This window comes from Nocardia anaemiae NBRC 100462, assembly GCF_001612725.1.
GTDB lineage: Bacteria > Actinomycetota > Actinomycetes > Mycobacteriales > Mycobacteriaceae > Nocardia > Nocardia anaemiae.
Genome location: NZ_BDAZ01000029.1, coordinates 1 through 115343, shown reverse-complemented (window position 1 = coordinate 115343; position 115343 = coordinate 1). Strand labels below are relative to the sequence as shown.

Genomic DNA, 115343 nt, shown 5'->3' with positions numbered 1-115343 from the left:
TCACTTCTGCCGAACCTCGGTGGCCGGTTCGCATTCAACTGTCCCCGACGGGCACGGGAGTAGACAGAGCCGGGATGCCCTGGATCCGGGGACATTGGTCCCGGCAGATGCTGTCAACCGGCGAATCGGGTATCCGTCCGCGGTGTGATCAGTCCGAGTCCACGGGTGACCATCGACCTTCGAGAACAGGCGCAAGGCCTGTATCGACCGGCCCATCGCCCGACGAGAGTCGAGGGTATGACCGATACCAGCCTCACCCGCGTACGTTCCGTGCCGGACCATTCCACGGTGGTGGCGGCCATGCGTTCGGCCTGCCGTGCGCCGTCGTTGCACAACACCCAGCCGTGGCGCTGGGTATTCGACGGCACCCGGCTGCACCTGTACCGCGACAACGACCGCCTCCTGACCTCGGCGGACCCACTGGGTAGGCAACTGGTTATCAGCTGCGGCGCGATGCTGCACCATGTGCGGACCGTATTCGCGGCCAAGGGCTGGCACACCGATACCACCCGGCTGCCCGATACCGGCCGCCCCGACTATCTGGCGGTTATCGAATTCCGGCCCTGGCCCGAGCCGCCGACCGGCGTGCTGGCCCGCGCCCGCGCCATCGAGCGGCGACGTACCGACCGACTGCCGCTGCTCGCACCGACCGGCATGGCGCAGCTGCTGCACGCCGGACGGATGCTGGTGACACCGCACGACCTCGACCTCGATCTCCTCCACGAAAGCGCGCGCTCCAAGTTCGCGGTCGCTTCCGACCATGCCACTGCGCTGCGCCGCCACGACATCGAATACCAAAGCGAATTGCATTGGTGGGCTGGGCATTCCGGCGATCCGGAAGGCGTTCCGCGCGAGGCTCTGGTCTCCGATGCCGAATTCGCCCGCGTCGATGTCGGCCGCGCCTTCCCGGCGGCGCCGCATTCGTCGCGTCGCGGTGATCTCGAGGACCAGGCGCGACTGTTGGTGCTCAGTTCGCCGCGCGAATCGGTCAGCGCATGGCTGCACACCGGCGAAGCGCTTTCCGCTCTGCTGCTGGAATGCACGACGGCGGGCCTGGCCAGTTGCTCGATGACCCACATCACCGAAATGCCTTCGGCCCGAATGGTTATCGCGGGTATGCTACCCCATCCCGGCACCCCGCAGGTGGTCATCCGGGTAGGCACCGCACCCGACGACGAACCCGAAACCCCACCTACGCCGCGCCGCCCACTCGCCGACATCCTGACAATCCGGCAATGAGCCCGAACGGCCGGGGCGGTAGCTCCCGGCCGTTCAGTGTGCCGCTATCTCGGCGGTTTCGAAGGGATCCGGTCGTCCTCGACCGACCGACGCGGTGTCATGGGCAGCTGCTCGGAGCTCGTCGGCGCCCAACCGATCCTGATCAAGGCCTGCGGATACCGGTTATCGTCGAGGACCCCGGCCCGGACCCGATGACGCAGCGCCGGGATCTCGAGCGGTTCGGTCAACACACAGGTGGCCAGGCCGACATTGGTGGCCGTGAGCAGCACCGCGCTCAATGCCTCACCCGCGCACAGTCGCGAGCCTCGATCGTCGCCCGCGGTGGCGAGCACCAGCAGTTCGGCGAAATCGGGTTCGTCCGCCTCCTCGACCAACCGCGGGTCGGCGAACACTCCCGCATGGTGCTCGGCCGCGACCCGCAGCGTATCGATCAAGCAGTCCCGTGACCGGCCGGTCACCTGCCGCACAGCCGCCCCCAGCGTCGCGGCGCGTTCGTGGAGCAGCACTGAATACCCTGGCGGCACCGGCCTCGAGCTGAAATGCCGACGATCGGTCTTTCTGCGGGTGATCGCGGCACTCAGCGCGATATCTTGCGGATTGGGCCGATGCCGCACCAGTTCGATCGATGCCAGGTGGTTCGATTCGGCCGGGTTCGGCAGCCGATGCACCACCGCCGACCAGCCGAGTGCGGCGAAGGCGACCCGCAGATGATGCAGTGCCGCACCACAACTCAACACCATGTCACGTTGATCCGGATCGGTGGCGGGCAGCGCCCGCGCGGGATCCAGATACAGCTGCACGGCGTGCTCGCCGATCCGCCATCGCCACGGTTGGGTGTTGTGTACCGACGGCGCCCGCACCGCGAGCGCAAGCGCCACCCGCACGGTGTGATCATCGGGCCATCCGTGATCCATGGTGTCCTTTCCTCCATCCCGATTCACGCTGCCACCGCGGCGCTATCGCTGGTTAGAGCAGGACGCCCCCTCCTCGCGGGACTTCGGACGGATATCATCAGCCGCCTGGGGGCCGAACTCGACGGAGCAAGGGACTTTTGTCACCAAACCGGGGTCGATCTCCGGCACGCCGCGTCCGCTCGCTCAGTAGGGTCGAAATCAATCGAGCGAGGTGATTCGGGATGACCAGCGTGTTCTTGGTCGATGACCATCAGATCGTGCGTCGTGGCGTGAAGGATCTGATCGAGTCCGAGCCCGATCTCGAGGTCGTCGGCGAAGCGGGCACGGTTTCGCAGGCCTTGGCGCGCATACCCGCGCTCCGGCCGCAGGTCGTGGTGCTCGATGTGCGTCTGCCCGACGGCAATGGCATCGAACTGTGCCGTGAACTGCTGGATCAGCATCCCGAGCTGCGCTGTCTGATACTCACCTCGTTCACCGACGAGCAGGCCATGCTCGATGCCATCCTGGCCGGTGCCAGCGGATATGTGGTCAAGGACATCGACACCATGGAGCTGATCGAGGCCATTCGCGAGGTCGGCGCGGGTAAGTCGCTGCTGGACAATCGCGCGGCCGCGGCGCTGATGGCGAAGCTGCGTGCGGAGGCCGCGGCCAAGACCGGGCCGCTGGCCGGTCTCACCGAACAGGAACGGACCCTGCTGAAGCTGCTCGGCGAGGGACTGACCAATCGGCAGATCGGGGATCGGATGTTCCTGGCGGAGAAGACCGTGAAGAACTATGTCTCCCGGCTGCTGACCAAACTCGGCGTCGAACGCCGCACTCAGGCCGCGGTGCTGGCCTCGAAACTCGAGCCGCCGACGCGGAAACCGGAGTAACCCACCTGCAGTTTCGGAGCAGAATACTCAGTATGGAAGACAAGTCGACCGTGTCCGGCCAGCTGCCGGTTACGGAAACTTTGTCCCAGCTGCGGCTGCGTGAACTGCTCGGCGAGGTCCAAGATCGCATCGCCCAGATCGTCGTCGTCCGCGACCGGATGGACCGGCTGATCGAGGCGATGCTCGTGGTCACCGCGGGATTGGACCTCGACAACACGCTGCGCTCGATCGTGCACACCGCCATCGAACTGGTCGACTCCGAGTACGGCGCGCTCGGCGTGCGCGAATCCGATAAGACCAGCAACGAGCTCGCCGAATTCGTGTACGAGGGCATCGACGACCGGACCCGGGTCATGATCGGTGATCTGCCGCGCGGTCACGGTGTCCTCGGCCTGCTCTTCGAACAACCGAAACCCATTCGGCTGCCGGATCTTTCGAAGCATCCCTCATCGGTCGGCTTTCCCGCCCACCACCCGCCGATGCACACCTTCCTCGGCGTACCGGTGAAGGTGCGCGACGAGATCTTCGGCAACCTGTACCTGACCGAGAAGACCGGTGGTCAGGAATTCACCGAGGACGACGAGGTCGTGGTGCAGGCGCTGGCCGCCGCCGCGGGCATCGCCATCGCCAACGCCCGCCTCTACGAACAATCCCGGATCCGCCAGCAATGGCTGGAAGCCAACCGCGATGTGGCCACCGAACTGCTCGCGGGCGGCGAACCGGGTACCGCACTCGAACTGGTCGCCGACCGGGCTTTGACGCTCACCCACTCCGCGTGCACCTTCCTCGCACTCCGGGAGGACCCCGATATCCCCGCCGAGGATGTCACCGAACTCGTGGTGGTCGCCGCCGCGGGCGTCGGTTCCGAGGAGCTGATCGGCGAGCGCATCCCGATGGACGAATCGAATTCCGGTGAAGCCTTCCGGTCCGGCCAGGTCGTCGCGGTGAATGAACTGCGCTTCCGGCCGCACTTCTATGAGCCATCGAAATTCGGGCCCGCGCTGGTCCTACCGTTATGCGCCGAGGACACCGTCATCGGTGTGCTCGTCGCCGTGCAACCGCCGGGTGCGCAGCCATTGGACCAGGCCGGGCAGTCGATGATGGCCGCCTTCTCCGACCAGGCCGCCCTGGCCCTACAGCAGGCGACCACCCAGCGGCGGATGCGCGAACTCGATGTGCTTTCCGAGCGCGACCGGATCGCGCGTGACCTGCACGACCACGTGATCCAGCGCCTGTTCGCGGTCGGTCTCTCGCTGCAGAGCACCGCCCAGCGGGCCCAGTTACCCGAGGTCAAATCTCGGCTCACCGAGACCATTCAGGACGTCCAGTCGATCGTGCAGGAGATCCGGCATTCGATCTTCGATCTGCACAGCAGCACCACCGCGGATGCCCCGACGCTGCGCAAGCGGTTGCACGGCATCATCGCCGACATGATCGGAGACAGCGGGCTGCGCACCTCGATTCGGCTGGCCGGACCGGTCTCGGTGCTGGCGCCGCCGCTGTCGGAGGATGTCGAGGCGGTGCTGCGCGAAGCGGTGAGCAATGCGGTGCGGCATGCGTCGGCGACGACGGTATCGGTCCAGCTCCGGGTGCGCGACGACGTCACCATCGAGATCGTCGACGATGGTGTCGGCGTCCCCGACAACTTCGAGCGGATGAGCGGATTGGCGAATCTGGCGACCCGCGCCGAGCAGGCGGGCGGCAGCTTCAGTGTCACGCGGGGCGAGGAGGGGGGCACGGTATTGCGCTGGTCGGCGCCGCTGCCCTGAGCGGTCTTTGGACCCTGTGGTTCGTGACCAATGCCAGGCGTGCGCGCGGGCCTCGGATTCCTACCCTACGGGCAGCTGATCGATCGGAAACCCGAAGGGACCGCCCATGACCACCCAGCACCACAATGACCCACACCGGCTGGCGTCGGCGGAAATAGTGGTCGGAACCGATGGCTCCGAAGCGGCCGATCTCGCCGTCCGGTGGGCCGCCGAAACCGCGGCCCAGCGGGGTAGGCGCCTGCGCATCGTGCACGGTCTCGATCTCACGGCGGGGTCGGACTACGGGCTCTATGACGTGATCATGCCGCCGGTGATCGATGCGATCCGACGCGAAGGCGCGGACACGCTGCGCACGGCTCGCCGACTCGCCCAGCAGGTCGATCCGGGCCTGACCGTGGAAACCGAACTCTCCGAAGCCGATCCGGCCCATCTGTTGATCGAGCTGTCCGAGGCGGCGCATCTGGTCGCGATCGGCACGGCCGGTTCCGGCGGCGCCCTGGGCCATCACGGATCGACGCTGCTCGCGGTCGCAAGCCACGGCCGCGGTCCGATCGTGGTTGTGCGCGATACCGGCACCGAACAGCAGACCCGACGCATCGGCCCGGTCGTACTCGGCGCCGACGGCGGACCGGTCAGCGCGGCCGCCGTCGGGGCCGCGTTCGCCGAGGCCAGCGAGCGCAGAACCCGACTCGTCGCCGTCCACGCCTGGAGCGACCTGTATTACGACCGCTTCGCCGGACTCCCCTACGCCGTCTCCGATCACGATGCCGAAACCGTCGGGCAGGCGATCCTGGCCGAACAGCTCACAGGCTGGCAGGAGAAATACCCGGATGTGCAGGTCATCCGCAAGGTGTACCTGTCAGGGCCGCGCCAAGCGCTGCGCGAATGGTCGCGGTCGGCGCAGTTGCTGGTGGTCGGCAGCCGGGGACGCGGTGGATTCCGCGGACTGCTGCTCGGCTCTACCAGCAACGCACTGGTGCAGACCGCGCACTGCCCGGTCATGGTCGTCCACCCGCAGTAGCGTAGAAGGGGGCACGAAATCCCATGTCTACCAACCTCAATCCCCCCGTACTCGTCGGCGTCGACGGCTCCGAGTCCGCCACCGAGGCACTGCGCTGGGCCGCGGTCGATGCCGTCCGCCACCGCGCGCCCATGCACATCGTGTACGGCATCGGCGCTCCGATGGACTTCGGTCCAGGAATCGCCTTCGATCAGATCGATTACGACGCCTATCGAGCGACCGGTGCCGCCGCCGTCGACACCGCCCGCGCCGACGCGACCGCGGCCGCCGCCCCCGTCGGCGACCTCGATATCACCACCTTCGTGGTCGACGCACCGCCGATCCCGGTGCTGCTCGACCGCTCCAAGGATGCGCGCATGCTCGTGGTCGGCACCCGTGGTCTCGGCGCCTTCCGCCGCGCCCTGCTCGGCTCGGTGAGCACCGCCGTCGCGAGGCACGCGCACTGCCCGGTCGCCGTCATTCCCGAACCCGAGAACGACAAAGCCGATCGGCTGCGCGGACCGGTGCTCGTCGGTGTCGACGGCTCTCCCAGCGCCACCCGCGCCATCGAGGTCGCCTTCGACCAGGCCGCCCATCGCGAGGTCGGCGTGCGCGCGGTGCTCGCCTGGTCCGAATTCAACCGCTACATCTCCCGCGACGATATGCAGAAAGAGGCCGAGGAGCTGCTGTCGGAAAGCCTGGCGGGTTGTGCGGAACAGTATCCGGACCTGACGGTCGAGCGCGTGGTCGTCGAGGATCGACCCGCAAGATGTCTACTCGCCGAGGCCGAATACGCCCAACTGATCGTCCTCGGCAGCCGCGGCCGCGGCGGATTCGCGGGCATGACGCTCGGCTCGGTCAGCCAGGCCGTCCTGCATGCCACCGACTGCCCACTCATCATCGCCCGTCCCTGATACCCGGCCCGCCCGGGCGGTGCTCCGGCGCTGACCGTGGGCGCGGGCATGGCAACGTTCACAGGTTGCGTTAATCGGGGCGCACGGTGGTGTTCACATCCTGTTTACGATGTCGGAATGCTGATTGAGGGCGCGCAGGAGAGATCGGTTGCACCTCCGGACGAAGCGGGGACTGCGCGTCCGTGGCGATCTCGGTTGATCTGGGGCAGTGTCATCGGCGCGGTCGCGGTGTTGGTCGCGGGGCAGTTGATGGCGGTGCATATCAATGCGCTCGGGCCGCTGACCAGTCTTGCCTGGGATTATGTCGGGCGACCCAAATCGGCGACCACGCCGTGGGCCGGATTTCTGCTGGCGCTGATCGGCGTCTCCTGGAATGTGCGGGTGCGTGCGCTGGCGGCCGCGGTCGGCATCGATGTGGTCTTCGTGATCATTCGGGCGATCGAGGGGCGGCTGTTCACGGTCGGCAACGGTCCGACCATCGTGCTCACCGCGCTGGCGGTGATCGCGGCGGTGCGCTGGACCGGTGCGCGGCGCGAAACCGCGCTGCGCACAATCGCTCTCGGTGCGCTGCTGATTCTGGCGACAAAGGTCGGCGAGATCTGGCTGGACATCACCGCATGGGCCTGCCCGACCGTGCTCGACCCCTATGCGGAACTGGCCGATCACGCGCTCGGCAATCCGTCCTGGCTCATCGGACAGGCGCTCGACGCGGCCGGACCGGTGCCACTGGGTGTGGTGCGCTGGGTGTATTTCGAACTGCCGGTCGCGGCCATCGTGGTCGCGGCATGGCAGCTGCGCGGCGTGACCGCGGGTGTGTGGCCGCGCCACTATCTGGTGCGTACATTCTTGACGCTCGGCGTGGTCGGTCCGTTGTTCTATGTGGTCTTCCCGGTGGTCGGGCCGGTGCTCGCGTTCGGTCCCGAGGGGCAGGGGTTCGAACTCGCCGATGTCTGGCCGAATGTCGTTGCGGCACTGCCGTCCTCGGTCGATTCGATGCCGTTCGACGCCATCACACCGCGCAACTGCATGCCGTCACTGCATACGGCGTGGGCGCTGTCGCTGTTCATCCATTCTCGGCGCGGACCGCTCTGGTTGCGCTGGGGTGGTGCGTTCTGGCTGGTCTGCACCCTGGTCGCGACGCTGGGACTCGGCGCCCACTACGGTGTCGACCTCGTCGCGGGCGCGACACTGTGCCTGACCGTCGAATCCGTGCTGCGCGAGCCGGACCGGGGTTGGGACCGCGCCCGCGCACAGGTGGTGGCCTTCGGCATCGCGACCTTCGCGGGGGTGCTGCTCTGCGTACGTTTCCTCGCGCTGCCGATGGCGAATTACCCGTTCCCGTTCGGTGTCGCGGTTCTCGGTGTATTCGCCGCGCTGGCGTTCACCTTCTACCGCACCTGGTTCGCGGAACAGGTGACGGACGTCTCGGAAAAGTTAGTGAGCCGCTAACTCCGGCAGCGCGAGGGTCTTCCGTGCCAGACTGGCGGCGTGAGTGAGCAGGACGGCACCGACAAGACCCGCCCACCGACCCGCGACCGCGGCGACGCGATCGGCGCCGGACTCATCTGGCTGGCCAAATGGTCGCTGTGCATTGTGGCGATCGCGGCGGGCGCGTGGGTGCTCGGTACCGTCGTCGCCGCCCTCTGGGTGGTGCTGCTGCCGCTCGCGCTGGCGTTGATCGTCGCGACGATACTGTGGCCGCCGACCCGCTGGCTCACCGCGCACGGCCTTCGGCCGGGTCTCGCGGCGGCGCTCACCCTGCTCGGATTCATCGGGGTCCTCGCCGGTGTCATCGCACTGATCGTCCCGTCGGTCGTGGACCAGGCCCCGGAGCTGGCCGACAAATCCACCGAGGGCGTCAACAAGGTGCGCGATTGGCTGCACGGTCCGCCGCTGCGGATCCGCGAGGAGCAGTTGCAGGCCGCGGTGGAGGCGATCACCCAGCGGCTGAAGTCCAGTTCGGAACAGATCGCCTCCGGCGTTTTCACCGGCGTGACCACCGCGACCTCCACGCTGGTGACGCTGTTCCTGGTGCTGGTCCTGGCATTCTTCTTCATCAAGGACGGTCCACGGCTGCTGCCGTGGCTGCATGCCGTCCTCGGCAGTCGCGGGGGCAGGCACCTCGAGGAGGTGCTGAATCGGATCTGGTCCACTCTGGGCGGATTCATCCGCGTCCAGGCGCTGGTCAGTCTGATCGATGCGGTGTTCATCGGAGCCGGACTGGTGATCCTGCACGTCCCACTCGCATTCGTGCTCGCGGTGATCACCTTCATGGGCGGTTTCGTGCCGATGGTCGGCGCATTCGTGGCCGGGGCGCTGGCGGTGCTCGTCGCATTGGTCGGCAATGGTGTCACCACGGCGCTGATCGTGCTCGGCATCATCATCGCCGTCCAGCAATTGGAAGGCAATGTGCTGCAACCGGTTCTGCAGGGCCGCAGCATGCAATTGCATGCCGTGGTGGTACTCGTCGCGATCACCGCGGGCGGCTCGCTCTACGGCATTGTCGGCGCCTTCCTCGCGGTTCCGGTAGCGGCCGTGATCGCGGTGATAGCCCGCTACCTGGGCGAACAGATCGACGTCGTCACCGCACCCCCCGAGGAATCCGAAGAGGCCGAGCCCGCACCGGAGTAAGGGTGCCGAGCGCATTGCCGAATTGCCGCGCCGAAGGCAAAACACATCAAATCAGTTTGATGTATTCTCGCTTACGTGACCTCCCATCGAGTGCCGGTTCCGCTGCTGATGCGCATGGCGGCGCATCCGCTGCGCTGGGCACTGATGACCGAGTTGGCCGCGAGTGATCGCCGCGTGCGGGAGTTGGTCGCCGCCGTCGACGAGCCACAGAATCTGGTGTCCTACCACCTGCGCCTGCTGCGCTCGGCCGGGCTGGTGACGGTGCGGCGCAGCAACTTCGACGGTCGCGACAGCTACTACCACCTCGACCTGTCCCGCTGCGCAAGCGCATTCGGCGAGGCGGCGACCGCACTGCATCCGGCGCTGGCGCCGACGCGCCGACCATGGCCGAAGGGCAGCTCGGTGTTGTTCCTGTGCACCGGAAACAGTGCGCGTTCCCCGATCGCCGAGGCCCTGCTGCGCCGCCGCGTCGAGGGCATCGACGTCGCGAGCGCAGGCAGTCATCCCGCACCGCGACTACATCCGAACGCGGTGCGAGTCCTGCACGAGGACTACGACATCGACCTCGAACCCCGGTTACCGCAATCGCTCGACGCCGTCGCGGCGCGGCATTTCGATTACGTGATCACGTTGTGCGACAAGATCCGCGAGGTCCCGCGCGACCACGGATCGGCCGTCGAAACGCATTGGAGCCTGCCCGATCCGTCCGCCGCAGCTCCCACCGATAGTGCGGCTTATCCGGAATTCCGAAGTGTCGCAACCGAACTCGATACCCGAATCGGCTTCCTGCCGCTGTAGAAACAAGGAGATCCGTCATGACGACGACCGCACCGACCGAACTCGCCCGCATCCGCTATCTCATCGACGATGTACGGGCGGCTGTCGACTTCTACACCACCCACCTCGGCTTCACCGTCGACTTCGACGCCGCCCCCGCCTTCGCCGCCGTCGTACGCGGCCCGCTCCAGCTGCTACTTGCCGGACCCAAGAGCTCAGCGGCGCGTCCGATGCCCGACGGCGCGGTCCCGACTCCCGGCGGCTGGAACCGCCTCCAGCTCGTCGTCGACGATATCGCCGCCGAGGTCGAGCGGCTCCGAGCAGCCGGGGTCACCTTCCGCAACGACATCATCAGCGGCCCCGGCGGACAACAGGTCCTGCTGCAAGATCCGGCGGGCAACCTCGTCGAACTGTTCCAACCCGCACCCCGCTGATGCGCTTGACCCACCCAGCGCCCGCCTCGGTACCGAGGAGCTGTCGCAGAGCGAGTGACTATCGCGCACAGGCTATTTGCTATGCGTGATAGTCACTGGCTTTGCGTCAGCGAGGCGGCTCGGCGAGTGTTCGGTGGAGCTATGCGGAGTACTTGTAGAAGCCCTCTCCGGTGGCGATGCCGAGCTTGCCCTTATCGATGTAGTTGGTCTTGAGCCAGGCCGCTAGTTCCTGGCCGTCCTCGCTGTTGACCAGGATGTTGTAGGGGGTGGTCAGGCCGATGACGTCGAGCATCTGGAATGGCCCGACCGGTGCGCCCGTGCCGATCCGCCAGGTCTTGTCGACCGCCTCCGGTTCGGCGAATCCGCCCGCGCCGAGGGCCATGGCCGCATTCAGCAGTGGCACGAGTAGCGAATTGAGGACGTAGCCCGCCTTTTCCTTGTGCAGTTCGATCGGCTCCATGCCGATCGCGGCGGCGAACTCGACGACCGCCCGAAAGACCTGCGGATCGGTTTCGGAGGTGCCCATCACCTCGGCGGTGTTGTACCGCCACACCAGATTCGCGAAGTGCAGCGCGAGGAATTTATCGGGGCGGCCGGTGTAGTCCTTCATATCGCTGGGCAGCAGGGTGGACGAATTGGTGGCGAAGATCGTCTTTTCCGGCGCGAGTTCGCCCAGTTGCCGGTAGGTCTGCTCCTTGATGGTGAGCACCTCAGGCACCGCCTCGATCACGAGGTCGGCATCCCGCACGGCCGCGGCGAGGTCCGTGGTCACGACGATGCCCGCCTCGGTCTTCTCTGCCTTGCTGTCACCGCCCGGCACTTCGATGCGATAAGTCGCCGCGAGCTTGGCGAAACGCTCGCGGGCACCGGCGATCGCCTCGTCGCTGATGTCGTAGGCGGTGACATCGAATCCGTGGAATGCGGTCTGGAACGCGATCTGCGATCCCAGCACCCCGGTGCCGAGGACGGTCACCTTGCGAATCGTCATTGCTGTCTCCTTACTCCGCGGGGCACGGAGTGCCCGGGATGTCATCGGTGTGGTCGAGGAAGATCATCGTCGGTCGCGCACCACCGCGGCGAGGAAGAAGGCCAGGTGGTCGTGGGCACGGCGGCGTCCTTCGGCGCGGGCCGCCGACGGGCCGTGCAGGTAGACCAATCGCACGAAACCCAGCGGCGCCAGCAGTTCCCACATCAAGGCTTCACCGGTGGACTCCCCGGTGCGCAGGCGCGCGGTTACCACTTCGGTCAGTTGTCCGCGATCCGCCCAGATCGGAAAGTACGGAGCCAGCGCGGCCGCCCCCTTGCCGAGCATGTCGGTGACCAGGCGTGGATCGTTCGGAATCGCTTGGCGCAGTAAGAGTTTGGTGAACTTGCGGGATTCGTCGGTATCGAAGATGTCCAGTATTCGATCGACGGTTTCGGTCAGGAAGCCGCGCGGATCATCCGGGGGCGTATCGGGGTCCGGAAGCAACTCGGCGATCACCGTGTCCACCGCGCCGACACCGGCCTGGGCGGTCAGCTCCCGGTAGATCGCGTCTTTATTGGCGAAGTGAGCGTAGAGACCGCCATCGGACAGACCTGCGGCGCGCGCGATCATCCGCACCGAGGTGGCGGCGTAGCCATGCTCGACGAATAGATCCAGCGCGGCGGCGAGCAGCAGCGCACGGGTATCACCCGCCTCGTCCTTGCGCGGGCGGCCGACGCGCCGTGGCGGAGTCACCGTCATGGGCTCAGATTAGACGACCACTGGTTAATAATCGATCGATTGATTATTATCGAGTCGAGCGCTCGAGAAGCAGTCATCCATCGTGAGGATCATGCTCATGTCGAAACATCTACTGTCCCAAGAGATTTCCGAACGACCGGCAGGCTATGCCGGACCGAATCTGAGCCCGACCGGCCTGCGGTTGATACCGCATCCGATCGGCGAGGGCGTCGTCGCGCTGATGGCCAATGTGCCGCCGAAGGACAATAACGGCGTCATCTTCGGCGACCGGGCCGCATTGGTCGTCGACGCTGGCATCACGCCGACGATCGGAACCCAGATCCGAACTCTGGCAACCGATCTCGCCGACTCTCCATTGCGTTACCTGGTGAACACCACCTACCATGGCGATCACACCTTCGGGAATACCGCCTTCGACGATCTGACCGTCATCACCTCGCGCGCCAATCGCGACAATATGCACGACCTCGGCTACGAGAAGGACATCCGCTCGCGCAATATGTACGGCGACGAGGAGCTGTTCGGCGAGGTCACCCGCTGGCGGCTGCCGGATCTGACGTTCGAGACGGCCATGGAGATCGATCTCGGCGGCCGCACCGTCGAATTGCACCACTTCGGTCCCGGCAACGGTCCGGGCGACACCATCGTCTACGTGCCTTCACAGCGCACTGCCTGGACCGGAAACTTCCTGACCGGCGCGGGCTCCGCACACATGCTGTTGCAGGGCGGCCCCGAGCCCTACATCGGCTCGCTGCGCGCCATGCAGCAGGCCCTGCCCGACCTCGAGACGATCGTCCCTGGTCACGGTCCGATGGGCCGCGGTCCACGCGCGATCACCGTGCTCATCGACTATCTCGAACGCCTACGCGACGAAGTATCGGCCGCATTCGAGGCGGGCCGCACGCTGGATGAAACCTACGAGCTGTGCACCGATCCCTGGGCCACCGACCTCGACCCCGAATTCGCCACTGCGCTCAGCGAATACGAGATCCCGTTCGAGCTTGCCGAGCAGGGCTTCCTCGAATTGTGCCGAAACCTGCACCGTCTCAACATCATGACCACCTATCGCGTCTGCGAACAGCTCACGGTTCGGTCCTAGCCAACTCACAGCCACGGGCTAGGGTGCGCAAATATACAGGACCAGCGGCCGGACCAGCAGCGGCATGATCAGCAGCCCCAGGGCCACGGCTTCTGGTTCTTCGGCTAGTGGATTCCGCTGCCCTGATCCCGACTCGATGCGAAAGGCCCTGTGTCCGTTGGACATGGGGCCTTCGTCGGTTTGTCCGCCCACAGCGTAATGCCCGGCCGGATCGGCGGCCGCGGTCTTAGGCTCGTGCTATGACCGAGCTGCACTCGATCCAAGGTGGACCCGACGACCGACCTCGGCACACCGAGGAACCGCTGTGGCGGGAGGTGCTCGGGGAACGACTGCGCACATTGCGGCAGGAGCAACACGAGACACTCGTCGAAACCGCCGGTCGTGCGGGCATTTCGCCGCAGTACCTGTCCGAGGTGGAGCGCGGCCGCAAGGAACCGTCGAGCGAGATGATCGCCGCGCTGGCCGGTGCGCTCGGCACCACCCTGTTCGGTCTCACCGAGCAGGTCGCCGACGAATTGCGCGCTCATCGTCGACTCACCTTCGCCCGGCAGTCGGTTCCCCGCGCGAGCTCCACCCCCACTCTGATGGCACTCGCGGCCTAGTCCACAACCACCATTCGACTGCGCTCGACGCAAGCCCCACGCACGCATGGCTAGACGCTGATCAGGCGGCGCGGGCACCCAGCACGTTGTCGACCAGTCCGTAGTCGACGGCCGCCTGTGCGGTGAAGACGCGGTCGCGGTCGGTGTCGTGCCGCAGTCGCTCGGCTGGTTGGCCGGTGTGTCGCGACAGGATCGACTCGATTTCGGCGCGCATCCGCACCAACTCGTCGGCCTGCAGGATCAGGTCGGGAATCGCGCCCTGACCGCGGGCGGCGGGCTGATGCAGAACTACCCGGGCGTGCGGCAGCAGGGAGCGGCGACCGGGTTCGCCACCGGCCAGCAGGACCGCGCCGACCGCGATGGCCTGGCCGACGCAAGTGGTCGCCACCGGCGCTTTGATGAATTGCATGGTGTCGTACACCGCGAGCATGGCGGACAGATCGCCGCCCTCGCAGTTGATGTACAGGTTGATCTCCTGTTCCGGACTCTCCGACTCCAGGTGCAATAGCTGGGCGATCAGCGCGTTGGCCACACCGGAATCGATCGGGGTGCCGAGGTAGACGATCCGCTCGGCGAGCAGGTGCGAGTAGATATCGGTGATCCGCTCGCCGCCGCGCGGATGCTGGGCGATGACATTGGGAATGGTGTAGGTCATGCCGAAATTCCGATCCGCTGGCGCTGGGGCACGATCTGCCCGAACGAGCCGACAATGTGGTCGATGAAGCCGTACTCCTTGGCCTGCGCCGCGCTGAACCAGCGGTCGTGCAGCGAATCCTCGTAGATGCGGTCGTAGGGCTGGCCGGTATCGCCCGCGATGATGCCGAGCACCGTCTCCACGGTGTAGCGCAAGTCATCGGCTTGAACCTCGACGTCGACGGCGCTGCCGCCGATTCCGGCCGAGCCCTGATGCATCAACACCCGGGCGTGCGGCAAGGCGAACCGCCGCCCCGGTGTACCCGCGGACAAGAGGAATTGCCCTGCGCTGCAAGCCAATCCGAGCGCCAAGGTGGAGACCTCGCACGGCACCAGTCGCATCACATCGCGAATGGCGAGCATTGCCGGAACCGAACCACCTGGAGAGTGGATCCACAATGAGATCCCCGCATCGGGATCCTCGGCCGCCAAGGTGAGCAGCTGCGTCATCAGCAGCGTCCCGTTGTCGTCGTCGAGGGGTCCGTCCAGCACCAGGATCCGCCTGCTGAGCAGCTGCTCCCTGGCGCGCCAACTGAACAACGGTGTCTTGTCATCGTGAGCCATGACTCCACCGTGCCGCGCGGCTACCGGAAAAATCTCGCCACGCTGCCCTCAGCAGATCTGCTCACAGCAGCGTCAGTCGTGCGAATGCGCGTGGATGCGCGCCTGCACCTCGGGACGCCGCAGCGGCGGCACGGTCTTCGGTGGCACCTTCCGGTCGGGCAATTGTTCGAGCAGCCGCATGGTCGCGGCCGCGATATCGGCGACGGCGGCGTCAACCGCAGGGCGCGTAGCTGCGGAAATGCTGGACAGCCCGCCGACCTTGCGGACGTACTGCAATGCCGCGGCATGCACTTCTTCCGGGGTGGCCGCGGGCTCGAGCCCACGCAGAGCGGTGATATTTCGGCACATATCCCGAGGCTAGCCCGGTTCGGCCCGGGTTTTAAGGGGTGCTGCGGACGTCGCCGATTCCGCGCGCACATCGCGTCGATAGGCGAGGTTGATCCGAGCCGCACCCCAGGACAGCCCCCAGATGAGAATCAACGAGCAGACGAGTACGACCAGCGATGCCACATTGATCAGCCAGGAGGGGCGGTCGAATGAGCGTTCACGTTGGAGCACAGTGATTTCGGGGACGAAGGGTCGGGTGAACTGGTCCAGCGCCGGAACTTCGGCGGCATCGATGCCGGGGTCGTGGGGCATGTAGATCGGTAGTGCAGTCAGCATTCGGCCGTCGTGCACCCGCAAGATGGTCTTCCAAGTGCCGTATGCCGGAACCGGTTTCGTGCTGACATAGTGTCCCTCACCGACCCTGCGCAGCTGATCGATCACCAATCCGCGCCCGGGGCTCGAGGAACCGATGCCACCCTGCCAGGCCAGAATCTGCACCCACTCGGGATCAGCGCCCACCAAATCCTTGGGTGCCAGCGTGATATCGGCGTTCACCATCCGGCCGTCGGTCACGGCTGCCGCATCACGCAATTGCACTGTCGCCGAGGCATTTTCGGGAACATTCACGCGCAGGCCATTCGCGGTGGCAGCCGCGGTGATCAGCACCGCCGCGATCACGATGCCACGGCGAATCGCGACACGCGGCAGCTCTTCGCCCCGCAGGACCATGCCGAGCAGCACGCCGACCGCACCGCCCGCAATACCCACCGGCACCGCCATTACCAATAGCTCCGGCCACCTACCGGTCGGCCAGGAGTCCACGAACATCCTTGTTACCCATAGCGATTCGAGCCAGAGCCCGAGAGTGGCCGCGACCAGTCCGGTCAGCGCACCCCACCGAACCGGTCTGGAGGTGGGCAGCAGTGCCATCAGTTCCACGATCAGCGCGATACCGAGATACAGCGGAAATACGTTGTGCGGCGCGCCGAGCAGCGGACCGACCACGACCGCTACCACGGTGCGGACGAAGATCGCGAATGCAACCGCCGCCAACGCGCCACCGCGCCCCAGCGTGTAGCGCGCCGAAACCAGCGCGATGGTACTCGCGGCCGCGATCAGCATCGGCTGGAAGACCAGACGGAATTGTTCGACGCCGAAATCGAATTCGACCTGATACACCGACAGGCCGATCAGCAGACCGCCGAAGGCGAAGGTGCGGATCAGCCACAGCAGTGGTCCGTCGGTGCGGTCCGGATCGGGACGGTCGAGGCGGCCTTCGAATTCCAGCAGCAGCACGGCGACCAGCGATAAACCAGCACCGCCGATCAGCATCAGGTGCGTCGGACCCCACAGGGTGACGTCCTGGCCGAACAGCCGATGCCAGATGTCGTCGAGCGGAAAGCCGATGAGGGCGTACAGTCCGGCGCCCGCCATCAGCACGCCGCCGACCGGCGCGTACCAGTCGCGGGTGATCCGGATCGCGGCCGGACCCGGTTTCTCCTCTCGCGGCAGGATGATGGCCAGCATTCCGGCCATGAACAGGAAGAACAGGCCGATCATGATGAAGTAGTGCGCCGGATTCGCCAGCGGGCCCTCGTCGCGGCCCTTGCCGATATGCAGGCTCACATCCCAGATGAAGCCGAATAGCGCGGTGAGAATGGTGGCGATGAACAGCGCGAGCGGCAGCGCGACCCAGCCGGGCCGGTTACTGAGCCGTCCGAGTCCATCGGCGGCGCTTTGCAGCCAGGTGATGCGGCGGGCGCGGTGCAGATACCCGACCACGGCCAGCACGGCGGCGATCGCGATCGCCGTGCCGGTCAGTATCGCGACCTGGTCCAATGCGGCTCCGCCCCCTTCGGACCCGTCCGCGAACAGCACCGTTACCTGCCTCATCACATGACACTTTCTGGTGTTGTCGAGCGTCGCGTGGCTGGCCGTGCGCGGTCCGCTTCATTGGGGGCCTCGTCCTCGTTGACGGTGCCGGGCAGCCTCGCATGTCGCTATGACCTTCACCTCCCGAAGGTCGGCATGTCTGTCGCATACCCGCTGACGCGGCAGCCAATCCAGCGCCGGTGAGAGCCGTGGCGAGTGGCTAAACTCCCAGCCAACAACCACTTTCGGTGCCCGTTTGCATCCGGCGATGCCGGGTAGTTGCCGAATATGGGTAGGCGTGATGGTTTGGCACCGTGGTGGATCGAGGCGTCGACGGCGGCGGTAACCGGTGCGGTGCGCACCGGCGTTTCGACGGCTGTCGGATTGGGCGTACAACTCGTCGAAGCACCGTTGCATGCGGCCGAACACGCGGCAGGAGCCGTGGTCGATGCCGCGACATCGGTCATCGACACGGCCGCTGCCGGAGTCGACGAAATGGCTCCCACGCCGGAGAGCCCGCTCGGTGACGACCTACTCGATCTGGTCGATCCGCATGAGCGGCGCGCCAACCGTCGGGTGGCCATGCGTGATGACAAGGCGACCATCGAGGTGCGCGGCCTGAGTTCCGAGCGCGGCGCGGCCCTCGCGCGGACATTGGACGAGCGGCTGGGCAAGTTGCGTGGGGTGCGGTGGTCACGGGTCAACGCGGTGACCGGCCGGGTGGTCGCCACGCTGCGCGACGGCGCGACCGGACTACCGGAACTGCTCGAGGCCATCGAGGGGATCGAGGCCGATAACAATGTCGCCGAGGTGGACTGGAGTCGCAGCGTCGAATACCCGGAGGACAGGGAACCGTTGCTGGCGGCGGGAATTCAGGTGGCCAGCGAGGTATTCGCCATTGCGGTGTCCACTTTCGGCGCGCGGCTGCCGTTCGGTGGTCCGGCGCGCGCGGTGCGGGCCGCGGCCACCTTCGTCGACACCCAACCGCGACTGCGCACGATGCTCGAATCGCGCATCGGGCGCTCCCGCACAGATATGGCTCTCACCGTCGTCACCGCGATCGGAACCGCATTAGGCGAAGACGCCGCGGATGGACTGTCGAATCTGCTGGCCGATACGGCCCAACGCACCTTTCTCTTCGGTGAGGCCATCTCCCAGCGGTTGGCGTGGCGCAACTGGGAGTCCGAACTGGTACGCCGCGAACACCCCGACGTAACCGAACCCCTACCGCCCTACACCCGCCCCACCGACCTGCCGGGCGGCCCGATCGAACGCGTCGCCGACGAAACCGCGGCCGGATCGCTGCTCGGCACCGCCGCATTCGTCGGACTCGGCCGCCTTGGCGATGCCGCCGACGCCCTCGGCCTCGGCGCACCGAAGGCCGCCCGGGCCTCCCGCGAGGCCTACGCCGCCAGCGTCGATATGGTCCTCGCGCGGACGGGCGTGCTGACCTTGCATCGAGGCGCGTGGCGGCGATTGGACCGCCTGACCACGCTGGTGATCGACGGCGAGGCACTGCTCACGTCACGTCGGCTGGTACTCGATGTCGAGTCGGCTGATGACGAATGGTCGACGGGGAAGGTCTGGAGTGCGGCCCAGCGATTGCTGTGGTCGTCGGAGGGTGACGCGGGGACCGCGACCGAGGACGGGGAGGCCGCGACTGCGGCCGACAAGCAGACTGCGACCGACGGCAACAAGAACGCCGCCACCAACGGCCACAAGCAGGACGAAACCGGAACAGACGAGAAGGCCGCGACGGTCGGCGACAAGAAGGCCACCACCGACGGCAACGATGTGGCCGCGAGTAAGGGCGCCAGGTACGCCGCGACCGAGGTCGAGAAGCAGACCGCGAGCCGAGATAAGAGCCGAGCCACCGCGTGGACGGGCGGGGAAGCCGCTGACAAGAACGCCGCCACAGGGAACTACGAGGCAGCCGCAACTGATGGCGACCAAGAGACCGCGGCGGAGGACGAGGCGCTGCGGCTGGTGCATCCAAGGAGTGGGGCTCGTGATCGTGGGGCCACCATCCGGCCGGTCTGGCGCGAACTTCGCGACGGTGACCGGACGGTCGGGCGCGTATTGCTCGGGCGGGAACTCGATCCGAGCGCGCACGATGTGTTGACCGCGGCGCGGCGAGCCGGGTTGCGGGTGGTGCTCGTCGCGCATGAGGATGCGAACGAATTGCGTTCGCTCGCTGATGAATTCGTTGCCGCGACGGCATCGATGAGCAAGCTGGTCGAGCGTCTGCAGCAGGACGGGCAGGTTGTCGCGGTGTTGAGCCCGTGCGCCCATAAAGCATTGGCCCGGGCCGATGTAGCGCTCGGATTGTTCCGCGGCGACCGTTGCCAACCGCCGTGGGCCGCCGATGCCATCTGCCGGGATCTGGACCAGGTGCAGCGGGTGCTCGCGACGGTCGCGCCCGCGCGGCAGGTCAGTGAACGCGGGCGCACCCTGGCGCTGTCGGCGTGCGCGCTGGGCGGGCTGCTGCTCGCCGTCACCCCGACCAGGAAGGCTCGATCAACGCCGATGGTCGCCGCGCAGCTGACCGCGCTGACGACCGGAGCGCGCCGAGGGATTCGAGCGGCCACATCCGCACCGCCCACCACCATCGCACCCCTATTGCCTTGGCACGCACTGGAATCCAACGAAGTACTGGGACGTCTACCGCAACCCCCGGCACTCGACGAGCGCGCGATCCCGGCCCGAGCCGAAAGCAGCTTGATCACGAAGACTCTCGCGCCGGTGACCTCCTTCGCGCGCCATCTGCGCCACGAACTGGATGACCCGCTTACGCCGATCCTCAGCGTCGGTGCCGTCGCCACCGCCATACTCGGCGAGCCGTCCGATGCCATACTGCTCGCCTCGGTGCTGACGGTGAATGCGGTGATATCGGCCGCTCAGCGTCAGCGCGCCGAGAGCGAATTGCAGGACCTGCTCGAAGGCGAACAACTCACCGGCCGCCTGATCGACCGCGCCGCGATCGACGAATCCGAACAGACCGAAGTATCCGTGCCCGCGGACGCTCTCGCCATCGGCGACATCGTGGTCGTGCGGGCGGGCGATGTGGTGCCCGCCGATGCGCGACTGTTGCGCGTGGACGAACTGGAAATGGACGAATCCGGTCTGACCGGCGAATCGGTGACGGTCGAAAAGAGTCTCGCGGCCACACCCGGCGCTGCACTGGGCGAACGCGCCTGCATGATCTTCGCGGGCAGCACGGTGGTGAACGGGACGGGCCTGGCCGTCGTGGTCGCCGTGGGCTCCGACACCCAGGCCGGTCGCGCGGCCGCGGGCGCGGTGCCGCCGGACAAGGGCGGCGTACAGGCCCAACTGCGGCAGCTCACCAAAAACGCCCTCCCGCTCACCCTTTCGGGTGGCGCACTGGTCACCGCGCTCGGCGGCCTGCGTGGGCGGATGCTGCGCGATGCGATCTCCGACGGTGTCTCGGTCGCGGTGGCCGCGGTGCCGGAGGGGTTGCCGCTGGTCGCCACGGTGGCGCAGCTGGCGGCCGCGCGGCGGCTGTCGCGCTACGGCGTGCTGGTCCGCGCCAGCCGCACCGTCGAGGCGCTCGGCCGCGTCGACACCCTGTGCTTCGATAAGACCGGCACGCTCACTGAGGGGCGGCTGCGGCTCACCATGCTGGCCGACCTGGATACCCAGTGGGCGGCCGATGACGAGTCCGACGATGCGCGCCGACTGCTGCGCGCCGCCGCCCGCGCCTGCCCGGATCCGGACGATGGACCGGTGCTGCACGCCACCGACCGCGCCGTCCTGGATGCGGCCGAAAGTCTCGGTGACGAGGCGCGCCGGTGGGATCCGATCGAGGAGATCCCGTTCGAATCCAATCGCGGCTATGCCGCGGTGCTCGGCCAGACGACGCGCAGACTGCGCCTGATCGTCAAGGGCGCACCGGAGGTCGTCCTCCCCCGCTGCACCAAATCGCCTACCGGAGAACAATTCTCCGATGATGTGCACAAGTGCGCGCGGGAGGTTGTCGACAGCCTCGCCGAACAGGGCCTGCGCGTACTCGTCGTTGCCCGTCGCGATTTCTCCGACGAGCCAGGTGATGTCGAAGGCGCCGTCGACAAACTCACGCTGCTCGGCTTCCTCGGCATCGCCGACACCCCGCGGCCACAGACGCTGCCGCTGGTAACCGCCTTGCAGCACAACGGTATCGGGGTGCGCATGATCACCGGCGACCATCCGGTCACGGCGGCGGCGGTGGCCCGCCAACTCGGCATTGCGGTCGATACCGTCACCACCGGTGCCGATCTGGATCGGCTCGACGATTCCGAACAGGCCGAGCTCATCGAACGCAGCACTGTCTTCGCCAGGGTCGATCCGGAGCAGAAGGTGCGCATCGTGGCCGCGCTGCGCCGCAACGGACATGTGGTCGGCATGACCGGCGACGGCAGCAATGATGCGGCGGCCATCCGCAGCGCCGACATCGGAATCGGTTTGGCCGCACGGGGATCCGCGGCCGCCCGCAATGCGGCGGATCTGGTGCTCACAGATCCGAATCCGCTCGCACTGCTGCACGCGGTGGTGGAGGGACGCGGCATGTGGCAGCGCATTACCGATGCGGTGGGCGTGCTGGTCGGCGGCAATGCCGGGGAGATCGCGTTCACCGTCTACGGCACCGTGGTCGGTGGACGGGCACCGCTGGGCACCAGGCAATTCCTGCTGGTGAACATGCTCACCGATATGTTTCCCGCACTGGCCCTGGCCCTTTCACCGGATCGCGACAGCCCGGACCCGCACGATACGGAGCACGGCACCGAGCAGCGGGCACGACAATTGGCCGAAATTCCGCCCGCCAGCCTGGGGCCCGACCTCACCCGCACGATCGCGGTGCGCGGCATAGCCACTGCGGCGGGTGCCTGCACCGCGTGGACGATCGGCCGCTACACCGGAACCCAGCGCCGCGCGGCCACCATCGGACTGGTCGCACTCATCGGCACCCAACTCGGGCAGACACTCCTCTCCGGCCGCCGCAGTCCCCTGGTCTGGGTCACCACCGCGGCCAGCGGTGTGGTTCTCGGTGCGGTGGTCATGGTTCCGGGGCTGTCGGCCTATTTCGGTTGCACACCATTGGGTCCCGTCGGCTGGACCATCGCCACCACCTCCTCCGCCGCCGCAACCGCGGGCTCAACCATCCTCCCGCGCCTCCTACCCGGCGCTCGAGAAGCCTGAACGCACTACAACCAGCCAGTGCCAACCAGTCCGGCGACCACTGCCGCGCCGAAGACCAGCCAGGCCGCGTAGTCACCCACATGTCCGCTGTGCAGTCGGTGTAATGCGGTCTCTGCCGCGGTAATCAGTCGGTTCGGCGACCTTCCGCGTGCGTGCAATGTGCCGAAGTGCAGCGTGGCAAGGGCGATGAGCACGGCCAGGACGGTCGACAGCAGACCGAACGCCAAGCCTGCTCCGGTCCATTCGATATGCGGAGCCGCACCGGGGTGGCCGGTCGTATTGCCGAGCAGCGCCGCCGCCCGGTAAGCCTCGGGATCGACGAAAGTCGCGGCGGCGGGACCGATGGCTCGCGTGAATCCGGTTGGCAGACCGAGTAATAGCGCGACGAGCAATAGAGCCAGCACCGCCGCCATCATCGTGATCGGCGTCCGGTTGCGAGGCGCGGCGACATCGGGGATCTCGTGTTCCCCGGTGGTCTCCTCGGGATCGAGCTTGTGCTCGGGCACCTCGCCCACACCGAAACACACCCGTAGCCCCGCACGCAATGCCGCGCCACCGGTCAATGCCGATACGACGATCACCAGCGCCACAAGCAGAATCGACGCGTCGGATTCCTCGAGCAAGGCCTTGCCCAGTCCCGCACCGAAGGGCGGCAACCCCGCCAATATCAATGCCGACACCACGAACAGCACACCGATGGTCCGCTGCCCACGCGCCCGGCCATGCAAGCTGAATTCATCCACACTGCGATACCGCGACAGCAGCACACCGGTCAGCAGGAACAGCGCGCCCTTCACCGCGGCATGACCACCGAGATATAGCGCCGACGCGGCCACGCCGAGCGGCGACAAAGCGGCGAGACCGAGAATGAACAAACCGATATGCGCGATCGTCGAATATGCGAGCAGCCGTTTGATATGCCGCTGTAGCACACACATCACCGCACCGAGCACGGCGGTGAAGATGCCCAACACCAACAACATTCGGCGCACACCCGGAGCGGGAAGCACAGTATCGAATACCGTCCAATACACCCGTGCCAACCCATACACACCCAGCGGCGCCATCACACCGGAGAACAGCACACAGACCGGCGAAGGTGCGACGGCGTGCGCATCGGCCAACCAGAAATGGAACGGTACCGCCGCCGCCTTGACCAGCCAACCGGTGGCGATGAGCACGAATGCCGCCAGAACAAGAGCATCACCCGCCCGCGTTTCGACCGCAATCCCCAACTGCGCCAGGCCCAGTTGCCCGGTTCGCGCATACAGCAGTCCGATGCCGAACAGGCAGAGATACGCGCCGAGCGAATTGATCACCCCGAAATTCAGTCCGGCCTGCACGGATTCGGGTTCCTCGATCTTCAGTCCGGTCAACGCGTAGGCCGCGACGCCCATCAGTTCGAAGAAGACGAACATGTCGAAAATGTCACCGGTCAGCGCGAATCCGGTCATTCCGGTGGCGAAGAGCAGGACCAGCGCCGGATAGTGCGCGTGCAGATTGTCGAAGTACCGCCAGCCGAACAGCAGCGCGGTCGTAGTGAGCAATGCGATCAGCAATGCCATCGCGGCACCGAGCCGATCGGCGACCAGCACGATCCCGACGGTCAGCCCCGGTCGCGGTTCCCACCCACCGGCCCAGGACACCACCGTGCCCGCACCGGTTTCATACAGCAGCCATCCGGCCAGAATCGTCCCGGCAAGCGCGGTGCCGGTGCCGATAACATCGATCAGCAACCTGGGCAATATCCGACCGAAGGCGAGCAGCACACAGGAACCGGCGACCGGCAGCGCGATCAGGAGTGCCGGGAGTGCCTGATCGACGGGGACCATCAGCCACGCAGCGCGTGCAGTTCGTCGGGCACGACGGTGCCGTGCCGCTTGGCGATCTGCACCACCAGGGCCAGCAGCAACGCGGTCACCGTCGCCGAGACCACGATGTCGGTCAATGCCATGGCCTGTACCACCGGGTCCACCGCGGGCGAGCCCGGCGGATTGGCGGATCCGAAAATCGGTGCGGTCGCGCCCTTTTGGTAGCCGATGGCCAATAGCAGGACATAGGTTCCGGATTGTCCGATGGATACGCACACCACGGTGTGCACCAGATGTCTGCTGCGTACCACGCCGAAAATGCCGATCAGCAATAGCCATCCGGCGATCACATAGGGAAATTCGGTCATCGCGACGCCCGCCTCTCCGTAGTCAGATACTCGTCGAGGAACTGCGCGAGCAGTACGACGACACCACTGCCGACCGCGAGACCGACCGCCACGCTGAACAGCGGCACGGTACCGGCCGACAGCAGGCGGCCGAATTGCCCGAGCGGCAGAATATTCGCCAGATACCCGGCACCACTGAGGATTCCGGCCAGACCGAGCGCCACCACCGTGCCCATGCCCGCTGCCTCGCCGAACTCGTACCAGACCAGCGGACGCACCCGCCGCAGCGCGCGATAATTGCCAGCCACGTACAGCAGATGCAGGCCGGTGGCCAGCACCACACCACCCTGGAAGCCGCCGCCCGGCGTGAGATGTCCGTGCACCACAACATCCGCGCCGATCATCAGCGTCACCGGCAACAGGGCATAGCCCAGGAATCGAGTGGCCTGCACAATGCGACCCACGTCCTCCGATTGCCGTTGCGGCCGTTGCCCTTCCGGGCGCAATAACGTCGCGGCCCCGAGCACCGCGGCCACCAGAATGGCCTCCTCGCCGAAGGTATCGAGGCCACGTTGATCGAAATTGACCGAGGAAACCGCATTCGGACTGTGCTGCTCCAGCGACACACGGACCGCGGCGTCCCGATACGGATGGTCGGTGCCGCCGAATCCGGGCATCCGGAACAGCGCGAGCCCGAGCAATACGACAAGTCCGACCCCGCCGACGAGGAAGATCACCAGTCGCGCACCGTGCCTCATGACCGTCGCCTCCGATCCACGGCACGCACGGCGAGCAATACCATCAGCGGCACCACCGCGGTACCCACCGCGACCTGTGACAACGCCACATCCGGTGCCCCGAGCACGAGGAATGCGGGTGCCAGCAGCGCACCGAATACCGCAAGCGATACCGCCTGCCGCTGTGGCTGTGCGGTGAATACGACGACCGTGCCCGCCACCGCGACGAGCCCGAGGGTGATCACGATCAGGGCGCTCATTGCGGAGCCTCGATTCTGCCGTCGGTGCGGGCATTGAGCCTGCCGATGGCGGCACTCAGCGCCGGGCCGGTGAGCGCCAGCAGTAGGAGGGTCACCGCGACGATCGCCGTGGTGAGTCCCGGCCCCTGCGCGATCAGCACCGCGAACGCGATGATCGGACCGGCCACCGAGCTGATAATCGATGAATAATGCAGTCGCGCATAGACCGAACGCGGCCGGAGCGCGGCCACCGACGCCGCCACCGCGGCCAGGGTGCCGATCGTGAGCAGTGTGTCGACGAAGAAGCTAGTCATCGCGCACCCCCAGCAGGCGCGTGAAAACCAGCGTGCCCGCGAAGGACAGCAGGACCAGCACCAGCGGCACGATCAGATAGTCCGGTCTGCCGAGTCCCAGACTCAGCAGTATCAGGACAAGGATCAACAGCGAGCCGACCAGTTGCAGCCCGACGAGCCGATGCGCCGCCGGGCCCCGGCTGGACAGCAGCAGCGCGGGCCCGATCCCACCGACCAGCAGCACACCCGATGCGAGCAGCCAAGGCGCGGTGGACATTTCGATCAGCCCCCGAACATCCGCCGCAGCCGAGTCATGGGTGTCGCGAGTACATGCATCAGCAAGCCGTCGTTATCGGCATCGATGACGACCGAGCCCGGCGTCGCCGAGAGCACTCCGGTGATCAATGCCGCCCGGCCCGCTCGCCGCCGCGCATCGGTTTCCGCGTCGAGCTCGTCCTCCTCGAACCGCCCGACCGGCCTGCCGCGCGCGGCGGCCGACAGGACAGCCCAGCTGTCGCTCATAATCGCGCCGGGCAGTGCTGCCAAGAGTTGCGCGATCCTATCCGGCGGCCGCCAATTACCCTGCACCGCAAGACGTCCCACCCGCCCCGCCCAGGCAGCGGGTAGGGCGAGCACGGCCGCCGCGGCCAGCTCTTGGAGACCGAACGAGGTCAGCGTCGCCAGCCACAGCAATACCAGCACCGCCCACCAGCCGCGGATTTCCACCGCGGCCACGATGCGGGCGCTCATCCGTCGTCTTCTCGACGCCAGTCCCGCACCGCGTCACGCGCCCGGTCGAATATCGCCAGCGGCGGACCGGCCAGCAGATTCGCCAGCGCGGATTCCCCGGTCTTCGGATGCGGCCGAGTCGGCGCGACCGCTTCGGCGGCGCGTACCGAACCCGCCATCCGCTGCAACTGATGCATCGAAAACTGTTGGCGCAACAGCGCGAATTCCTCGTTCTCCTCGCGGCTGGCATGGTCGATCACCGCATCGGCGAATTCCGCCAGCTCGGCATCGAAATCCGGGTGGTCGACACCGAGTTCGTAGAGGTCGGCGAGCGCGGACTTGGCGTGGTTCTCCTCGTCCCGACGCTCATCGACCATCTGTTCGGCTCCGAAACGGGCACGGGCGGCGACGGGATGCACGGCCTCGGCTTCGGCGCTCTCGTGCACCGCGAGCAGCCGAACCAGCTCGTTGAACAGCTCCGACTTATCGCCATGTCCGGATTTCAATTGGGCGAGCAGGCCTTTGATCCGCCGGTGCTGAGCCATCAGCAGATCCACGACGTCCTCGGTCGCTGGCAGGGTCATGACGACGAATTCCGATGCGGCACGAATTCCTGCGCCTTGGACTTCACGCCCTGCCACATCAGATGCCAGCCATCCGGATCGCCGCGCATCACCGCCTCGGCGGTGTCCTTCATCTGCTCATAGGTCGCATGCGGCGGAATCGGCGGCACCTCGGGATCGCAGCGCACGTCGAGCAGTACCGGACGATCCGCGCTGAGCGCCTGCCGCCACGCGTCGGCGAGATTGTCCGGATCGTCGATCGCGATCGACGGCAGACCCATACAGCGCGCGAGGTCCGCGTAGGAGGTCTCCGGCAGTATCTGCGACTCTTCGAATTTCGGCGCACCGCCCATGGCGCGCAACTCCCAGGTGACCTGGTTGAGATCGTTATTGTGGAAGACGCAGATGACCAGCCGCGGATCACTCCACTGCCGGTAATAGCGGGCGATGGTGAGCAGTTCGGCCATCCCGTTCATCTGCATGGCACCGTCACCGACCAATGCGATGGCCGGACGCTCCGGATGCGCGAACTTCGCCCCGATCGCATAGGGCACACCGGGTCCCATGGTCGCCAGGGTGCCCGACAGCGAGCCGCGGGTACCGATGCGGAAGCGCAGGCAGCGGGCATACCAGTTGGTGGACGAGCCGGAGTCCGCGGTGACGATCGCATTCTCCGGAAGCTGCTGCGACAGTTCCCAAACCACGCGCATCGGGTTGACCGGCTTGGCCTGCAACATCGCCTGCCGCTCGACCGTCTCCCACCAGCGGGCCACATTCTGCTCGATCTTCTCCCGCCAGGAGCGATCCTCCTTGCGGCGCAGCAGCGGAATGAGCTCGGCCAGTGTGGCTTTCGCATCACCGACCAGATTCACCTCGGTCGGATATCGCATGCCGATCATGGTGCCGTCGATATCGATCTGCACCGCGCGCGCCTGACCGAACTCCGGCATGAACTGGGTGTAGGGGAAATTCGACCCGATGGTGACCAGAGTGTCGCAGTCGCGCATCATCTCATAGCTCGGCCTGCTGCCGAGCAATCCGATCGGCCCGGTGACGAAGGGCAGATCATCGGGCAGCACATCCTTGCCGAGCAGCGCCTTCGCCACGCCGGCACCGGTGAGCTCGGCGAGTTCGACCACCTCGCGCGCGGCCGAGCGTGCGCCCTGACCGACGAGCACCGCGACCTTGGATCCGGCGTCGATGATCTCGGCGGCGCGTTCGATCTCGGGGTACGGCGCGATCACCGTCGCGGTCAACGCATGCGGTGGACTGGACGGCACCTGCTTGAACTCGTGTTCCGGCGGCTCGTACGGCTCTTCCTGCAGATCGGCCGGAATGATCACCGCCGTCGGCGCATGCCGGGTCATCGCCGTGCGGAACGCCCGGTCCAGCGCGTTCGGCAACTGGCTCGAGACATTGACCTCGACCAGATAGTCGCTGGCGACGTCCTTGAACAGGCTCTGCAGATCGACTTCCTGCTGATAGCTGCCGCCCATGGCGCTGCGCGCGGTCTGACCGACGATCGCGACGACCGGGACATGGTCGAGTTTGGCATCGTAGAGACCGTTGAGCAGATGGATCGCCCCTGGCCCCGAGGTGGCCGTGCAGACGCCGACCTTACCGCTGAATTTGGCGAAACCGGTGGCTTGGAAGGCCGCCATTTCCTCGTGCCTGGCCTGCACGAATTGTGGTTTGTTATCCGCGCGGCCGAAAGCGGCGACCAGACCGTTGATGCCGTCGCCGGGGTATCCGAAGACTTGGTTGACGCCCCACTCCCGTAGTCGTTGCAGGACGTAATCACCAACCTGTTGTTTCATGAGGACTCCTGTTCGGTATCCGGGTTGGTCAGACCGGTCATACCCAGCGAATGGGCAGGCAATCAGCGGGTGTGCCGCGCACCGAAGTGGGTAGCCGCTCTGTGCCGAGACAGGAGGGGTGCCGAATGATTGATCTCCCGCTGACGCGACTCGCGGCCGAACTCACCGAGCAGGTTGCCGGGGAAGTGCGCTTCGATCCCGGATCCCGGGCCACATACTCCACTGATGCCTCGAACTACCGTGCGGTGCCGCTCGGCGTGGTAGTGCCGCGCACACCCGAGGATGCCGCCGCCGCCATCGCGGTGTGCCGCGAGCACGACATGCCGGTGCTCTCGCGCGGCGGCGGCACCAGTCTGGCCGGTCAATGCTGCAATGCGGCCGTGGTGCTGGATTGGAGCAAATACTGCGATCGGCTGATCTCGGTCGATACGGCGGCCCGCACCGCGATCGTGGAACCGGGCATCGCACTCGACCCGCTCAATGCGCAGTTGGCGCGGTTCGACCTGATGGTCGGCCCGAAACCCGCGACGCATGTCAGCTGCACGATCGGCGGGATGATCGGCAACAACTCCTGCGGATCGACGGCGCAGGCGTACGGGAAGATGGTCGATTCGGTGCGGCGGCTGGAAATCCTGACCTACGACGGTTTGCGCGGTTGGGTCGGCGCGGATTCCCAGGATGAGTTTCCCGAACTGCTGGACGGCCTGCGGCGGATCCGCGATGAGTACGCGCCGGATATCCGCACGCACTATCCCGATATTCCGCGCCGGGTGTCGGGCTACAACCTCGATTCGCTCCTGCCGGAGCATGGCTTCGATCTCGCGAAACTGCTCGTCGGCAGTGAGTCCACGCTGGTGACGGTGCTGCGCGCCGAAATCGAACTCGTGCAGCGCCCGAAGGCGGTGGCGCTGACCGTACTCGGTTACCCCGATATCTACGATGCCGCCGATGCGGTGCCGATCGTCTTGCGGCACAACCCGACCGCCCTGGAAGGCGTGGACCACCGACTGGTCCAACTGGAACATATCGAACATCTGGCCGCGGGTGCTATCGCACAGCTGCCGGACGGAAACGGTTGGCTGATGGCCCAATTCGAAGGCGCCGACCAGGACGAAGCCGACCGTCGCGCGCAGGCGATGGTCGAGGAAGTGACCATGGAAACCGGTGCGACCTCGACAATGATCGATGACCCCGCGCGCGAGGCGGAGATCTGGACGGCCAGGGAAGCGGGCCTCGGTGCCACCGCCTTTCCGCCCGACAGTCCGGAAACCCATGAGGGTTGGGAGGATGCCGCGGTCCCGCCCGACCGGCTCGGCGACTATCTGCGCGACTTCGAAAGTCTGCTCACCGATTTCGATTACCAGTCGTCCTCGCTGTACGGCCACTTCGGCCACGGCTGCGTGCACACCCGTATACCGTTCGATCTCCGTAGCGCGGAAGGCATTTCCAGGTACCGCAGCTTCGCCGAGCAGAGCGCACAGCTGGTAGCGCGGTACGGCGGATCGCTGTCCGGTGAACACGGCGACGGACAGTCGCGCGGCGAACTGCTGCCGATCATGTTCGGCGACCGGGTCGTCGAGGCATTCGGCGCGGTCAAGCATCTGTTCGATCCACGCAATCGGATGAATCCCGGCAAGGTGGTACACCCGCGACCACTGGATCAGGATCTGCGCCAAGGTGCGGACTATCGACCGTGGAATCCGGTGACGCACTTCACTTTCCCGGAGGACGACCACCGGTTCAGCGTGGCCGCCGCGCGCTGTGTCGGCGTCGGCAAGTGCCGCGGTCACGAGGGCGGGGTGATGTGCCCGAGCTACCGGGCGACCAGGGAGGAGGAACACTCCACCCGCGGTCGCGCGCGACTGCTGTTCGAAATGCTCCAGGGTGAGGTGATCACCGATGGCTGGCGCTCCACCGAGGTGCGCGATGCGCTCGATCTGTGCCTGGCCTGCAAGGGCTGCCGCAGCGACTGCCCGGTCGATGTCGATATGGCCACCTACAAGGCCGAATTCCTGTCCCACCACTACGAACACCGCGTCCGGCCGATGGCGCACTACTCGATGGGCTGGATCCCGCTGTGGGCCCGGCTCGCCACCGCCGTATCCGCACCGGCCAATGCGCTGGCGCAGAGCCGGGGCCCGGGTGGGCTGCTCAAACGTCTGGGCGGCGTCGACCCGCGCCGGGAACTGCCGCGCTTCGCCCGCGAGCGCTTCACCGAGAAGTTCGCCCGCCGCACACCGGACGAGCGCGGCCATCGCGGCCGAGTGCTGCTGTGGCCCGACACCTTCACCAATAACTTTGCTCCCGAAATAGCCGAAGCCGCGGTGACCGTATTGGAGGCGGCCGGATTCGAGATCGAAATACCCAGCCGCACAGTCTGTTGCGGACTGACCTGGATCTCCACCGGCCAATTACCCACCGCGAAACGAGTGCTGCGCCGCACCCTGCGTCAGCTCGAACCCCAGCTGCGCTCGAGCACCCCCATCGTCGTGCTCGAACCCAGCTGCGCCGCCGTCTTCCGCGCCGATCTGCCCGAACTGCTGCCCGGCGACGAAGACGCCCACCGCCTGGCGAATCAGGTCCGCACCCTCGGCGAAATCCTCACCGAACAAGCCGACGACTGGGAACCGCCGCGCCTCGACGCGCACGCCATGGTCCAGCCGCACTGCCACCAGCACGCGGTCCTGCACTACGAGGCCGACCAAAGGCTGTTGACCGCAACGGGACTCGACGTCGAAGTACTCGATGCCGGATGCTGCGGCCTGGCCGGAAACTTCGGCTTCGAACGCGGCCACTACGACGTCTCGGTGGCCTGCGCCGAGGACAAACTGATGCCGACCATTCGCAAACGCGACCCCGAGACACTCGTGCTGGCAGACGGATTCAGCTGCCGAACCCAAATCGAACACCTGGATCCACAAGCCCGACCTCGGCACGCGGCACAGGTCCTCGCCGAGGCGCTGCGCCGCGGGTGAATCAGTCGGTGTCGAACAGCCGATCGGCGGGCGGGAGTTGGCTGATGGTGTTGGAAATCTGGGCGACCAGGGCCCAGGGACGTTCGGTATCGGTGGTGGCCTTGCCACTGGTGAGGATCGCGCCGGAGAGTCCGCGGGTGGGGTCGGCCCAGCCGTATTGGGTTGTCAGGCCGCTGCGGCCGAAATGCGACTGGGTATTTCGCCCGAACTTCGAGCGGCGAGCGCCGAGTTCGAAGCCCGCGCGGCTCACCCGTCCGGCCAGACCGGGCATGCGGGGCGCGGGCCGGATCGCCGCGCGCAGGGTGTCCGGCTCGATGATCCGCACGCCGTCGAGTTCACCACCGCGAGTGAGGATTTCGTAGAAACGAGACAGTTCGTAGGCCGTGGTGACGATATTGCCCGACGGCAGTTCGGCGGTCAGGAAATCCCGATTCGCGGAACGGGCGGTCGCACCGTCCATCCGACCACCCAGCGCCTTGCGTGCCAAAAGCATCGACATTCGGGACGGCGGCGGGCCGGTCTTCACACTGGGCACGACCTTGTCGACATCCTCGGGACGGACTCCGAAGTTGGTCCAGCGGAAGCCCAATGGCTCGAGCACCTGTTCGGCGAGATGTTCGCGCATCCGCTTCCCGGTGGCCCGCTGCACCAGCAGTCGCTGGATCAAGCCACTGGTCAATGCGTGATAGACCCGGAATCGACCCGGCCGCCAACTCGGCACCAGATCGGCCAAGCCCCGCACGGCCAACTCCTCGTCCAGCACCAACTCGACGCCCTTGTACGGCGGCGTAATGAACGGCACACCCGCCGAATGCGACAGCACATCGCCGATGGTGATCGCATCCTTGCCGTGCGCCGCGAACTCGGGAATGTATTCGCACACCGGATCATTCAGCGCGAACGCACCCTGCTCGATCAGCATGAACATCAGCGTCGCCGACACGCCCTTGGCCGTGGAGAACCCGCAGAACAGCGTGTCCGGCGTCGCGAGCACTCGCTCCGCATCCGGGCCGTCCTTCGGCGCATTCCCCCAGCCGTGCCCGATCGCCCGATTCAGCACGATCTTCCCGTTGCGCCGCAGACAGGTCTGAATCGCGGGCGTCGTCCCCATCCGGTACCACGCCCGCACCGAGGCCCACAGTGCGGTGACATCCGCGTTAGTCAACCCGGCATCGGCCGGATCGTCCTCGTGCCCGACCGTCGTCACCGCGTCCAGATCATCGGCGACGGTCACCAACGTGCCAGGAACCACCTTCACCCGGCCAGCATATCGACGCTGATCCCGCCCCCGATCGAGCCCACGCTTCGGTCCTGGTTTCGCGCGGCGAGCCGGGGTACTCGACGAGCAGGAGGTGTGACATGCCAAAGGAATGGAGCAATAAACAGGAACGGCAGTACGAGCACATCAAGGACTCGGCAGAAGACCGGGGCGCGAGCCAGAAGCGGGCCAAGGAAATCGCCGCTCGGACGGTCAATAAGAATCGCGCCCAAGCCGGGCAGACCAAGACCGCCAGCCGTACCTCGATAAAGGACAAGTCGCCACAGCAGCGCGGCGGACAGCGCTCGGGGCGCAGCGGTCCGAAGGGCCCGACCCGTGACCAGCTGTACAACGAAGCCAGACAGCGCAATATCAAGGGCCGCTCGAAGATGAACAAGGGTCAGCTCGAGCGAGCATTGGGGAAGGGCTGAGGATATGGCCGTGCCGGGCGCCGCGGAATTCGTGCCGCCGCACGCGAGCCTGGCCGAGTTACGGCAGGCCTCGTGCGGCTGCCATGGCTGCGATCTCTACCGGCACGCCACCCAGACGGTTTTCGGGGAAGGTCCGGAAGACGCCGACGTGGTCATGATCGGTGAGCAGCCCGGCGACCAGGAGGACGTGCGGGGACACCCGTTCGTCGGCCCCGCCGGGCGGTTGCTCGACCGTGCGATCGCCGAGGTCGGAATCGATCGCGACCGGATCTATGTGACCAATGCGGTCAAGCACTTCAAATTCGAGGAGCGCGGTAAGCGCCGCATCCACAAGCAACCCGGACGCACCGAAATCGTCGCCTGTTCGGCCTGGCTCGAGGCCGAGTTGCGGGTCATCGAACCACAACTGGTGGTTTGTCTGGGCGCTATCGCCGCGAAGGCCGTGCTCGGTCCCTCCTTCAAGGTCTCCGAGCGGCGCGGTGAGGTCATAACGATGCCGGATTACGCGGTGATCGCGACCGTGCATCCATCGTCGGTGCTGCGTGCTCCCGATCGCGACGAGGCCTATACCGCATTCGTCGCGGACTTGAAAAGGTTGCGAACGGTCTGCGGTGGTATACGACCGATGTGACGGCCGAAAATATCACCCGGCCGCATGTACTGCGCGAATACGCGTTCCTCGGGGACGGCGAGCGCGGTGTGCTGGTCGGTCCACACGGTGACTTCGCATGGATGTGCGCACCGCGCTGGCACAGCGACGCGGTTTTCGCCGGGCTGGTCGGCGGCGACGGCGTGTATTCGGTGACGCCGTCCGGGCGTCTGGTGTGGGGCGGGTACTACCAGACGGGCACGTTGATCTGGAATTCGCACTGGCTGGTCGGCTCGTCGGTGGTCGAATGCCGGGAGGCGCTGGCCTTTCCCGGTGATCCGCATCGGGTCGTTGTGCTGCGCCGGATCGTCGCGGTGCACGGCGATGCCGAGGTCGAGGTGGTGCTGCGGCCCGCCGGGCAGTTCGGTGCAGCGAAGGCACGAGACCTACACCGCACAGATGACGGGGTATGGCTCGCGCGAGTCGGTGACCTCGCACTGCGTTGGACGGGTGGCGCGTCCGCGTCGGTCCGCGACGACCGCGGGTGGACCGATCGGATAACGCTGCGGCAAGGCGAGATTCACGATCTCGTCCTCGAATTGTCCGATATCGCATTGCCCGACGAACCACCCGATCCGCATGCGGCATGGGCGCAGACCGAATCGGCTTGGCAACGTCAGGTGCCGAAACTGGGCCCCTGCGCCGCGCCCCGCGACACCGTTCAGGCCTACGCGGTCATGCGCGGTATGACCAGTTCCACCAACGGCATGGTCGCCGCGGCCACCACGAGCCTGCCCGAACGCGCGGACCGCGGCGAGAACTACGACTACCGCTACGTGTGGATCCGCGACCAATGTTTCGCCGGTCAGGCCGTGGCCGCCGACGGCCCACATCCGTTGTTGGACAATGCGTTACAGTTCGTGGCCGAACGACTGCTCACCGATGGGCCCCAGGTATTGCCCGCGTGCACGGTCACCGGCGGACCCATCCCGGAGCCGAGAAATCTGGACCTACCCGGCTATCCGGGCGGTCGTACCGTTGTCGGCAACCGGGTGCGCGAGCAGTCGCAACTCGATGTATTCGGCGAGGCACTGCTGCTGTTCGCCGCGGGCGCGCGGCACGACCGGCTCACCGAGGACAGCCGCAAGGCGATCGCGGTGGCGGTCGCCGCGGTCGCCGAACGCTGGCGTCGACCGGATGCGGGCATCTGGGAAATCGAGAACCGGCACTGGACCCATTCCCGGCTGGCCTGCGTCAGCGGCCTACGCGCGGTTGCCGCCATTGCCGACACCGGTGCCGATCCGGTGTTCTGTACCGCGCTGGCCGATACCATCATGGCCGAAACCGCCCGCACCAGCGTGCATCCCAGCGGTGCGTGGCAGCAGGCCCCCGATGCGGCGGGTGTCGACGCGGCCCTGCTGCTCCCCGCAATCCGTGGCGGTGTACCCGCCGACGATCCGCGCAGCCTGGCCACCTATCGGGCCGTCGAGCGCGAATTGTGCACGGATTACTACGTTTATCGCTATGCCCACGACGAGCAGCCGCTGGAGACGAACGAGGGCGCATTCCTGTTCTGCGGATTCATCATGGCAATCGCCGCAGCCCAACTGGGACACCCGGTTTCGGCGGCACGCTACTTCGAGCGCAATCGCGCGGCCTGCGGTACGCCCGGATTGTTCGCCGAGGAATTCGATGTCCGGCAGCGGCAGCTGCGCGGCAATATGCCGCAGGCCTTTGTGCACGCGATGCTGTTCGAATCCTCGGTCCTGCTCCCCCGATTCGGCGCCGACCACGAGTAAGGAGTTGTGATGAGTTTCGAACCCCGAGTAGTCGTGATCACCGGGGCGAGTGCGGGCATCGGTCGCGCGACCGCGCGCGAATTCGCTTCGAGCGGTTGCAAAGTCGCACTGCTCGCCCGCGGCGATGCCGGGCTCGCGGCCGCGGCCGATGATGTGCGCGCCGCGGGTGGTGAGCCGCTGACGATTCCGGTCGATGTCGCGGACTACGCGGCGGTCGAGGCCGCGGCGACCCGGACCGAGGAGGTGCTCGGGCCGATCGATGTCTGGGTCAACTCGGCCTTCACCTCGGTATTCGCCCCGTTCGAGCAGATCGCGGCCGCGGAGTTTCGGCGGGTCACCGAAGTCACCTATCTCGGCACCGTGCACGGCACCATGGCCGCGCTCTCGCGCATGCGGGCGCGCGATCGCGGCGCTGTCGTGCAGGTCGGCTCGGCGCTCGGTGCCCGCTCGATTCCACTGCAGTCGGCGTATTGCGCGGCTAAACACGCGATCAACGGGTTCACCGAATCGGTGCGGGTAGAGCTGATGCACGAGGGCAGCAATGTGCACATCACGCTGGTGCAGGCGCCCGCGGTGAATACGCCACAATTCTCCTGGGTGCTGTCGCGCCTGCCGAAGCGGCCACAGCCGGTGCCGCCGATCTACCAACCCGAGATCATCGCGCGCTCGATCGCCTTCGCCGCGAAACATCCTGAGCGCAAAGAGTATTGGGTCGGCGCGAGCACCACCGGAACCCTGCTCGCACAACGGCTCGCACCCAGCCTGCTCGACCGATATCTGGCCCGCACCGGCTACGACTCGCAACAGACCGACGCCGATGCCGACGCACGGGCCGACAATCTCTGGGAGCCGGTCGACCGGTCCGGTGGACCCGACTTCGGCGCACACGGCGAGTTCGATGACCGTGCGCACCGGCGCAGTACGCAGGCATGGTTGAGCCGCGGGCTCGAGACATTGGCCAGCGGTTTACGTAGGCATTAGCCGCTCCGGGGCGATTAGCTGACCGTAGCGCGGGTATGGCGCACATATGGTCCCGACGATCGACCAACTGCTGCACGCGCTGACCCGCGCGGTGAATACGCTGGTGGATGCCGATATCCGCTTCGCGGTCGCGGGTGGTTGCGCGGTGTACGCGCGCGGTGGGCCCGCCTCGGAGCACGATGTCGACATCTTCATCAAACCGGCCGACCTGCCAGCGGCCCGCAGCGCGTTGGCCCGCGGCGGATTGCGGGTCGCCGAGCCGCCCGAAGACTGGCTGACCAAGGTCTATGACAGCGGTGTGCTCATCGACCTGATTTTCCGGCCGAACAACCGGGCCGTCACCGACGAATTACTCGATCGCGCGGAAATGATGCGCATCGGCCCGACGATGGCGCCGGTGATCAGCGCGAGCGACCTGATGATCGACAAATTACTGGTATTCGACGCGCACCGACTCGACCTGAGTCCGCTGCTGACGATCGCGCGCGATCTGCGCGAACAGGTGGATTGGGATCGGGTGCGCAAGGAAACCGATGTTTCGCCGTATGCCAGGGCCTTCCTCGGACTGTTGGACGATCTCGGAGTAATCGAGCCGAAACGGGTGGTGTGAATGGAACGACCGCAATATCTGGTCGCGCATCTGCGCCGGGCGCTGGCCGAGGATCCGCGCACCGCCGAACTCGGTGTGCAGGTGACGATCCGCGGCGATGTCGTCGTCCTCGACGGCGAGGTGAGCAGTATCGAACGCAAGCTGCAGATGGAAAAGGTGGTGCGCGAACAGCTTCCGCGCGCCCGCATCCACAACGACGTGCACGTCACACCGCCATGCGCGCCGGGGGCCGCCGAGGCGCTGGCGGACTGAGACCGGAAAGGAGGGCGGCCCATGCGGATCGCGGCAATCGGTGACGTCCATCTCGGCGCGGAGTCGGGCGGCGAACTGCGCCCGGCACTGGCGGAACTGCCCGACCGCGCCGATGTGCTGCTGCTGGCCGGTGACCTCACCCGGCACGGCACCATCGAGGAAGGCCGCGTCGTGGCCGCGGAATTCGCCGATCTCGGTGTCCCGGTCGTGGCGGTACTCGGAAATCACGACCATCACAGCGACGCACAGCACGAGATCACGGCCGAACTCACCGATCACGGCATCACCGTATTGGAGGGCACCGCGACGAAATTCGCGGTGGATGGCCATTCCCTCGGCATCGCGGGAACGAAGGGCTTCGGCGGCGGCTTCGCGGGTAAATGCGCGAGCGTCTTCGGCGAGCGGGTGATGCGCGAATTCGCCGCGCACTCCGTCGATCTAGCGGAGATGCTGCGCGAGGCGCTTGCGGGCCTGCACACCGATATCACCATCGCGCTGACCCATTACTCCCCCATCAGCGACACCCTGCACGGCGAACCGCGCGAGATCTACCCGTTCCTCGGGTCCTATCTGCTCGGCGAAACCATCGATGACCAGCGCGTCGACCTCGCGATCCACGGGCACGCGCATGCGGGTATCGAGCGCGGCACCACGCCGGGCGGCATCCGGGTGCGCAATGTGGCTCAACCTGTGGTGCGCACCGCCTACGTCGTCTACGAGCTGAAGCCGGAAACAAAAGAATAATAAGGAGTACCGATGCCCTCGATCGGATCCATCGCCGCTCTGGCCGCGGTGATCATGGCGGCGGGCCTGCTGGTCGGCTGCGCCGACAACGGCCCACTGGACCCGGTGCCAGCGACGCCGACCTCCCATCCCGACATCACCATCACCTTCTCGTCCCCGGGCAGTTCCGCGCAGATGCCCAATCCGGACGAGATCACCCCGACCGCGGCAAAGCAGCTGTGCGACATGCTGAAACCGGAGGTCGACCGTTGGCGCACCGAGGGCGCGCAGCTCGGCAAGCTCGGCTTCAACGGCACGGTGCACGATTGGGCGGCCCGCAACGGCGGCCTCAACGACACCGTCCTGAAGGACCGGGCGATCGTCGATCGCATCACCACCACCGAATGTCCGGATATCCGGCAGAAGGTGCTCGACGCACTGGATATCAGCACCCTTGCCGACGGCTTGGCGGGCTTCGGCCGCTGAGCGATTACGAGGAGACAGTGGCGCGGATTCCGGCCAGGATGACCCGCACCCCGCGCTCGTATTCCGCATCGGTATCGGTGTCGAACAGATCGGCCACCATCCGGGCGGTCCGCGGATAGCGCTCGGCATCGACGGTCTGCGCCATCCGCTCGGGAGCGTAGGGATTGCCGTCGGCGTATTCCGCGCCGGATTGCGCCTGTTCCTCGATAACGAAGCCGACCGTGTAGTGCAGCAGGATCGGGAACACGCGCTCGGCATCGACCCGCGCGAAACCCGCGTCCTCTAGCGTGCGCAAGGTCAATTCGACGGTGCGCCACATGGCTTCATCGCTGACAAAGGTACCGGCCAGCACCTTCGCCCCGTCCCGATAGCGCAGCATCGACCGGCGCAACCGCCCGGCCACCGCCACCACCCAGTCCTGCCAGTCCTCGCCCTGCCTGGGCGCCTCGATCCCGTCGACAGCGGAGACGAATACCCGCCGGGCCATCGCATCGAGCAGTTCGCGCTTGTTCTTGATATGCCAATAGAGCGCGGGCGCCTGCACGTCCAGGGCCGCGGCCACCTTCCGCATGGTCAGTCCGTCGAGGCCGACCTCGTCGAGCAAACCCAATGCCGCCTCGGCGATCACCGTCGCATCGATCTTCACTGTCACCTCCTGCTGTCCGACGCTTGACAGCTTAACAATGTTCTGGTCTCCTTAACAACGTTAAATCGCTTAACGTTGTTAAGGAGACCGATATGGAAACGACCGATGTGGTGATCGCCGGGGCCGGACCGACCGGGCTGATGCTGGCCTACGAACTGCGCCTGGCCGGTGTGGAGGTCGCACTCGTCGACGGACTTGCCGCGCGCACCGGCGAATCGCGGGCCGGTGGCATCCACGCTCGCACCATGGAAATCCTCGATCAGCGCGGGCTGCTCGACGGATTGCTCCCGCTCGGCCGGGTCATGCAAGCCGGGCACTTCGGCGGCCTGCCGCTGGATTTCAGCGACTTCGACACCCGCTACCCATTCACCCTCGCCGTCCTGCAGTCGGTGATCGAACGCGAACTCGACCAGCACGCAACCGAACTCGGTGCGACAGTGCGGTGGAGCTCGCCCGTGGTCGGCTTCGGTCAAGACGCGTCGGGCGTCGAGGTGGAAATCGGCGGGTCGAATCCGCGCCGGATTCGCGCCGCCTACCTGGTCGGCTGCGACGGTGGCCGCAGCGCGGTACGCAAACTGGCGGGCATCGATTACGTCGGCACCGACGCGACCGTGACGGGCATGCTCGCCGATGTCGAATTGGCCGATCCGCCCGCACAGCCCTTCTTCGGACACCGCGCCGGTGCGGGCGATTTCTCCGCGGTCCAATTCGAGCCCGGGTGGTACCGACTGCTCGTGCAGCGCCACGACCTCGTCCTGGACCGCGGCGCCGAACTGAGCTTCGAGGACTTCCGCGCCAACTTCACCGAGGTCGCGGGCACCGACTTCGGCATGCACAGCCCGCGCTGGATCTCGCACTACGGCGATGCCGCCCGCCAGGCCGACCGCTACCGCGTCGGCCGGGTCTTCCTGGCCGGGGACGCCGCGCACATCCACTACCCCGCGGGCGGACAGGGCCAGAACCTGGGACTGCAGGATGCGGTGAATCTCGGCTGGAAGCTCGCCGCAACCTTGCGCGGCAACGCATCCGACGAACTGCTCGACACCTATGAGTCCGAGCGCCACCCCATCGCGGCCCGCGTCCTGCACAACACCCGCGCCCAGACCGCCCTCGGACGCCCCGGCCCGCACATCGACGCACTGCGCGACATCATGAGCGATCTGATCGATATGGACCAGGTGCGCCACCGCCTCGGCCTGATGATCAACGCCCTCGACATCCGCTACGACATCAAGGGCCAGCACCCGCTCATCGGCCGCCGGGTCCCCGATGCCGACCTCACCACCGCGGACGGCGACACCCGGGTGCACGAGCTGCTGCGCGCGGGCCGCCCGGTCCTGTTGGTGCTCAATGGAAACGACGTTCCGACGGTCCCGGAATGGCACGACCGGATCGAGATCATCAGCGCTGTCGGCCGCGCCGAGCAGTGGGCCATCCCCGGTTTCGGGGCGATCCAAGCCCCCGCCGCCGTCCTGCTGCGCCCCGACGGCTACGTCGCGTGGGCTACCGGCGAACCAACCGCCGCGGGTTTGTCCGAAGCACTCAGCACCTGGGTCGGCGCTACCGAACGGCACCCGAGCCAGCGCCCCGATCGGCAGCGCGTCAGCAATCAATAGTTGCCGCTCAGACGCGGCATCACGATATCGCGGTGAACACGCGATTCGCTGCCGCGCACCGACCCCAGCTCGGGGTATCGGTAGCCTCTTTGTAATTCCTTTACAAAGACATGACCGAAATTAGGCACGCCGATCGAATAAACCGGACAATAGCGAACATCGGAGCGGTGACCGTTTTGTCCGATTCGATGCGACACAACGAGAGCGCTGATTGATCTTGTCGACCCCCGTGTGACACTGTCGCCCAATGGACATCGTCCGAAATCTCGCCCGAGAAAGATCAAAAACGTTGCCTTCCAAAAGGGTTGTTAATGTGTATGCTATCGATCAATTAAGACCCCACTACGAGGTGGGATGACCGGCGAAGGCGGTGTCGCAGTGGATGTCAACGCACTCCGAATGCGCCGTGCGACTGTCTTTGCTCTCGGCGTCGGCGTGCTCATCCTGGCAGCTACCGGTCCGCTCGACCGGCTGCTGCTCGGTCTGTTCATCTGCATCGGACTCGGACTCGGTTGGCTGAATGCCCAACTCACCCGACTGACGGTCAACCGAGTCGCCGACGCCGAGAAACCGAGGAAACAGGGGTTGTACCTCTCCTCGGCGACTCGACTGATCGCAATAACCGGCGGTTCGCTCGCAGTGGGTTTCCTGGCAAGGCCGCACGGCATCGGAATCTTCTTCGGTCTGGCCGCCTTTCAAGTGATTCTGGTGTTGGTCACCGTCTTGCCTGAAGTGAAGGAGCTTCGCCAGCAATCATGACGAATCAACTCGCCTTCATCGCCCGGTCGGCGCTTCCGGTGCTCGCCCAGGAAGCGCCCGCCGAAGAGCCGAAAATCAAGGTCGGCGAACACGCGGTCGCGCACCTGTGGGGTATGGACTTCAATGTCGACACGATCATCTCGACCGCCATCGCGGCGGCGATCGTGCTCGGCCTCGCGTTCTACCTGCGGGCGAAGCTGACCTCGGGCGTACCCAACGGCGTGCAGCTGTTCTTCGAGACCGTCACGGTCCAGATGCGCAACCAGGTGGAAAGCGCAATCGGCATGAAGGTCGCGCCGTTCGCGCTGCCATTGGCCGTCACGCTGTTCATCTACATCCTGTTGTCGAACTGGCTGTCGGTGCTGCCGGTGCAGTACGGACACGGTGAATTGATCGCACCGCCCGCGTCTGACGTCAATTTCGTCTACGCGCTGGCCCTGTTCGTTTTCATCATGTATCAGGGTGCGGGTGTGTACCGGCGTGGCCCGGGTGGGCATGCCAAGCAGTTGCTGAAGGGCCACACCGGATGGGGCCCGATGGTTTTCATCAATGTCATCGAGGAAGTCGCCAAACCGCTCTCGCTGTCGCTGCGATTGTTCGGCAACATGTTCGCGGGCGGCGTGATGGTCTCGGTGATCGCACTGTTCCCGTTCTGGATCAGCTGGGGGCCGAATGCCATCTGGAAACTCTTCGACCTTTTCGTCGGAGCCATCCAGGCATTCATCTTCTCGCTGCTGACCGTCCTCTACTTCAGTCAGTCGATGTCGCTGGAGCACGAACACTAGCTCCGGCGACTGCTTTCGGGTCGCTCTAAACAACGACAGATCGGCGCCGCCGATCGAGCACAGTAAAGAACAGGAAGTGAAAAATGGCAGACGCAACAACGGCGGCCATCGTCCAGGGCGCGCTCATCGGCGGCGGCATCATTATGGGCGGTGGCGCCATCGGCGCGGGTATCGGTGACGGACTCGCCGGCGCCGCGTTGATCAACGGCGTTGCCCGTCAGCCGGAAGCCGAAGGTCGCCTCCGCGGTAACTTCTTCCTTACCGTCGGTCTGGTCGAGGCGGCGTACTTCATCAATCTAGCGTTCATGGCGCTTTTCGTATTCGCTACTCCAGGTAAGTAATTCAGTATGACGCCGCGAACGGATGTTATTGCCGAGGGGAACTTCCTGATCCCCAACGGCACATTCTTCGCCGAGCTGTTGATCTTCCTGATCGTGCTCGGGGTCATGTGGCTGTTCGTCGTTCCGCCGATACGCAAGGTATTGGCGGAACGCGAGGCGAGAGTCGCCGAGACCGCGGTCGACAACAAGGAAGCCAAAGCCTTGTTCGCCGACGCCGAAGCGAAATATCAGGCGGCCGTCGCGCAGGCGCGCAGTGAAGCGGTCGAGATCAGGAACCAGGCGAGGCACGAGGGCCGAATCATCCTCGAGCAGTTGCGAAGTGAGGCGCAGGACGAGGCCGACAGGATCGTCGCGGAATCCGCGACGGAACTTCGGGCCAAAGCGGACCAAGTGGCCGCGGAGCTGCGTGAGGCTGTCGAACCGCTCGCCGAGACATTGGCCGATCGCGTGCTCGGCATCAAGGATCGGCACGCCGGCTCCAGCGCCGGCCATCAGTCAGAACGAGCGTAGCCAATGAACCTCAACAGCGGCATCCTTGCCGAAGGGGCCATCCACGCGGCCGAGTCCGAGGACTCGGGCATCTTCCACATCACCTTCGACTGGCCGATCTTCTTCAGCCAGCTCTTCGGTTTCGCGGTCATCATCTTCGTCATCGTCAAATGGGTGGCGCCGCCGGTGAAACGGCTGATGGCCAAGGCACAGAACAATATTCAGAAACAGCTCGAGGAGAACCAGCAGGCGGCCGACCGGCTCGTCGAGGCCAAACGGGCCTACGACAATGCGGTCACCGACGCCCAGGCCGAACTCGAGCACATCCGCGAGGACGCGCGCGCCGACGCCGAACGCATCATCGCCAAGATGCGCGAATTCGCCGACGCCGAGGTCGCCCGGGTCCGCAGCCAGGGCCGCGACCAGATCGCCCAGATGCGCACCCAGCTCATCCGCGATCTGAAGGACGAGCTGATCACCACGGTCATGGACAGCACCGAGGAAAAGGTGCGCTACGAGATCGGCGCCACCCACGTGGCCGCCGACAGCATCGACAAATTCCTCGAGGACCTCGAGGCCATGGCCAACGCGGAGCCGCCGGTCCGACGCCGCGCCCAGCCCTGGGCGTTGTAGAACCCGGTGGTCACCGGACCGCATGCCCTGGCATGCTGGCCGAGTGGGCACCGCGCAGATCACGATAGATTTCGCGCCCGAATTGCGGCTGTTCGTCGCGGCCGCACAGCGGGACGGTCGCTCTGCCCTGCGGATCGACAGCGTGTCGACGCTCGGACATATCGTGGAATCGCTCGGCGTGCCGCTCACCGAGGTCGGCGAACTGCTGGTCGATGGTCGGTCGATGCACCCGGCGCATCTGCCCGCCGACGGCGAGGCGGTCTCGGTGCGCGCCGTGGCGCGTCCGCAGCGATTCGACGAGCCGCTGCGCTTCCTGCTGGATATCCACCTCGGCACCCTGGCGCGGCGGCTGCGGCTGCTCGGCGTCGACACCGCCTACGAGAATCCGGATATCGGCGATGCCGCGCTCGCCACCCGCTCGGCGACCGAACATCGCATCCTGCTCTCCCGCGACCGCGGACTGCTGCGTCGGCGTGAAATCTTCGCTGGCGCATACATTTACAGTCACCGCCCGGTCGAACAGCTGGACGACGTGCTATCGCGTTTCGCACCACCTCTCGCGCCATGGACCCGCTGCACGGCCTGCAACGGCCCCCTGCGCGTGACCGATAAGCACACCCTGCGTGGAAACCTGCCGAACGACACCGAACGCACCTACGACGCGTTCGCACAGTGCATCGACTGCGGCCGAACCTATTGGAAGGGTGCGCATCACGCGCGTCTCGACGCGATCGTCACGCACGCCCTCCACTTCGGCACTTGACCGCATTATCGGAATCAGGCTCCGAACGCGCCCTCTAATCGACTGCGGGAGCCGGGGTGAACGAGGCGGGCCACGCTGACCAGCGCGCTCGCGGACCAGGTGCGGCGGCGGATCTGGAGGCAGGGTTCGGTGCGGCGGATGCGAAGTAGTCGGCAGTCCTCCTGGCTGCCCTGCACCGCCTCGACGACATGTTCGCCACGTACCAGCGGGGCCACCGCGCTGAGGTAGCGGTTCGGGGTGATCTCGGCGAAATTCTGGTCGAGGTAGCCGGGTGCGGCGGCGGGGTTGACGTAGCGGTCCTCCACCTGGATCGGCACCTCGTCGTCGAAATGCACCAGCAGCGAATGGAATACCGAATCGGTCGGCCAATGGTCGAGCAGTGGATCGGCGGTGTCGAGCGGTTCGCTGCGCAGGAAGATGACCTCGGTGCGGTGCCGGTGACCGCGCTGTTGGATCTCATCGGCGATATTGCGCACCTCGAACAGCGGCGAGGCCACCTTGGCGGGCGCGACGAAGGTGCCGACCCCCATCATCCGAACCACCACCCCGGCCGCGGCCAATTCACGCAGTGCGCGGTTGACCGTCATGCGGGAGATGCCGAGAGCGTCGACCAGCTGATGCTCCGAGGGCAGCTGATCCCCCGCGCCCCAGCGTCCGGCATCGATCTGGGTGCGGATCAGGGTCTTGATCCGCTCATATGCCGGTGCCGTATCGGGTCCGGACGTCGCGAACAAGGCCGCCAGATCTGCATCGCCCACCAGGCGGGCCATCGCCACCACCTCTCACGTCGCCTGGCCGCAACCTTAGCCGTTCCGGTTGACAGGCACTTGTATATACAGGACTATGCATCTGGGCAGGCTGCCCCAGCTGCCCTTCTCCTGATGGAAGGCGGATCCATGCCGCACAACGACGAATTCGACGCCGGACTGCGGATCGAGCGCCGCACCATCGAAGTAATTCCGGATGCCGAACGCCACGGCACCGCGCGCAACCAATTCACCCTGTGGTTCGGGGCGAATATGCAGATCACCGCCATCGTCGACGGTGCGCTGGCGGTGGTGTTCGGCGCCGATGCGCTGTGGGCGATCGTCGGATTGCTGCTCGGCAATATTCTCGGCGGCATAGTCATGGCACTGCATTCGGCACAGGGCCCGCGGCTCGGATTGCCGCAAATGATCTCCAGCCGAGCGCAATTCGGCGTCCTCGGTGCGGTGATGCCACTGCTGCTCGTGATCGTGATGTATCTCGGCTTCGCCGCGACCGGTACGGTCTTGGCCGGTCAGGCGGTGAACAAGATTCTGCACGTGGACAATTCGACCGTCGGCATTCTCGTCTTCGGTGGGCTCACGGCCCTGGTCGCGGTGACCGGCTACCGACTGATCCACGTCATCGGGCGAATCGCCACCGTGGTCGGCATCATCGGCTTCACCTACCTGACGATCCGTCTGTTCGCCGAATACGACGTCAGCGCCTACGTCGGTGCCAAATCCTTCGACATCGTGACCTTCGTCCTCGCGGTCTCCCTCGGCGCGGGATGGCAGCTGACCTTCGGACCGTACGTCGCGGACTATTCGCGCTATTTGCCCCGCACCACCAGTGCACGGACCACCTTCTGGTCCACCTTCGCGGGCAGCGTGCTCGGCTCCCAGTGGGCGATGACGCTCGGCGCACTGGTGGCCGCCGTCGCCGGAAAGGCCTTCCTGGGCAACCAAGTCGGCTTCATCGGCGACCTCGCGGGCCCGTCCGCGATCGCGCTGTTGATCTACCTGGTGATCGTGGTCGGCAAGCTGACGGTGAACTGTCTGAACGCCTATGGCGGATTCATGTCCATCCTGACTTCGGTGACCGCGTTCAACGGCCGCTCGCACACCACCCAGGCCGCACGGACGGCCTATATCGTCGGCTTCACCGTGGTTTCGATGCTGATCGCCATCGGGGCCAGCGCCGACTTCCTCAACAACTTCAAGAATTTCGTGCTCGTCCTGCTCATGGTTTTCACCCCATGGAGTGCGATCAATCTGATCGACTACTACCTGGTCTCGCGCGAGCGCATCGATATCCCCGCGCTCTACGATCCGGAGGGCCGCTACGGACGCTGGAACGGCACCGCACTGGCCTGCTACACCCTCGGCATCCTGGCTCAGATCCCCTTCCTCGCACAGAAGCTCTACACCGGCCCGATCACCGATATGCTCGGCGGCGCGGATATCTCATGGATCGTCGGCATCGTGTTCACGGCGGCGATCTACTACCCACTCGCACGTCGCACGAGCAATCCGCCGGACGGGATGATCTACCCCGCCGCCACGGTTGCGTCGACCCGGGTTTCGGCCGAGTAACGCGCCGCTCTGCCGCGAATCCCGTGATGTGCTGGTCGATTTCGGCCGCCCACGAGCTTGCTCAATCATAACTAGTTACCGGCAAGTCGGGTGTAGACCTTGGTAGACCGATTCGCACGCACACGCCGGGAGGGGTTTTGCGCATCGATGTGGGCCGGGATCTGCGCGAGCGCGCCGACCAGAATGACGATCTTTCCGAATGGCGGCCAGTTCATTTCGATCTGGCCATCGATAGGGACCGGTCGGCATTATCCGAACTGCTGGCCGCAACGGACGTGCGGGTACTCGACACACTTTCCGACCAATTGCGGCAACTCGTGCTGGCACGCGAACCTGCCTGCTCCACTGCCGAATTGGACGAGCGAGTGCGGCTGCGACTGGGTGAGACAGATCCCGCCGAATACGGCAGGTGGGTGTGGTATCCATGGTCGGCCGATCTGGTACATGTATTGCCCGAGGCGGAATTTCGCGAGGTCCGCACCGACCGCAACCGCTATCGGATCACCCGGGAAGAACAGCAGCGGCTGGCGCGGATGCGGATCGGCGTGGTCGGGCTGTCGGTCGGCAATGCGGCAGCGCTCACCCTCGCACTCGAAGGGATCGGCGGTTCGTTCAAGATCGCGGACTGCGGGCGGCTCGACCTGTCGAATCTGAATCGCATCCGCGCCCGCGTGGCCGACCTCGGCATCGAGAAGTCCGTCATGGCGGCGCGGCAGATGTTCGAGATCGATCCGTATCTCCGAATAGAACGGTGCCCGAGGGGAATTCGTCCGGAGGCGATCGATGATTTCCTGCTCGGCGGCGGCGGTCTCGATCTGGTGGTCGAGGGGTGCGATGATCTGCACACCAAGGCCCTGGTCCGGGAGCGAGCGCGGGTCCACGGCATTCCGGTGCTCATGCCGATCGGCGATCGCGGACTGCTCGATATCGAACGGTTCGATATCGAACCGGATCGGCCGATCTTCCATGGTCTGCTCGGTTCGGTACGGGCCGCAGATCTGCGCGACCTGACCACATCGGCGAAGCTCCCGCACGTCCTGGGAATCCTCGACGCGGCACGGATCAGCACCCGCGCGGCGGCGTCGCTGCCCGAGCTCGGGCGGACGATCGGCAGCTGGCCACAACTGGCCTCCGGCGCCGCGCTGGGCGGCGCGATCGTCGCCGATGCGGCACGGCGACTGCTGCTCGGCGAACCGGTCGCATCCGGGCGCTACTACGTCGATCCAGCCGAGTTGATCGACGCGGGCCACGGCAGCCATCATGAACCTGCCCCGCCCGCCCCACTATTCGCGGTCGCCGAAGAGGCACGGAGGGATCCGCCGCTGCCACCGCAGCCGTCCGAGCGCGGGGTAGTATCCGACGATGCCGTGCGGTGGATAGCGGCCATGGGCGCACTCGCCCCATCCGCACATAACGCGCAGCCGTGGGCGCTGACCTGGCGGCGCGCTACCGCGGTCTTGGAGTGCCGTCACGATCCGAAACGTGATCTGCCCAGCCTCGACTTCGCCCACGGCGCAACGTGGGTCGCTTTCGGTGCGCTGCTCGAGAATATCGAGCTGGCGGCCGGGCAGCTCGGACTGCGCACGCGAATCCGAACCTGGCCCGACGCCGACCTCGTCGCCACGGTCGAACTGTCCGGCGCACCGGAACTGGAGGGATCACCGCTCGTCGCGCAGATCCCGACCCGGGTCACCAACCGGCGTCGCGAGTTGCGGCGACCGCTCGACGCGGAGCTGGCACGATCGCTGGTCGCGGCCTGCGCCGAATTCGGCGGACGGTTGCAATTGTCCTGTGAAAGAACGGAATTGGCGGAGATCGGCGCGCTGATCGGCGCGGCGGATCGCATCGGTCTGCTGAACCGAGCAATGCATCGCGACACGATGAGCAGCTACCGGTGGACACCCGAGGAGGTACGAGCCGAACCCTATGGGATCGATATCGCGACCGCCGAACTCACCGAGGCCGAACGTGCCGCGCTGCGCCTGCTCGGGCAGTGGCGGGTCGCGGAATCTCTGGCCGAGATCGGCGGTGGCCGCGCGCTGGAAGACCTTTCGCGGCGCGCGGTGACCGGCGCCGCCGCGGTGGGGCTGCTGACGGTGCCGGGGGTGTCACGCGAAAGCTACCTGCTCGGCGGACGCGCCATGCAGCGGATGTGGCTCACCGCTGCGGCCGAAGGCATTGCGCTGCAACCGATGACCGCACTGCCCTACCTCTTCGCCCGCCTCGAGCGCGGCGGTGGCCACGGACTCGGCAAGCGCGAGCAGGCCGAACTCCGGGAGCTGCGCGTGCGCTATCGCCGGGTGTTCGATACCGATGCGGACCATGCCGAGGTGCTGCTGTTCCGACTCGCGCACGCGGGACCTCCGACGGCGCGGTCGCTGCGCCGTCCGTTGGTTCAGGTCCTCGAATTCGCCTGAGCCGCGCGCTGACTACGAGGCGTGGTGCGTCGGGTGGTAGTGCTCCCAGGCGTCGGCCAGCGCCTTGCGTACCTCCGGGGGAAGGTAATCCCGGATTTCCGCACACAGATGGACGCTGTTACCGCAGTCGTCGCACCAGATCCGCACCGTGCGTGCGTCCTTGGCGACGGCTTCGGCGATCCAGTCGGCGCGCATATTGCCGTGGTCGACGGTGGCTACCCATCTGTCCCCGTAACCATCGACATCCTTATGGATGGCATTGACCATGGTCACCGCGAACATCGGGTTGGGCTGAGCCTTCTTCTTCGTCATAGCGGAACCCTCCAGCCCTCGAGCGAAATGTTCATGCCACTCAGCAACCCGGTGGTGACCGGTTGCCTCGCGACGCAGGAAGCAACCGTAACTCCGGCCGACCCGCCCGGCAAGCGTCCACTTCGGGTGGAAACCGAAGGGAATCCGCAGGTAAAGAGATCGCAAAGCCGCTAGCCGCATTACCGGTATGGCGCGACGGCTGCCCGTGCCAACGCACTGAACGGCTGCCTGATGGTGGCACAGCAACCGCTCCACAAACGAGTATCCGGCGGCCCGGTCTCCGTCACCAGCGCCTCTGCGGAAACCGGTGTGCGCTACCGGGTTCCGGCGTTTATCAAGGGGAAGGGGTTGGGCACGAAGGGGAGTCGGGATTGCGACGCCGCAGGAGTGGGAAACGGATCGAACGCTCGGCTGAGTGCTCGCTGAGTGCCGACCAGCCGTCCTTGCGCAGATGTATCCACGCCGCGATCAGGACGATGAGGAATTCGATGACGTAGCCGTTGATCAAGACCTTGGTGATCGGCCACCACGGCGGCAGCAGGAACACTCCGATCGACACCCAGGTCTTGCTCCAGTGATACGTCCAGGAGGCGGTCACGGTGAACAGCACCGCCGCCGCCACCCACCAGCGCCAGTTGTCCAGCCCCTTGTGCACGAGGAAGACGAACAGCGGCACGAACCACACCCAGTGATGCCCCCAGGAGAACGGCGATATCGCGCACGCGGTGAGACCGGCCAGGGTGATCGACAGCAGCCGCTCACCCCGCTGATACAGCGCCGTCGTGACCATCAGGCTGGCGATGGTGACCGACCCCGCGATGAGCAACCACAACCACACCGGGGCGGGGCCGCCGAGCAGATGTGCGATGACGCCGCGGATGGACTGGTTCGAGGGGTGATTGTCCTCCGCGATCCGGTTGGATTGGAAAAACGTCGAGGTCCAGTACTGCCGGGAATCGGTGGGCAGGATGAGCCAGGCGAAAGCCACGGTGGCCAGAAAGGTCACGAATGCGGTAATCGCCGAGCGCCATTGCCGCAGTGCCACGAAATAAGCGACGAAGTACATCGGGGTGAGTTTGATACCCGCCGCGATTCCGGCGCCGACGCCGCGCAGTTTGCTTCGGTCCGCGCGCAGGGCGTCCAGCAGCACCAGCAGCATCAGCACCAGGTTGATCTGCCCGAAGTAGAGCGTCTGGCGGACCGGCTCGATGAATACACAGGTGGCCGCGATCAGCACGCTGACCACCACCAGCCGAGTCGTGATCCGATAGCCGAGCAGCCGCCAGCTGAGCAGTACACAGGCGATGAGTATGGCGAGGTTGAACACCAGCCAGGTGTTCGTCACGAACCCCCACGGCACCATGTAGATCGGCACGAACGCGATGGTGGAGAACGGCGTGTAGGTGTACAGCAGCCCGCGCATGGTCGGCTCGGTGTACAGCGGAATGTCGTGCACGATGCGAAACGCACCGTCGCGATAGATGTGCACGTCCAGGCCACCGACCAGGAACCCGCCCTTGTCCAGGAAGGGATCGATGGTGGTGAAGAGCAGGATCACCGACAGCAGGGCACTACCGGCGAGCAGGTATATCGCTGGTCCCGTACGCGGAAACTCCAGCTTCCGGGTGTCTCGCACCGATCCGCTATGACCGAGGCGACACCGTCGCGCGATTCGAGGTACAGGATCCTGTGGGGTGATAAGACCTCATCACGACGACCGATCCATCCCTTCGTCCCGCACCTGCTGCACTACGGCGATAACCAGTTTTTAACGTACCTAATGACCCGCGCCTGCATCATGCCCCGAAGTGCCGGGGCAAGCAAGCGGCGGGATCATCGTTGCCTGCTGGCCCTGGCCCGCCTGCGCTCCGCCTGTAGTTCGGCGAGTTCTTGCTCGAGCATCTCCGCGATGCGGAACTGCCCGGTGTCGTGGATATCGGGCGTGCGAACCACCTGCAGATGCGAATCCGGCTCGGAGGATGTGTTGGTCTTGGCGCGCGCGTTGGCGTTCTCGGTCGACCTGCTGTCCTTGCGGCCCTCGAGCGAACTGGGCTTGCGCGCCGTCGCCGCGGCCGAACCGTTGCCCCGGCGAAGTGCCGACACGACCGACGGCTTGGTCTCCGCGGCGGGCTTGTCCGGGCTCGCCGGGGCGGCCTTGCGCGCGGGCGCCTTGGCCGGGGGCGGCGGGCTGTCGACCTTCGCGACGGGCTTGGTCTCGGCGATCGGCTCCGGCTCCGGCGGTGCGAAGGGGTTGTTCTTCGCGACGACCGGCTTCGCGGCCACCGGCGCGGTCGGCTCCTTGACGACAGCGGGACGGTTCTCCGTCTTCGGGGGCGCGGGCCGCTGCTGGGCCTCCGCATTCTCCGGCGACTGGCCGTTGGTCGGCGCGCGACGCTTCTCGGGTGCGTCCGAGCCCTCTTGCGCGGCAGGGCTTTCCCCGTCGGTCGACTCCTCGACCTCGACCGCTTCGGCCTCCACGATCGCGTCGGCATCCAGCTCCGCGTCCTGTTGCGCACCGTCGGTGGCCGACGGCGCCTCGTATTCCGCGGACTCCTTCTCCGCCCCCGGCGCCACCAGGGCCGCCTGGGTATTCGCGCGATAGGACGCGATCGATGGCATCGTCTGCTTGAGTTGTTCGGCCGGATCGGGCAATTCGCGGACCTGCTCGGTGGCCCGGTAGATGGCCAGGCCGTAGCGTGCGCTGGCCGCGTCGTGGATGAGCAGGGCGACACCGATCATCACCGGCGCGACCGCGTGCACACCGGTCTCGTACCATTCCCCGTCCCGCAGGTACGGGTATGTGTTGAGCGTGACAGTCAATGACAGCAGGGCGATTTCGGCGGCGGCGACCTGTCGGCGGTTGTCGATCACGCCCCATTCGGCGACCTTGTTGGTGCCGACCATGATGATGATCAAGCAGACGCTGATCATCGCCTCGATGAGGTAGCTGAACCAGTACAGCGGATCGCCCGGCCCGCCCGGCGCGATGTTGTGCTGCACATTGACCGCGGACCACAGCATGCCCGCCGCCACCACGCCCGCCAGCGCGCGCAGTGACCATCCCCGATGCCGGTACAGCGACGCCAATTTGGCATGCGGGCTGGACTCCCGCCGCTGCGCCGCAATTGCCTTGCGGGCTACCAATAGATCTCTGATGTCGGCCTTCTCGATCGCTTCCGTGGTCTGCCTGGCGCGGTCGGCCGCGGCGGCCGCGGCCTGCACCTGTTTCCATCGCTGTGCGCGATCCTCGCCGCGAATCTTCTCCGCGAGCTCACGCTCGGCGACCAGTTCGTCCTCGGAGAGCGCCTCGGTCAGCGCGGGATCGAACTGGTAGGCCAGTCGGCCCCGAGCCCGCTCGACCCTTCTCGCGAGCTGTCCGACCTCGTCCTCGACAGGATGATGCTCGATGGTCAATTCGACTCCCCGCGGGAGAGATTCGACGGCAGACAAGTGATCACGCGTGGGAACGGCACCAGACATTCATAGTCGATGCACCGTTGCCAGCGAAACTGTCAATTTGCCGTCAGTGGGTTGTCTTGCGGCGTGCCGCGCGCGACACACGCATCCGAAGTTTCGATTTAACGACGATTCGGCACTTGCGAACGCCGCTCGCGGCGCCATGAACATACGCTTCACCGGCCCGGATTCGCTGCGGCGCAACTGCTTGCCGCCAGCTAACAGCCAACCAGTCGGTTCGTTCAAGGGGTGCCGACACATTCGGGCGTGTCGCCGCCAACTGATCGATAGGTCAGGTGATTTCGGGTCCGCATGCGCCGCGACGTAGTCATCGTGCGTTCATGCCGCGTCCGACAGCGCTTCGCGCCAGTGCCAGGTGTCGGTGTACTGGTGCAGTGCGAGCAGCTTTTCGTCGGCGATATGCCAGATGTGGGCGAATTCGGCGGCCACATGCTTGCCGGTGGCGCGCGCGGTGCCGCGGTAGTGGCCGGTGACGATGACGGTGTTCGGATAGGCGTCGAACCATTCCTCGGCGAAGGGCGCGATCTCGTATTCGCGGAACACCGGCTGCCAGATACCCGCGAGCGCCGTTTCGGGGCTCTGCGCCTGCGTGACGGTCACGCTGGGCATTCCTGGAGCCACCCAGCCCTGGAAGCGCGGATGCAGCGCATCGAGGATGCCCGCGGGGTCTCCGGATTGCGTTGCTTTGTAGAACTTTTCGACTACGTCTCGGTTGCTCATATCGCCCATATTAGAGGGATCGTTCTACATCGACCAGGGGGATCGGCCGGTGATCCGCGGCACAAACTCCTCAGTTGGCGCGGATGCGGGATCGCAGTGCGAGAACGCCTGCGGCCGAGCCGATCATGGCGAGGCCGACGACCCACAGTCCGGCTCGCTGGGTGCCGGTCAGGTCCTTCAGCGCACCGGTGACGTACGGCGCGACGAACCCGCTGACATTGCCGATGGAGTTGATCAGGGCGATTCCGCCCGCCGCGGCCGCGCCGGAGAGAAAGGTGCTCGGCAGCGCCCAGAAGGTGGGCAGCGCCGCGAGCACACCGACGGCACAGACGGTGACCGCGACCATGGCGGCGAACGGGTTGCCCAGATACAGCGCCACCGGAATGGCGAGCCCGCCGACCAGCGCGGGTAGTGCGACATGCCAGGCTCGCTCACCGGTTCGATCGCCGTGTCTGCTCCACAGCACCATCACCACGGCGCCGATCACATAGGGCACCGCATTGATGAGCCCGCGCTGCACCACCGAATAGTGGGTGCCGTACTGCTGTTGGAAGCCGTTGATGATGGTGGGCAGGAAGAATCCGAGTGCGTACAGGCCGTAGACGATGCCGCCGTAGATGAAGGCGAGGCCGAGTACGCGGGGATGGGTGAGCGCCTTGCGCACTGTCCAGTGTTCGACCCGCGCCGCCTGCTCTTTGTCGAGTTCGGCGGTGAGCCAATGTCTTTCGGCCTCGGTCAGCCAGTTGGCCTGTGCCGGACGGTCGGTGAGGAAGAACCAGGTGACCACCGCCAGCACGATCGCGGGCAAGCCCTCGACCAGGAACATGAACCGCCAACCGCTCAGGCCGAATACACCATCGCCGTACTGGATGATCAGACTCGACACCGTCGAGCCCAAGGCGGTCGAAATCGGCACCGCCGTCATGAACAATGCGACGATCTTGGCGCGCTGGGTCTGCGGAAACCAGTAGGTGAGATACAGCAGGATGCCGGGAAAGAATCCGGCCTCGACCACGCCGAGGGTGAATCGCAGGATATAGAGCCAGGTTTCGTTGGGCACGAACGCCATGGCGGTGGCGACCACACCCCAACTCACCATGATTCTGGCGATCCAGCGGCGCGCACCGAACCGGTGCAGCGCCAGATTGCTCGGCACCTCCAGCACGAGATAGCCGATGAAGAAGATGCCGGAGGCGAACCCGAAGGCCGTCTCGGTCAGTCCCAGCTCCGTTTTCATACCGCTCGGCCCGGCGAAACCGATATTGACCCGGTCCAGGTAGTTGATGAAATACAGCAGCCCGAGATAGGGCACCAGTCGAATCGTGACCTTGCGCAACGTCGCGCGGGACACCTCGGGCGTTCCATCCATTCGCGAACTCTCGACCCGCATCCCTTGCGGCGTCAAGTTCCCATGACCGGGACGCCGTGACCCGCGCATGCACAGGATTCGAAAGCGGTCTGTGAGAGGGTCGAACTCGTGGGTGTCGGCAGATTTCGGTTAGCGGCCGCTATCGGAGCGGTCGCCATGAGCGTGTCGACCGGTGTCGCACAAGCCGATAGTTCTGACCGGGTCGTTCCTGACGGTCAGGTGTCGGAGTCGGTGGTGACCGGGGATGGGTCCAGGATTACCGCGGTTCAGGCTCGCGACGATCGGCATCTCACGTTGACGGTGTATTCGGCGGCGATGGGCCGGGAGTTCTCGGTGCAGGTGCAGCGGCCCGCGGATACCGCGGTGCCGCGGCCGACGTTGTATCTGCTGGCCGGGGTCGACGGTGGAGTCGATGGGGCGACCTGGGGCACGAAGACCGATGTCATGGGGTTTTTCGGGGATAAGAATGTCAATGTGGTGCAGCCGCTCGGCGGGGCGTACAGCTACTACGCCGATTGGCGGGCGGCGGACCCGGCGTTGGGGGTCAACAAGTGGCAGACCTATCTGACTCGGGAATTGCCGCCGCTGATCGATGCCGCGTTGGGCACCACCGGACGCAATGCCATCGCGGGGATCTCCACCTCCGGTACATCAGTGCTGTCACTGGCGATTTCGAATCCGGGGTTGTACCGGTCCGTCGGGGCGTTCAGCGGATGCGCGCAGATCAGCGATCCGGTTGGTCAGGCATTCGTCGCGATGTCGGTGCGCAAGGGCGGTGGCGATCCGGTGAATATGTATGGGCCGCCGGACGATCCGATGTGGTCGGCGAACGATCCGTATGTCAATGCCGAAGCCCTGCGCGGGCTGAATCTGTACCTGTCGGCGGGGAGCGGATTGCCCGGGCCGTTCGACACTCCCACCGACCCACACACGCAGAGCTGGGCAGAGGGCGGGCTCCCCCTGCAGGTGACGACGGGCGGTGCGATCGAGGGGGCGACCGCCTGGTGCACCCGCAATATGCGAGCCAGGCTGAATCAGCTCGGCATCGCGGCCACCTACGACCTCGAACCCACCGGCACCCACTCCTGGGGTTACTGGGAACGCGCGCTGAAGGATTCCTGGCCGGTTCTCGCCAATGGCCTGGGCATCTGATGGCCGATTTGTAGCAGCGAAGTGAGGTCGGCGCGGTTCAATTGTCCGATGGCACCGGACCCAGCCGAGCACCATCCAACATCTAGGAGGATTCGTGTCCGAAACCGTGCGTGGCGTGGTTGCCCGTAGTAAGGGCGCACCGGTCGAGCTCGTCGATATCGTGATCCCGGATCCCGGGCCGCACGATGTGGTGGTGCGCATCCAGTCCTGTGGGGTGTGCCATACCGATCTGCACTATCGCGAGGGCGGTATCAACGACGAGTTCCCGTTCCTGCTCGGGCACGAGGCCGCGGGCGTCGTGGAGACCGTCGGGGACGCGGTAACCCATGTGGTCGCGGGCGATTTCGTCATTCTGAACTGGCGCGCGGTGTGCGGCGAATGTCGCGCGTGTAAGCGCGGCCGCCCGTGGTACTGCTTCGCCAGCCACAATGCCAGCAAGAAGATGACGCTCGCCGACGGCACCGAACTCAGCCCCGCCCTCGGCATCGGCGCATTCGCGGATAAGACACTGGTACACGAGGGCCAGTGCACCAAGGTCGACCCGGCTGCCGACCCGGCCGTGGCCGGGCTGCTCGGCTGCGGCGTCATGGCGGGTATCGGCGCGGCAATGAATACCGGCAATGTGTCGCGCGGCGATACGGTGGCGGTCATCGGCTGCGGCGGTGTCGGCGACGCCGCCATCGCGGGTGCGCGGCTCGCCGGTGCGCGGACCATTATCGCGATCGACCGCGATCCCCAGAAGCTCAGCTGGGCAACGGAATTCGGTGCGACGCACACGATCGATGCGAGCAAAACCGATGTCGTCGAACAGATCCAGGAATACACCGACGGTTTCGGCGCGGATGTGGTCATCGATGCGGTCGGCCGCCCGGAAACCTGGAGGCAGGCCTTCTACGGCCGCGACCTTGCGGGCACCGTGGTACTGGTCGGCGTCCCGACCCCGGATATGACCATCGATATGCCGCTGATCGACCTGTTCTCCCGTGGCGGTGCGCTGAAATCCTCCTGGTACGGCGACAGCCTGCCGGAACGCGATTTCCCGATGCTGATCGATCTGTATCTGCAGGGCCGACTTCCCTTGGAGCGCTTCGTCACCGAGCGCATCGCTTTGGACCAGGTCGAGAAGGCCTTCTCCGCAATGCATGCGGGTGCGGTGCTGCGGTCGGTGGTGGTCTGGTGAGCCTGCGCATCGATCGCGTCGTCACCTCCGGCACCTTCGCACTCGACGGCGGCACCTGGGACGTCGACAACAATGTGTGGTTGATCGGCGACGATACCGAGGTGGTCATCGTCGATGCGGCCCATGATGCCGACGCGATCATCGAAGCCGTCGGCGCTCGCAATGTCCGCGCGGTCGTCTGCACCCACGGTCACAACGACCACGTCACCGTCGCACCGGAACTGGCCGAACGCCTCGACACCCCGATCCTGCTGCATCCGGGCGACGACCCGCTCTGGCGTATGACCCACCCCGACGTCGACTACCGATCACTGGCCGATACGCAGCGAATCACCGTGGCGGGCACCGATATCGAAGTCCTGCACACTCCCGGCCACTCCCCCGGCTCCGTCTCGCTCTACCTCCCCGAAGCCACCGCCCTCTTTACCGGCGACACCCTGTTCAACGGCGGCCCCGGCGCCACCGGCCGCTCATTCTCCGACTTCGACACCATCATCGATTCCATCCGAGACCGCCTCCTGACCCTCCCCGACGAAACCACCGTCCACACCGGCCACGGCGACAACACCACCATCGGCACCGAAAAACCCGCCCTGTCCGACTGGATCGCCCGCGGCCACTGAGCCCCGATCAAGATCAGGTGGCGCTGGTGGCGGGGGCTTCTCGACATTTGCCGCCCTGGATTCCACCTGATCTTGATTATTCGACGTATGCCTTGATGCGCTCGAGGGTTTGGCGCATGCCGTCGCGGTTGGTTTTGCTGCGGGCGCGGCCTGCGATGAGCCAGTAGAGGCGCAGGGCTCGGGTGTTTTCGTTGAGTTGGAAGGATTCGGTTACGTCGGTGCCGCCCTCGACGGCCTCGAAACGGTAGCGCCAGGTATTGACCGACATCCCGCGTGGTCCGAGCACGGTGAAGGCGAACTCACGTCCTGGCTCGCACGCGACGATCCGGCAGACCGTCCAATACTTCAGGCCCCAGCCATTGCGGTTGACGTGCCCGCGGAACTTGACGCCGACGGCGGGAGCCGTTGCGCCACCGAGCCATTCGGTGTCGAAGGTCTCCGGCGAGAACTTCCCGGTATTCGTGATATCGCTGACCAGCTCCCAGATCTTCTCGGCGGGCGCTGCCATTCGAACCGTCACGCTATCGTGCATGCCTGCACGCTAGCAGGCGCCTTCTGAGACAGGTCCGCTCAGTGCGGATCGGTCTCGGTCCAGAAGGTGACCAAGTCGGCGCAGACGCGGGCCGGACGGTCCTCGTTCGGTAGGTGGCCGACGCCGTCGTAAACCGCGGTACGCGCGCCCAATTCCTCGGCATAGCGTTCGTGGACGCTCGGCGGCCACAGATCACCGGAGTTGCCGTAGGCGATGAGAATCGGAAGGCCAGCGGCGCGCAGCGCGGCGGTGCAGTCTGTCGGACCCTCCATCACCCGCATGATGCCGACCAAATTCGCCTTCTTGGTTCGGAAGATGCGGTTGCGCAGGAATTCGAGTTTCGCGGGCGGAACCAGCGGGCCGATAGCCTGACTCAGCTGCTCCCACAGCGCTTTCTGGCCACCGCGTTCGATGAGTTGGGCGACCAATTGCGGTGGCGCGAAATTGATATCGGAGGTCGAGGACGGACCGGAGGCGAGCAGGGTGAGGCTGCGGAAGCGGTCCGGATGCGCGGCAAGGGCGGCACGGGCGACGTAGCCGCCGAACGAGTGGCCCACCAGGTGAATCGGTGTGTCGTTGGAGATCTGGTCGGTGACCAGGATCAGATCCTCGGCGAAATCGGCCATGGTGTATCCGGATACGTCGTCCGGACCGTCGGACTGCCACTGTCCGCGCTGATCGTAAGCGACACAACGGAATCCGGCCGCGGACAGCCTCGGCAGCATGGCCTCGAAGTCCTCTTTGGAGCCGGTGAAGCCGGGGACCAATAGCACCGTGCCGCGAATTTCGACATCGTGCGGAGGCACGGATTCCAAGGCGGCCAGTGTGCCCGCCCCGCCGTGCAGGGTGAAGGATGTGGACTGCGCGGTGGCGTGGCTCATCGGTTTCCTCCATCGTGCTCGGCACTAGTGCGGCAACACCCTCCATTCTAACCGAGCGCGCATTCGGGATTGTTATTTATTCGAGATATTTCAGAACAAAGTCATCGGCTCGGTCGGAATGGGCTCGGGCAGCGGCTCGCGTTCGGGCAGTCGGGCGCGTACCTCGTCGTGGAAGCGGCGGGCGAGGTGCAGCGAGGACGCGTTGTCCGGGGTGTGGATGAAAACCGTTGGCGAGCGCCCCTCGTGCAGCCACGCGATGACGATGTCGAGCCACCGCTGCCAGCCAGCAATCGTGCGCTCGGCCGAATCGCGGCCGTGATAGCGGACGATCGGGAATTCGGTGAGCGCTCGGGTGCGGCGCGGCACCCGCGGTTTCTTCGCCCGCGCCTCGGCCTCCGCGGCGCTCTCGGCGGGTCCTTCGAAAAGCAAAGCGGTGTCGAAGGGCACCCATTCGGCACCTACCCGCGCAAGTACGTGCTCCAATTGCCGTGCGGCACTTTGATTTTCGAAGAATGCCGGATGACGGACCTCGACAGCGGACCGGTACGAGTCGGGCAGCGTGCGCAGGAATCCGGCCAGCGTTGCGAGATCGGTCGGCCCGAATGAGCCCGGCAACTGCACCCAGAGCGCATGGATGCGCGGGCCGAGCGGTTCCATCGCATTCAGGAAGGTGCGCAGTTCTACCTCCGCACCGTGCAGTCTGCGCTCGTGCGTGATCGGCTTGGGCAGTTTGATGACGAAACGGAAGTCGGGATCGGTCTGCTTCGCCCACGACTCCACCGTGTTGCGCGTCGGCGTCGCATAGAAGGTCGTATTGCCTTCCACCGCAGTGCACCATGAGGCGTAATGCCGCAGTCGCTCCGCCGGAACCGGTTGATATTCCTGCCATGCCGCGTGCGTCCACATCGCACATCCCACGTGAAGCCGCATGACAACGACGCTAACGCACCAACCGGCCACCCGTCCGGGCGGTCGAGCGGGCTCACGTACGCTGACGGCTCCACCTCCAGCACCTCGGGAAAGAGATCATGACGCGGTTCGAGAACGTCAGTGTGGCCAAGAAGGCCAATGTGTACTTCGACGGCAAGTGCATCAGCCACAACATCGAGCTGGCCGATGGCACCGCGAAGTCGGTCGGCGTCATCCTGCCGTCCACCCTGACGTTCAATACGGTCGAGCCGGAGATCATGGAGCTGGTCCAGGGCGAGTGCAAGGTCACCCTGGCCGGTGAAACCGAAGCCGTGACGTACGTGGGCGGCGAATCGTTCGAGGTGCCGGGCAATAGCTCATTCGAGATCGAGGTGCTTTCGACGGTGCACTACGTCTGCCACTTCGGCTGAGCCGGTCAGACGGGCACCGCACCCAGACCAGCTGCCAGCGCGGTCAATACATCCGCGCATCCGGCATCGACGGTGAGCGCGGCGAGGTCATCACCGCGGGTCCGGCCACGGTTCACGATGGCGACCGGCTTGCCCTGTTTCGCCGCGTATCGCACGAACCGCAGCCCGGACATCACCGTCAGCGACGATCCCGCCACCAATAGCGCGTCGGCCGCCTCGACCACTTCGAACGCGGCCGCGACGCGCTGCTTGGGGACGTTCTCCCCGAAGTACACGATGTCCGGTTTGAGCATGCCGCCGCAGTGCGCGCAGTCCACCATCCGGAAATTCGCGGTATCGGCGACCACCGCATCCGCATCGGGCGCGACCTCGACCCCGGTGGCCGTCGCCGATGCCGCGAACCCCGGATTGGCCGCCTCCAACCGCTCGGCCAAGGTCATTCGCGAAATCAGCGCCTCGCAGCCGAGACACCGCACTCGCGCATAGGTTCCGTGCAGATCGATGACCCGCCGGTGCCCCGCCTTGGTATGCAGCAGATCGACATTCTGCGTGATCAAACCGGTGACGACGCCGGACCGCTCCAACCGGGCCAGCGCCCGATGCGCCGCATTCGGCCGTGACCCGTCCATGGCCCGCCACCCGATATGGTTGCGCGCCCAGTACCGCTGCCGAAACGCCGCGTCGCCCACGAACTGCTGATACGTCATCGGTGTCCGCACCGGCGAACCCGGCCCCCGGTAATCCGGAATCCCGCTGTCGGTCGACACCCCGGCCCCCGTCAGCACCGCCACCCGCCGCCCCGTCAGGAGCCCGGACAAGCGCTCGACAGCGGCGGAATCAGCGGACATGGAATTCAGCGTAAGCGCCGCCGCCCGGTCGGTGCCCCCGGGCGGCGGCGAAGGCATTGCGTCGGTCCCGATCAGGCCTGCAGGGCGACCTCGATTTCCAGGGTGAGGGTGATCTTGTCGCCGATCACCGCGCCGCCGTCGGGCAGCGGCATATCGATGGTGATGCCGAAGTCGCGACGGTTGATGACGGTCTTGGCCTCGAAACCGGCGACCGGGCCCTGGCCCATGCCGGGGTTGACGCCGAGGAATTCGACATCGAGGGAGACCGGGCGGGTGGTGCCGCGGATGGTGAAGTCACCGTCGACGACGAAATCCTCGCCGTTGACACGGAATCCGGTCGACTTGAAGGTGGCCACCGGGAAGTCGGCGGCGTGGAAGAAGTCGGCGGTGCGCAGGTGCGCGTCGCGCTGCTCGTTGTCGGTGGTCACCGAGTCGACGAGGATCTCGGCCTCGGCCGAGGCGGTGCCGTCTTCATTGATGACCAGCTTGCCGGAGAAGTCGGCGAAGCGACCGCGGACCTTGCTGACCATCAGGTGACGCACGGTGAATCCGAGGGTGGAGTGGGCGGGATCGATGACCCAGGTGCCTGCGGTCAGGTTCTTGGCGGTGGTGGTCGACATTGTCGTTCTCCTCATATAGTTGAGATTTCAATTACGTGGATACAGGTATTCAGTTCTGGCATTACCGGACGGTGCGCCGTTGCACCGGGGATCAGGTCGCGGCGACGAATTCCGCTGCCGCACGGCCTATTCCGACGAGTAGCCGGTGGGAGCGCCCAGTCACTGCGCGACCTCGACGGCCTCGTCCCTGGCCGCGACCAATGACGCATGAGTCGGCGCGTCCGGCACATGAGCCGGACGCAGTGCGTCGAACTCCTTGCGCAGCACCGGAACTACCTCCGCACCGAGCAGATCGAGTTGTTCCAGGACCGTTTTCAACGGTAGACCGGCGTGGTCCATCAGGAACAGCTGTCGCTGATAGTCGCCGAAGCTTTCCCGGAACGTCATGGTCTTTTCGATCACCTGCTGCGGACTACCGACGGTCAGCGGCGTCTGCTCGGTGAAATCCTCGAGCGACGGGCCGTGGCCGTAGACGGGCGCGTTGTCGAAGTATGGCCGGAATTCGCGCACCGCGTCCTGGGAGTTCTTGCGCATGAACACCTGTCCGCCGAGGCCGACTATGGCCTGGTCGGCAGAGCCGTGGCCGTAGTGCTCGAACCGGCTCCGGTATAGCTCGATCAGCCGCTGGAAGTGCTCCTTCGGCCAGAAAATATTGTTCGCGAAGAAGCCGTCGCCGTAATAGGCGGCCTGCTCGGCGATTTCCGGGCTGCGGATCGACCCGTGCCAGACGAACGGTGGCACACCGTCCAGCGGTCGCGGGGTCGCGGTGAACGCCTGCAACGGAGTACGGAACCGCCCCTCCCAGTCGACCACATCCTCGCGCCAGAGCCGGTGCAGCAGATGGTAGTTCTCGATGGCCAGCGCGATGCCGTCGCGAATATCCTTGCCGAACCAAGGGTAGACGGGGCCGGTATTGCCGCGGCCGAGCATCAGATCGACGCGACCGTCGGCCAGATGCTGCAGCATGGCGAAGTCCTCGGCGATCTTCACCGGGTCGTTGGTGGTGATGAGGGTCGTCGCGGTGGACAGCTGCAACCGCTCGGTCCGCGCCGCGATATAGCCGAGCATCGTGGTCGGCGAGGACGGCACGAACGGCGGGTTGTGATGTTCGCCGGTGGCGAATACGTCCAGGCCGACCTCTTCGGCCTTGCGCGCGATCGCGACCATCGCCTTGATGCGCTCGTGTTCGGTCGGGGCCCGACCTGTCGTCGGGTCGACCGTCACATCGCCAACGGTGAAAATTCCGAACTGCACGCCGCCTCCTCTCGGAAAGTCTGACACCTATTTGGTGGATATGGCAACCAACAGGGTGGTGTCGTCATCTATTCCCCGGCCTCCCGGGTCACTTGCGAAGGCGTGACTCCAGGCCGTCCATCACACAGAGCAGACCGAAATCGAAGGCCATCGCGCGGGCGGTCTGATAATCGGCGGGTTGCATCTTCCGGTAGTCGTCGAGCATCTCCGGATAATCGGAGGCGAGTTCATCCATGACATCGAGCACAGTCTCCTTGTCGAAACCCTTGTCGCCGAATGCCTTCGCCGCGGTGATCTCCGGGATGACCTGCCCGAGTACATAACTGGTCACGGTGCCACTCGCGAGGTAGATGTCGACGCCGGTGAATCCGGCGCTGATGAAGGTGCGGCGCAGGCGATCACTGAGTTCGAAGGCCTTCGGGCCGACGCTCGGCAGCGAGCCGATCAAGGTGGTCACCCAGGGATGGTCGATCATGGTGAGCCGGAAGTTGTAGGCGTAGGTGGTGACGACCTCACGCCATGAAGCCTGCTCCGGATCCGGGATCCGCACCAGCCCCCAGATCTCGTCGAGGACGAGTTCGAGCAGTTCATCCTTATTCGCGACATGCCAGTAGAGGCTCGTCGCGCCCGCATCGAGCTTCGCGCCGAGCCTGCGCATGCTCAGCGCACCGAGGCCTTCGGCGTCCAATACCTCGATTGCGGCGGCGACGATCTGGTCGCGGCGCAGTCCGGCCGCCTTCGGCTGGCGCGGCTCACGGGTCCACACCGAGGAGAACTGCTGCTTTGTCACAGCTCCGCCTCGCTAGCGCTCGGCTCCGCTGCGACAAGATCTGCTGCGTCTTCGGTTCCTTCGCTGCGCTCAGTCACAACGCCAGCATAATTCTCTCGCACATTGTGCGATTCTATCGTACAGTGTTCGAGTGGAATCGAACGTTGTACGAGATCCTCGCCGCTGGTGGATTCTGGGGGTCCTCTGTCTGTCTCTGCTGGTGCTGATGATCGACGGCACTGTGCTCAATATCGCTATTCCGTCGCTGATCCGGGAACTCGACGCGACCCCGTCGGATGTCCAGTGGATCCTCGACGCCTATGTCCTCGTCTTCGCTGGACTGTTGCTCACCGCGGGCAGCCTGTCCGACCGGTTCGGACGGCGGCGCATGCTGGTGCTCGGGCTGGCACTGTTCGGCGCGGCGTCGCTTGCCGCCGTATTGGCGACCGAGCCATGGCAAGTGGTCGGGGCCCGCGCACTGATGGGCGTCGGCGGTTCGCTGCTCATGCCATCGACCCTGTCCATCCTGATGATCACCTTCGCCGAAGACGAGCGGCGCAAGGCGATGGCGGCTTGGTCCACCGTCTCGATGGTCGGCATCGTGCTCGGGCCGACGCTGGGCGGGTTTCTGCTGCAGCACTATTGGTGGGGTTCGGTGTTCCTGCTCAATATTCCGGTCGCGGTGCTGGCGATTGTCGCCGCGCTGGTTCTGATGCCGGAAACCACCGGTGAGCAGCGGCCGGTCGACCTGATCGGGGTACTGCTCTCCATCGTCGCGCTCACCTCGACGGTCTACGTCATCATCGAGCGGGAGTGGAATATTCCGATGATCGGCCTCGCCGTGGTCACCGGTCTGGCATTCGTGGTCTGGGAGAGCCGGTCGGCGCATCCGATGCTGCCGCTGGCGGTATTCCGCAATCGCGATTTCACCGGCACCTGCTGCACGCTGCTGCTGATGGTGTTCGGCATGGGTGCGATCATGCTGATGCTCACCCAGTACCTGCAGTTCGTGCTCGGCTACGGGCCGATGAAGGCGGGTCTTGCTCTGCTGCCGTACGCGGTGGCCGCGGCGGTATGCAATGGTCTCGGCGCGACGCTGGGCAAGAAGTTGAGTAATAAGACGCTCATCGTCGCCGGTCTGCTCGTCATGGGCGTGGCGTTCGCGATCCTGGCCGTCGGTACCGGATATTTCGCGGTGCTGGCAAGCATGCTGGTCATGGGGATCGGCGGTGGTCTGGCGGGCCCGGCCGCGTATGCCGCGATCATGAGCGCGATTCCGCTGGAGCACGCGGGCGTCGGCTCGGCCATGAACGACACGCTGCAGCAGGTCGGCATGGCGATCAGCATCGCGATCCTCGGCAGCGTACTGGCCGGTGTGTTCACCGCCCATATGCCCGACGACGCACCCGATGCCGCACGTGAATCCATCGGCGCCGCTTTCCAACTCGGCTATATCGAACCGGCCAAGGACGCGTTCACCGATGCGATGTCGACCGGCGCCTGGATCAGTGCGGGCTTCAGCATCGCCGCCGCCCTACTCGGATTGGCGCTGCTGCGGACACGTCCCGCGCCGCAGATCGACACGCCGGAGGAAGTAACCGTGCCATAGCTGGCGTCGATTTTTCGTCCCGAATCCGGTCCGCTCGCACGCAGGCTCGGCTAGGCTCCCCTCGACCTTCTTGCCGCGCAAATGAGTACATTTGCACGGGAGCATCTCGAGCAGGAGCGTCGAGCCTGCGTGTGCGTTTGCCAACATCGAAAATCCTGGTGACGGAATGGAATACCGAATGAAGCTTTGCGATAGCACTGCGGCGGCGATCCTTGTCATCGGTGCCGTGACCCTGGGCGCCGGAGTCTCGCATGCCGAGCCGGTCGCCGCGCCCGCGCGGCAGGACATCACCTACTCGGTCAAGCTGGTCGAGAAGACCGTCGTCGCCAGCGTGCGCGGCGGCACATTCACACTCGCCAAGGCGGCGGAAAGCGAGCTCGCGGCGGGCGGTGACGGGCGGCTGGTCGACAAGGACGGCACCTTGGTCGACAAGGAGGGCAAGGCCGCCGATATCGCCGACGTGGTCGATGTCGTCGATCTGGCCGATACCGACGGCCACGTCGTTTTGACACTGCCATTGCGATTCCGGGTCGCCGATACCGACATTCCGGTCAAGCCCGCGGTCGAAAAGGACGGCACCGTCCTGGAACTGGCGCCGCAGAAGCCCGCCGGACTCGACGTCTCCCAGCCACTGGCCGTCAAGCCGGTGGCATCGATGACCGAAAACTACCGCGCCCGTGACGAATTCGCCACCCAGTTCGGTCTGGCCACGGCGGTCGGCGGCTTCGTCGGAACCGCCATCGGCGCGGTCGTCGGATGTGTCGCAACCATTGCCGCCGGATGCATCCTCGGCTTGACCACCGGTGCGGCCCTCGGCGGGATCATCGGCACGATCGCCGTTGGCGGACCGGTGCTGATCGCGTCCGGCGTGGATTACGTCAATACGATGTTGGCTCCGGACGGGACCACACGGTTCGCGGATAAGACGACCCAAGCCGCGCCGACCACCACGGCCGCACCGAAATAGGGCCCTCAACCGCAGAAGGCGGCGTCTACCAGGCCGTCCATGGCGGCCCGGTAGCCGAGGCCGTACATGGGCGGCACTTGGTTGAGGCCGACGGTGATCGAGCGGCGAGGGGTGTAGCCGCCGAAGACGAAGAATCCGTCCATGGCGCCGCCGTGGCTCCAGATATCCATGCCGCAGGCATTGGTGCGGTGGAACAGACCGAGACCGACATCGTCGGCCAGGGCTGGGTCGCCGCCGTGGATGGTGCGCTGCATTTCGGCGAGCTCGGTCGGGCCGAGCAGTTCTCCGGTGAGCAGGGCGGTGAAGAAGCGGTTCAGGTCGGCGTCGGTGGAGACGAGTGCGCCATCGGCCAGGCCCCAGCCCGGGTCGATATCGGTGATGTCGACCTGGGTGCCGTTGAAGATCTGATATGCGCGCGGATGCGGACCGCGAATCACGTTCTCGTGCGGGAAGGCGGGCCAATAGGTGTCGCGCAGTTGCAGCGGCTCGAGGATCCGTGCGGTCACCTCGGCGCCGACCGGTCGTCCCGTGACCTGCTCGATCAGCTTTCCGGCAAGCAGGTAGTTGGTATTGGAGTAACTGAAAGCCGAACCGGGTGCGAACAGCGCGGGCATATCCAAACCGAGTCGGATCAGCTGATCCGAGGTTTGGTACCGCTGCAACGCCTCGACCGAGCCCCATTCCAATCGAACGAGATAGTCCGGAATTCCGCTGGTGTGCTGCAACAGATTTCGGACGGTGATCAGATTCCCGTCGCCGCCGGGGCCGCGCACCACACCGGGCAGATAATCCTCGATCGGAGCATCGAGCTGGATACGCCCCTCCCCCACCAACTGCAGCACAACGGTCGCCACGAATGTCTTGGTATTGCTGGCGATCCGGACCTGTGCATCATCCGGAAACGCCGCGCGCGACGCGAGATCGCCGACGCCGCTGTTGAATTGGGTCGCGTCGCCGTCGGCGGTAACGACCAGCTGCGCACCCGGCACGAAAGTCGAGCGGACCAGGTCATCCAGGCGGGATTGCAGCACGTTGAGGCGCACCGGCGCCGGTTGGGCCGAGGACGCCGCGAGGTTCGGCAGCACCGAAATCATCATCAGCGCCGCGACCAGAGTCGTCGTTAGCTTGAACCGCCGCATTCGTCCTCCATCCCCACGGCCCGCTCGGCCGTTCCTTCGGTGCGGAGAGTTGTACCGGCATGGGTCCCGTTCGGTTCGAAGAAAAATCCGGCGCGGGCGCGTCGTCGGTCGCAGTGTCGGGTCGGACCGGCACCGAACACGAGCCACACGGGAGCAGCCATGTATACGAGACTAGATCGTGAATCCGTGCAGATCACAGTGTCCGATTCTTGCCCGCTCGGAGCGGCGTCGGTAAGACTGGAAAGGTTGAACCGGCCCTTTCCAATGACCGGCCAGCAGTCACCAGCGAGTGCGACTAGTTGTCAGCGGGTATGACCCGAGCGTGCGCTGTGTCGAATAACCCGAGACGAAAGCTGAGGCGGCGAGAATGATCCGGGACCCAGGTCGCCGCCATGGATGACGACACCGTCGAGATTCCCAAAATCACCGAAACTCGCCAGCCAAGACACCGACGAGCCGGACCGAACCCACATCGCGGCCGCAGAGCGGCAAAAATGGCGATGCGAGTGCTCACGTCGATTGCCGCGCTCGCCGTCCTGTCCGGCACCGGATTCGCCTGGTCGGCCAAGACCGAATTCGATAACGGCTTCACCCACACCGACGCGATCGGCAAGGACGCGCCCCGCTCACTCGGCGGCGATCTGAATATCCTGCTGATCGGCCTGGATACCCGCAAAGACCTGGACGGCAAGGATTTGCCCAAGGAGATCCTGGACCAGTTGCATGCGGGCGATGGCGACAACGGCGGCTACAACGCGAATTCACTCATCCTGCTGCACATTCCCGCGGATATGCACAAAATCGTCGCCTTCTCCATTCCACGCGACGACTATGTCGCGGTTTCCGGCATTCCGGGCTACGACCACGCCAAGATCAAGGAGGCCTACGGGCTGAAGAAGGCCGCCACCGAGACCAAACTGGAAAATTCGGGCATGAAGGACAAGGTGGCCTTGGAACGCGCGGGCCGCGAGGCGGGGCGAGCATCCATTGTCCAGACGGTGCGCAATCTGGTCGGCGTCCCGATCGACCGCTTCGCCGAAATCTCGCTCGTGGGCTTCTACGACCTGGCCGATAAGCTCGGCGGCGTCGATGTCTGCCTCAACCACGCGGTCAACGACAGCTACTACTCCGGCGCCGTCTTCCCCGCGGGCCCGCAGCACCTCGACGCCGCCAATGCGCTCTCGTTCGTGCGCCAACGCCACGGATTGGAGAACGGCGACCTCGACCGCACACACCGCCAGCAGGCCTTCCTGACCTCGGTCGCCAAATCGCTGAAGGACACCGGCACGCTGACCAACTTCAGCAAGCTCTCCGGTCTGATGGACGTGGCGCACCGCGATATCGTGCTGTCCGACGGCTGGAACCTGCTCGACTTCGCCCGCGACCTCGGCTCGGCGGGCTCGATCTCGGTCGAATTCCGGACACTGCCGGTGCTGCGCTACGACGTTATCGACGGTCAGGACGTCAATATCGTCGATCCGGCGGCCATCAAGAAGGAAGTGCGCGCGGCCTTCGGCATCGAAACCACCCCGACCACCTCGACACGTACCCCGACCAGCATCGTCGATGTCCGCAATGCGAGCGGATACACAGGCCGGGCCAACCAACTCTCCACCGCTTTCACCAGGCGTGGCTATACGGCGGGCACAGTGGACACCGTTACCACCCGTGCCACCTCCACCATCGCCTACGGCACCGGCGCCGAGACCGATGCCGCGCAGCTGGGCGACATCCTCGGCCTCACCGCGACCGCATCGCCGAATGTCGAGCCCGGCCACATCACCGTGGTCATCGGGACCGATTTCACCATGCCTGCCGAACTCCGGCCGACCACCAGCGCGACCCCGACCACTACCTCCGCCGAGCCCGCGCCCGATGCGGGCAAGCCCGTCGCGACCACGATCGGCAGCAGTGTGCCCTGCGTCAACTGAGCTCGGAAGTTCGCGCAGGTCACACCCGCGGCGGCGAAATGGGCCCGAAATGACCGGTAAACTACGGCACGGGCCAGTACGTCGTAGGTGCGCCGCAGGGAACGCACGGCGAAACACAGGAGAGTCATGTCGAGTCGCCGCTTCCGGTGGAGAACAGCTGCGGGTTTTGCTTTGGTGATGACGTTGCTCGTCGCCGGATGTTCGTCCAAGTCGGAAGCTCCCACTACCCAGGCCGGACCACCGCCGCCCGCGATCGTCATCACGCCCGGCGGTGGCAATAATGTCGATCCGCTCGCGCCGGTCGTGGTGACCGCGAACGACGGCATGCTGACCTCGGTGAAACTGACCAATGAGGCGGGCCGTTCGATCGAGGGCATCTACACCCCGGACAAGACGGCGTGGAAGCCCGTCGATCCACTCGGCTACGGGCACACCTACACGATCAGCGCCGAAAGCCTCACCATCACCGGCCGAGTCGGACCGATCACCTCGACCTTCAGCACGCTCGCGCCGAACAACCAGACCAAGGTCTACATGACAACCACCGGCGGCCAACCGCTGACGGACGGCGGCACCTTCGGTGTCGGCACCGTCGTGGTCGCGCATTTCGATGAGGATGTCCCGGATAAGGCCGTTGCCGAGAAGCGGCTCTCGGTGACGACCAACCCGCCGGTCGACGGTTCCTGGTACTGGCTCGACAAGCGCAACGCGCACTGGCGGCCGCAGCACTACTACGCGCCGGGCACCAAAGTGACCGCCACGGCGAACATCTACGGCGCGGACCTCGGCGGTGGTCTCTACGGCCAGGAGGACACCAAGACCACCTTCACCATCGGCCCGTCGCATGTCTCCATTGCCGACGACAACACCAAACAGGTACAGGTTTTCGAGAACGGCAATCTGATCCGCACCATGCCCACCTCCATGGGTAGAGGTGGCAGCGAGGTCATCGCGGGTAAGACGCTGAGCTTCTGGACCCAGCCGGGCATCTACACCGTGATGGACAAGGGCAATCCGGTGATCATGGACTCCTCCACCTACGGCCTGCCGGTCAACTCCCGGCTCGGCTACAAGGAGGCCATCGGCTGGGCCACCCGCATCAGCACCGACGGCATCTACCTGCACCAGCTCGATTCCACGGTCTGGGCGCAGGGCAGCCAGAACCTCTCGCACGGCTGCTTGAACCTGAGCGCCGCGAATGCCCAGTGGTTCTACAACTTTTCGATTCCGGGCGATGTGGTCGAGGTCCGCAATACCGGCGGCGCACCGCTCGAGGTCTGGCAGAACGGCGACTGGGGCGTGCCGTGGGACGAGTGGCTCGAGGGCAGCGCGCTGCGCTGAGTCATTGTGGGCCGGACCGGAATTTCCGGACGAAAGTTCTCGGTGTGGCAGAATCGTCGGCATTATGACCGTCTTGACCAGCGCTTCTCCGGACCGATTACCCCGAGGGCCGCATCGCTTGACCCGGGACGAAGTCGTGACGTCACAGCGTGAGCGGCTATATCTCGCCGCTTTGGAAGCGGTCGCCGAGCTCGGCTACGGCCCGACCACGATCACCGATATCGTCGGGCGGGCCCGGGTGGCCCGGCGCACGTTCTACGGATTGTTCGAGAGCAAAGAGGAATGCTTCACCGCCGCTTTCGATTTCGCGGTCGAGACGATCACCCGCGAGCTCGACCGGGTGGTCACCGAATCCGGCGCCGACACCTTCGACGAGTTGGTGCGCACCACGCTGGAGACCTACCTCGAGTTCCTCGCGGCCGAGCCCGCCGCCGCACGGGCGCTGCATATCGAAACCCTCGCCGCCGGACCGGGACTCATTGCGCGGCGGGCCCGCACGCATCGGATGTTCGGCTACCGAATGATCGCGGCGGCCCGAATCGGTGTGCGCGCGGGCGAACTTCGCACCGAACCCGATCCGGGACTCCTCGACGTGCTGCTCGGCGGTATCGACGATCGCGTCCGCGCCACCCTCATCGATTCCGGCCCGCACAACCTACCGGCGCTGGCTCCCACCCTCACCCACGCCGCCCTACTCCTACTCGGTTCCGGCCCCGGCCCGACCACCATCTCGCCGAAGGAAGTCGAAAGGCGGCCCGAGCCCACTCCGTGAGCGACCATTCGACTACCGTCACCACGGCGCGGACGGGAGCTACCAGCCAGGGGTGCCGTCGACCGGAATGTTCAGCCAGCTGGGCTGGTTCGGGTCCAGCTCGATGTGTTGGGGGCGCAGGCCGCTCTCATTCAGCAAGGGGCGCAAGGGAAGACTGCTCGGGAAGTTTCCGGCGTAGATGTCGACGCGCAGCCGGTGCCCCGGTTGCAGTACGCCGTCGGTGGCGAACATGCCGATATCGATGACCGTCGGCAGGCCGGGCACGATCGGTTCGCGGGTGTCCAGGGTCAGGTAGGGGTAGGGGTCGGTGTAGTCGCCGTTGGCCGAGCGGGTGGCCTTGCTCTCGTCGACCGCGCGCAGGGATGCGGTGCGCTGGCCGTGTGTCCATTGGGTCGAACGTCCGTCCGGCGCAACATCGTTCAATGTCACGGTCCAGTAGCCGTCGGTCGCGTCCAGGACCGTATTGAGGTGTATCGCGATCGGGCCGGAGATCTGCGTCGGCACGGCGACCGGCGCGCTGGTGAAGGTCAGACCGTTCGTCTCGGCGATCCGCGAATCCTTGGTGCAGATATCCGGTAGCGGCAGGATGCCCGCCGTACCCTGCGCACCGTCGCGCGAGCAGAGCGTGGTCAGGCCGGGCGCGATGGTAACCCGCGCGGGTCCACCGGGCTGCGCGGTGAGGCTGCCGTCGTAGGCGCTGCCCGGCGCGGTGCCGGAGGCCGCCGCGTTCAAATACATACGGCGGTAATCCATATCGGGCCGCGGGAAGGCCGAGGTGTGGGTCCAGCCGCCGCCCTGCTGCCACAGGGTGACCTGGTCGTAGTCATCGATGCCGTTATCGATGCCCTTGAGCCACTTGTCGAACCACGCGCGCTGCAATACGTCCAGGGCCGCCGGTCCGTCGGCGTCACCCATGCCCGCGCCGGTGGTGATGTGATAGTTGTTGTCCATCACCAGTTTCTTCTGGCTGTCCGGCACATTGATCGCGTTATAGACCCGCGGCGAGGAGTAGGCGAAAATGTCCTGCCAGCCGCCGTAGACGAAGGTCGGCACGTCGATGCGGTCGGGATGTCCGATCCAGGCCGTACGCAACGGACTTCCATCGTCGAGCACCGAATACATTTCGGGCGGAATCTGATCCATGCTCTGGGTGCCCAGCGCCATGATGATCATATTGAAGAAGGTGAACGGGTCGCGGACGCGGTCCGCCAGCCAGGTCCAGTCGAATTTGCCTGCCAGCATGGACACTACATCGGGAATCAGCTTCGAGCCGTCGACGGCGAGCAGCCATTCCGGGATGAACCCGATGCCGAGTGCGCCACCGGGCGCGGCCACGTCGCGAATCAGATCGCTGCCCGGCACGATCGGGAAGATCGCCTGCAGCGCAGCGGGTCTGCGCTCCGCGGTCTGCAACTGATTGATGGCCGAGTAGGAGATGCCGCTCATGCCGATCTTGCCATTGGACCAGGGCTGCGCCGCGGCCCAGTCCACCACCTCGACGCCGTCCTGCTGCTCGCGGTCCCCGAACACCTGCCAGATACCCTCGGAGAAGCCGGTGCCGCGCACGTCCACCACGACCTGGGTGTAGCCGCTCTGCACCAGTTTGCGATCCACGGCGAAGGTGCGCGCGGTGCCACCCGCCAATGCCTGTGCCAGATCGCTGATTCCACTCAGGCCGTAGGCGGAGAGATCGAAGCCGTGCAATGCCTGCATCAGCGGCTCCGCCAGGCCCGGAATGGCGAGCACGGAGTCGGCGATATTCGCCACCAGCTTGGTATAGGGCGTGAGGTTCACGATGGTCGGCGTCGGCTCGACGATCGGGCGGCCCGAAGCATCGGCCGGGTGGTACACGTTCGCCTTCAACACCGTGCCGTCACTCATGGTGATCGGGATGTCCCAGTCGATATAGACGTTCGGAAACTGTTGCGGCCCTGCGTGCGTCGCGGTGAATTGCGCATCCAGGCCCAGCGTGGCCTGGGTCGGCGCGGCCGCGACAACGGCTCCGGCAAACACGGTGAAGGTGGCTATCGCGGCAGCCACTGCCTTAATCGGACGTCGACGTCGGATCATGTTCGCCAAACCCTCCCGGCAATGAGGAACTACCCCGTTCCCATCATCGAGTGGGTACAGTAACGTGCATCACCGTTGGTGCGCAACCACGACTCGCGACAACGCTCTGTGCAGCACACCTCCGGCTATGAACCACATTTAAGTTGCCAGGCATTCTCCCTGATTCGATTGTGCCGCAAGCGAACCGCCGCACCCTTGCCCCCAACTCCTTCTTCAGGGCTTCTTCGTTTCAGCGCCACTCGCCTCGCCGCCGACTCTCCCACGGCGCTCGGCACTCGTCCACGTTCCCGCGCTGATTCGCGGTGCCTGTGGCTTTCCTACACAGGATGGAACACGTGACAAGCGGATCATCTCGGCCCTGTCCTGCTGCGGCCGTATACATCTCAGTGTTGATTTCGTGCCGATGGCGAGAGCGCGGGTGTGCGATGTGCTGAGACCGCCGGTTTGTGAGACGTTGTGTCACGGCCTTCCGGTATCCCAGTCCTGCGGGCGGATGCGACGGCGATCTAGTCGGACGCTGAAGGTGCCGCCCGGCCAGGTCAGGGTGTTGGTGCCGTCCTCGTCGATGAAATAGCTGGTGCAACCGCCGGTCGACCACACCCGGGTGCCGAGCAGTTTCCGTGCGCGCGTGACCCATTCGCGCTCGGCGTGCTCGGACGGGCTGTAGCGGCGAATCCCGTTGGCCCGCATATGCTCGATCGTCCTGGCGATCAGTTTCGTGGTGGGTTCGATGGCGAGGAACTGCGAGGTGTGGGGCAGCGCGGTATTCGGTCCGGTGACCGCGAACAGATTCGGCAGTCCCGCGAATGCGATGCCGCGATAGGCGCGAAACCCATCGCGCTGGAACTTCTTTCGCGTCGAGGTTGTCGCGGTGCGAAAGTCCGGGAAGTGCGCGATGGAATCCTGGACGTGGAATCCGGTGGCCCAGACGATCGCATCGACCTCGTGCAGCGCACCATCGGCGGTGCGGATGCCGGTCGCGGTGATCTCGGTGATCTTCTCGGTGCTCAGCCGCACATTCGGGCGGGTGAACGAGCGGTAGTACTCGTCGGAGACCATCGGCCGCTTGCACCCGAAGGCGTAGTCGGGCGTGAGTTTGCGCCGCAATTCGGGATCGGGAATCTGCTTGGCCAGTACTTTGCGAACGACCCACTCGTAGATCGAAACCATTCGCGGATGGAATTCCGCGAAGTGCATGGCCTCCAGGAACAGGAAGACGAATCCGCGCGCCGCCAGCCGAATCGGCGGCACGGCACGCAGGATCTTGCGGACCGTCGGTGGAATCGGCCGGTCCAGACGCGGAATCACCCAGGCCGGAGTGCGCTGGAACGAGATCAGCTCGCCCGCCGACTTCGCCAGCGCGGGCACGATCTGCACCGCGCTCGCACCGGCACCGACCACCGCGATCCGCTTGCCCGCGGGTTCGAATGATCGGTCCCATTTGCTCGAATGCATCTGCGGCCCAGCGAAATCGGTGCGACCCGGAATTTCCGGAATCGCCTCGGCGTGCAGGGAGAAGTAGCCCATGACGACGGCGCGGGCCCGGACCAGTCTGCCGTCGCTCAGCCGCAGCACCCACTGTTCGGCCTCGTCGTCGAAATCCGCCTCGGCCACATCACTGTTCAGCCGCACATGCCGCCGCAGATCAAAGGTGTCGACGACCTGCTCGGTGTAGGCGCGCAATTCGGGCTGTGTGGCGTACACGCGGGTCCAATTCGCGTTCGGCGCGAAGGAATACGAGTACAGCACCGATGGCACGTCCACCGCGCAGCCGGGATAGACGTTATCGCGCCAGGTACCACCGACGGCGTCGGCACGTTCCAAGATGACGAAGTTGTCATTGCCGAGACGGCGTAGGTTGACCGCGACGCCGAGCCCGCTGAAGCCCGAGCCGATAATCGCCACATCGTAATTCGACATGGACGTCATCCAGCGGCTAGCTGTGTACGGCCCGGCAGGAGCAGGTCGGTGAGTTCATCGAGCGCGACATCCATGGCTCCGGTGAGGTACGACATCGGCGGCAGCTTGTCCCGCACACCGAGGACACCGAAATGCAGCGCACCCGAATAGCCGATGCAGGTGAAGTTCAGTGGATTGCCGTGCATGAGCAGCGAGATCGGGTAGATCGTCTCCAGCCGAGCACCGTTCCAATACAGCGGGTTTCGTGGTCCTGGCACATTGGAGATGCCCATGGGGTGCGAGGCCGCGGTATTGGTGAAGCCGAAGCTGAGCCCGAGGATCCACGGCAGAGTAACCGCGAGGCCGTAGCCGATGACCTCGTTCGGGGCCATCTCACCCATATGCTGTTTCGCGGCGCGGATGTAGTACTTGACCGCACTCAGCCGGTCGCGCGGATCGGCGATATCGGTGGCCAGCGCGGTGAACATCATGCCAGCGCGGGTGCCCGCGCGAGCGTCGTCCTCCGCACGCAGATCGGTGGGCACGCCCGCGGTCAACGACTCTTCGGGCAATGTGGCGTGATCGGTCAGGTAGGTGCGCAGCCCCGTGCTTACCAGATACAGCACGATGTCGTTGATCGTGCAGTCACCGGCCTTCGCCAATTGCTTGAACAGCGCGAGATCGTATCGACGCCTGGACAGATCGCGCGCACCGGTAATGGTGCCGTCGAGAATGGTTTCCGGCTGCTGATATGCCTGCTGCGCCATCGTCTTATCGCCGCGTGCAAGTCGGAAGGCATCGCGGGCGGCGGATCCGACACCGCGCAACAAGGCCAGCACGCCGGTCAATGCGGTCAGCAAGGAACGGAAAGGATTCGCCTTCTCGGCCTGCCCCGATTCGGCCGCGGGCCGGACGGTGAACAGGTCCGGCACATCGCGGGCGGCGGCATCCTCGGTGAACGTATCGGTGAACAACCGCATGGCGGACGCACCGTCGAGGAGGCTGTGATGCACCTTGAGCAGAAGTGCGAAACGGTCCTGCGCGAGCCCCTCGATGACGTGCAATTCCCATGGCGGACGGCTCATATCGAGCTGCTTCTGGTGGATCGACGCCACGAGCTCGGTCAGCTGGTCCTGGCTGCCCGGCTCCGGCAGCGTCCACTCCCGGATGTGCTCGCTGAGGTCGATATCGTCGACCTCACGCACCAGCGCCGCGACACCCGGCGGTGGGAACTTCAGCGGTCGGAAGTTCCACGGTTGCGGCAGGCTCGCCGGTGCGTCCAGTCCGGCTCGCCACTGCCGGAGGAACTGAGCCGCACCGCCCTCGGGCGCGGTGAATTCCAGCAGGAAGGCGATATGCATCGGCATATCGGCGGATTCGAGCGACAGCCAGACACCGTCGGTCGCGGTCAATCGATGCAATGACATCTACATCCTTGGATTGGTGGGTCAGGCGGGCCGTCGGCTCAGTTCGAGATCGAGATCGATGGGGATGACGGCGAAGTGGAAGCGATCTTTCGGCGCCCGCGCACCCGCGGGCAGACGCACCTCGAAGTCGCGGCAGACCATGCCGGTCACATTCTTGATCTCCAACATCGCCAACCCGCGCCCAGGACAGAACCGCGGACCTGCCCCGAATGGCGTGGAGACCTCGGGCCGATGGGTGCCGTGCCCGTTGCGCAACCAGCGATCCGGGTCGAAGCGCAGCGCGTCCTCGAAGTTGGTCTCCTGCAGGCTCGCATGCTGCACGTTGACGATCACCCAGGTGCCCGCCGGGATATGCACACCATCGATCGTGGTATCGACGGCGGCCTCGAGTCCGACGATCGGTGTCGTCGGCCGCAGCCGCATCGATTCGGCGACAACGGCTTCCAGATACGGCTGCCGGTCCAGCGCCGAGGGGATCTCGGCGACCTCGTCGCGAATCCGTTCCTGCACAGCGGGATTGCCAGCGAGGTGGTAGAGCAGCCAGGCCATGGCATTGCTGGTGGTGTCCTGACCGGCGATGAGGATGGTCAGCGCCTCGGCGAACAGTTGGTCATCGGTGAAGGAGGCGCTGCCGTCCTGCGCCAACAGGAAGGCCTCGATGAAATTGGTCGGCGCCGCAGGCAGATTCGCGCGGGCCCGGCTGATCACGCCGTTGAGATCGGTGCGCAGCGCGGCGAGCGCGCGCTCCAGCGCTCGGTCGTCCGGAAGTTTGAGGTAGCGCCAGTACGGGAGCGGGCTGTTGATCCGCCGGTTGATGAGCGGGAAGATCAGCTCCAGGTGCCGCTGGATGATGTCGCCGGACTGTTCGATGGTGTTGATGTCGTAGTCGAAGGTCAGCTTAGCGGTGACGTCCACCGTATAGCGAGTCAGATCGGCGCGAATATCCTTGGGCGACTGCCGTTCCCAACGCCGTTGCAGCCGTCCGGTGATCGTCTCCAGGGTGGAGTGGAAGCTGCGCAGATGCGAGGCATTGAAGGCGGGCATCGCCAGCTTGCGACGCAGCCGCCACGCCTCGCCCTCCAGCGAGAACAGTCCGTTCGAACCCATCTCGGCCATGACCGACTCGATCGCCGACTGCCGCCGGAAGCCACCGGGGCGATCCCGGAAGATCTCGCGGTTCAGATCGGGATCACTCACGACGACGATGTGTCGCCCCGGCATCTTCAACTGGTAGAGCGGGCCGTACTCATCGCACCACTCGTCGAACTGACGGTGCAGCAACGAGGGCCGCATCTGCGGGAGATTCCCCAGCAACGGCCACCGGCTCGGCCCGGGGAGATCATCCACGGTCCTGGCGGGCGAGATCGAGACGGACAAAGCTGGCGCCTAACGTCGAAAGAACGGGTGGTGTCTCGGCGGTCTAGAAAAAGGCGCGAGAATTTTGTCTCGGAGCACAAAGAAAGGTCCGCCGATTTTCTTCGCGAATGCGATCAGAGTCGAAAATGACGACAGCCTCCCCGCGGTCGAAACATTTGGCCAGACCATACGGACAGCCTGCTGCCAAGAATGCCGAGGCGGGCGATGACTCAGCGCGAACAATGGCGACCGTAGCCATCCCGAGCAGGCGGTGTCAACCATGACGATTCGTCATCGTTGACTTTCCGCAGGTAGAAGCAAAATAGTGAGGAACGCAACAGTACCCCATCCAGAGGTATGAATCTGAAACAAAGCCTGGTCGCTGACTGTGTTGCGAAATGCGCTATCCCCCAACGCGCGCCGACGCCGCAGCGTGCGGTCGGGGCCGCAGCGCGCAGAAAATGCCAAGGAAAACCGAAAGTTATTCGGAATTGGCGAATCGCGGCTAGACTCTGCCCGGATCGGTCGGATGTCCAGGTTCGATCCCGCCTGTGCGAGTTACTCCTGGGAGTTCAGTTCCGAATTAGTCCGGTCCTGGGTTCACAAGGAGAAACAATGCAAGTTTTCGGCTGCTGGAACCAGCTCTTCGGAAAAATGAGACCGGCGGTCGCCGCGGCGGCGATGACAGTCGCGGCGAGCGCCGCTATCACCGGGCAAGCGAGCGCCGAACCGGCCGAGGGCACCCATTATGTGGCTCTCGGTGATTCCTTCGCCGCGGGCGCGGGTGTATTTCCGCAAGCCGAGCTCGCCACCTGTTCACGGTCCGCGGTCAACTATCCGGCACTGGTCGCGCAGGAGCTCGGCGTCGCGACGTTCAAGGACGTCACCTGTGGCGGGGCCACATTGGACGATCTCACCAGCCCACAGCGCGGCATCGTCTCCGGAACCGCCGCACCGCAGTTCGATGCGCTGACACCGGACACCACCTTGGTCACAATGACCATGGGCGGCAACGACATCGGCCTGGCGAAGCAGGCCCTGCTGTGCGGAAATGCCCTGCCCGAGCCCTATGGCACGTCGTGCGCGGACACCTTCACGGCGAACGGCGTCGACACCTTCGCGGAACGGACCACGGCCCTGGCACCGGTCTACGGGGACGCGATCGATGCGATCCGCTCGCGCGCGCCCGAAGCCACGATCGTGATCGTCGGATACCCGACCGCCTCGCGCGCGGGCGCCTGCCCGGGGCAACAGCCCGCTTGGCCGCGCGACGCCGACTACCTCCAAGACGTGCTGGTCAACCTCAATACGCTGCTGCGCGACGTCTCCGCCGCCCACGGCGCGATCTTCGTCGACACGGCGACGTCCAGCATGGGACACGATATGTGCGCCGCACCCGACCAGCAGTGGATCAACGGCCTGATTCCATCGCTATCGACGCCGTCGTTCGTTCCCCTGCACCCCAACACCTTCGGTGAGCAGAACATCGCGCAGCAGGTCGTCGCCACGCTGCGGTGAGAGGCCGTAGACACGCCGAAACCGCCGCTGTCAATGGCGATTCGCTAGTCTGCGAACAATGGACGCAGCAGAGTGCACCGCATGAGACGGGCCCAGGGCCGGGCCGGTCACCAGGATCGTCGTCGAGCGATCCTGGAGGCTGCCCTCGAGGTTTTCGCCGAACGCGGCTACCAGGGCGCGACCATTGCGATCGTCGCGGAGCGGGTCGGACTCAGCCAGCAGGGCGTACTGCACTACTTCCCCAATAAGCAGACGCTGCTGGCGAATGTGCTCGCGCTGCGCGATCAGAACGATCTGGACGTCCTGCTCGCCACCGCACAGGGCCGGGCAACAACCCTGGAACTCCTGGCCGAGCTGGTCGAACGCAATGCCGAGCGGCCCGGAATCGTGCAGTCGTTCACGGTGCTCGCGGCCGAGAGCGTCACCCAGGATCATCCGGCGCGCGACTACTTCGTCGATCGATACGCGCAGGCTCGGGAAATGCTGGCGGCCTTCCTGGAGCGCGACCTGGGCGGCGATCCGCCGCGCGGCGTCTCACATCGAGATGCCGCCGTTTTGCTGATCGCGGTCTTGGACGGGTTGCAGCAGCAGTGGCTGCTATCGCCGGACGAAGTGGATATGCCCGCGCTGCTGCGCAAGTTCCTGCAATTGATCCGCCCGGACAACGGTTCGGGTTAATAACGTATCGATAACATTCCCTACCGGTTACTAGGTACATCGACCATACTTCGAGGTAGCTGCCCCGCGCGTCAGACGAACAAGGGAGTCGACCGACATGGCGAATGACCGAGCCGACCGCGAGGCAGTGGTCGAAAAGGCCTTGGCCGCACTGGATCTGGATGCCCGGTGCCGCCTGCTCGCCGGACAGGATATGTGGTCTCTGCCCGCGATTCCGGAGATCGGGCTGGCATCGGTCGTGATGTCCGACGGTCCGATCGGTGTGCGCGGTGTGCACTGGAGTCCGGAGGATACCTCGATCGCGCTGCCGAGCCCGACAGCACTGGCCGCCACCTGGGATCCGACGCTGGCCCGGCGGGCCGGGCAGCTGCTCGCGCAGGAGGCGCGGCGCAAGGGCGTGCATATGCTGCTCGCTCCGACGCTGAATCTGCATCGAAGTCCGTTGGGCGGCAGGCATTTCGAGTGCTACTCGGAGGATCCGCTGTTGACCGGTGTGATCGGCGCGTCCTATGTGACCGGGGTGCAGGAAGGTGGTGTGGCCGCGACACCGAAGCATTTCGTGGCCAATGATTCCGAGACCGACCGATTCACCGTCGATGTGCGGGTATCCCAGCGGGCGCTGCACGAGCTGTATCTGGCGCCGTTCGAGACCGTGGTCGAGCAGGCCGAGCCGTGGGCCTTGATGGCGGCATACAACAGCGTCAACGGTGTCACGATGACCGAGCACAACACATTGCAGAACGAAATCCTGCGTGCGCGATGGGGTTTCGACGGCGCTATCGTCTCGGACTGGACGGCGGCTCGCAATACCGTCGGCGCGGCGGTCGGCGGGCTCGATATCGCGATGCCCGGACCGCAGGGCGTCTTCGGGCAGGCACTCGCGGAAGCGGTTCGCGCAGGCCAGGTTTCGGCCGAAACAGTCGAGCGGAGGGTACGGCATGTGCTTCGGCTGGCCGCGCGCGTCGGCGCGTTGGCCGGGGCGCCACCGGAAATCGCGACCGAGCCCGCGACGATCAACGGCGACGCACTGGCTCGCGAGATCGCCCAACGCTCGATTGTGCTGCTGCGCAACGAGAACGGCGTCCTACCGCTCGGCAAGGTCGGCCGCATCGCGCTGATCGGGCAGACCGCCGACCAGCCGAGGGCGCTCGGCGGCGGTAGCGCGCAGGTCTTCCCGCCGCACACCGTCTCACCGCTCGAGGGTTTGCGGGCCATGCTCGATGCGGATACCGAACTGGTCTACGCCGTCGGTGCGGATCCCCGAGTCAACGTTCCCGCCGCCAAGGAGGGTTTCGATCTGCGGGTCCAACTGTACGGCGCAGCTGACCGCCTGCTCGGCGAGCATCCGCTGCCGGAGGCGACGATCGAATGGATCGGTGAATTCCCGGACGATATCGGAGTCGGGGAACTGCATCGAGTGGTTGTCACCGGCACATTCACGCCACGGGCGACAGGAACGCATACCTTGGCCATCGCGGGCGTCGGCCCGTTCCGGCTGACGGTCGGCGATATGACTTGTCTCGACGACACCATCGTCCCGGAGGGTGATCCGCTGGCCGCCTTCCTCCGCCCGCCGGAGACGCTTGTCGAGGTCGAACTCACTGCGGGACAGCAGGTTGCGGTGAACCTGACGCATACCGTGACGACGCGGCCCGAATTGCCCATTGCCTTCGAGAAGTTCTCGCTCGGCCATCAGGAACCGAATATCGACCCCGAGGCGCTCATCGAAGAAGCGGTCGCGGCGGCGGCTTCGGCCGATGTGGCCGTGGTGGTCGTCGCCACTACTCCCGAAGTGGAGAGCGAAAGCTTCGACCGCACATCGCTTTCGCTACCCGGTCGACAGGATGAGCTCGTCGCGCGGGTCGCCGCCGTCAATCCGCGCACCGTCGTCGTGGTGAATACCGGATCACCTGTGCACATGCCATGGGCCGAGGATGTCGCCGCGGTCATGCTCACCTGGTTTCCGGGGCAAGAAGGCGGTGCCGCACTGGCCGACGTGCTGATGGGACGGGCCGAACCGAGCGGACGGCTGCCCACCACCTGGCCCGCGCATGAGGACGACGCGCCGGTACTGAATGTCACGCCCACCGATGGCACCCTCGCCTACGAGGAAGATATCTACATCGGATACCGGGCGTGGCAATGTCTTTCGACCGCTCCCGCGTACTGGTTCGGGCACGGAATCGGATACACCACCTGGGACTACGAGAGCGCTGTGTTCGCTGCCGATCCGGTGGCCGACAGGGTTCTCGGCACGCTGACCGTCCGGGTTCGCAATACCGGTGATCGTCCCGGCCGCGAAACGATCCAGACGTATATCGCTCCTTCATCCCGACCGGAACGCCGACTGGCCGCCTTCGCGGTCGTCGAAGCCAAGCCGGGCGAGACGGCCGAGGCGGCGATGCCGATCCCCCGCCGAGCCGCCGAAACCTGGGATGAGGCAACCGAAACCTGGGTACTGCCCACCGCCGCATACGACCTGCTGACCGGTCGATCGGTCGCCGATATCCGGCTGACCACCGCCATCTAAGGACCGCAGGTAGGGCCGCATATCGGGCAGTGAAATAGTCACGATTTCCCGACTCGATATGCCGACCGGCGGCAGATGGCGTAGCTTTCAGCGGACCGGCCGGTTGGTGCCGGACAGCTTGCCGGGAAGCTCCGAGGAAACATGCACGGTCCCAATGAACCGGTCTCGACGGTTCTGTACTACGTCTTCTTGCTCTTCTACGGCGCACAGGATGCGTTGGGCAGGACGTTCATCCTGGACTGACCGAGCCGTCGCAGCATACCGAGCAGTCCGCGTGGCTGCTCGGATACCGTGGTGCTCGCGCCCGTCGCCACCTCGCTGATCATCACCGAGGAATAGCTCGGTCCTGCGTGACGGGTAGGGTTCGGCGTATGCAGCTCGGTCAGCCAAGTCGCACCGCTCTCGCCACCGCCTATGCGCGGGCCTACCACCAGATCGCGACTGAGCCGCGCATCTTCACCGATCCGCTGGCCATTCGAATCGCGGGCATCACGCCCGATCAACTGGCCGAGCTGGAGACCACCACGCTCCCGGACGGCGACACCGACATGCGCCGCCGACGGCGTCTGTTCCTGGCCGCCCGTGCGCGCTTCGCGGAGGACACCGTTGCCGACGCGGTGGCAACGGGCAACCGGCAGGTGGTGATTCTCGGCGCCGGACTGGACACCTTCGCCTATCGCAACCCACATCCGGACGTGCGGGTGTTCGAGGTCGATCATCCGGATACCCAGGAATGGAAGCGGCAGCGGCTCGATGCGGCGGGCATCCAACTCCCGGCTTCGATGACCTTCGCCCCGGTCGACTTCGAAAGTCAAACGCTAGCAGCAGGATTGGCGTCCGCTGGATTCGATCGGAGTCGACCGGCAGTATTCGTCTGGCTCGGCGTCATCATGTATCTGACTCGGGACGCGATCCTGGACACCCTACGGTTCGTCGCGGGCCAGGCGATACCCGTACGGCTGGTCTTCGACTATCTCTATCCCGCTTCGGGTTCCACGCCCGAGGAGATGGGTGAGCGCACAGCGCGAGCCGATCGAGTGGCGGCCGTCGGTGAGCCTTGGCTGAGCTTCTTCACCGCGGATGACATCGCGAATGTCTTGCAGGAGACTGGGTTCGACCGAGTCGACGACCGCGACGCACCGAACCTCATCGCCGGTTACCTCGGTATCGAACCGCGACAGGGTTCCACCGTTCCGCCACATGTGCTGTGTGCCATGCGAACCCAGTAGGTCAGCAGCCGAGCTGGTCTGCCAGATCGAGGAAGTCGGTGGCATTGACGTCGAAGTCGTCGTCGAAGGAAACATCCACGTCACCGCCTTCGCCGAACTCGAGCGGCCGTGCGACGAAAGCGGTTCGGAAGCCGAGTGCGCCCGCGGCCTGAATGTCGTACTTGTGGCTGGCGACCATCATGATCTGCGACGGCTCGAGCCCGAGAAACCGTGCGGCCATGCGATACACCGTGGGGTCGGGCTTGAACGCGCCCGCCATCTCGGCGGTGAATACCGCATCCCACGGCAGGGCGGCGCGCTTCGACATATTCACCACGGCGGCGACATCCGCATTCGACAAGGTCGCGATCGTAAATTTGCTTGCGAGCCTATTCAATCCGGGCACGACATCGGGCCATGGTTCGAGTCGCTGCCAGGCGAGGGTGAGATCGGCGCGTTGGTCGGGTGACAGGTCGATGCCGTAGTCACCCAATAGGCCGTCCAGTGCGTTGGCGTAGACGGAATGGACGGTGACCCAATCGTCTCGGTCGGGCTTTGCCTTCCGCAGAGTGGCGAAGTATTCGGCACGCCAGTGGTCTACGAAACCTGGCCAATCGATGTGGCGGTATCGGGTACCACCGATGCGGCGCGCTTCGGCGCAGACGGTGGAATGAAAGTCCGTCGCCGTACCCTGCACATCGAAAAGTAATGCCCGCAACATAATTCGTACCTTTCCCTACGGGCGCTGGACCAGCAGATAGCTGCGCCGACTCGGGTGTTCGACATCCGGATGCGGTTCCCGGTCCATGCGCGCGGTAGGGACCAGTCCGGCCGCCGCCAAGGCATCGGATTCCGGGGCCGGGTCCAGGTAATGGAAGGTGAGGTCGACCTGGTGGCCCCACCAATCGGTGAGCATCTTGGCCGCACCGACCGGAAAGTCCGCATCGCTGGTGTGAAATGCGATGAGCGCGTTCCCACCCGGACGCAAAACCCGCGCGAATTCCGCATAGGCCGCCGCGCGCCGCTGCTCGTCCAAATGGATCACCGCATACAGACAGACCACCCCCGCCAGCGATTGCGACCGCACCGGCAGCGCGGTCATATCGGCCGCACCAACCGCCACCGAAGTAGTCCGCCGCGCCACTCCACACATCCCAGGCGAAAGATCCATCCCGATAACCCGCACCCCGCGAGCTATGAGGTACGCCGCGACATGCCCCGGCCCACAACCGATATCCGCGACCACGCCCCCACCCGCGAGCTCGGCAACCACCCCCAACATCCCCCGATCCAACGGCTTACCACGCAACTCATCCCCGAGCTCATCGGCATAACGCTCGGCAACCAGGTCGTAACTGTGTCGCGCGCCGATCATTCAGCCAGCGTAGTTCGGACCCGAATCCCGCGCCTGCCGTGGATCATCCGCCCCCGAAATGGGCAGCCGCAGTCCGCGCCCATGGGCGGAGAACGCCACACCCGACTGCGGCTCACGGGGTCGGTACCACCGCCGCGCAGTCGCCACGGCGCGGGACAGACCAGGCATCCGCTGGTCTGCCGTGGAGCAGGTCCGCACGCACCGGTACAGGCGCGTGCCGGGTTCACCGCACGCAGACGGCGCCAGCCGCCACGGCAGCCCGTGAAAACCGCGCCCCAGTCACCACACACGCCAGCCGCCACGGCCCGCACCGTGGCGACTGTGCGTCGGGTTCACCGCACTCGGAAAACGGTGAGCCGCCAGTCCGTTGAGCGGGTGCGGGCGATGCGGGCGGCGATGGCGAAGTGTTGGCGGCCGCGGTCGTAGGAGGCGAAGACCTCGGCGGTCGAAGGGTCGACCATCATCAGGCTCGCGCGGTAGAGCACCGCAACGCCTAGTGTGCGGCCGGGTGCGAGGTCGGCTCGGACTATCGTCCGCACCGCCGAGACCACTGCGGGGGTGGCCATTCTGGTGAGTTGGGCGACAGGGCGGCGGTGGTCGAGTATCTCGAGTGCCAGTCGCAGCGCACGCTCGACGAATTGCTGTGCCGTCGAATCCAATTCGACGACAGCAGGCAGCTCGGCATGTCCGGCGCTGACCGCCCGCCGCACACCCGGCGGGCCGGATCGTCCGGTCTGATCATTCCGCGGTAACGGCGTACGGCACGGCGACGCACGCGGCGGATCCTCGAATTCCGCACGGCCCCCGCCCGGACGGTACGGCAACAATGGCGGCTCAGTCCTCGGCGCATACGAAAGCCCCGACGGATGTCTCTCCACGCAAACCCCCAATAAGTTCGAACTACAACCCCCGAGCTCGGACCGCGCCAGCATTCCACGAATATCGCCGCAGGTAAACCACCCAAGCGACCGCTCTGGCGTACCGCAGGATCAAGATCAGGTGGCACTGGTGGCGGCGTCTTCTCCTTGACCGATGCCCGCACAGATTCCACCTGATCTTGATGCGAGTCAGATGGAGATGCGAGCCAGGGTTTGTAGGGGGTCGGTGAGGACGTCGGCGAAGGCGAGTTCGGCGGCGCCTACCAGGGGCGCGTCGTCGGCTAGGGCCGAGGTGCGCAGTCGAACGCGTTCACGCACCGCGAGCAGGCCGTTCACCGCGAGCCTGCTGCGAACCTGGGCGGCGGAGGCGAGGTAGATCTCGCGAAGCACGCCACCGAATACCACCATCGTCGGATTGAAGATATTGACCAGGTTGGCGACGCCGTACCCGAGCCAATCGCCGACCTGATGCAATGCATCTCGGGCGGTGGCATCACCGCGCGCGGCAGCATCCACGATCGCCTCCACCGCCGCACGCCCGGTGAGATCCGCCCGCCCTACCGCCGCAATCAACGCTAGTTCGCCCGCCTCGGCCTCCAGGCAGCCATGCGACCCGCACGTACACGCCCGCCCACCCGGATTGACGATCATGTGCCCCACCTCACCGCCATAGCCGCCCTCCCCACCGAGCAGCTTGCCGCCCATGATGATTCCGCCGCCGATACCGACCTCACCGTGCAGGTAGATCATGTCCGCGACCCCGATGCCGACACCGCGCTCCCGCTCGGCAAGCGCACCGAGATTGGCATTGTTACCGACCGCGACGCGCAACCCGAGACGCTCCGAAAGCAGCGCCCCGATCGGGACATCCACCCAGCCGATATTCGGCCCGTATCGAACGACCCCGTCCTCTTCACGCACCATCCCGCAGAACGCGACTCCCACACCCACGCATACGGTCTCGGGCCCGGACCGGCGAATCATGTTCTCCGCGAGGGCCGCCAGCGCACCGATCACGTCATTCGGATCGAATGTCCCACTGGGGCGGCGTGTTTCCCGCCGATCGAGAATCACTCCACCCAAGCCGACCCGAGCCACCGCGAGCCGGTCCGCCCCGACATCCAGCGCCAACCCATAGACTCGCTCCGATTCGGGCCGCACCACCAGCGACGGCCGCCCCGCCTTCCCCGTCTGTCCCGGCAGTTCCTCGGTGACCAGACCGGCCGCGGCGAGGTCGGCGGTCAGGGCCAGGATGGTGCTGCGATTGAGTCCCATCCGCTCGGCGAGCGCCGCCCGCGACATGGGCCCGCTGGAGTGGACATGGCGCAGCAGCACGGCGAGGTTCTGCCGCCGGATCTCGTCCGGGGAAGGTGCAGCTCTCATTCGGGCGAACCTCCTCCCGGTCGTCGGTCAACTTCCTGGCAACGCACGCTTGCGCGACAGCGCGTCCACTCCCGCTGCCAACAGCAGCACGAATCCTGTCACAACGAATTTGGTGCCCGCGCTGTAGCCCATCAGGCCCATTCCGTTATTGATCACCGCGACCACCGCCGCACCGAGCACCGCATCGAGCATCCGGCCGCGCCCACCGAACAGACTCGTACCGCCGATCACGGCCGCTCCGACAGCGGTCAGCAACACATCGCTGCCGCCGGTATTCGGATCGACGGAGTTGGCGCGCGATGCCGCGATCAGTCCGCCCACCGCCGCCATCGTCGAACACAGCACGAAGGCGAAGATCTTGATCCGATCGACCGGAATGCCCGCCCGCCGAGCGGCTTCCGCGCTGCCGCCGACCGCGTAGATATGTCGGCCGAACGAGGTGCGGTTGAGCACGAACGTCCAAAGCAGCAGCAGCGCAATGATCAACGGCACAACTATCGGCATGCCCTTGAGCGAGTTGATCGCCGGGTTGCGGCTGCGTTCGTCATTGAGGATCAGCACCGCAGCGCCCGCCACCACGGCGACCGCGGCGATCCGAAGTGCGATCACCGGCGCGGTCTCCCCGGTTAGACCAAGCTTGGTGCGTGCCCGCAGTTTTCGGTATTGGATGGCCGCGAATCCGGCCAGCAGCACCACGTACATGACCCAGCCGAGCCAAGGCGGCACATTCTTATTGGCGATCGACAGGATCGTCTCGTCGTGAATCGAGATATTGCGGCCGCCGTCCATGATCTTCAGCGCCACACCCTGCAATGCCAGGAATGCCGCCAATGTCACCACGAACGAAGGGATTCCGATCTTCACCACGATCGTGCCGATGGTCAGGCCGATCGCGACGCCGGTGAGCAGCGAGACGAGAACCGCCGCGTACCAAGGCCATCCCTTATCCGTGAGCAATACCGCGAGCACCGCCGCACACACACCACTGGCGAATCCGGCGGACAGATCGATCTCACCGAGCAGCAGTACGAATATCAGTCCCATGGCGATCACCGCGACGGCCGCGCCCTGGGTGAGCAGATTCGCGAAATTGCCCTGCGTCATGAACACCGGCCGCGCGATCCAGAACACCACAGACAGCACCGCCAGCGCGATAATCGACGGCAACGCACCCATATTCCCGCTGCGCACCCGTCCGACATACGAGTTGACCAGCTCGGTCACCGGCGAGGACGTGGCCTCGAACTTATCCGTAACCACGGCGCTCATACGCTTGCTCCATTTCCGAGGCCGAGACTTCCGCTACGACCGGCGGTGATCAATTCGACCACCTGCGCGTGCGTCACGTCGGCGGTGCGCACTTGGGCCGCCATCCGGCCGAGATACAGGGCGGCGATCCGATCCGAGACCGCGAAGACGTCGTTCATATTGTGCGAAATCAACACCACCGCAAGGCCTTTGTCGGCAAGTCGACGAACCAACTCGAGCACCTGCTGGGTCTGAGCGACACCCAGCGCGGCTGTCGGCTCGTCCAGGATCACCACTTTGCTGTTCCACAGCACGGCTTTCGCGATCGCCACCGTCTGGCGTTGACCACCGGACAGACTCGCCACCTGCTGTCGCACCGACTTCACCGTCCGAACCGATAAGCCCGCCAGAGTCTTTCCGGCCAGCTCCTCCATCCCGTACTCGTCGAGGACCAGGCCGTGCTTCTTCTCCCGGCCGAGGAACATGTTCTGCACGATGTCGAGGTTGTCGCAGAGCGCGAGATCCTGGTACACGATCTCGATCCCGAGATCGGCGGCGTCACGCGGACTGTGCACACGCACCGGCTTGCCCTCGAAAAGGAATTCACCCGAATCGATCGGATGAGTGCCGCCGATGCACTTGACCAGGGTGGACTTGCCCGCGCCGTTATCGCCGACCAGTGCCGTCACCTCACCCGTGTACGCGGAGAAGGCGACCTCGTGCAAGACATGGACGGGACCGAAACTCTTTTCTATCCCGCGTAATTCGATGACCGGGGTCTCCGGCATGGGTACAGCTCCTCAAGTTGGGGCGCCCCTTCCGCGGTCCCCTCATCGAATCGCGGAAGGGGCGGTGTACACGATCAGCGGACCCCGTTATCCGCGCAGAGCTTGGCGAATTCGCCGGTGCACAGCTCGGCCTTGGTGACGTAGCCGTCCGCGACAACGTCGTTCACGTTCTCCTTGAAGATCGCCTTCGGTTCCAGCAGCACCGCGGGCACTTTCGCCTTCGCTTCGGGATCGTCGACGGTGCTGGTCGCCTCGCCCTTCTCACCCTTCGCGAGCGCGATCGCCAACTTCGCGCCGGCGTCGGCCTCCTGCTTGACCGCCTTGTAGACGGTCATGCACTGATCGCCCGCGAGCACGTTCTGCAGGCCCTGGACCGTGGCATCCTGGCCGGTAACCGGGATCTGGCCGTTCAGCTTCTGCTTCTTCAGCACCGCGATCGCGGCATTGCCGAGCCCGTCGTTGGCCGCGAGCACACCGCCGAGATTCGGTGTGCCGGTGAGCATCTGCTCGAAGATGGTGCCCGCCTTGGTGTTATCCCACTCCGGCACCGCCTGATCCGGTCCCTTCGCATACTCACCGGAATCGAACTTCGGCTTCAGCACGCTGTCGTAACCATTCTTGAAAAGCGTCGCGTTGTTGTCGGTGGGACTACCGTTCAGATACGCGACGATCGGATTGACCGCCTTCTTATCGCTGAGACACTTGGCAAGCCCGTCGCCCATCAACTTGCCGACCTTCACATTGTCGAACGACACATAGAACGGCGCCCCGCCGCCGAGAGTCAGTCTGTCGTAATCGATGACGGTCACCCCCTGCGACTTCGCCTTTTGAATCACAGCCTTGCCGGTCCCGCTGTCGAGGTTGGTGATCATCAGCACCGAGGCACCTTTGGTGATCATCTGATCCGCAATGGTCTGAAAGGCGTTCTTATCGCCCTGCGCGTTCTGGATATCCGCCTTGATCCCCGCCGCGTCGAACGCGGCCTGCAGATACTTCCGATCCGCCGTCTCCCACCGTGCGGATGACTTGCTATCCGGCAGGATCACCCCGATCTTGGCGCCCCCACCGGCGTCCTTGTTGTCGTCCCCGCAGGCAGTGAGCGAGGTGAGAAGCGCGACCGATACGGCCGCAATGCCGAGGATCCCCTTACGCATGAGGGCGAGCCTTTCGTCGAACCACCGCCCGATCAGACCGGGCGGTCGAGCAAGAGCGAATGTTGTTCGCAACAACTTATTCCACTGTGAGCCGAAGCACAGCCGTTTCGCAAAGATATTTGTTGTTGGCGATAACAATCCGGTTTCGACGGCTGCGCGACTTGCAGCCGAGCTGCGAGGAAGCCCCGCTCCTCCATCTCAGCGACGCTACGGAGGACTTTGCTGCCATGTACTGTCAGACCGAACGTGACGGATGAGGGGGTCCCATGTCGAACGATTCGGCCAGTTCCGCTGCGCTCGAGGTCATTCCGGAAGAAGTAAAAGAAGTCGGGCGGTTCGCCTATCGGGTCGCGACGGAGTTGCGTTCGGGATCTTCATCATTGGACGTCGAGGTGCAGAGCGTTTTGAGCACCTGGCGTGGTATCGCCGCCGACGCTTACGGATCCGGCTGGGAGGAGTTGCGCCGGGGCGCGAGCGAGGTCTGGGAGGCGTTGTTCGAGTTGGCCGAGAAGTTGGGCATCACCGCCGAGACCTACCAAACAGCCGATTCGGCTCGCGCGTCGACATTCAGCTCACTCGATCTGTGAGCTGGTGTGACATGTCCGACGAAGTAAGAGAATTCAAGGTCAACCTCGCGCAGCTCGAGGATCTGACGGCCCGGATCCGCGGGTTCAAGGAGTTCGCGTCGGGCTACCTGGCCGAACTCGACAACAAGGCGAACGCGCTGGGTTCGATGTGGACAGGGCAGGCGGCCGCCGCTTACGCCGAGGCGCATCGTGAGTGGGCGGTCGGTGCGGCAGATGTGCAGGACGGTCTACAGGCAGTACAAGATGCCACCGTTCGAGCGCGCGAAAGCTACTCCGGAGCTGTGACAACGAATCTGCGGATGCTCGGTCGATGACAGACGAACTAACCGTTGACCCGAACGTCTACTACACGGTTGCGACGCGTTGTCATGAAGCGGCTCTTGACATGTACCAGGCGTATGCGGCATCGGTGGAGTCGCTCAAGCAACACACCGGTGGGATGGCGGGCTCATTCGATGCCGCCCAGCAGTGGGCAAGGTCGTATGACGAAGGCGCACTAGGGGTTCTGGTGGGTTGGGAAACGGCGATCAGAGCCGCCGAGAACTACGCCGACGTATTGCGCCAGGCTGGCTATAACCACGCTACCGCCGAACACGACGCGGCAGGAGCTGCGGGTGAGCCGCCGTCGCCACCGCCGCTGCCGCCAACTTCTCCGGGCTGTACGCCTTCCTCGCCACCATCCGCTGGCGGCCCCGGCCATGGACTCATAGACGGTGGGCTCGGGCTTGCTGCCAAAGTAGGAGTACCAGTACCCGACGGCAATGTCGACAAACTGGAGAACGCGCAGAAGATCTGGACCTATTTGGCAAGTGGTCAAGAGGTTACGGCAGCTGCGGAGAAGCTCGAGGGACTATCAGCTTTATTCGACGGGGTAAATTCTGACGAGGTACCGTTCATCGTCGAGGACTTGAACGAGCTATCTACTTCAGTCCAGGATCTGAAAAGCGCGTCCAGCGACCAGGCCGCATCGTGTGAAGAATATAGGAACCACACCAACGAGCTTCGTGATCAACTCAAAGGGATTATTGTCGACTTCGCAACAGAGCTGGCGGTCGATGCAGTATTCGCTGCGGCATCTTCGGCAGTAAGCTTTGGCCTGGGAACTGCCATCGGTGCCGCCAAACTGGCGAAGACAATCGAAAAGTTCCACAAGATCATCGAAAGAGCTATCGATGCGTGGAACGCGACAAAGAACATCGCGCGTGGAGTTCGCGCAACCATCACCACAACCGCAAAACGTGCATGGGACAAGCTGCAAAGGCTCGTCGAACTGGGAAAGAAGGTCTATCAAAAGTGGCGAAAGAAGCTTCCTGGCGATCCGGCCTCAACGCCTCCGACACCATCCAAGGCACAGGAGATCATCAAGAATGCAGATCGGACCGGTTCGGGGCTGAAGAGCGATCCGTGGCATCGTTCGGCGTCGTTCCCAATTGACGAAATCGGCACGAAGGGCACGGTATCCGAGATCGTCGGCGGTGACGGGGTAACGCGTACACTGGTCCAGATGCCGGGCGAGGTGAACGGCGTGCCCGGCCGATTCGAATGGATTATCGACGGAGATAAGGTGACTCATCAGATGTTTGTCCGCAATGGAACGATCAACGGGATTCCGATCAAGCCATGAACGATTCGGTGAAGTTCAAGATTCCAGCGGATTTCGTCGCTTCGTGGGCGTACCTCACTCCAGGCGAGCTGCGCTATGGCTACCAGAACGACTGGTTGACATCGGAAGATGTAGTGCAGCTGACACTCACCAGTGTAGTGCCCAGCAGCACCAAGATGGACGTCGTATCGGACATATCGTTGCTGCTTTCGGATGAGTTGTACCGACTTCCCGAGCTGATGGACAAGCTTGCGGACCATAACGATGAAGTCTGGATCTATCTGACCCTGGCGTGGGTTCACGAAAATCAAAGCAAATTCGACGAGCCACTACAAACGGTCGAGCTGCTCTACGCGGATTTCGGCTACCCAGATGACGTTGCTGCATTTGTCCGGTTCATGCCCCCGCCCACCGGCGGCCTTCCTGGAATGCTCGGGATAAAGCAGCGCTGGCAACAGTATTTAGTCGATAAGCGCGCTCACTTTCTCGGTAGAGCGCCAGAGCATATTGGCGAAGAATCGAGCTGAAGTCCGATCCTCGCCTGGCCTCGGCTTTCGACCGCCGACCAGGCGTGCAATCCTTGACCGCCGAGCCAAGTAGGTTAATTCCATTCGCTCTCGACCAGAGGACACCGCCGATGCCGCTCGGAATCAAGAAGATCCGTCAAGTGAAGCTGCCCGTCACCAACCTCGCGACGAGCGTTGCCTGGTACCGCCAACTCCTGGACTTGGAGCCCATCTTCGAGTTCTACGAGGAAGGCGCCGTCCGCGGCGTAGTCCTCCTCGAGCCGAACGCCGACCTCCACATCGGCTTGCGCGAACGCGCCTACTGCGCCAGCCACCCCCACCTCAACGACTTCGACGCCTTCGCCCTCAAAGTTGACTCCCTCGACACCTTCACCGAACTGATCAAGCGCGCCGACGAACTCGGCACCCCCCACGGCGAGATCCACGACCGGGGGCCATACGGCGCCGCGCTCGACATCAGCGATCCAGACGGCACTGTGATCCGGTTCCTCTACGAACCCGATACCTACCCAACTGGTTTCGCAGGATTGGAATTCGGCCCCGACGGCACTCCAACTGGATATGAGCAGTCGCGGCTGAGCGACAAGCCGTCGTGAATCCGCTTGGGTCCGTTTACTTCAACAGGCTGTAGCGGTTCGTCCTTCGGTCCATACTCGAAGCCGCGCTCGAGCGGGACCGTACTCGCTCCAGCACGATCCAATCGCCCAGTACTTGTCTGCGATGCCATGAGGGCTTGCCCCGCACTGTTCGAATACCAGTCGACACTCGAGCTATGTTCTCCAAGTGGATGATTCGGGCGCACTCTTTGAGCTTTCCTCGACGGCGACACCGAGGCCACGACTCGAAGACGAGGCTCTTGATGCTGTCGTGGAATGGTTTCGACAGCAGGAGGACGTGGAGAACCGATTCGCGAGCAGTCTCCGCCAAGCGTTCGATGAGGTCCTAGACGGACAACGGACCGGCCGCTACGACATAGCCCTACTCGACAAGAACGAAAAAACCTACCTGGGTACGAAGGTAGAGATCGTTGTCCGCGCCGCTTTCGAGTTGCCGCAAGGCGATCGCATGGACTACAAGATCGCGGGCCACGATGTCGACGCCAAATGGTCGATCCACAGCTCTTGGTCGATCCCCCGGGAAGCGATGGGACATATCTGCTTACTCATGTCAGCAAGCGATCGCAAGCAGACCTTCGATATCGGGATCGTCCGTATTCGCCGCGAGCTTTTGAATGTCGGGGAGAACCAGGACGGGAAGAAAACCCTCAGCAAGGACGGGCGAGGGCAGGTCGTCTGGCTATTCCGCTCAGCACCGCTACCAGCGAATCTGCTGCTCTCGCTCCCTGCCGACACCACAACCAAGATCTTCGCTGCTGGGTCAGGACAGCAGCGCATCATCGAACTCCTGCGTCAGGTTCGTGGCGTACTGATCGACCGGAACACCGCGATCACCGTCGGCCAGCAGCTAGATGGAATGAAGCGTTGCCGCGACGCACGACGGGTGTTGAGTCGAGAGGGTATCGCTGTCTTGGGTCACCAAAACGACAGCCCGAAGATCGCACAAGCTCTGAATCTGCCCGTACCCACAAAAGGCAGCCTTATATCAGTACGACTGGCCCGTGTACCCGAGAACACCGCAGATCGACCGACCGCGGTAATCGCTGGCCAGCGCTTCGCGGTGGCCGACAACGACGAGCCCACCATCCCACTCCCACCGATCCACTACTGACGCATCTCGCACAACCGGCACAGCATTGGCGGATTATCGGAATTGCCATCGGTGCCGTTGAGGTAGGGCTTGAGGTGATGGGCGATCGCTTCGGCAAGCATGGGCGGGACGGCGTTGCCGATCTGTCGAGCGACTTCGATCTTGCTGCCACACCAGCCGAACGAGTCAGGAAAGGTTTGCAGGCGCGCGGCTTCGAAGTGGGTGATCGGTCGGTCGACGCTGCGGCTGGGGTCGCTGTCCCAATGCGGGTGCAGGTATTGGCCTTTTTCTGGCTTATAGAACTCCGTGCGGATAGTCAACGAAGGCATGTCCCAGCGCATGCGTCCCATAACGTCAGTGGTGCCGGTCTTCTTCTCCCGCCAGCAGCGCGACAACAGATGATCCGGCAGGTTGAAACGGCCGCCACCCGGAGGGATGTGGCGGTAGCGCTCCAGTGACAGCGCGGTTGGGTTGCGACCAATGTGCAGTTCGGGGGTCTTGAACACTCCCCGGATCCGCTCGCCGAACACCTCGGTCCACGACTCCGGAAACTCCTTCGTCGCTGGTACCTCGGGCAAACCAGCTAGCACGTCACGGGTGATGTGCCACTCCGGCCCGTCCCCCATTGTCCCCGGCCGCCGATGCGTTGGCCTGGGCATCGGGATCGCGCCGATACGGGAGCCGATGACAATAGTCCGCTTGCGCCGCTGCGGCACCCCGTAGTCCGAGGCGAGCAACAGTTGCGAATCCAGTTCGTAATCCTCGAGCAGCCCTCCCGGTTCCGCTTCGGCTTTGAGGAGAGCGAACTCACTGGAGGAGAAGAACCGGTCAACATTCTCGATGACGAAGACCATGGGATTAGCCAGCCGAACGAAGCGAATGTACTGCTTCCACAGCTTGTTACGAGGATCATCGACATTCTTCGACCCCAGGTTGGAGAACCCCTGGCAAGGTGGACCACCGATGACCACATCCGCCTGCGGGATCTCGCTGTCTGGGATATCGACAATATCGGCGTAATGAGTATGTCCCTCACCGAAGTTCGCAGCATAGGTCGCAGCAGCTTCGCGATTGAACTCGACGGCCATCACCGGATCGAAGCCCCCGGCGGAGACGAATCCTGAGGTCATTCCCCCGCAACCTGCGAACAGGTCGATCACCGTCCACGTTCCTGAGCCCACGTTTTGCAACACTAGCCGACCCCTCCGACACAGCGTCGGATTCCCCACCGTGATCCGGACCCAAATTTCTCAGTCATCGCATATGCCCATTTCACAGGCGGCTATCCACCAGCGGCGTTGCGAGGGGCTGCCCGCGGCCTTCCTGCATTGGCTGGTCCGCGACACCGACGAGCTACCACCACGGACGCCTGATCCGATTCCGCCGCTACCATCCAGCACCGACTGACGGCCCGCCCTCACGGCTGTGGGTTGTCGGCGGGACGCTCTACTCTCCCGTCCACAGATGTTTCTCGAGCTATTGGTAGGTTTGTGATGCAGATGCATCAGACGAGCGGCGCCGAGGTTGTGCGTCTGTTCACGAACAGCGGGCGCACCGCGAGTACAGCGCTCAAAACGTGGCGGCGCAGGCCGGGTCGAGAGTACGTGGCGGAAAAGGTCCTCGCTCACGTCACTACAGCCGCCTATACGGTTGCCTCCGAAGACATCTCACAGCTCGCGACGCCACACTCGCTCGGGTCGATCTCGCGCAGGCAGGCACAAAAGATCGCTTCCATCAGGGACTGGAACCCCGACTTCGCGTTCACCCATCTCTTCCATTTTGCCCTCGAAGACCTCGGTGGAGTCTTCACGTGGGACCAGTTCCAGCAATGGTCCCGCCAGCCACACGTGCAGCCCTGGCTGTGGGTACCGGCGCACGCTGCGGTCGAGCGCGCCCGGGAGCAGGGTTTCACCTATCCGCAGGCACGTGACGCGATGCGCTGGCGGATCGGCATCGCTTACTACTCATTCCTGCGCGAGCTCTACGTGATAGCAGCCCTACGGGAGCGCGGCCTTCCGATGCGGTGCCATCCCCTCGCCGACGCGTTGTTCCGGATCGATGCCTGGTGCGACGACGTTCTGCTCGAACTGTTCATCAGCAACAACACGTTTCGAGCAGGCACCGCTCACCCCACAGGACGCAAGCCGGGGGTAAGCGCTTACTTCTCCGACCAACCCCGATTCAAGATGGTCAGCTACGAGATGCAGCCACAACGTATCTACGGCCGGGTGCACCTGCCGAGTCCAGCCCAAGTCGACGGCTGCGCTACAACGATCCGACAAGCACTCGCCGCGCCGGCCATCGGGGATGGCGGGCGTTGAAGTGGCGGCGGTCGAAATGATCGACATTGATGATCAGCCGACGTGCCTGGGTCGAAAGCCGAGCAATTATCACCGGCGAAGAATCGCGTCGTGACGTAGTTGGAGGCGGGGACATACCAACCTTCCCCGGCGCAATATTCTTGGGGTGGTAGGGAGGAGTTGTGGTGGAGACGTGTCCGATTGGGACCTCTGGTCGAGCTCGGTGGCGGGAGCATGGTGGGTGGCGGGGGGCGGTGCGGAGGGCTGAACTTCCTGGTGGGCAATCGGTTTGGGTCGTCAGTGGGTATGACGAGGTGGCCGGGCTGTTGGGGGATGTGCGGCTCAGTGTGGATAAGCGGTACTCCGGGGGTGGGTATTCGGGGTTTTCGTTGCCGCCGGTCTTGGATCGGAATCTGCTGAATTTGGATGGTGCCGAGCATGGGCGGCTGCGGGGACTTGCGGGTCCGGCGTTTTCGCGGAGATCGGCCGATTCGCTTCGGAGGGTAGTGCAGCGGATCAGTGCGGCCACGTTCCAGAATCTGGCCGAAAAGGCTAGTGGCACAGTCGATCTGCTGGACGAGCTCTGTGTTCCGGTGCCTGCGGTCGTGATCGGTGAGTTGCTCGGTGTGCCTGCCGATCGGTATGGGGGGTTGCGGGATGCAGCTGCTGTGATGGTGACGTTCGATGCCTCGTCGAAGGAGTCCGCGGTTCGGCTGGCGGAGGCGGTCGAGTGGATGGCGGGGACGTTCACGAGTGTGGTGCGGGACAAGCGGGATGAGCCGGGGGATGATCTGATCAGTGGGTGGGTGCGGGCTCGGGATGACGCGGACTTGTTGTCCGAGGACGAGTTGGTTTCGTTGGCGTTTTTGATGATGTTGGCGGGGCTGGAGAATGCGGTTCATTTGTGCGGCAACATATTTGCGGCGCTCTTGGCGACTGGTGTGCCAACAGACTGGATGGCTCGGCGTGATGAGTTGATGGAGGCCGCCAACCCGTTGCCGTTCGCTATTCGGCGATTCGCTGTCAGCGACTTGACGATTGGCGACCGGATCATCCCCAGGGGCGACACCGTACTGTTGTCGGTATTCGGTGCCGATTCGGATCCTGCCCGCAATGGGCGACCGAGCCTGATGTTCGGGCGCGGACCCCACTATTGCCTGGGCGCACAGGTCAGCGATCTGATCGTCGACGCGGTGGTGCCGGAGTTGTTCGTTCGGTATCCGCGAGTGCGCCTGGCTGTACCGGAATCCGAGCTGGAGTATCGGGCATCATGGCGGTCTCATGGGTTGGTTGCGTTGCCGGTGATGCTCCGGGAATGATCCTGGTCCCAGGAGACGGTGCACGACGAGGAGCCGTGGGGCAGTGCATACTCGCCCGCCCTCGAGCTGGTGGTGAAAGTGGTGCAGGACTGGGCTTCTCAGCGGCCGGGGGTGGCGAGAGGCACTGTCGTGGGAGCGGATCGACCTCCAAGGCTAGGCGAATCCTTTACCAGCGACGACGCGATCGTCAGCAGCCGCGCGCCCAAGCTCAGGCGGAGCGACGGGTGCGGTGCTCCGCGACGTGCACGCGGGTCGAACAGCGAGTCGAACAGTACCTGCGCCTGCCGTTGCGTGAGGTGTCGACGAAGACAACGCCGCAACCCTCGCGGGCGCAGCGGCCGATGCGGCCCGGATCCTCACAGAAGAGCTCCGCGAGTCCGGCCGCGGTGTACGCCTTGACGCGCTCGTCGGTGGGCGCATCCTCGCGGGCATAGTGCAGGTGGGGTGCGCGGCCGTCATGGGTGGAGATGTAGGGCTGGCTGGTGGTCTCGGCCAGTAAGGCGTTGAGCAGGTCGACGCTCGGTTCGGTGAAGACCTCGTCGAGACGCACTGTCCAGCGGCGCAACTCGGCGGTCTGCCGGGCATTGAGGGTGCCGAGCGGCTTGTATCCGGAATCGGCGAGCAGTTGCAGCAGGTCCTGCCGCGGGCCCGCGTTCACCAGGCGGGCGGCGAGTTCGGCCGCCGCGCCGCCGTAAGGGTTGAAATGCACTAAGCCATTACATCAGGCTGGACGCATGATCGCTACCTGCCCGTCTTGCTCCTGGTCGTCCCCTACCGTCGTGTCGTCACACGGCGCCACCACCTACCTGCGCTGCATCTGCGGGCGGTGGCTGATCAGCGAGCACGGGGCGGTGGTGGCGCAGGCAGGGCCAAGCACGCTGGCGGCGCTATCCCACCGCTAGCCACTCCGGAGCCAGCACCGACCAGACCTCCACGTCGAATCGTTGACCACGATGCGGGTAAAACTGCCGCAGCACACCGTCTTTGGTCATTCCCAACCGCCGCGCCACCGCGATGCTGGCGTGATTCGGCGACGCGACCAGCCACTCCATCCGGTGGATGCCGCGCTCTCGGATTGCCCAGTCGATGATCACGCGGGCGGCCCGGGTCGCCAGTCCACGGCCCGCGGCCGATGGTTCCAACCAGCAGCCCGCCTCGGCGACGCCCAGCGCGAGATCCATCGTCCGGAACAGGACGCTGCCGACCAACGTGCCGTCCAGCCGGATCCCATAGATCCGGCCGGTGTCGGCCGCCGCCTTCTCCGCGTACTCGCGCAGGTAAGCGCGACTCGACTCCAGATCCGCTACGGCGTCGGCAACTTTGATGTATTGCCCGATGGACTCGCGCCCACGGTCCATATGTTCCAGGAACTCCGTTGCATGCCGCGGTTCGAGCGGACGCAACTCGGCACCGTCCGCACCGAGGGATATCGCGAACATCGTGACCTTCCGTTGGTAGCTAATGCCGGAGTCGGCGTCCTCCCGCGGTCTTGTTGCGGTACATCGCGGTGTCGACGGCGTGCATCATTTCGTCGATGTCGGCGGGGCGGTCTTCGACGAAAACCGTTCCGATACTGGCGCCTACGACCACGGGCCGTCCGGCCACCTGCATCGGGGTAGCGAGGCCGTCGAGCAGGAGCGCGGAAATCGCTTCCAATTGCTCTGTGCCCGTGCACTTCTCGACTAGTACGATGAACTCGTCGCCGCCGATTCGCGCGACCAATCCGCCAACGGATTCGACGGATGCACGCAGCCGCTGGGCAACGTCGCGCAGCACCCGATCTCCTACCGTATGCCCCCACACATCGTTCACTTCCTTGAACCCGTCGAGGTCCAGATAGCAAACACCAACTGGCGGAACAGCATTCGCCAGCCGATTGAAGAAGAGGACGCGGTTGGGTAGACCGGTCAGGCTGTCGTGGTTGGCATCGTGCCACAGCTGGTCGGCCAGTTGTTTGCGTTCGGTGACGTCGACGGCGACGCCGATCAGGAAGCGGACCTGCCCACTGCTGTCGCGGACCGCGGACATGGACAGGTCGATGCTGGTGATGGTGCCGTCACGTCGGAGATGGTCGGTTTCGAGGCGGAAGCGGTCGGTCCGACCGCTGAGTAGATGCTCCAAATTGGCATATGCGTCACCGATATTCGCGGGACCGAGCAATTCGGCGACCGACCGACCCGGCATCATGGCCGCGGGTAGTCCGAGCATATCGGCCATGGCCGCGTTCACCTCCAGTACCCGACCGGTGACGTCGACCGTCCCGATTCCAACCGACGCTCCCGCGAAGACCGCTTCGAACCTGGCCTCCGACAATTGCCTTCGCACCTCGGCCTCCTGCGCGGCCGAAAACGCCGCTGCGAGTGTGGTTTCCTGCTCCCCTAACGCCGCGTTCCGCAGCGCTGAGGTGAAGCCAGCGGCGAACTCGGCAGCGACAACTATCGCACGCTCGCGAACTACCACGTAATCGGATTCGGTTCCGGTGGGGCAGATTTCACGAACCATATCCCGGCAGATAACCAGAACCGAACGGCTGACGGCGATCTGATCACGATAATTGGCCGCGACGAGTACCGCGGCGGCGTCCTGGGCAACCGTGACCTCCCGCGTCCCGCGCAGGGCCGCGACCAGCACATCAGCGAGTTCCGCCAACAGAGTTTCGATTTGGCTTCGGGTGAGGATCGGAGCGACCGCGCCGTCGAGCGCATCCGCCCATCGCATTGCCAGCTCACGCGTCCCCACACGAACCCCCTGCCACGGCTCCGGTCAGACCTTCCGGCCGACGCCCGCCAGGCCGAGCGACCGGCCCGGCGTCTCGTATAGGTCGCGCTCGGATTCCGGTCGCCAGGCGGGTAGCTCGACGACGCCGGGTTCGACCAACTGCCACCCGTCGAACATCGCGGAGATGCCGTCCCTCGAACGGAAGTGGATGCCGACGCGGGTCACATCGGCCGCATTTCGGCCGAGCCTGCCCGCATCCTCTGGACGCGACTCCGATGTCAGATGCGAGATCGCGACGTAGCTTCCGGTGGGGACCGCAGCACGCAGGGCGGTAACCTTCTCGACCGGCTGGTCCTCGTCGGATAGCAAGTGCAGCACGGCGACCAGCAGCACCCCGACCGGTTGCTCGAAATCGATGAGGCCGGTCTCGCGGACTCGGGCCAGCAGCTCGTCGGGCTTGCGCAGGTCTGCTTCGATGGCCGCGACCTTGTCGTTGTCCAGCAGGATCGCGCGGGCGTGGGCGATGGCGACCGGATCGATATCGGCGTAGAGCACGCGAATCTCCGGGTCCACCGACTGTGCGATCTCGTGCACATTGCCCGCGGTCGGAATGCCCGAACCGATATCGAGGAACTGACGCACCCCCTGGTCGGCCAGGAAGCGGACCGCGCGGCGCAGGAAAGCCCGGTTGCTCAGCGCCAGGCGAGGCAGGTCGGGCACCAGTTGCTTGCCTGCCTCGGCGGCCTTGCGATCGATTTCGAAGTTGTGTGAGCCGCCCAGCAAGGCGTCATACATCCGTGCCGGGCTCGCCTGTCGCATATCCACGCCCTCGGGCGCCCACGCCGGCCTGTCCATCGCATCCCCTCTGCATTCACCATCGGACCAACCCATCCAGGTCCGCACCGCCGGATACCGCGTTGTTGATCACCGAGAGGTGCAGTCCGCATAGTAGTCGGGCCGGTCGGTCCGAATGATCACGAATTCGCCACTGTTGAGCTGGGGCTTCGAGGCCGAACCATATTCATACATGCGCATGATTGCAAGATCCGCTACGCTGTCGAACGGCAGCATTATCCAGCGGAAGGGGCGTTCGACTATGGGCGAGCAGTGCGTGTCGCCGAAGCGGTCGGCAATGCTGGTCAGCGAGGCTGAGCACACGGATCATGATCACGCGCACTCCGACCATTCGGACAAACACGCCCACGACCACGGTGGCTCGGCGGATTCGAATCCGCGCTGGCTGGCCATCGCGCTCGGATTGATCGTCGCGTTCATGGTCGCCGAGGTGGTCGTCGGTCTGCTGGCACAATCGCTCGCGCTGATCTCCGATGCCGCGCACATGCTCACCGATGCCGCCTCGATCGTGCTCGCGATGATCGCGATCCGGTTGGCACGACGTCCGGCGCAGGGGCGATACACCTACGGGTTCAAGCGGGTCGAAATCCTTTCGGCACAGGCCAATGGGATCACGTTGCTGCTGCTCGCGGCGTGGTTCGTATACGAGGGCATCAATCGGCTGATCAATCCGCCGGATGTCGAAGGCCCGCTGGTGTTGATCACGGCATTGGTCGGGATCGTGGTCAATATCGCCGCCGCGTGGAGCATCAGCCGCGCCAACCGGACCAGCCTGAATGTCGAGGGCGCGTTCCAGCACATCCTCAACGACCTCTATGCCTTCATCGGGACCGCCATCGCGGGCGCGGTGGTGTGGTTGGCCGGATTCGCCCGCGCCGATGCGATCGCGGCTCTGGTAGTCGCGGCATTGATGATCAAGGCGGGCTGGTCCCTGGTTCGGGAATCGGGGCGGATCTTCCTGGAAGCCGCGCCCGCCCATCTGAATCCCGACGCGATCGGAGCGCGCATCGTCGCGGTCCGGCAGGTGACCGAGGTCCATGACCTGCATGTCTGGCAGATAACCTCCGGACAGGCGTCGCTATCGGCGCATGTCCTCGTCGACGATGCCGCCGACTGCCATGCGATTCGATCGACGATCGAGACCGTGCTGCACGACGAATTCGGTTTGGCACATACGACTTTGCAGGTGGATCACTCCTCGGACCTGGAGGTTTCCCCCGACGATGCGCACTGTGCCGACGCGCACGGGCCGGTGCACCGGTCCTGATCGCTCGTTTGACCTTCCAGCTACCTGAGACTCCATGATGAGCCGGTGGCGGGCGACGGGTTGATCACGATCGGCGGGTTGGCGCGGGCCTGTGGGCTCACGGCGAGTGCGCTGCGGTTTTACGACGATTGTGGGTTGCTGGTTCCGGTTCGGGTGGACGAGCTGACCGGATATCGGTACTACAGCGAGGCGCAGATCGAGCGCGGGGTGATGATTCGGCGGCTACGGGGCATCGGGGTGCCGCTCGAGGTTGTTTCGGAGATTTTGAACGGCGACGGGGCGCGGGCCGAGCGGTTGCTCGACGAGCATGTGGCGGAGCTTGCGCGGCGGACTCGGGAGGCTGCCGCAGTGGCGCGGGTGATCAAGGCGGAGATGGGGGCGGGCGTGGTGTTGTCGGCGGCGGTGTTGGCGGCGGCCATCGAGCAGGTGCGGTCGGCGGCGGCTCTGGATCGCGAAATACCCGTGCTGACTGGGGTTTTGGTGGAGTCGGATGCTGACTCGGTCACGTTGACGGCCACGGATCGGTATCGACTTTCGACACGGGCGATGGCGCCGGTGCGGCCGAGTGGTACGGCGTGGTCGGCGGTTGTCGATGCGGGTGAGTTGGGTGGAATCGGTTCCTGGCTGCGGGGATTGGATGAGGTGATCGTGCGTGCCGCTGGTGGAGCGCTCGTATTCACCTCCGGGAGTGCGGCCGACGATGTACTCGTCTCGACCGGCGACGGATCCGAGCGGCGCTGCCGCACCATCAATGAAGCGTTTCCGGATTATCGGGCGATGCTGGCGGGGTTGGGGGCGGTTCGGACGAGGGTGGTAGTGGGGCGCGATGCGTTGCTCACCGTATTAGAGGATGGCGGCGCTTCACCGGTCATGTTCTCGGTCAACGGGTCTGGGCTTTTCGTGACGTGCGATGAGCAACTCGGAACCGGCGTCGTGACCTGCGGTGGGCACTTCTGGCCCGACTCACCCTGTTCTCCCGAGCCGCAGCCGAGTTCGAGCCTGCACATTCCGGCAGCGGTTACCGGACCGAGTATCGAACTTGCCTTCTTCCCCACGACATTACGACCCGCATTGGTGAGTGCGATCGGTCCGGAAATCATGCTCGATATCGCTGCGGCCGACGCACCCGTGGTCGTTCGTTCCGCGACGGACGGTGAGCTCACCACGCTGGTAATGCCAACTGCTGTTATGAATTCGAAGGAGTACGGCAGATGAATGCCGCTGGTGAAACGATGGAGGCCATTGCGCAGGCGGTCGAGCTCGGGCGGACGGGCTCGCCCGAGGCCGCGCGGGAAGCCCTGCTCGGGATATGGGCGGCGATCGGTCCGCTCGGTGATCCATTGCATCGGTGCATGTTGTCGCACTATCTCGCCGATCTGTACGACGATGCGGCACAGGCGCTTTGCTGGGATGTTCGGGCGTTGGACGCGGCGGACAGTCTGACCGATGAGCGGTTGCATCGGCACGATGCGAATATTGATGTGCGCGGTTTCTATCCGTCGCTGCATTTGAATCTGGCGGATAACTATCGGCGGCTCGGTTCGTTCGATGCGGCGCAGAGCGAGATCGACGCGGCGCGCGGGTGCGTGGATGCGCTCGGCGACGACGGTTACGGGGCAATGATTCGCACCGCGATTGATGAAGTCGCCGAAGCGATTCGGATGCGGACGACCGCTCGACGGGCCTCGGCTCCAAGCGGACGCGGGTAGTGTTCCGAATCTCGAACCGCCCTGACCCGAGGCCGTGATTACGTCTCGTCGGGAACGGCGAGGGAGATGGCAGCCAGACGGTTCGGGTCGGCGATGATTTCGATGGCGGTTATCCGATGGCCGGTGATGGTGAATGCGAGCAGACACTCCAGGTTTCCATTGGGTGCGACCACCAGTCCCATGTGGCCGTCGAGCAGGGCGGGGCGGGTGTAGCGGGCCTGGCTGGAGAACATCAGGGCGCTGGCGGTGACGCGGCGAGCGCCACTCATGCGAATCGGGTGTCCGCTGGGTGCGGCGTCGGCGTCGGCGTGCAGTTCGACGTCCGGGTCGAGTACGGCTATCAGCGCGTGGAAGTCACCGGCGCGGGCCGCCCGCAGGAAGGCATCGACAACCGCACGTTCATCGGCGATGCGGCCGGTCTCGGCCACGGGTGCGCCACGGACGCGGCGGCGGGCGCGGGCGCCCAGTTGCGCGGCAGCGGCTGGCGTGCGTCCGAGGATGGGCGCGAGTTCGGCGTATGGCAGATCGAACAGGTCGTGCAGCACGAAAGTCAGCCGCTCGGCCGGACTGAGGGTGTCGAGCACGACCAGCAGTGCGAGCCCGACCGAGTCGGCCAGCACCGCCTCTTCTTCCGGATCCGCGGAATCCGCGGGAACCGTGGGCAGCTCGGTCGGTAGCGCACCGACCGGGTCTTCGCGGCGGGCTTTGCGGGCGCGCAACATATCCAGGCAGATGTGGGCGACGACCGCGGTCAACCAGTTGCGCAGGTTGCGCACGCCTTCGGTGTCGGCGCGGTCCAGCCGCAGCCATGCCTGTTGCACGGCGTCATCGGCCTCGCTCGCGGAGCCGAGCATGCGGTAGGCGACGGCACCGAGATGGGCGCGGTGGTCTTCGAAGCGCTGCACGAGCCACTGGGTCTCGTCGGTCATCGGCGGTCTCCTTCCGTCCGATTCACCCGTCATGTCGACGGGTCGTATTCCGTCATATCTATGACGGACGAAACCGCGGTGACATGACACGCCCGCGGACCCATCTCGGATGGAAGGGCGAACCGATGCACAAGACATCCGAACTGCGCCCAACACTGGAGCCGACGCCGGATCGGCGGCGCTGGCTCGCACTGGTGGTATTGCTGGTGGCCGGGTTCATGGACCTACTCGATGTGACGATCGTGAATGTGGCGCTGCCGACGATCCAAAGCGATCTGAACGCACCCTACGCGGATCTGGAGTGGGTGGTGTCGGGTTATCTGCTCGGATTCGCGGCGATGCTGATCACCGGCGGCCGACTCGGCGATCTGATCGGCCGCAAAACCATCCTGCTCGTCGGCCTGACCCTGTTCACGCTCGCATCGCTGGCATGCGGAATCGCCCCCGGCCCGGCCTGGCTGATCGCCGCGCGAATAGTCCAGGGCGCGACCGCCGGGCTGATGATCCCGCAGATCCTGGCGATCATGCACGTATCGTTTCCCGCCGCCGAACGCGGGAAGGTATTCGGCATCTGGGGCGGTGTGCTCGGCTCGGCATCGGTGGCCGGATTGATCGTGGGCGGAATCCTGGTGCAGGCCAACCTTTTCGGCTGGGCGTGGCGGCCGATATTCCTGGTCAATGTGCCCGTCGGGATGCTCGCCATTCCCGCGGCGATGATGCTGGTGCGGCAGTCCCGCTCGGCAACGGCGGATCGATTGGATCCGCTCGGCACCGTCCTCGCGATCGCTGCGGTACTGCTGCTGGTCTATCCGCTGACCGAGGGACGCACCCTCGGGTGGCCGGTGTGGACCTTCGCGCTGATGGCCGCCGCCGCACTTCTGCTTGCGGTATTCGTCGCCTACGAGCGACGTCGGAGCGCGACGGTCGGCTCGCCGCTGGTGGTGCTGAATCTGTTCCGGGAGCGCACATTCAGTGCCGGAATGGCCGTGTGGCTGTTGTTCTGGATCGCCCTCGGCGGCTACTTCCTGGTGTGGACGCTGTATCTGCAGGCGGGGCTCGGCTGGACACCGCTGCGGGCCGGGCTGAGCGCAGCGCCGTTCGCGGTGGCCGCTGCGGCCGGAGCCGGAACCAGTGTGCAGGTGTTCGTGCCGCGCTACGGGCGGATGGTGCTGTTCGCTGGCGCGATGATCAATGCCGCGGGGTTCGGGCTGTACCTCTATCTGGCCGCGCACTACGGCTCCGGCATCACCTCCGCGCAGATGTTGGCACCGCTCGCGATCAGCGGATTCGGGTTCGGACTCTTCGCCGCCCCTACCGTCGACCTGATCCTGTCCGGGGTTCCCGGCCACGATGCCGGGTCCGCGTCCGGACAGTTGTCGACCATTCAGCAGGTCGGCATGGCGCTGGGTGTCGCGCTGGCCGGGGTGTTCTTCTTCACCCAACTCGACAACACCTCCGACCACGGCACCACCGCGGCCATCCCCACCCTCCAACAGCGACTGACCGACCTCGACATCCCGGCCACCGCTCGCGACCAGATACGCAAGCAATTCCGTGCCTGCGTACACGCCCGCTCCGCCGCCACCGACCCCACGGCCATACCGTCCAGCTGTCAGCCCGCACCCGGACAACCCGATCCACTAGCGCAAGTACTCACCGAGGCCGGACTCGAAGCCAACGCGCACAACATGTCTCACACCTTCGCCCAAACCCTGTGGTGGGCCATCGGCATTCTGATCGCCGTCGCCGCGGGAGTATTCGCGCTGCCGCGACGGTTGCGGGATGACCGGCCCCGCGGTCGTGAGCACCGTTTCGTACACTGTGCAAGACTGCACTGGTGGCTGAGACCGCTGAACTAGTTACCAACGTTTCCGATACCGCCCGCTGGGTGGCCGCCTTCCGCGCCGCCGAATCCGCGCGCCCGGATGCCCTCTTTCATGACCCCCTCGCCGACCGGGTCGCCGGGGAGCGGGGCCGCGCCATAGCCGCCCAGACACCGCGCTTGATGCACAATGGCTGGAATCTGGTCACGCGGACCAAACTCATCGACGACCTGATCCTGAAGACCATCGCGCAGGGCTGCGATCGGGTGATCAATATGGCCGCGGGTATGGATACTCGCCCGTACCGTTTGGATCTGCCCGCCGAATTCCGTTGGATAGAGGCCGATCTCCCCGCATTGGTCGCCGAGAAGAACGAGCTGCTGAACCGGGAATCACCACGCTGCGCACTCACCCGCACGGCGGTGGATCTCGCCGATCCCGAGGTGCGAGGGCAGTTCCTGGACGAGGCTCTCGCGGGCGCGCAGCGAGCGCTTGTGCTCACCGAGGGGCTGGTCTACTACCTCAGCGAGGACGATGTCACCGGCTTGGCCGCGGCGCTGGCTCGTCCTGAAATCGCTTGGTGGGCAATGGATGTCACCAACCAGGCGATTTTGAAGCGGATGAGTAAAGCCACCACGAAACTGCTGGCCAATGCACCATGGCAGTTCGGTCCGGTCGACCCGCTCGGCTTCTTCGCCGACCTCGGCTGGACGGCCGACGAGGTGGAACCTCTGGTCTCGGCGGCACACCGGTTCCATCGGCTGCCCTGGTTCATGAAGCCGACGACACTTTTCCCGGAGACGGACCCCCGCAAGCCCACGTGGAAGCCTTGGAGTTCGGTGGTGCGGCTCACCCATGGGTAATAGTTGGCTACGTCGCCTGTCCCCGGCGTCGGCGGCTGGATCTCATAAACTTGTCTGCTTTCCACATGCCGGCGGCTCCGCCATATCTTTCGGCCCAGTGGCCGAGTGCCTGGGGCCGGAATATGAGGTTTTTGCTGTCCAGTATCCGGGGCGACAGGACAGACGACTCGAACCCCTGGTCGGCAATATCGCGGACCTCGTCGACGGACTGCTTCCCGAGCTGATCGCGGAAGTCGGTGATGCCGAGGAATTTTCCTTGTTCGGGCACAGTATGGGATCTGTCGTAGCTTTCGAGGCATGCCGTCGGCTCGAGCACGAATCGGGAGCGAGCGCGCGAGTGCTGTTCGCCTCCGGTCGGCGCGCGCCTTCGGCTGCGCTACCCGAACTGCGAATGCATCTGCTGAGCGATCGAGAACTCGCTGACCACCTGGTGCGGTTCGGCGGTACACCATCGGCGTTGCTCGAGGATCCCGAATTTCGCGAGCTGATCCTGTCGATCGTCAGGAACGACTACCGCGCCATCGAGAACTACGAGTCCAGTACGGACGCGAAGGTCAGCAGCCCTATCGTCGCTATTGTCGGCGATCGCGATCCCGACGCGAGTCTCGCGCAAATCGAGGTATGGGGCGCGCACACCACCGGCAGCTTCTTCGCGAAATCATTTCCAGGCGGTCATTTCTTCATCGATTCGAATCGCCACCCGATAGCACAGCTGATTCGCGATCATTGCGCCCGAGCGCTCGCGCGCTAGAGCCGCGACGACCGGGTGAGCGACTCGCCCACCCGGTCGTTGGTCCTAACCCTCTAGCCAGCCCTCGATCACTTCGGCAACACCCGCTGAACCGTCCTCCAGAATCGAGAAGTGGTCAGCCGGTACCGAAACAACGGTATGCGTCGAATCCCACGGTTCGGCCTGCCAGTCCACGCGATCCGACGAGTTCCCCAGGAAGCTCTGGGTGCATTGGATGAACAGCGTGGGCGTGGTGACGGAGCCGGGCATCATCTCCCCTAGGAGCTGCACATACCGGCCCATGCCGGTCAGCCGGGCGTGGTCGAAACGGCCGAACATCGCTTCGTTGGACACCATGTGTTCAGCCATCGCCCGAAGTAGCCATTCGCCATCCTCGTGCAAGTGGTAGGTGTCCAACATGACCACGCCGGTGGGCGCTGGACCACCAGCCGCTTCCAGGTGCTCGGTGACGAGGTAGGCCAGCAGGCCACCCGAGGAGTAGCCGAGTAGAACGAACGGATCCCCTTGCGCCGCTTCGAGGACGGAGCGCGCCAATGCTTCCGCGGCCGCCGACAGCGTCGCGGGCAGTGGCTCGCCCGTCCGGCAACCGATCGGAGGCAGCGCCAAAACGTCATGGGCAGTTCCCAAATGCGATGCGATCCGAGCGTATTGATGTGCGCCGCCGGTGGCCAGTGGCGGAGCGAGGCAGATGATTCGCGGCAGGTCGGGGCCCGCGGCGAGTCGGGTGGGCACCGGCAGTCGGTCCAGTTCGCGCGCCGAGGCGAACTGCTCGCGCAGCTCCGCCACCGCCCGCAACAAGGCGAAGCCGTTGCCGAACTGGCCGGACGCTACCGCGCCACGGAACATCCCGTACAACGAGTCGTCCGCGCCACCGGGTTCCTGATCCTTTCGTGAGTCCGTGGTGAGCTCCTTCTGCAGGTATCGGGCCAGTGCTGCCGGTGTCTTGTGATCGAAGATCGCGGCGGTCGGCAGCGTCAGTCCGGTGGAAGCATTGAGCGAGGTTCGCAACTCCATAGCAGCCAGTGAGTCGAACCCGGATTCGAGGAAGTCCCGCTCGGGGTCGAGTGCATCGACGCTCTCATGCCCCAGCAGCCTGGCGGCGTTCTCGAGGATGTGCGTACGCAGCAACTGTTCCTGTTCGGACTCCGAGAGCTGTGCCAGTCGCCTGCGCAGCGCCCCCACATCGTGCGTTCCGGTGCTCGGCCGACGCCCGGTCCGCTTGGCCAAGTCCCGCAGCAGCGCGGGCACCGCGTCCCGAGCACGCAGTGCGGCCAAGTCGATCTCGACCGGTACCTGCACCGGACGGTCCGAAGTTAATGCCGCATCGAACAATTCGAGCGCCTTGTCCGCGGTCAGTGGCGGCAGACCCTGGCGGCGCATGCGCTGACGGTCGGCCTGGCTGAGCCACTGCGAGAGTCCGGTTTCGATGTCCCAGAGGCCATAAGCCAGCGAGGTGGCAGGCAAACCTTCGGCGTGCCGGTGGGTCGCGAGCGCGTCGAGGAACAGGTTGGCCGCGGCATAGCCGCCCTGACCCGCGGGCAGTATCGAGCCTGCCACCGAGGAGATCATCACGAAGGCGGACAGCCCGGCTTCCCGGGTGAGCTCGTGTAGGTACCAGGCGGCGTCGGCCTTGGCACCGAGGGAGTAGTCGATCTGCTCCGGGGTCAAGGTGTCGACCAGTCCGTTGTGCGCGACGCCAGCCACATGGACGATCGCGCCCAGCGGATGCTCCGCGGGTATCGAGGCCAGCAGGTCTCGCAGCGCCTCATGGTTTCCGACATCGCAAGCGGCTACCCGAACCTCGGCGCCGAGAGCGCCGAGCTCTTCGATGAGATCCGCGGCGGCGGCCGGTCCACGTCGGCCGACCAACAGCAGGTGCCGCACACCGTGCTCGCTCACCAGATGCTTGGCGAGGTAGCTACCGATCCCGCCGGTACCACCGGTGATCAACACGGTCCGCTCGGAATCCCAGGGTGTCGGCCACTCCGATTCGGGTGATGCGGCACGAATGAGCCGTGGCACCTGTGTCCCATCACCGTCGACTTCCAGTTCCGGCTCGCCCGTCAGCGCTGCTGCCACCAGGTGATCCGCCGTTGTCGCCGCGGGGGCCTCGATGAGCACGATCCGACCCGGGTTCTCCGCTTGCGCCGCGCGCACCAGACCCCACACCGCAGCCGCGGCCGGGTCGGCCGTGCTGTCGGTGATCACGGCCAAAGTACTTGCGGCGTAGCATTCTTCGCTCGAGAACTGCTGGAGGACACCGAGCGTGTGATGCAACGCCGTGCGCAGCCGGACCGGCATCTCGGCGCCGTCGACCGGCGGTCGGAAGAGCAAAACCGAGGCCGACTCGGCCGCGCCCCATTCGGCCCAGGAAACTCCTGCTCCGGATCGCAGCTGTGGACCGGTCCGCCAAGTTAGCTCGTAGAGCGCGTCATGCGACCGGGGTGCGGCCGAGAGCAGTTCGGCGGACAACGGACGCAATGCGAGGGACTGTACCGAAAGCAGTGGCGCGCCACCGAAATCGGCCATTGTCAGGGTGAACGTCCCCTGATTCGGCTCGGTCAACCGAACCCGCACCCGCCGGGCGCCGTCGGCATGCAGACGCACCGAAGACCAAGCGAAGGGAACGAGGGTCGGCCGCTCGGCATGGTCGTCCATGTCCTGCGGAAGGCTGAAGGGCAGGGCGTGCATAGTCGCATCGAGCAGCGCCGGATGTACGCCATAGCCCTGCGCAGTGGTCTGCTCGGGTAGCGCGACTTCAGCGAAGAGATCCGCGCCGCGCCGCCACAGGGCTACCAGTCCTTGGAAGGTGGGCCCGTAGTTGTACCCGTGGTCGGCGATTTTGTCATAAGCGCCATCCAATCTCACTTCCATGGCACCGGCCGGTGGCCACTGAACGAAGTCCTCCCAGTCTTCCGGTTCTTCGGTTTCCGCGCCCGGACGCACGGCACCTTGCGCATGGTGGGTCCACGGGACCGACGGATCGTCCGCATCCGTGCGCGAGTAGATGTCGACCCTTCGGCGACCGGTCTCATCGCCGTCACCGACGATCACCTGGATCTGCACTCCGCCAAGCCCCTGGAACACCAGCGGCGCCAGCAGAGTGAGTTCCTCCAGTTCCGGACAGTCGACCTGGTTTCCGGCGTGCAGGGCCAGCTCGACGAATCCGGTGCCGGGGAGCAGCACGGTACCGAGCACGTCATGATCGGCCAGCCAGGGCTGGGTGTCCGCGGACAGGCGGCCGGTGAATCTGACGCCCCCGCCCTCCGCCTGCGGCACCATCGCGCCCAGCATGGGGTGTTCGGTGGACCGCAGACCGAGCGCGTGTGCCTCGCCGGTGTGCAGTGGACCCGTGGTCCAGAAGCGGCGGTGCTGGAAGCTGTATGTCGGGAGATCGATCTTCGCAGCTCCAGCGCCGACATAGTAGCTCGACCAGTCCACCGTCGAACCCATGACGTGCAAACGGGCCAGCCCCGTCAGCAGGGTGGCCGGGTCCGCGTTGTTTCGTTTGGTCAGCGCGATTGTGGTTGCGGTGTCGAGAGTTCGGGCGATCATCGGAGTCAGCACGGCATCCGGCCCGACCTCGGCAAACCTCGAAACACCCATATCCGCCATCGTGGCGACCGCATCGGCGAATCGCACCGTCTCACGGACCTGACCCACCCAGTACGACGGATCGGTCATCTCGTCGGTGATTCGGGCACCGATCAGTGTCGACACCAGCGCGATGCTCGGACGGGCGAAGGCCAAACCAGCTATCGCCGTGGCGAATTCGGCCAGCATCGGCTCCATCAACGCCGAATGGAACGCATGCGACACCCGCAACCTGTGCGTCCGCCACCCCTTTTCGACACACGCCTCGACAACAGCGGTGACATCATCTTCGACACCAGAGAGCACCACCGATGACGGACCATTCACCGCCGCGATCGACACCCCACCGATAAGCAGCGGCAACACCTCGGCCTCCGACGCACCGACGG

The 115343-nt window shown here is 65.2% G+C and carries 107 protein-coding genes; 57 read left to right on the top strand and 50 right to left on the bottom strand.

The annotated features are described in order from the left end of the window. Window positions 1-237 precede the first annotated feature (237 nt). Window positions 238-1239, top strand: a complete 1002-nt coding sequence (locus tag NA5_RS18900; RefSeq protein WP_062987832.1) for an Acg family FMN-binding oxidoreductase — start codon at window positions 238-240, stop codon at window positions 1237-1239. Between the two features lie 44 nt (window positions 1240-1283). Here NA5_RS18900 and NA5_RS18895 read toward each other — a convergent pair whose 3' ends face one another. Then, window positions 1284-2153, bottom strand: a complete 870-nt coding sequence (locus NA5_RS18895) for a nitroreductase family protein (RefSeq protein WP_062987830.1) — start codon at window positions 2151-2153, stop codon at window positions 1284-1286. Window positions 2154-2374: 221 nt separating this feature from the next. On the opposite strand from NA5_RS18895, the gene NA5_RS18890 reads away from it, so the two are divergent. From NA5_RS18890 to NA5_RS18855, 8 genes are all read left to right on the top strand, one after another. Then, window positions 2375-3025 (top strand): response regulator, encoded by a 651-nt coding sequence (locus tag NA5_RS18890; protein WP_062987828.1) that lies wholly within the window; start codon window positions 2375-2377, stop codon window positions 3023-3025. 32 nt (window positions 3026-3057) lie between these two features. Next, window positions 3058-4794, top strand: coding sequence for a sensor histidine kinase (locus NA5_RS18885; protein WP_062987826.1), 1737 nt, complete (start codon window positions 3058-3060; stop codon window positions 4792-4794). Window positions 4795-4900: 106 nt separating this feature from the next. Next, a complete protein-coding gene (locus tag NA5_RS18880) occupies window positions 4901-5815 on the top strand; it encodes a universal stress protein (RefSeq protein ID WP_062987825.1) in 915 nt (304 codons plus the stop codon). A 23-nt stretch (window positions 5816-5838) separates the two neighbouring features. Beyond that, window positions 5839-6708 carry a universal stress protein gene (locus NA5_RS18875; protein ID WP_062987823.1) on the top strand — a complete coding sequence of 290 codons (870 nt, stop codon included), beginning with the start codon at window positions 5839-5841 and terminating at the stop codon, window positions 6706-6708. Between the two features lie 117 nt (window positions 6709-6825). After that, window positions 6826-8157: a phosphatase PAP2 family protein gene (locus NA5_RS40500; RefSeq protein ID WP_281201724.1), complete on the top strand. Its 1332-nt coding sequence runs from the start codon at window positions 6826-6828 to the stop codon at window positions 8155-8157. Between the two features lie 39 nt (window positions 8158-8196). Further along, window positions 8197-9339, top strand: a complete 1143-nt coding sequence (locus tag NA5_RS40495; protein WP_062987821.1) for an AI-2E family transporter — start codon at window positions 8197-8199, stop codon at window positions 9337-9339. A 75-nt stretch (window positions 9340-9414) separates the two neighbouring features. Continuing rightward, on the top strand, window positions 9415-10137 hold the full coding sequence (locus NA5_RS18860) for an arsenate reductase/protein-tyrosine-phosphatase family protein (RefSeq protein WP_218020121.1): 723 nt from the start codon (window positions 9415-9417) through the stop codon (window positions 10135-10137). A gap of 17 nt (window positions 10138-10154) precedes the next feature. After that, window positions 10155-10550: a VOC family protein gene (locus NA5_RS18855; RefSeq protein WP_062987819.1), complete on the top strand. Its 396-nt coding sequence runs from the start codon at window positions 10155-10157 to the stop codon at window positions 10548-10550. Window positions 10551-10689: 139 nt separating this feature from the next. Here NA5_RS18855 and NA5_RS18850 read toward each other — a convergent pair whose 3' ends face one another. Both NA5_RS18850 and NA5_RS18845 read right to left on the bottom strand, forming a co-directional pair. After that, the gene (locus tag NA5_RS18850) at window positions 10690-11538 is read right to left on the bottom strand and encodes a 3-hydroxyacyl-CoA dehydrogenase (RefSeq protein ID WP_062987817.1); all 849 of its coding nucleotides are present in this window, start codon (window positions 11536-11538) and stop codon (window positions 10690-10692) included. A 63-nt stretch (window positions 11539-11601) separates the two neighbouring features. After that, complete coding sequence (locus NA5_RS18845) at window positions 11602-12276, bottom strand: TetR/AcrR family transcriptional regulator (protein WP_062987815.1); 675 nt, start codon at window positions 12274-12276, stop codon at window positions 11602-11604. Between the two features lie 97 nt (window positions 12277-12373). Here NA5_RS18845 and NA5_RS18840 point away from each other — a divergent pair, with 97 nt between their 5' ends. Then, a complete protein-coding gene (locus NA5_RS18840) occupies window positions 12374-13375 on the top strand; it encodes an MBL fold metallo-hydrolase (protein WP_157110500.1) in 1002 nt (333 codons plus the stop codon). A 239-nt stretch (window positions 13376-13614) separates the two neighbouring features. Then, a complete protein-coding gene (locus NA5_RS18835; RefSeq protein ID WP_062987813.1) occupies window positions 13615-13977 on the top strand; it encodes a helix-turn-helix domain-containing protein in 363 nt (120 codons plus the stop codon). A 61-nt stretch (window positions 13978-14038) separates the two neighbouring features. Here NA5_RS18835 and NA5_RS18830 read toward each other — a convergent pair whose 3' ends face one another. The 4 genes from NA5_RS18830 to NA5_RS18815 form a co-directional block, all read right to left on the bottom strand. Beyond that, window positions 14039-14632, bottom strand: coding sequence for a ClpP family protease (locus NA5_RS18830; RefSeq protein ID WP_062987811.1), 594 nt, complete (start codon window positions 14630-14632; stop codon window positions 14039-14041). Beyond that, window positions 14629-15234, bottom strand: a complete 606-nt coding sequence (locus NA5_RS18825) for a ClpP family protease (RefSeq protein ID WP_062987809.1) — start codon at window positions 15232-15234, stop codon at window positions 14629-14631. The genes NA5_RS18830 and NA5_RS18825 overlap by 4 nt, the downstream gene beginning before the upstream one ends. Before the next feature lie 72 nt (window positions 15235-15306). Beyond that, entirely contained in the window at window positions 15307-15582 is a 276-nt protein-coding gene (locus tag NA5_RS18820; protein WP_062987807.1) for a DUF2277 domain-containing protein, read from the bottom strand. A gap of 9 nt (window positions 15583-15591) precedes the next feature. Further along, complete coding sequence (locus tag NA5_RS18815) at window positions 15592-17454, bottom strand: hypothetical protein (protein WP_062987805.1); 1863 nt, start codon at window positions 17452-17454, stop codon at window positions 15592-15594. A 267-nt stretch (window positions 17455-17721) separates the two neighbouring features. Between NA5_RS18815 and NA5_RS18810 the strand changes: the two genes are divergently transcribed. Next, complete coding sequence (locus NA5_RS18810; protein WP_084484243.1) at window positions 17722-22626, top strand: cation-translocating P-type ATPase; 4905 nt, start codon at window positions 17722-17724, stop codon at window positions 22624-22626. A 5-nt stretch (window positions 22627-22631) separates the two neighbouring features. Here the strand turns inward: NA5_RS18810 and NA5_RS18805 are convergent, their stop codons facing one another. Genes NA5_RS18805 through NA5_RS18765 form a run of 9 tightly spaced genes read right to left on the bottom strand, consistent with a single transcriptional unit; the run spans window position 22632 to window position 29162 of the window. Next, window positions 22632-24458, bottom strand: coding sequence for a complex I subunit 5 family protein (locus tag NA5_RS18805; RefSeq protein ID WP_062987801.1), 1827 nt, complete (start codon window positions 24456-24458; stop codon window positions 22632-22634). Next, the gene (locus NA5_RS18800) at window positions 24458-24805 is read right to left on the bottom strand and encodes a sodium:proton antiporter (RefSeq protein ID WP_062987799.1); all 348 of its coding nucleotides are present in this window, start codon (window positions 24803-24805) and stop codon (window positions 24458-24460) included. The genes NA5_RS18805 and NA5_RS18800 overlap by 1 nt, the downstream gene beginning before the upstream one ends. Then, entirely contained in the window at window positions 24802-25542 is a 741-nt protein-coding gene (locus NA5_RS18795) for an MnhB domain-containing protein (RefSeq protein ID WP_062987797.1), read from the bottom strand. Before NA5_RS18795 ends, NA5_RS18800 begins: the two co-directional genes overlap by 4 nt. Further along, entirely contained in the window at window positions 25539-25781 is a 243-nt protein-coding gene (locus NA5_RS18790; protein WP_062987795.1) for a hydrogenase subunit MbhD domain-containing protein, read from the bottom strand. The genes NA5_RS18795 and NA5_RS18790 overlap by 4 nt, the downstream gene beginning before the upstream one ends. Further along, the gene (locus NA5_RS18785; RefSeq protein ID WP_062987792.1) at window positions 25778-26074 is read right to left on the bottom strand and encodes a monovalent cation/H(+) antiporter subunit G; all 297 of its coding nucleotides are present in this window, start codon (window positions 26072-26074) and stop codon (window positions 25778-25780) included. Before NA5_RS18785 ends, NA5_RS18790 begins: the two co-directional genes overlap by 4 nt. Then, window positions 26067-26330 (bottom strand): monovalent cation/H+ antiporter complex subunit F, encoded by a 264-nt coding sequence (locus NA5_RS18780; protein WP_062987790.1) that lies wholly within the window; start codon window positions 26328-26330, stop codon window positions 26067-26069. Before NA5_RS18780 ends, NA5_RS18785 begins: the two co-directional genes overlap by 8 nt. Before the next feature lie 5 nt (window positions 26331-26335). After that, entirely contained in the window at window positions 26336-26803 is a 468-nt protein-coding gene (locus tag NA5_RS18775) for a Na+/H+ antiporter subunit E (RefSeq protein WP_062987788.1), read from the bottom strand. Then, on the bottom strand, window positions 26800-27366 hold the full coding sequence (locus NA5_RS18770) for a hemerythrin domain-containing protein (protein WP_062987787.1): 567 nt from the start codon (window positions 27364-27366) through the stop codon (window positions 26800-26802). The genes NA5_RS18775 and NA5_RS18770 overlap by 4 nt, the downstream gene beginning before the upstream one ends. Then, window positions 27363-29162, bottom strand: coding sequence for a thiamine pyrophosphate-requiring protein (locus NA5_RS18765; RefSeq protein ID WP_062987785.1), 1800 nt, complete (start codon window positions 29160-29162; stop codon window positions 27363-27365). Before NA5_RS18765 ends, NA5_RS18770 begins: the two co-directional genes overlap by 4 nt. Before the next feature lie 125 nt (window positions 29163-29287). On the opposite strand from NA5_RS18765, the gene NA5_RS18760 reads away from it, so the two are divergent. Continuing rightward, a complete protein-coding gene (locus NA5_RS18760; protein WP_062987783.1) occupies window positions 29288-32137 on the top strand; it encodes an FAD-binding and (Fe-S)-binding domain-containing protein in 2850 nt (949 codons plus the stop codon). A gap of 1 nt (window position 32138) precedes the next feature. Here NA5_RS18760 and NA5_RS18755 read toward each other — a convergent pair whose 3' ends face one another. After that, window positions 32139-33389, bottom strand: coding sequence for a serine hydrolase domain-containing protein (locus tag NA5_RS18755; RefSeq protein WP_063813492.1), 1251 nt, complete (start codon window positions 33387-33389; stop codon window positions 32139-32141). Window positions 33390-33496: 107 nt separating this feature from the next. Between NA5_RS18755 and NA5_RS18750 the strand changes: the two genes are divergently transcribed. Genes NA5_RS18750 through NA5_RS42305 form a run of 8 tightly spaced genes read left to right on the top strand, consistent with a single transcriptional unit; the run spans window position 33497 to window position 39266 of the window. Then, window positions 33497-33826 (top strand): hypothetical protein, encoded by a 330-nt coding sequence (locus NA5_RS18750; RefSeq protein ID WP_062987781.1) that lies wholly within the window; start codon window positions 33497-33499, stop codon window positions 33824-33826. Window positions 33827-33830: 4 nt separating this feature from the next. Beyond that, entirely contained in the window at window positions 33831-34457 is a 627-nt protein-coding gene (locus NA5_RS18745; RefSeq protein WP_062987779.1) for a UdgX family uracil-DNA binding protein, read from the top strand. After that, window positions 34454-36214, top strand: coding sequence for a glycoside hydrolase family 15 protein (locus NA5_RS18740; RefSeq protein WP_062987777.1), 1761 nt, complete (start codon window positions 34454-34456; stop codon window positions 36212-36214). Before NA5_RS18745 ends, NA5_RS18740 begins: the two co-directional genes overlap by 4 nt. Window positions 36215-36223: 9 nt before the next feature. After that, entirely contained in the window at window positions 36224-37195 is a 972-nt protein-coding gene (locus NA5_RS18735) for an SDR family oxidoreductase (protein WP_062987775.1), read from the top strand. Between the two features lie 46 nt (window positions 37196-37241). After that, on the top strand, window positions 37242-37805 hold the full coding sequence (locus NA5_RS18730) for a nucleotidyltransferase family protein (protein ID WP_062987773.1): 564 nt from the start codon (window positions 37242-37244) through the stop codon (window positions 37803-37805). Further along, complete coding sequence (locus tag NA5_RS41335) at window positions 37806-38057, top strand: BON domain-containing protein (protein WP_062987771.1); 252 nt, start codon at window positions 37806-37808, stop codon at window positions 38055-38057. 21 nt (window positions 38058-38078) lie between these two features. Further along, entirely contained in the window at window positions 38079-38801 is a 723-nt protein-coding gene (locus NA5_RS18720) for a metallophosphoesterase family protein (protein WP_062987769.1), read from the top strand. Between the two features lie 12 nt (window positions 38802-38813). Continuing rightward, window positions 38814-39266: a hypothetical protein gene (locus NA5_RS42305; RefSeq protein ID WP_062987767.1), complete on the top strand. Its 453-nt coding sequence runs from the start codon at window positions 38814-38816 to the stop codon at window positions 39264-39266. A gap of 4 nt (window positions 39267-39270) precedes the next feature. Here the strand turns inward: NA5_RS42305 and NA5_RS18710 are convergent, their stop codons facing one another. After that, on the bottom strand, window positions 39271-39912 hold the full coding sequence (locus tag NA5_RS18710) for a TetR/AcrR family transcriptional regulator C-terminal domain-containing protein (protein WP_062987765.1): 642 nt from the start codon (window positions 39910-39912) through the stop codon (window positions 39271-39273). A gap of 92 nt (window positions 39913-40004) precedes the next feature. On the opposite strand from NA5_RS18710, the gene NA5_RS18705 reads away from it, so the two are divergent. The 7 genes from NA5_RS18705 to NA5_RS18675 all read left to right on the top strand — a co-directional run bounded on the left by NA5_RS18705 (window position 40005) and on the right by NA5_RS18675 (window position 45298). Further along, a complete protein-coding gene (locus NA5_RS18705; RefSeq protein ID WP_062987763.1) occupies window positions 40005-41528 on the top strand; it encodes an FAD-dependent monooxygenase in 1524 nt (507 codons plus the stop codon). Window positions 41529-41882: 354 nt separating this feature from the next. Then, on the top strand, window positions 41883-42287 hold the full coding sequence (locus NA5_RS18700; RefSeq protein WP_062987761.1) for an ATP synthase subunit I: 405 nt from the start codon (window positions 41883-41885) through the stop codon (window positions 42285-42287). Next, on the top strand, window positions 42284-43072 hold the full coding sequence (atpB, locus tag NA5_RS18695; protein ID WP_084484242.1) for a F0F1 ATP synthase subunit A: 789 nt from the start codon (window positions 42284-42286) through the stop codon (window positions 43070-43072). Before NA5_RS18700 ends, atpB begins: the two co-directional genes overlap by 4 nt. 83 nt (window positions 43073-43155) lie before the next feature. After that, window positions 43156-43413: a F0F1 ATP synthase subunit C gene (locus NA5_RS18690; RefSeq protein ID WP_040687366.1), complete on the top strand. Its 258-nt coding sequence runs from the start codon at window positions 43156-43158 to the stop codon at window positions 43411-43413. A gap of 6 nt (window positions 43414-43419) precedes the next feature. Then, window positions 43420-43923, top strand: coding sequence for a F0F1 ATP synthase subunit B (locus tag NA5_RS18685; RefSeq protein WP_062987759.1), 504 nt, complete (start codon window positions 43420-43422; stop codon window positions 43921-43923). A 3-nt stretch (window positions 43924-43926) separates the two neighbouring features. Next, complete coding sequence (locus NA5_RS18680) at window positions 43927-44535, top strand: F0F1 ATP synthase subunit B family protein (RefSeq protein ID WP_062987757.1); 609 nt, start codon at window positions 43927-43929, stop codon at window positions 44533-44535. 43 nt (window positions 44536-44578) lie between these two features. Next, window positions 44579-45298: a Mut7-C RNAse domain-containing protein gene (locus NA5_RS18675; RefSeq protein ID WP_174555243.1), complete on the top strand. Its 720-nt coding sequence runs from the start codon at window positions 44579-44581 to the stop codon at window positions 45296-45298. A 14-nt stretch (window positions 45299-45312) separates the two neighbouring features. Here NA5_RS18675 and hutC read toward each other — a convergent pair whose 3' ends face one another. Continuing rightward, window positions 45313-46068, bottom strand: a complete 756-nt coding sequence (hutC, locus tag NA5_RS18670) for a histidine utilization transcriptional repressor HutC (protein ID WP_062987965.1) — start codon at window positions 46066-46068, stop codon at window positions 45313-45315. A gap of 126 nt (window positions 46069-46194) precedes the next feature. Here hutC and NA5_RS18665 point away from each other — a divergent pair, with 126 nt between their 5' ends. Then, window positions 46195-47637, top strand: coding sequence for a purine-cytosine permease family protein (locus NA5_RS18665; RefSeq protein ID WP_062987963.1), 1443 nt, complete (start codon window positions 46195-46197; stop codon window positions 47635-47637). A 137-nt stretch (window positions 47638-47774) separates the two neighbouring features. Then, window positions 47775-50054 (top strand): Rv1355c family protein, encoded by a 2280-nt coding sequence (locus tag NA5_RS18660; protein ID WP_062987753.1) that lies wholly within the window; start codon window positions 47775-47777, stop codon window positions 50052-50054. Between the two features lie 12 nt (window positions 50055-50066). Here the strand turns inward: NA5_RS18660 and NA5_RS18655 are convergent, their stop codons facing one another. From NA5_RS18655 to NA5_RS18635, 5 genes are all read right to left on the bottom strand, one after another. After that, a complete protein-coding gene (locus NA5_RS18655) occupies window positions 50067-50366 on the bottom strand; it encodes a hypothetical protein (RefSeq protein ID WP_062987751.1) in 300 nt (99 codons plus the stop codon). 334 nt (window positions 50367-50700) lie between these two features. Continuing rightward, window positions 50701-52002, bottom strand: coding sequence for a glycosyltransferase 87 family protein (locus tag NA5_RS18650; RefSeq protein WP_245672290.1), 1302 nt, complete (start codon window positions 52000-52002; stop codon window positions 50701-50703). 197 nt (window positions 52003-52199) lie between these two features. After that, complete coding sequence (locus tag NA5_RS18645) at window positions 52200-53780, bottom strand: hypothetical protein (protein ID WP_062987749.1); 1581 nt, start codon at window positions 53778-53780, stop codon at window positions 52200-52202. Between the two features lie 381 nt (window positions 53781-54161). After that, complete coding sequence (locus tag NA5_RS18640) at window positions 54162-54563, bottom strand: nuclear transport factor 2 family protein (protein ID WP_062987959.1); 402 nt, start codon at window positions 54561-54563, stop codon at window positions 54162-54164. Window positions 54564-54633: 70 nt separating this feature from the next. After that, window positions 54634-55932, bottom strand: coding sequence for an MFS transporter (locus NA5_RS18635; protein WP_062987747.1), 1299 nt, complete (start codon window positions 55930-55932; stop codon window positions 54634-54636). A 156-nt stretch (window positions 55933-56088) separates the two neighbouring features. Between NA5_RS18635 and NA5_RS18630 the strand changes: the two genes are divergently transcribed. The 3 genes from NA5_RS18630 to NA5_RS18620 all read left to right on the top strand — a co-directional run bounded on the left by NA5_RS18630 (window position 56089) and on the right by NA5_RS18620 (window position 58887). After that, window positions 56089-57084 (top strand): alpha/beta hydrolase, encoded by a 996-nt coding sequence (locus tag NA5_RS18630; protein ID WP_062987746.1) that lies wholly within the window; start codon window positions 56089-56091, stop codon window positions 57082-57084. 94 nt (window positions 57085-57178) lie between these two features. Then, window positions 57179-58264 (top strand): S-(hydroxymethyl)mycothiol dehydrogenase, encoded by a 1086-nt coding sequence (locus NA5_RS18625; RefSeq protein ID WP_062987744.1) that lies wholly within the window; start codon window positions 57179-57181, stop codon window positions 58262-58264. Further along, window positions 58261-58887, top strand: a complete 627-nt coding sequence (locus NA5_RS18620) for an MBL fold metallo-hydrolase (protein WP_062987742.1) — start codon at window positions 58261-58263, stop codon at window positions 58885-58887. The genes NA5_RS18625 and NA5_RS18620 overlap by 4 nt, the downstream gene beginning before the upstream one ends. Before the next feature lie 76 nt (window positions 58888-58963). Here NA5_RS18620 and NA5_RS18615 read toward each other — a convergent pair whose 3' ends face one another. The 3 genes from NA5_RS18615 to NA5_RS18605 all read right to left on the bottom strand — a co-directional run bounded on the left by NA5_RS18615 (window position 58964) and on the right by NA5_RS18605 (window position 61230). Further along, on the bottom strand, window positions 58964-59419 hold the full coding sequence (locus NA5_RS18615; protein WP_062987740.1) for an SRPBCC family protein: 456 nt from the start codon (window positions 59417-59419) through the stop codon (window positions 58964-58966). A gap of 38 nt (window positions 59420-59457) precedes the next feature. Then, window positions 59458-60300, bottom strand: coding sequence for an alpha/beta fold hydrolase (locus tag NA5_RS18610; RefSeq protein ID WP_062987738.1), 843 nt, complete (start codon window positions 60298-60300; stop codon window positions 59458-59460). Window positions 60301-60390: 90 nt separating this feature from the next. Beyond that, window positions 60391-61230, bottom strand: coding sequence for a DUF72 domain-containing protein (locus NA5_RS18605; RefSeq protein ID WP_084484240.1), 840 nt, complete (start codon window positions 61228-61230; stop codon window positions 60391-60393). Between the two features lie 98 nt (window positions 61231-61328). Here NA5_RS18605 and ppnP point away from each other — a divergent pair, with 98 nt between their 5' ends. Further along, complete coding sequence (ppnP, locus tag NA5_RS18600) at window positions 61329-61640, top strand: pyrimidine/purine nucleoside phosphorylase (protein ID WP_062987734.1); 312 nt, start codon at window positions 61329-61331, stop codon at window positions 61638-61640. A gap of 5 nt (window positions 61641-61645) precedes the next feature. On the opposite strand, the gene NA5_RS18595 is transcribed toward ppnP, so the two are convergent. The 4 genes from NA5_RS18595 to NA5_RS18580 all read right to left on the bottom strand — a co-directional run bounded on the left by NA5_RS18595 (window position 61646) and on the right by NA5_RS18580 (window position 65152). After that, complete coding sequence (locus NA5_RS18595; RefSeq protein WP_062987957.1) at window positions 61646-62488, bottom strand: NAD-dependent protein deacetylase; 843 nt, start codon at window positions 62486-62488, stop codon at window positions 61646-61648. Window positions 62489-62559: 71 nt separating this feature from the next. Then, window positions 62560-63108 carry a YceI family protein gene (locus NA5_RS18590; RefSeq protein WP_062987731.1) on the bottom strand — a complete coding sequence of 183 codons (549 nt, stop codon included), beginning with the start codon at window positions 63106-63108 and terminating at the stop codon, window positions 62560-62562. A 159-nt stretch (window positions 63109-63267) separates the two neighbouring features. Further along, window positions 63268-64362, bottom strand: a complete 1095-nt coding sequence (locus NA5_RS18585; RefSeq protein ID WP_062987730.1) for an LLM class flavin-dependent oxidoreductase — start codon at window positions 64360-64362, stop codon at window positions 63268-63270. An 88-nt stretch (window positions 64363-64450) separates the two neighbouring features. Continuing rightward, entirely contained in the window at window positions 64451-65152 is a 702-nt protein-coding gene (locus NA5_RS18580) for a TetR/AcrR family transcriptional regulator C-terminal domain-containing protein (RefSeq protein WP_062987728.1), read from the bottom strand. Window positions 65153-65282: 130 nt separating this feature from the next. On the opposite strand from NA5_RS18580, the gene NA5_RS18575 reads away from it, so the two are divergent. Together NA5_RS18575 and NA5_RS18570 are read left to right on the top strand one after the other, a co-directional pair. Continuing rightward, window positions 65283-66740, top strand: a complete 1458-nt coding sequence (locus NA5_RS18575) for an MFS transporter (RefSeq protein WP_245672289.1) — start codon at window positions 65283-65285, stop codon at window positions 66738-66740. Between the two features lie 178 nt (window positions 66741-66918). Beyond that, a complete protein-coding gene (locus NA5_RS18570; protein ID WP_062987954.1) occupies window positions 66919-67707 on the top strand; it encodes a DUF8020 domain-containing protein in 789 nt (262 codons plus the stop codon). Window positions 67708-67712: 5 nt separating this feature from the next. Here the strand turns inward: NA5_RS18570 and NA5_RS18565 are convergent, their stop codons facing one another. Continuing rightward, on the bottom strand, window positions 67713-68846 hold the full coding sequence (locus NA5_RS18565; protein WP_062987726.1) for a serine hydrolase domain-containing protein: 1134 nt from the start codon (window positions 68844-68846) through the stop codon (window positions 67713-67715). A gap of 392 nt (window positions 68847-69238) precedes the next feature. On the opposite strand from NA5_RS18565, the gene NA5_RS18560 reads away from it, so the two are divergent. The 3 genes from NA5_RS18560 (at window position 69239) to NA5_RS18550 (ending at window position 72890) form a co-directional block, all read left to right on the top strand. Then, entirely contained in the window at window positions 69239-70777 is a 1539-nt protein-coding gene (locus NA5_RS18560) for an LCP family protein (protein WP_062987724.1), read from the top strand. A gap of 126 nt (window positions 70778-70903) precedes the next feature. Further along, window positions 70904-72118, top strand: a complete 1215-nt coding sequence (locus NA5_RS18555; RefSeq protein ID WP_062987722.1) for a L,D-transpeptidase — start codon at window positions 70904-70906, stop codon at window positions 72116-72118. A 136-nt stretch (window positions 72119-72254) separates the two neighbouring features. Then, window positions 72255-72890 carry a TetR/AcrR family transcriptional regulator gene (locus NA5_RS18550; protein WP_245672287.1) on the top strand — a complete coding sequence of 212 codons (636 nt, stop codon included), beginning with the start codon at window positions 72255-72257 and terminating at the stop codon, window positions 72888-72890. A gap of 39 nt (window positions 72891-72929) precedes the next feature. Here NA5_RS18550 and NA5_RS18545 read toward each other — a convergent pair whose 3' ends face one another. The 4 genes from NA5_RS18545 to NA5_RS18530 form a co-directional block, all read right to left on the bottom strand. Beyond that, the gene (locus tag NA5_RS18545; protein ID WP_062987718.1) at window positions 72930-74960 is read right to left on the bottom strand and encodes a CocE/NonD family hydrolase; all 2031 of its coding nucleotides are present in this window, start codon (window positions 74958-74960) and stop codon (window positions 72930-72932) included. A 459-nt stretch (window positions 74961-75419) separates the two neighbouring features. Then, entirely contained in the window at window positions 75420-76880 is a 1461-nt protein-coding gene (locus NA5_RS18540) for a flavin-containing monooxygenase (protein ID WP_169811328.1), read from the bottom strand. 5 nt (window positions 76881-76885) lie between these two features. Further along, the gene (locus tag NA5_RS18535; RefSeq protein ID WP_062987714.1) at window positions 76886-78286 is read right to left on the bottom strand and encodes a wax ester/triacylglycerol synthase family O-acyltransferase; all 1401 of its coding nucleotides are present in this window, start codon (window positions 78284-78286) and stop codon (window positions 76886-76888) included. 21 nt (window positions 78287-78307) lie between these two features. Beyond that, on the bottom strand, window positions 78308-79633 hold the full coding sequence (locus NA5_RS18530; protein ID WP_281201726.1) for a cytochrome P450: 1326 nt from the start codon (window positions 79631-79633) through the stop codon (window positions 78308-78310). Between the two features lie 624 nt (window positions 79634-80257). On the opposite strand from NA5_RS18530, the gene NA5_RS18525 reads away from it, so the two are divergent. The 4 genes from NA5_RS18525 to NA5_RS18510 all read left to right on the top strand — a co-directional run bounded on the left by NA5_RS18525 (window position 80258) and on the right by NA5_RS18510 (window position 85597). Continuing rightward, a complete protein-coding gene (locus NA5_RS18525) occupies window positions 80258-81160 on the top strand; it encodes an SGNH/GDSL hydrolase family protein (RefSeq protein ID WP_157110497.1) in 903 nt (300 codons plus the stop codon). 81 nt (window positions 81161-81241) lie between these two features. Next, the gene (locus tag NA5_RS18520; protein WP_062987950.1) at window positions 81242-81838 is read left to right on the top strand and encodes a TetR/AcrR family transcriptional regulator; all 597 of its coding nucleotides are present in this window, start codon (window positions 81242-81244) and stop codon (window positions 81836-81838) included. A 97-nt stretch (window positions 81839-81935) separates the two neighbouring features. Then, window positions 81936-84368, top strand: a complete 2433-nt coding sequence (locus tag NA5_RS18515; protein WP_062987710.1) for a beta-glucosidase H — start codon at window positions 81936-81938, stop codon at window positions 84366-84368. Between the two features lie 371 nt (window positions 84369-84739). Beyond that, window positions 84740-85597 carry a class I SAM-dependent methyltransferase gene (locus tag NA5_RS18510; protein WP_062987708.1) on the top strand — a complete coding sequence of 286 codons (858 nt, stop codon included), beginning with the start codon at window positions 84740-84742 and terminating at the stop codon, window positions 85595-85597. Window position 85598: 1 nt separating this feature from the next. Here the strand turns inward: NA5_RS18510 and NA5_RS18505 are convergent, their stop codons facing one another. The 7 genes from NA5_RS18505 to NA5_RS18475 all read right to left on the bottom strand — a co-directional run bounded on the left by NA5_RS18505 (window position 85599) and on the right by NA5_RS18475 (window position 92402). Beyond that, window positions 85599-86297 carry a haloacid dehalogenase type II gene (locus NA5_RS18505; protein WP_062987706.1) on the bottom strand — a complete coding sequence of 233 codons (699 nt, stop codon included), beginning with the start codon at window positions 86295-86297 and terminating at the stop codon, window positions 85599-85601. 15 nt (window positions 86298-86312) lie between these two features. After that, the gene (locus tag NA5_RS18500) at window positions 86313-86951 is read right to left on the bottom strand and encodes a class I SAM-dependent methyltransferase (RefSeq protein ID WP_062987704.1); all 639 of its coding nucleotides are present in this window, start codon (window positions 86949-86951) and stop codon (window positions 86313-86315) included. 332 nt (window positions 86952-87283) lie between these two features. After that, on the bottom strand, window positions 87284-87661 hold the full coding sequence (locus NA5_RS18495; protein ID WP_063813486.1) for an Rv3235 family protein: 378 nt from the start codon (window positions 87659-87661) through the stop codon (window positions 87284-87286). A 357-nt stretch (window positions 87662-88018) separates the two neighbouring features. After that, on the bottom strand, window positions 88019-89212 hold the full coding sequence (locus NA5_RS18490) for an ROK family protein (protein ID WP_062987700.1): 1194 nt from the start codon (window positions 89210-89212) through the stop codon (window positions 88019-88021). 27 nt (window positions 89213-89239) lie between these two features. Then, the gene (locus NA5_RS18485; protein WP_062987698.1) at window positions 89240-90481 is read right to left on the bottom strand and encodes a sugar ABC transporter permease; all 1242 of its coding nucleotides are present in this window, start codon (window positions 90479-90481) and stop codon (window positions 89240-89242) included. Further along, complete coding sequence (locus NA5_RS18480) at window positions 90478-91248, bottom strand: ATP-binding cassette domain-containing protein (protein ID WP_062987696.1); 771 nt, start codon at window positions 91246-91248, stop codon at window positions 90478-90480. The genes NA5_RS18485 and NA5_RS18480 overlap by 4 nt, the downstream gene beginning before the upstream one ends. A gap of 74 nt (window positions 91249-91322) precedes the next feature. Next, entirely contained in the window at window positions 91323-92402 is a 1080-nt protein-coding gene (locus tag NA5_RS18475; RefSeq protein ID WP_062987694.1) for a sugar ABC transporter substrate-binding protein, read from the bottom strand. Between the two features lie 266 nt (window positions 92403-92668). Between NA5_RS18475 and NA5_RS18470 the strand changes: the two genes are divergently transcribed. From NA5_RS18470 to NA5_RS18445, 6 genes are all read left to right on the top strand, one after another. Beyond that, window positions 92669-92989, top strand: coding sequence for a WXG100 family type VII secretion target (locus NA5_RS18470; protein ID WP_062987692.1), 321 nt, complete (start codon window positions 92669-92671; stop codon window positions 92987-92989). Window positions 92990-93000: 11 nt separating this feature from the next. Then, window positions 93001-93303 carry a WXG100 family type VII secretion target gene (locus NA5_RS18465; RefSeq protein WP_062987690.1) on the top strand — a complete coding sequence of 101 codons (303 nt, stop codon included), beginning with the start codon at window positions 93001-93003 and terminating at the stop codon, window positions 93301-93303. Then, window positions 93300-94613 (top strand): hypothetical protein, encoded by a 1314-nt coding sequence (locus NA5_RS40485; RefSeq protein WP_157110496.1) that lies wholly within the window; start codon window positions 93300-93302, stop codon window positions 94611-94613. The genes NA5_RS18465 and NA5_RS40485 overlap by 4 nt, the downstream gene beginning before the upstream one ends. Then, on the top strand, window positions 94610-95119 hold the full coding sequence (locus NA5_RS18455) for a DUF2247 family protein (RefSeq protein ID WP_062987687.1): 510 nt from the start codon (window positions 94610-94612) through the stop codon (window positions 95117-95119). The genes NA5_RS40485 and NA5_RS18455 overlap by 4 nt, the downstream gene beginning before the upstream one ends. Before the next feature lie 110 nt (window positions 95120-95229). Beyond that, the gene (locus NA5_RS18450; protein ID WP_062987685.1) at window positions 95230-95715 is read left to right on the top strand and encodes a VOC family protein; all 486 of its coding nucleotides are present in this window, start codon (window positions 95230-95232) and stop codon (window positions 95713-95715) included. 187 nt (window positions 95716-95902) lie between these two features. Continuing rightward, window positions 95903-96847, top strand: a complete 945-nt coding sequence (locus tag NA5_RS18445; protein ID WP_063813477.1) for a NaeI family type II restriction endonuclease — start codon at window positions 95903-95905, stop codon at window positions 96845-96847. Here NA5_RS18445 and NA5_RS18440 read toward each other — a convergent pair. Beyond that, window positions 96841-97986: a DNA cytosine methyltransferase gene (locus NA5_RS18440; protein ID WP_245672286.1), complete on the bottom strand. Its 1146-nt coding sequence runs from the start codon at window positions 97984-97986 to the stop codon at window positions 96841-96843. The genes NA5_RS18445 and NA5_RS18440 overlap by 7 nt on opposite strands. 333 nt (window positions 97987-98319) lie before the next feature. Between NA5_RS18440 and NA5_RS18435 the strand changes: the two genes are divergently transcribed. Together NA5_RS18435 and NA5_RS18430 are read left to right on the top strand one after the other, a co-directional pair. Then, the gene (locus NA5_RS18435) at window positions 98320-99147 is read left to right on the top strand and encodes a hypothetical protein (RefSeq protein ID WP_062987678.1); all 828 of its coding nucleotides are present in this window, start codon (window positions 98320-98322) and stop codon (window positions 99145-99147) included. 485 nt (window positions 99148-99632) lie between these two features. Then, entirely contained in the window at window positions 99633-100445 is an 813-nt protein-coding gene (locus NA5_RS18430) for a cytochrome P450 family protein (protein ID WP_157110495.1), read from the top strand. 208 nt (window positions 100446-100653) lie between these two features. Here the strand turns inward: NA5_RS18430 and NA5_RS18425 are convergent, their stop codons facing one another. The 4 genes from NA5_RS18425 to NA5_RS18410 all read right to left on the bottom strand — a co-directional run bounded on the left by NA5_RS18425 (window position 100654) and on the right by NA5_RS18410 (window position 104018). Continuing rightward, a complete protein-coding gene (locus tag NA5_RS18425; RefSeq protein WP_062987675.1) occupies window positions 100654-101154 on the bottom strand; it encodes a CGNR zinc finger domain-containing protein in 501 nt (166 codons plus the stop codon). Window positions 101155-101332: 178 nt separating this feature from the next. Further along, entirely contained in the window at window positions 101333-101884 is a 552-nt protein-coding gene (locus NA5_RS18420) for a GNAT family N-acetyltransferase (protein WP_062987673.1), read from the bottom strand. 19 nt (window positions 101885-101903) lie between these two features. Then, a complete protein-coding gene (locus NA5_RS18415; RefSeq protein ID WP_062987671.1) occupies window positions 101904-103184 on the bottom strand; it encodes a sensor domain-containing diguanylate cyclase in 1281 nt (426 codons plus the stop codon). A 24-nt stretch (window positions 103185-103208) separates the two neighbouring features. Continuing rightward, window positions 103209-104018, bottom strand: a complete 810-nt coding sequence (locus NA5_RS18410) for an SAM-dependent methyltransferase (protein WP_062987669.1) — start codon at window positions 104016-104018, stop codon at window positions 103209-103211. Between the two features lie 277 nt (window positions 104019-104295). On the opposite strand from NA5_RS18410, the gene NA5_RS18405 reads away from it, so the two are divergent. The 3 genes from NA5_RS18405 to NA5_RS18395 are packed head-to-tail and all read left to right on the top strand — an operon-like array spanning window position 104296 to window position 106994. After that, window positions 104296-105285, top strand: a complete 990-nt coding sequence (locus NA5_RS18405; RefSeq protein WP_084484249.1) for a cation diffusion facilitator family transporter — start codon at window positions 104296-104298, stop codon at window positions 105283-105285. A 45-nt stretch (window positions 105286-105330) separates the two neighbouring features. Continuing rightward, window positions 105331-106500, top strand: coding sequence for a DNA polymerase III subunit beta family protein (locus tag NA5_RS18400; RefSeq protein WP_062987667.1), 1170 nt, complete (start codon window positions 105331-105333; stop codon window positions 106498-106500). Further along, complete coding sequence (locus NA5_RS18395) at window positions 106497-106994, top strand: hypothetical protein (protein WP_062987665.1); 498 nt, start codon at window positions 106497-106499, stop codon at window positions 106992-106994. Before NA5_RS18400 ends, NA5_RS18395 begins: the two co-directional genes overlap by 4 nt. Before the next feature lie 38 nt (window positions 106995-107032). Here NA5_RS18395 and NA5_RS18390 read toward each other — a convergent pair whose 3' ends face one another. Further along, window positions 107033-107923 (bottom strand): sigma-70 family RNA polymerase sigma factor, encoded by an 891-nt coding sequence (locus tag NA5_RS18390; RefSeq protein ID WP_062987663.1) that lies wholly within the window; start codon window positions 107921-107923, stop codon window positions 107033-107035. Between the two features lie 125 nt (window positions 107924-108048). Here NA5_RS18390 and NA5_RS18385 point away from each other — a divergent pair, with 125 nt between their 5' ends. The 3 genes from NA5_RS18385 to NA5_RS18375 are packed head-to-tail and all read left to right on the top strand — an operon-like array spanning window position 108049 to window position 111360. Then, entirely contained in the window at window positions 108049-109782 is a 1734-nt protein-coding gene (locus NA5_RS18385) for an MFS transporter (RefSeq protein ID WP_084484248.1), read from the top strand. Beyond that, on the top strand, window positions 109761-110609 hold the full coding sequence (locus NA5_RS18380; protein ID WP_062987661.1) for a class I SAM-dependent methyltransferase: 849 nt from the start codon (window positions 109761-109763) through the stop codon (window positions 110607-110609). Before NA5_RS18385 ends, NA5_RS18380 begins: the two co-directional genes overlap by 22 nt. Beyond that, window positions 110602-111360 carry a thioesterase II family protein gene (locus NA5_RS18375; RefSeq protein WP_062987659.1) on the top strand — a complete coding sequence of 253 codons (759 nt, stop codon included), beginning with the start codon at window positions 110602-110604 and terminating at the stop codon, window positions 111358-111360. Before NA5_RS18380 ends, NA5_RS18375 begins: the two co-directional genes overlap by 8 nt. 45 nt (window positions 111361-111405) lie before the next feature. Here NA5_RS18375 and NA5_RS18370 read toward each other — a convergent pair. Further along, on the bottom strand, window positions 111406-115343 hold a 3938-nt coding region (locus NA5_RS18370), incomplete at its 5' end, for an SDR family NAD(P)-dependent oxidoreductase (protein ID WP_157110494.1).

What these genes read in the sequence shown, in the direction of transcription:
- NA5_RS18900 (WP_062987832.1), top strand. Translation starts at nt 238, where the DNA reads ATGACCGATACCAGCCTCACCCGCGTACGTTCCGTGCCGGACCATTCC.
- NA5_RS18895 (WP_062987830.1), bottom strand. Translation starts at nt 2,153, where the DNA reads ATGGATCACGGATGGCCCGATGATCACACCGTGCGGGTGGCGCTTGCG.
- NA5_RS18890 (WP_062987828.1), top strand. Translation starts at nt 2,375, where the DNA reads ATGACCAGCGTGTTCTTGGTCGATGACCATCAGATCGTGCGTCGTGGC.
- NA5_RS18885 (WP_062987826.1), top strand. Translation starts at nt 3,058, where the DNA reads ATGGAAGACAAGTCGACCGTGTCCGGCCAGCTGCCGGTTACGGAAACT.
- NA5_RS18880 (WP_062987825.1), top strand. Translation starts at nt 4,901, where the DNA reads ATGACCACCCAGCACCACAATGACCCACACCGGCTGGCGTCGGCGGAA.
- NA5_RS18875 (WP_062987823.1), top strand. Translation starts at nt 5,839, where the DNA reads ATGTCTACCAACCTCAATCCCCCCGTACTCGTCGGCGTCGACGGCTCC.
- NA5_RS40500 (WP_281201724.1), top strand. Translation starts at nt 6,826, where the DNA reads ATGCTGATTGAGGGCGCGCAGGAGAGATCGGTTGCACCTCCGGACGAA.
- NA5_RS18855 (WP_062987819.1), top strand. Translation starts at nt 10,155, where the DNA reads ATGACGACGACCGCACCGACCGAACTCGCCCGCATCCGCTATCTCATC.
- NA5_RS18850 (WP_062987817.1), bottom strand. Translation starts at nt 11,538, where the DNA reads ATGACGATTCGCAAGGTGACCGTCCTCGGCACCGGGGTGCTGGGATCG.
- NA5_RS18845 (WP_062987815.1), bottom strand. Translation starts at nt 12,276, where the DNA reads ATGACGGTGACTCCGCCACGGCGCGTCGGCCGCCCGCGCAAGGACGAG.
- NA5_RS18840 (WP_157110500.1), top strand. Translation starts at nt 12,374, where the DNA reads ATGTCGAAACATCTACTGTCCCAAGAGATTTCCGAACGACCGGCAGGC.
- NA5_RS18835 (WP_062987813.1), top strand. Translation starts at nt 13,615, where the DNA reads ATGACCGAGCTGCACTCGATCCAAGGTGGACCCGACGACCGACCTCGG.
- NA5_RS18830 (WP_062987811.1), bottom strand. Translation starts at nt 14,632, where the DNA reads ATGACCTACACCATTCCCAATGTCATCGCCCAGCATCCGCGCGGCGGC.
- NA5_RS18825 (WP_062987809.1), bottom strand. Translation starts at nt 15,234, where the DNA reads ATGGCTCACGATGACAAGACACCGTTGTTCAGTTGGCGCGCCAGGGAG.
- NA5_RS18820 (WP_062987807.1), bottom strand. Translation starts at nt 15,582, where the DNA reads ATGTGCCGAAATATCACCGCTCTGCGTGGGCTCGAGCCCGCGGCCACC.
- NA5_RS18815 (WP_062987805.1), bottom strand. Translation starts at nt 17,454, where the DNA reads ATGAGGCAGGTAACGGTGCTGTTCGCGGACGGGTCCGAAGGGGGCGGA.
- NA5_RS18810 (WP_084484243.1), top strand. Translation starts at nt 17,722, where the DNA reads ATGGGTAGGCGTGATGGTTTGGCACCGTGGTGGATCGAGGCGTCGACG.
- NA5_RS18805 (WP_062987801.1), bottom strand. Translation starts at nt 24,458, where the DNA reads ATGGTCCCCGTCGATCAGGCACTCCCGGCACTCCTGATCGCGCTGCCG.
- NA5_RS18800 (WP_062987799.1), bottom strand. Translation starts at nt 24,805, where the DNA reads ATGACCGAATTTCCCTATGTGATCGCCGGATGGCTATTGCTGATCGGC.
- NA5_RS18795 (WP_062987797.1), bottom strand. Translation starts at nt 25,542, where the DNA reads ATGAGGCACGGTGCGCGACTGGTGATCTTCCTCGTCGGCGGGGTCGGA.
- NA5_RS18790 (WP_062987795.1), bottom strand. Translation starts at nt 25,781, where the DNA reads ATGAGCGCCCTGATCGTGATCACCCTCGGGCTCGTCGCGGTGGCGGGC.
- NA5_RS18785 (WP_062987792.1), bottom strand. Translation starts at nt 26,074, where the DNA reads ATGACTAGCTTCTTCGTCGACACACTGCTCACGATCGGCACCCTGGCC.
- NA5_RS18780 (WP_062987790.1), bottom strand. Translation starts at nt 26,330, where the DNA reads ATGTCCACCGCGCCTTGGCTGCTCGCATCGGGTGTGCTGCTGGTCGGT.
- NA5_RS18775 (WP_062987788.1), bottom strand. Translation starts at nt 26,803, where the DNA reads ATGAGCGCCCGCATCGTGGCCGCGGTGGAAATCCGCGGCTGGTGGGCG.
- NA5_RS18770 (WP_062987787.1), bottom strand. Translation starts at nt 27,366, where the DNA reads ATGACCCTGCCAGCGACCGAGGACGTCGTGGATCTGCTGATGGCTCAG.
- NA5_RS18765 (WP_062987785.1), bottom strand. Translation starts at nt 29,162, where the DNA reads ATGAAACAACAGGTTGGTGATTACGTCCTGCAACGACTACGGGAGTGG.
- NA5_RS18760 (WP_062987783.1), top strand. Translation starts at nt 29,288, where the DNA reads ATGATTGATCTCCCGCTGACGCGACTCGCGGCCGAACTCACCGAGCAG.
- NA5_RS18750 (WP_062987781.1), top strand. Translation starts at nt 33,497, where the DNA reads ATGCCAAAGGAATGGAGCAATAAACAGGAACGGCAGTACGAGCACATC.
- NA5_RS18745 (WP_062987779.1), top strand. Translation starts at nt 33,831, where the DNA reads ATGGCCGTGCCGGGCGCCGCGGAATTCGTGCCGCCGCACGCGAGCCTG.
- NA5_RS18735 (WP_062987775.1), top strand. Translation starts at nt 36,224, where the DNA reads ATGAGTTTCGAACCCCGAGTAGTCGTGATCACCGGGGCGAGTGCGGGC.
- NA5_RS18730 (WP_062987773.1), top strand. Translation starts at nt 37,242, where the DNA reads ATGGTCCCGACGATCGACCAACTGCTGCACGCGCTGACCCGCGCGGTG.
- NA5_RS41335 (WP_062987771.1), top strand. Translation starts at nt 37,806, where the DNA reads ATGGAACGACCGCAATATCTGGTCGCGCATCTGCGCCGGGCGCTGGCC.
- NA5_RS18720 (WP_062987769.1), top strand. Translation starts at nt 38,079, where the DNA reads ATGCGGATCGCGGCAATCGGTGACGTCCATCTCGGCGCGGAGTCGGGC.
- NA5_RS42305 (WP_062987767.1), top strand. Translation starts at nt 38,814, where the DNA reads ATGCCCTCGATCGGATCCATCGCCGCTCTGGCCGCGGTGATCATGGCG.
- NA5_RS18705 (WP_062987763.1), top strand. Translation starts at nt 40,005, where the DNA reads ATGGAAACGACCGATGTGGTGATCGCCGGGGCCGGACCGACCGGGCTG.
- NA5_RS18700 (WP_062987761.1), top strand. Translation starts at nt 41,883, where the DNA reads ATGACCGGCGAAGGCGGTGTCGCAGTGGATGTCAACGCACTCCGAATG.
- atpB (WP_084484242.1), top strand. Translation starts at nt 42,284, where the DNA reads ATGACGAATCAACTCGCCTTCATCGCCCGGTCGGCGCTTCCGGTGCTC.
- NA5_RS18690 (WP_040687366.1), top strand. Translation starts at nt 43,156, where the DNA reads ATGGCAGACGCAACAACGGCGGCCATCGTCCAGGGCGCGCTCATCGGC.
- NA5_RS18685 (WP_062987759.1), top strand. Translation starts at nt 43,420, where the DNA reads ATGACGCCGCGAACGGATGTTATTGCCGAGGGGAACTTCCTGATCCCC.
- NA5_RS18680 (WP_062987757.1), top strand. Translation starts at nt 43,927, where the DNA reads ATGAACCTCAACAGCGGCATCCTTGCCGAAGGGGCCATCCACGCGGCC.
- hutC (WP_062987965.1), bottom strand. Translation starts at nt 46,068, where the DNA reads ATGGCCCGCCTGGTGGGCGATGCAGATCTGGCGGCCTTGTTCGCGACG.
- NA5_RS18665 (WP_062987963.1), top strand. Translation starts at nt 46,195, where the DNA reads ATGCCGCACAACGACGAATTCGACGCCGGACTGCGGATCGAGCGCCGC.
- NA5_RS18655 (WP_062987751.1), bottom strand. Translation starts at nt 50,366, where the DNA reads ATGACGAAGAAGAAGGCTCAGCCCAACCCGATGTTCGCGGTGACCATG.
- NA5_RS18640 (WP_062987959.1), bottom strand. Translation starts at nt 54,563, where the DNA reads ATGAGCAACCGAGACGTAGTCGAAAAGTTCTACAAAGCAACGCAATCC.
- NA5_RS18635 (WP_062987747.1), bottom strand. Translation starts at nt 55,932, where the DNA reads ATGGATGGAACGCCCGAGGTGTCCCGCGCGACGTTGCGCAAGGTCACG.
- NA5_RS18630 (WP_062987746.1), top strand. Translation starts at nt 56,089, where the DNA reads ATGAGCGTGTCGACCGGTGTCGCACAAGCCGATAGTTCTGACCGGGTC.
- NA5_RS18615 (WP_062987740.1), bottom strand. Translation starts at nt 59,419, where the DNA reads ATGCACGATAGCGTGACGGTTCGAATGGCAGCGCCCGCCGAGAAGATC.
- NA5_RS18610 (WP_062987738.1), bottom strand. Translation starts at nt 60,300, where the DNA reads ATGAGCCACGCCACCGCGCAGTCCACATCCTTCACCCTGCACGGCGGG.
- NA5_RS18605 (WP_084484240.1), bottom strand. Translation starts at nt 61,230, where the DNA reads ATGCGGCTTCACGTGGGATGTGCGATGTGGACGCACGCGGCATGGCAG.
- ppnP (WP_062987734.1), top strand. Translation starts at nt 61,329, where the DNA reads ATGACGCGGTTCGAGAACGTCAGTGTGGCCAAGAAGGCCAATGTGTAC.
- NA5_RS18595 (WP_062987957.1), bottom strand. Translation starts at nt 62,488, where the DNA reads ATGTCCGCTGATTCCGCCGCTGTCGAGCGCTTGTCCGGGCTCCTGACG.
- NA5_RS18590 (WP_062987731.1), bottom strand. Translation starts at nt 63,108, where the DNA reads ATGTCGACCACCACCGCCAAGAACCTGACCGCAGGCACCTGGGTCATC.
- NA5_RS18570 (WP_062987954.1), top strand. Translation starts at nt 66,919, where the DNA reads ATGAAGCTTTGCGATAGCACTGCGGCGGCGATCCTTGTCATCGGTGCC.
- NA5_RS18565 (WP_062987726.1), bottom strand. Translation starts at nt 68,846, where the DNA reads ATGCGGCGGTTCAAGCTAACGACGACTCTGGTCGCGGCGCTGATGATG.
- NA5_RS18560 (WP_062987724.1), top strand. Translation starts at nt 69,239, where the DNA reads ATGGATGACGACACCGTCGAGATTCCCAAAATCACCGAAACTCGCCAG.
- NA5_RS18555 (WP_062987722.1), top strand. Translation starts at nt 70,904, where the DNA reads ATGTCGAGTCGCCGCTTCCGGTGGAGAACAGCTGCGGGTTTTGCTTTG.
- NA5_RS18545 (WP_062987718.1), bottom strand. Translation starts at nt 74,960, where the DNA reads ATGATCCGACGTCGACGTCCGATTAAGGCAGTGGCTGCCGCGATAGCC.
- NA5_RS18540 (WP_169811328.1), bottom strand. Translation starts at nt 76,880, where the DNA reads ATGTCGAATTACGATGTGGCGATTATCGGCTCGGGCTTCAGCGGGCTC.
- NA5_RS18535 (WP_062987714.1), bottom strand. Translation starts at nt 78,286, where the DNA reads ATGTCATTGCATCGATTGACCGCGACCGACGGTGTCTGGCTGTCGCTC.
- NA5_RS18525 (WP_157110497.1), top strand. Translation starts at nt 80,258, where the DNA reads ATGCAAGTTTTCGGCTGCTGGAACCAGCTCTTCGGAAAAATGAGACCG.
- NA5_RS18520 (WP_062987950.1), top strand. Translation starts at nt 81,242, where the DNA reads ATGAGACGGGCCCAGGGCCGGGCCGGTCACCAGGATCGTCGTCGAGCG.
- NA5_RS18515 (WP_062987710.1), top strand. Translation starts at nt 81,936, where the DNA reads ATGGCGAATGACCGAGCCGACCGCGAGGCAGTGGTCGAAAAGGCCTTG.
- NA5_RS18510 (WP_062987708.1), top strand. Translation starts at nt 84,740, where the DNA reads ATGCAGCTCGGTCAGCCAAGTCGCACCGCTCTCGCCACCGCCTATGCG.
- NA5_RS18505 (WP_062987706.1), bottom strand. Translation starts at nt 86,297, where the DNA reads ATGTTGCGGGCATTACTTTTCGATGTGCAGGGTACGGCGACGGACTTT.
- NA5_RS18500 (WP_062987704.1), bottom strand. Translation starts at nt 86,951, where the DNA reads ATGATCGGCGCGCGACACAGTTACGACCTGGTTGCCGAGCGTTATGCC.
- NA5_RS18490 (WP_062987700.1), bottom strand. Translation starts at nt 89,212, where the DNA reads ATGAGAGCTGCACCTTCCCCGGACGAGATCCGGCGGCAGAACCTCGCC.
- NA5_RS18485 (WP_062987698.1), bottom strand. Translation starts at nt 90,481, where the DNA reads ATGAGCGCCGTGGTTACGGATAAGTTCGAGGCCACGTCCTCGCCGGTG.
- NA5_RS18480 (WP_062987696.1), bottom strand. Translation starts at nt 91,248, where the DNA reads ATGCCGGAGACCCCGGTCATCGAATTACGCGGGATAGAAAAGAGTTTC.
- NA5_RS18475 (WP_062987694.1), bottom strand. Translation starts at nt 92,402, where the DNA reads ATGCGTAAGGGGATCCTCGGCATTGCGGCCGTATCGGTCGCGCTTCTC.
- NA5_RS18470 (WP_062987692.1), top strand. Translation starts at nt 92,669, where the DNA reads ATGTCGAACGATTCGGCCAGTTCCGCTGCGCTCGAGGTCATTCCGGAA.
- NA5_RS18465 (WP_062987690.1), top strand. Translation starts at nt 93,001, where the DNA reads ATGTCCGACGAAGTAAGAGAATTCAAGGTCAACCTCGCGCAGCTCGAG.
- NA5_RS40485 (WP_157110496.1), top strand. Translation starts at nt 93,300, where the DNA reads ATGACAGACGAACTAACCGTTGACCCGAACGTCTACTACACGGTTGCG.
- NA5_RS18455 (WP_062987687.1), top strand. Translation starts at nt 94,610, where the DNA reads ATGAACGATTCGGTGAAGTTCAAGATTCCAGCGGATTTCGTCGCTTCG.
- NA5_RS18450 (WP_062987685.1), top strand. Translation starts at nt 95,230, where the DNA reads ATGCCGCTCGGAATCAAGAAGATCCGTCAAGTGAAGCTGCCCGTCACC.
- NA5_RS18435 (WP_062987678.1), top strand. Translation starts at nt 98,320, where the DNA reads ATGCAGATGCATCAGACGAGCGGCGCCGAGGTTGTGCGTCTGTTCACG.
- NA5_RS18420 (WP_062987673.1), bottom strand. Translation starts at nt 101,884, where the DNA reads ATGTTCGCGATATCCCTCGGTGCGGACGGTGCCGAGTTGCGTCCGCTC.
- NA5_RS18410 (WP_062987669.1), bottom strand. Translation starts at nt 104,018, where the DNA reads ATGGACAGGCCGGCGTGGGCGCCCGAGGGCGTGGATATGCGACAGGCG.
- NA5_RS18405 (WP_084484249.1), top strand. Translation starts at nt 104,296, where the DNA reads ATGCTGGTCAGCGAGGCTGAGCACACGGATCATGATCACGCGCACTCC.
- NA5_RS18395 (WP_062987665.1), top strand. Translation starts at nt 106,497, where the DNA reads ATGAATGCCGCTGGTGAAACGATGGAGGCCATTGCGCAGGCGGTCGAG.
- NA5_RS18390 (WP_062987663.1), bottom strand. Translation starts at nt 107,923, where the DNA reads ATGACCGACGAGACCCAGTGGCTCGTGCAGCGCTTCGAAGACCACCGC.
- NA5_RS18385 (WP_084484248.1), top strand. Translation starts at nt 108,049, where the DNA reads ATGCACAAGACATCCGAACTGCGCCCAACACTGGAGCCGACGCCGGAT.
- NA5_RS18375 (WP_062987659.1), top strand. Translation starts at nt 110,602, where the DNA reads ATGGGTAATAGTTGGCTACGTCGCCTGTCCCCGGCGTCGGCGGCTGGA.